Annotated in this window: 104 protein-coding genes and 1 other annotated feature (2 of these 105 only partly in view); of the genes, 30 read left to right on the top strand and 74 right to left on the bottom strand. The window is 48.3% G+C overall.

Annotated elements, in window-relative coordinates; all coding sequences use genetic code 11:
* Together csaB and C7R92_RS01905 are read left to right on the top strand one after the other, a co-directional pair.
* A protein-coding gene (gene csaB / locus C7R92_RS01910; RefSeq protein ID WP_017251076.1) for a polysaccharide pyruvyl transferase CsaB crosses the window boundary here: on the top strand, positions 1–613 show its 3' portion. The gene continues 485 nt to the left of window position 1, outside the view; 613 of the gene's 1,098 nt are visible here — the last part of the coding sequence; its start codon lies off the left edge, out of view; its stop codon occupies positions 611–613.
* A 24-nt stretch (positions 614–637) separates the two neighbouring features.
* Positions 638–1,489, top strand: coding sequence for a class I SAM-dependent methyltransferase (locus tag C7R92_RS01905; protein WP_069845548.1), 852 nt, complete (start codon positions 638–640; stop codon positions 1,487–1,489).
* A gap of 57 nt (positions 1,490–1,546) precedes the next feature.
* On the opposite strand, the gene C7R92_RS01900 is transcribed toward C7R92_RS01905, so the two are convergent.
* The gene (locus C7R92_RS01900; protein WP_106833030.1) at positions 1,547–3,199 is read right to left on the bottom strand and encodes a putative polysaccharide biosynthesis protein; all 1,653 of its coding nucleotides are present in this window, start codon (positions 3,197–3,199) and stop codon (positions 1,547–1,549) included.
* A gap of 246 nt (positions 3,200–3,445) precedes the next feature.
* On the opposite strand from C7R92_RS01900, the gene C7R92_RS01895 reads away from it, so the two are divergent.
* Positions 3,446–4,822: a phenylacetate--CoA ligase family protein gene (locus C7R92_RS01895; protein ID WP_106833029.1), complete on the top strand. Its 1,377-nt coding sequence runs from the start codon at positions 3,446–3,448 to the stop codon at positions 4,820–4,822.
* On the opposite strand, the gene murJ is transcribed toward C7R92_RS01895, so the two are convergent.
* On the bottom strand, positions 4,797–6,323 hold the full coding sequence (gene murJ, locus C7R92_RS01890; RefSeq protein ID WP_106833028.1) for a murein biosynthesis integral membrane protein MurJ: 1,527 nt from the start codon (positions 6,321–6,323) through the stop codon (positions 4,797–4,799). The genes C7R92_RS01895 and murJ overlap by 26 nt on opposite strands.
* A 188-nt stretch (positions 6,324–6,511) precedes the next feature.
* Between murJ and C7R92_RS01885 the strand changes: the two genes are divergently transcribed.
* The 3 genes from C7R92_RS01885 to C7R92_RS01875 are packed head-to-tail and all read left to right on the top strand — an operon-like array spanning position 6,512 to position 10,218.
* Positions 6,512–7,774: an O-antigen ligase family protein gene (locus C7R92_RS01885; RefSeq protein ID WP_106833027.1), complete on the top strand. Its 1,263-nt coding sequence runs from the start codon at positions 6,512–6,514 to the stop codon at positions 7,772–7,774.
* A 4-nt stretch (positions 7,775–7,778) separates the two neighbouring features.
* Positions 7,779–9,407 (top strand): hypothetical protein, encoded by a 1,629-nt coding sequence (locus C7R92_RS01880; RefSeq protein WP_106833026.1) that lies wholly within the window; start codon positions 7,779–7,781, stop codon positions 9,405–9,407.
* A complete protein-coding gene (locus C7R92_RS01875; protein WP_106833025.1) occupies positions 9,400–10,218 on the top strand; it encodes a hypothetical protein in 819 nt (272 codons plus the stop codon). Before C7R92_RS01880 ends, C7R92_RS01875 begins: the two co-directional genes overlap by 8 nt.
* A gap of 150 nt (positions 10,219–10,368) precedes the next feature.
* Here the strand turns inward: C7R92_RS01875 and C7R92_RS01870 are convergent, their stop codons facing one another.
* Positions 10,369–11,718, bottom strand: a complete 1,350-nt coding sequence (locus C7R92_RS01870; RefSeq protein ID WP_106833024.1) for a glycosyltransferase family 4 protein — start codon at positions 11,716–11,718, stop codon at positions 10,369–10,371.
* A 211-nt stretch (positions 11,719–11,929) separates the two neighbouring features.
* Here C7R92_RS01870 and C7R92_RS01865 point away from each other — a divergent pair, with 211 nt between their 5' ends.
* Together C7R92_RS01865 and C7R92_RS01860 are read left to right on the top strand one after the other, a co-directional pair.
* Positions 11,930–13,063, top strand: coding sequence for a glycosyltransferase (locus tag C7R92_RS01865; protein WP_106833023.1), 1,134 nt, complete (start codon positions 11,930–11,932; stop codon positions 13,061–13,063).
* Positions 13,064–13,226: 163 nt separating this feature from the next.
* The gene (locus C7R92_RS01860) at positions 13,227–14,054 is read left to right on the top strand and encodes a M55 family metallopeptidase (protein WP_069845556.1); all 828 of its coding nucleotides are present in this window, start codon (positions 13,227–13,229) and stop codon (positions 14,052–14,054) included.
* A 187-nt stretch (positions 14,055–14,241) separates the two neighbouring features.
* Here C7R92_RS01860 and C7R92_RS01855 read toward each other — a convergent pair whose 3' ends face one another.
* The 6 genes from C7R92_RS01855 to C7R92_RS01830 all read right to left on the bottom strand — a co-directional run bounded on the left by C7R92_RS01855 (position 14,242) and on the right by C7R92_RS01830 (position 20,395).
* Positions 14,242–14,442, bottom strand: a complete 201-nt coding sequence (locus C7R92_RS01855; RefSeq protein WP_007728493.1) for a cold-shock protein — start codon at positions 14,440–14,442, stop codon at positions 14,242–14,244.
* Between the two features lie 107 nt (positions 14,443–14,549).
* Complete coding sequence (locus C7R92_RS01850) at positions 14,550–15,314, bottom strand: DUF4179 domain-containing protein (RefSeq protein ID WP_106833022.1); 765 nt, start codon at positions 15,312–15,314, stop codon at positions 14,550–14,552.
* Positions 15,293–15,880 (bottom strand): sigma-70 family RNA polymerase sigma factor, encoded by a 588-nt coding sequence (locus tag C7R92_RS01845; RefSeq protein ID WP_069845558.1) that lies wholly within the window; start codon positions 15,878–15,880, stop codon positions 15,293–15,295. The genes C7R92_RS01850 and C7R92_RS01845 overlap by 22 nt, the downstream gene beginning before the upstream one ends.
* Before the next feature lie 146 nt (positions 15,881–16,026).
* Positions 16,027–17,325, bottom strand: coding sequence for a nucleotide sugar dehydrogenase (locus C7R92_RS01840; protein WP_106833021.1), 1,299 nt, complete (start codon positions 17,323–17,325; stop codon positions 16,027–16,029).
* A 284-nt stretch (positions 17,326–17,609) separates the two neighbouring features.
* Entirely contained in the window at positions 17,610–18,020 is a 411-nt protein-coding gene (locus C7R92_RS01835; RefSeq protein WP_017251061.1) for a DUF350 domain-containing protein, read from the bottom strand.
* A gap of 17 nt (positions 18,021–18,037) precedes the next feature.
* On the bottom strand, positions 18,038–20,395 hold the full coding sequence (locus C7R92_RS01830) for an endonuclease MutS2 (protein WP_106833020.1): 2,358 nt from the start codon (positions 20,393–20,395) through the stop codon (positions 18,038–18,040).
* A 244-nt stretch (positions 20,396–20,639) separates the two neighbouring features.
* Here C7R92_RS01830 and C7R92_RS01825 point away from each other — a divergent pair, with 244 nt between their 5' ends.
* Positions 20,640–21,014 (top strand): phage holin family protein, encoded by a 375-nt coding sequence (locus C7R92_RS01825; RefSeq protein ID WP_017251059.1) that lies wholly within the window; start codon positions 20,640–20,642, stop codon positions 21,012–21,014.
* 95 nt (positions 21,015–21,109) lie between these two features.
* Here C7R92_RS01825 and zapA read toward each other — a convergent pair whose 3' ends face one another.
* The 3 genes from zapA to pheS all read right to left on the bottom strand — a co-directional run bounded on the left by zapA (position 21,110) and on the right by pheS (position 24,941).
* Positions 21,110–21,385, bottom strand: a complete 276-nt coding sequence (gene zapA, locus C7R92_RS01820; RefSeq protein WP_007728510.1) for a cell division protein ZapA — start codon at positions 21,383–21,385, stop codon at positions 21,110–21,112.
* A gap of 82 nt (positions 21,386–21,467) precedes the next feature.
* On the bottom strand, positions 21,468–23,891 hold the full coding sequence (gene pheT, locus C7R92_RS01815) for a phenylalanine--tRNA ligase subunit beta (RefSeq protein WP_106833019.1): 2,424 nt from the start codon (positions 23,889–23,891) through the stop codon (positions 21,468–21,470).
* 15 nt (positions 23,892–23,906) lie between these two features.
* Complete coding sequence (gene pheS / locus C7R92_RS01810; RefSeq protein ID WP_106833018.1) at positions 23,907–24,941, bottom strand: phenylalanine--tRNA ligase subunit alpha; 1,035 nt, start codon at positions 24,939–24,941, stop codon at positions 23,907–23,909.
* 484 nt (positions 24,942–25,425) lie between these two features.
* Between pheS and C7R92_RS01805 the strand changes: the two genes are divergently transcribed.
* The gene (locus C7R92_RS01805; RefSeq protein WP_106833017.1) at positions 25,426–26,145 is read left to right on the top strand and encodes a DUF2225 domain-containing protein; all 720 of its coding nucleotides are present in this window, start codon (positions 25,426–25,428) and stop codon (positions 26,143–26,145) included.
* On the opposite strand, the gene C7R92_RS01800 is transcribed toward C7R92_RS01805, so the two are convergent.
* Positions 26,142–26,969: a TrmH family RNA methyltransferase gene (locus C7R92_RS01800; protein ID WP_069845562.1), complete on the bottom strand. Its 828-nt coding sequence runs from the start codon at positions 26,967–26,969 to the stop codon at positions 26,142–26,144. The two genes, C7R92_RS01805 and C7R92_RS01800, sit on opposite strands and share 4 nt — an antisense overlap.
* A gap of 4 nt (positions 26,970–26,973) precedes the next feature.
* A complete protein-coding gene (locus tag C7R92_RS01795; RefSeq protein WP_007728524.1) occupies positions 26,974–27,627 on the bottom strand; it encodes a potassium channel family protein in 654 nt (217 codons plus the stop codon).
* Between the two features lie 171 nt (positions 27,628–27,798).
* Between C7R92_RS01795 and sspI the strand changes: the two genes are divergently transcribed.
* A complete protein-coding gene (gene sspI, locus C7R92_RS01790; protein WP_069845563.1) occupies positions 27,799–28,035 on the top strand; it encodes a small acid-soluble spore protein SspI in 237 nt (78 codons plus the stop codon).
* A 43-nt stretch (positions 28,036–28,078) separates the two neighbouring features.
* Here the strand turns inward: sspI and C7R92_RS01785 are convergent, their stop codons facing one another.
* The 10 genes from C7R92_RS01785 to C7R92_RS01740 all read right to left on the bottom strand — a co-directional run bounded on the left by C7R92_RS01785 (position 28,079) and on the right by C7R92_RS01740 (position 38,869).
* Positions 28,079–29,209 (bottom strand): GerAB/ArcD/ProY family transporter, encoded by a 1,131-nt coding sequence (locus tag C7R92_RS01785; protein ID WP_106833016.1) that lies wholly within the window; start codon positions 29,207–29,209, stop codon positions 28,079–28,081.
* 13 nt (positions 29,210–29,222) lie between these two features.
* The gene (locus C7R92_RS01780) at positions 29,223–30,353 is read right to left on the bottom strand and encodes a Ger(x)C family spore germination protein (RefSeq protein WP_106833015.1); all 1,131 of its coding nucleotides are present in this window, start codon (positions 30,351–30,353) and stop codon (positions 29,223–29,225) included.
* Positions 30,346–31,506, bottom strand: coding sequence for a GerAB/ArcD/ProY family transporter (locus tag C7R92_RS01775; RefSeq protein ID WP_106833014.1), 1,161 nt, complete (start codon positions 31,504–31,506; stop codon positions 30,346–30,348). Before C7R92_RS01775 ends, C7R92_RS01780 begins: the two co-directional genes overlap by 8 nt.
* Positions 31,503–33,041: a spore germination protein gene (locus C7R92_RS01770; protein WP_069845567.1), complete on the bottom strand. Its 1,539-nt coding sequence runs from the start codon at positions 33,039–33,041 to the stop codon at positions 31,503–31,505. The genes C7R92_RS01775 and C7R92_RS01770 overlap by 4 nt, the downstream gene beginning before the upstream one ends.
* Positions 33,042–33,167: 126 nt before the next feature.
* Entirely contained in the window at positions 33,168–34,448 is a 1,281-nt protein-coding gene (gene kynU / locus C7R92_RS01765) for a kynureninase (RefSeq protein WP_106833013.1), read from the bottom strand.
* 95 nt (positions 34,449–34,543) lie between these two features.
* Entirely contained in the window at positions 34,544–34,927 is a 384-nt protein-coding gene (locus C7R92_RS01760) for a DUF1294 domain-containing protein (protein ID WP_069845569.1), read from the bottom strand.
* A gap of 3 nt (positions 34,928–34,930) precedes the next feature.
* Complete coding sequence (locus tag C7R92_RS01755; protein ID WP_069845570.1) at positions 34,931–35,548, bottom strand: DedA family protein; 618 nt, start codon at positions 35,546–35,548, stop codon at positions 34,931–34,933.
* Between the two features lie 173 nt (positions 35,549–35,721).
* Positions 35,722–36,390: a DNA alkylation repair protein gene (locus C7R92_RS01750; RefSeq protein WP_106833012.1), complete on the bottom strand. Its 669-nt coding sequence runs from the start codon at positions 36,388–36,390 to the stop codon at positions 35,722–35,724.
* 40 nt (positions 36,391–36,430) lie between these two features.
* Positions 36,431–38,209 carry a B12-binding domain-containing radical SAM protein gene (locus tag C7R92_RS01745; protein WP_017251046.1) on the bottom strand — a complete coding sequence of 593 codons (1,779 nt, stop codon included), beginning with the start codon at positions 38,207–38,209 and terminating at the stop codon, positions 36,431–36,433.
* 153 nt (positions 38,210–38,362) lie between these two features.
* Positions 38,363–38,869, bottom strand: coding sequence for a MogA/MoaB family molybdenum cofactor biosynthesis protein (locus C7R92_RS01740; protein WP_069845572.1), 507 nt, complete (start codon positions 38,867–38,869; stop codon positions 38,363–38,365).
* Positions 38,870–39,044: 175 nt separating this feature from the next.
* Here C7R92_RS01740 and C7R92_RS01735 point away from each other — a divergent pair, with 175 nt between their 5' ends.
* Both C7R92_RS01735 and C7R92_RS01730 read left to right on the top strand, forming a co-directional pair.
* Complete coding sequence (locus C7R92_RS01735; protein WP_106833011.1) at positions 39,045–40,487, top strand: aminotransferase-like domain-containing protein; 1,443 nt, start codon at positions 39,045–39,047, stop codon at positions 40,485–40,487.
* 86 nt (positions 40,488–40,573) lie between these two features.
* On the top strand, positions 40,574–41,920 hold the full coding sequence (locus C7R92_RS01730; protein WP_106833010.1) for a TrkH family potassium uptake protein: 1,347 nt from the start codon (positions 40,574–40,576) through the stop codon (positions 41,918–41,920).
* 73 nt (positions 41,921–41,993) lie between these two features.
* Here C7R92_RS01730 and leuB read toward each other — a convergent pair whose 3' ends face one another.
* From leuB to C7R92_RS01680, 10 genes are all read right to left on the bottom strand, one after another.
* Positions 41,994–43,088: a 3-isopropylmalate dehydrogenase gene (leuB, locus tag C7R92_RS01725; protein ID WP_069845575.1), complete on the bottom strand. Its 1,095-nt coding sequence runs from the start codon at positions 43,086–43,088 to the stop codon at positions 41,994–41,996.
* 76 nt (positions 43,089–43,164) lie between these two features.
* A complete protein-coding gene (locus tag C7R92_RS01720; RefSeq protein ID WP_017251041.1) occupies positions 43,165–44,703 on the bottom strand; it encodes a 2-isopropylmalate synthase in 1,539 nt (512 codons plus the stop codon).
* A 56-nt stretch (positions 44,704–44,759) separates the two neighbouring features.
* Positions 44,760–45,782 (bottom strand): ketol-acid reductoisomerase, encoded by a 1,023-nt coding sequence (gene ilvC / locus C7R92_RS01715; RefSeq protein WP_007728552.1) that lies wholly within the window; start codon positions 45,780–45,782, stop codon positions 44,760–44,762.
* 56 nt (positions 45,783–45,838) lie between these two features.
* On the bottom strand, positions 45,839–46,345 hold the full coding sequence (ilvN, locus tag C7R92_RS01710) for an acetolactate synthase small subunit (protein WP_017251040.1): 507 nt from the start codon (positions 46,343–46,345) through the stop codon (positions 45,839–45,841).
* Position 46,346: 1 nt separating this feature from the next.
* Positions 46,347–48,083 carry a biosynthetic-type acetolactate synthase large subunit gene (gene ilvB / locus C7R92_RS01705; protein WP_106833009.1) on the bottom strand — a complete coding sequence of 579 codons (1,737 nt, stop codon included), beginning with the start codon at positions 48,081–48,083 and terminating at the stop codon, positions 46,347–46,349.
* A 597-nt stretch (positions 48,084–48,680) separates the two neighbouring features.
* Entirely contained in the window at positions 48,681–49,820 is a 1,140-nt protein-coding gene (gene sat / locus C7R92_RS01700) for a sulfate adenylyltransferase (RefSeq protein WP_106833008.1), read from the bottom strand.
* Complete coding sequence (locus C7R92_RS01695) at positions 49,802–50,503, bottom strand: phosphoadenylyl-sulfate reductase (RefSeq protein ID WP_106833007.1); 702 nt, start codon at positions 50,501–50,503, stop codon at positions 49,802–49,804. The genes sat and C7R92_RS01695 overlap by 19 nt, the downstream gene beginning before the upstream one ends.
* 183 nt (positions 50,504–50,686) lie before the next feature.
* Positions 50,687–50,929 carry a hypothetical protein gene (locus tag C7R92_RS01690; RefSeq protein ID WP_106833006.1) on the bottom strand — a complete coding sequence of 81 codons (243 nt, stop codon included), beginning with the start codon at positions 50,927–50,929 and terminating at the stop codon, positions 50,687–50,689.
* Positions 50,930–51,090: 161 nt separating this feature from the next.
* A complete protein-coding gene (locus C7R92_RS01685) occupies positions 51,091–51,327 on the bottom strand; it encodes a hypothetical protein (RefSeq protein ID WP_069845580.1) in 237 nt (78 codons plus the stop codon).
* Between the two features lie 338 nt (positions 51,328–51,665).
* Positions 51,666–52,580: a R2-like ligand-binding oxidase gene (locus C7R92_RS01680; protein ID WP_279629807.1), complete on the bottom strand. Its 915-nt coding sequence runs from the start codon at positions 52,578–52,580 to the stop codon at positions 51,666–51,668.
* Positions 52,581–52,772: 192 nt separating this feature from the next.
* Here C7R92_RS01680 and C7R92_RS01675 point away from each other — a divergent pair, with 192 nt between their 5' ends.
* Positions 52,773–53,459 carry a helix-turn-helix transcriptional regulator gene (locus C7R92_RS01675; RefSeq protein WP_069845581.1) on the top strand — a complete coding sequence of 229 codons (687 nt, stop codon included), beginning with the start codon at positions 52,773–52,775 and terminating at the stop codon, positions 53,457–53,459.
* 150 nt (positions 53,460–53,609) lie between these two features.
* Here the strand turns inward: C7R92_RS01675 and rplT are convergent, their stop codons facing one another.
* The 10 genes from rplT to C7R92_RS01625 all read right to left on the bottom strand — a co-directional run bounded on the left by rplT (position 53,610) and on the right by C7R92_RS01625 (position 63,841).
* On the bottom strand, positions 53,610–53,969 hold the full coding sequence (rplT, locus tag C7R92_RS01670; RefSeq protein ID WP_007728568.1) for a 50S ribosomal protein L20: 360 nt from the start codon (positions 53,967–53,969) through the stop codon (positions 53,610–53,612).
* Positions 53,970–54,060: 91 nt separating this feature from the next.
* Positions 54,061–54,258: a 50S ribosomal protein L35 gene (gene rpmI, locus C7R92_RS01665; RefSeq protein ID WP_069845582.1), complete on the bottom strand. Its 198-nt coding sequence runs from the start codon at positions 54,256–54,258 to the stop codon at positions 54,061–54,063.
* A 30-nt stretch (positions 54,259–54,288) separates the two neighbouring features.
* Positions 54,289–54,792, bottom strand: coding sequence for a translation initiation factor IF-3 (gene infC, locus C7R92_RS01660; RefSeq protein WP_035291699.1), 504 nt, complete (start codon positions 54,790–54,792; stop codon positions 54,289–54,291).
* Positions 54,793–55,055: 263 nt separating this feature from the next.
* Positions 55,056–56,075 carry a GTP 3',8-cyclase MoaA gene (gene moaA / locus C7R92_RS01655; RefSeq protein ID WP_106833005.1) on the bottom strand — a complete coding sequence of 340 codons (1,020 nt, stop codon included), beginning with the start codon at positions 56,073–56,075 and terminating at the stop codon, positions 55,056–55,058.
* Between the two features lie 212 nt (positions 56,076–56,287).
* Positions 56,288–58,342, bottom strand: coding sequence for a methyl-accepting chemotaxis protein (locus tag C7R92_RS01650; RefSeq protein WP_106833004.1), 2,055 nt, complete (start codon positions 58,340–58,342; stop codon positions 56,288–56,290).
* A 134-nt stretch (positions 58,343–58,476) separates the two neighbouring features.
* Positions 58,477–60,390, bottom strand: a complete 1,914-nt coding sequence (gene thrS, locus C7R92_RS01645) for a threonine--tRNA ligase (RefSeq protein ID WP_106833003.1) — start codon at positions 60,388–60,390, stop codon at positions 58,477–58,479.
* Positions 60,391–60,449: 59 nt separating this feature from the next.
* Positions 60,450–60,685 (bottom strand) — a binding site (T-box leader).
* 25 nt (positions 60,686–60,710) lie between these two features.
* Positions 60,711–61,631 (bottom strand): putative sporulation protein YtxC, encoded by a 921-nt coding sequence (gene ytxC / locus C7R92_RS01640; protein ID WP_106833002.1) that lies wholly within the window; start codon positions 61,629–61,631, stop codon positions 60,711–60,713.
* A 178-nt stretch (positions 61,632–61,809) separates the two neighbouring features.
* A complete protein-coding gene (gene mqnC, locus C7R92_RS01635) occupies positions 61,810–62,916 on the bottom strand; it encodes a cyclic dehypoxanthinyl futalosine synthase (protein WP_106833001.1) in 1,107 nt (368 codons plus the stop codon).
* A 146-nt stretch (positions 62,917–63,062) separates the two neighbouring features.
* Positions 63,063–63,287 (bottom strand): hypothetical protein, encoded by a 225-nt coding sequence (locus C7R92_RS01630; protein ID WP_106833000.1) that lies wholly within the window; start codon positions 63,285–63,287, stop codon positions 63,063–63,065.
* A 122-nt stretch (positions 63,288–63,409) separates the two neighbouring features.
* A complete protein-coding gene (locus C7R92_RS01625; RefSeq protein ID WP_106832999.1) occupies positions 63,410–63,841 on the bottom strand; it encodes a hypothetical protein in 432 nt (143 codons plus the stop codon).
* A 189-nt stretch (positions 63,842–64,030) separates the two neighbouring features.
* On the opposite strand from C7R92_RS01625, the gene C7R92_RS01620 reads away from it, so the two are divergent.
* The gene (locus C7R92_RS01620; protein ID WP_017251023.1) at positions 64,031–64,597 is read left to right on the top strand and encodes a YqaA family protein; all 567 of its coding nucleotides are present in this window, start codon (positions 64,031–64,033) and stop codon (positions 64,595–64,597) included.
* A gap of 52 nt (positions 64,598–64,649) precedes the next feature.
* Here the strand turns inward: C7R92_RS01620 and C7R92_RS01615 are convergent, their stop codons facing one another.
* From C7R92_RS01615 to C7R92_RS01605, 3 genes are read right to left on the bottom strand one after another with little or no spacing between them, the layout of a single operon-like run.
* Positions 64,650–66,461: an acyl-CoA dehydrogenase family protein gene (locus C7R92_RS01615; RefSeq protein WP_106832998.1), complete on the bottom strand. Its 1,812-nt coding sequence runs from the start codon at positions 66,459–66,461 to the stop codon at positions 64,650–64,652.
* The gene (locus C7R92_RS01610) at positions 66,458–68,029 is read right to left on the bottom strand and encodes a class I adenylate-forming enzyme family protein (RefSeq protein ID WP_106832997.1); all 1,572 of its coding nucleotides are present in this window, start codon (positions 68,027–68,029) and stop codon (positions 66,458–66,460) included. The genes C7R92_RS01615 and C7R92_RS01610 overlap by 4 nt, the downstream gene beginning before the upstream one ends.
* On the bottom strand, positions 68,026–68,442 hold the full coding sequence (locus C7R92_RS01605) for a MerR family transcriptional regulator (protein WP_106832996.1): 417 nt from the start codon (positions 68,440–68,442) through the stop codon (positions 68,026–68,028). Before C7R92_RS01605 ends, C7R92_RS01610 begins: the two co-directional genes overlap by 4 nt.
* 168 nt (positions 68,443–68,610) lie before the next feature.
* On the opposite strand from C7R92_RS01605, the gene C7R92_RS01600 reads away from it, so the two are divergent.
* The 3 genes from C7R92_RS01600 to C7R92_RS01590 all read left to right on the top strand — a co-directional run bounded on the left by C7R92_RS01600 (position 68,611) and on the right by C7R92_RS01590 (position 69,962).
* Positions 68,611–69,033 carry a cell wall hydrolase gene (locus tag C7R92_RS01600; protein WP_106832995.1) on the top strand — a complete coding sequence of 141 codons (423 nt, stop codon included), beginning with the start codon at positions 68,611–68,613 and terminating at the stop codon, positions 69,031–69,033.
* Positions 69,034–69,065: 32 nt separating this feature from the next.
* Positions 69,066–69,518 (top strand): spore coat protein GerQ, encoded by a 453-nt coding sequence (gene gerQ / locus C7R92_RS01595; protein WP_069845602.1) that lies wholly within the window; start codon positions 69,066–69,068, stop codon positions 69,516–69,518.
* Positions 69,519–69,644: 126 nt separating this feature from the next.
* Positions 69,645–69,962: a hypothetical protein gene (locus C7R92_RS01590; RefSeq protein ID WP_106832994.1), complete on the top strand. Its 318-nt coding sequence runs from the start codon at positions 69,645–69,647 to the stop codon at positions 69,960–69,962.
* Here C7R92_RS01590 and C7R92_RS01585 read toward each other — a convergent pair.
* From C7R92_RS01585 to C7R92_RS01510, 15 genes are all read right to left on the bottom strand, one after another.
* Positions 69,959–71,101 (bottom strand): DUF2087 domain-containing protein, encoded by a 1,143-nt coding sequence (locus C7R92_RS01585; protein ID WP_106832993.1) that lies wholly within the window; start codon positions 71,099–71,101, stop codon positions 69,959–69,961. The genes C7R92_RS01590 and C7R92_RS01585 overlap by 4 nt on opposite strands.
* 116 nt (positions 71,102–71,217) lie before the next feature.
* Positions 71,218–71,694 (bottom strand): PilZ domain-containing protein, encoded by a 477-nt coding sequence (locus tag C7R92_RS01580; protein ID WP_106832992.1) that lies wholly within the window; start codon positions 71,692–71,694, stop codon positions 71,218–71,220.
* Positions 71,695–71,771: 77 nt separating this feature from the next.
* Positions 71,772–71,945, bottom strand: a complete 174-nt coding sequence (locus C7R92_RS32195) for a hypothetical protein (protein WP_007728597.1) — start codon at positions 71,943–71,945, stop codon at positions 71,772–71,774.
* Positions 71,946–72,035: 90 nt separating this feature from the next.
* Positions 72,036–73,286, bottom strand: coding sequence for a GNAT family N-acetyltransferase (locus C7R92_RS01575; protein ID WP_106832991.1), 1,251 nt, complete (start codon positions 73,284–73,286; stop codon positions 72,036–72,038).
* Between the two features lie 148 nt (positions 73,287–73,434).
* A complete protein-coding gene (locus tag C7R92_RS01570) occupies positions 73,435–74,871 on the bottom strand; it encodes an MDR family MFS transporter (protein ID WP_106832990.1) in 1,437 nt (478 codons plus the stop codon).
* Positions 74,872–75,022: 151 nt separating this feature from the next.
* Positions 75,023–75,652 (bottom strand): NUDIX hydrolase, encoded by a 630-nt coding sequence (locus C7R92_RS01565; protein WP_106832989.1) that lies wholly within the window; start codon positions 75,650–75,652, stop codon positions 75,023–75,025.
* 127 nt (positions 75,653–75,779) lie between these two features.
* The gene (locus C7R92_RS01560; protein WP_106832988.1) at positions 75,780–77,354 is read right to left on the bottom strand and encodes a glutathione ABC transporter substrate-binding protein; all 1,575 of its coding nucleotides are present in this window, start codon (positions 77,352–77,354) and stop codon (positions 75,780–75,782) included.
* A 131-nt stretch (positions 77,355–77,485) separates the two neighbouring features.
* Positions 77,486–77,680 (bottom strand): hypothetical protein, encoded by a 195-nt coding sequence (locus tag C7R92_RS01555; protein ID WP_106832987.1) that lies wholly within the window; start codon positions 77,678–77,680, stop codon positions 77,486–77,488.
* Positions 77,681–78,139: 459 nt separating this feature from the next.
* Entirely contained in the window at positions 78,140–79,363 is a 1,224-nt protein-coding gene (locus C7R92_RS01545; protein WP_106832986.1) for an amidohydrolase family protein, read from the bottom strand.
* Between the two features lie 36 nt (positions 79,364–79,399).
* Positions 79,400–80,971 (bottom strand): glutathione ABC transporter substrate-binding protein, encoded by a 1,572-nt coding sequence (locus tag C7R92_RS01540; RefSeq protein ID WP_106832985.1) that lies wholly within the window; start codon positions 80,969–80,971, stop codon positions 79,400–79,402.
* Positions 80,972–81,070: 99 nt separating this feature from the next.
* Positions 81,071–82,657, bottom strand: coding sequence for a glutathione ABC transporter substrate-binding protein (locus tag C7R92_RS01535; protein ID WP_106832984.1), 1,587 nt, complete (start codon positions 82,655–82,657; stop codon positions 81,071–81,073).
* Between the two features lie 312 nt (positions 82,658–82,969).
* Positions 82,970–84,574 carry a glutathione ABC transporter substrate-binding protein gene (locus C7R92_RS01525; RefSeq protein ID WP_106832982.1) on the bottom strand — a complete coding sequence of 535 codons (1,605 nt, stop codon included), beginning with the start codon at positions 84,572–84,574 and terminating at the stop codon, positions 82,970–82,972.
* Between the two features lie 269 nt (positions 84,575–84,843).
* Positions 84,844–85,476 (bottom strand): sterol desaturase family protein, encoded by a 633-nt coding sequence (locus C7R92_RS01520; protein ID WP_106832981.1) that lies wholly within the window; start codon positions 85,474–85,476, stop codon positions 84,844–84,846.
* Positions 85,477–85,501: 25 nt separating this feature from the next.
* A complete protein-coding gene (locus C7R92_RS01515) occupies positions 85,502–86,218 on the bottom strand; it encodes a GntR family transcriptional regulator (protein ID WP_106832980.1) in 717 nt (238 codons plus the stop codon).
* Between the two features lie 177 nt (positions 86,219–86,395).
* Positions 86,396–87,469, bottom strand: a complete 1,074-nt coding sequence (locus C7R92_RS01510; protein ID WP_069845630.1) for a branched-chain amino acid aminotransferase — start codon at positions 87,467–87,469, stop codon at positions 86,396–86,398.
* Between the two features lie 231 nt (positions 87,470–87,700).
* Between C7R92_RS01510 and C7R92_RS01505 the strand changes: the two genes are divergently transcribed.
* A complete protein-coding gene (locus tag C7R92_RS01505; protein ID WP_106832979.1) occupies positions 87,701–88,483 on the top strand; it encodes an SDR family oxidoreductase in 783 nt (260 codons plus the stop codon).
* 58 nt (positions 88,484–88,541) lie between these two features.
* Here C7R92_RS01505 and C7R92_RS01500 read toward each other — a convergent pair whose 3' ends face one another.
* Positions 88,542–90,011 carry an amidohydrolase family protein gene (locus C7R92_RS01500; protein WP_106832978.1) on the bottom strand — a complete coding sequence of 490 codons (1,470 nt, stop codon included), beginning with the start codon at positions 90,009–90,011 and terminating at the stop codon, positions 88,542–88,544.
* A 283-nt stretch (positions 90,012–90,294) separates the two neighbouring features.
* Between C7R92_RS01500 and C7R92_RS01495 the strand changes: the two genes are divergently transcribed.
* Positions 90,295–91,536, top strand: a complete 1,242-nt coding sequence (locus tag C7R92_RS01495) for an amidohydrolase family protein (RefSeq protein WP_106832977.1) — start codon at positions 90,295–90,297, stop codon at positions 91,534–91,536.
* 342 nt (positions 91,537–91,878) lie between these two features.
* On the opposite strand, the gene pdxR is transcribed toward C7R92_RS01495, so the two are convergent.
* The gene (gene pdxR, locus C7R92_RS01490; protein WP_106832976.1) at positions 91,879–93,258 is read right to left on the bottom strand and encodes a MocR-like pyridoxine biosynthesis transcription factor PdxR; all 1,380 of its coding nucleotides are present in this window, start codon (positions 93,256–93,258) and stop codon (positions 91,879–91,881) included.
* A 102-nt stretch (positions 93,259–93,360) separates the two neighbouring features.
* Between pdxR and C7R92_RS01485 the strand changes: the two genes are divergently transcribed.
* Genes C7R92_RS01485 through C7R92_RS01475 form a run of 3 tightly spaced genes read left to right on the top strand, consistent with a single transcriptional unit; the run spans position 93,361 to position 95,375 of the window.
* Entirely contained in the window at positions 93,361–93,984 is a 624-nt protein-coding gene (locus tag C7R92_RS01485) for an FMN-binding negative transcriptional regulator (protein WP_106832975.1), read from the top strand.
* Positions 93,985–94,017: 33 nt separating this feature from the next.
* Positions 94,018–94,647, top strand: coding sequence for a LysE family translocator (locus C7R92_RS01480; RefSeq protein ID WP_106832974.1), 630 nt, complete (start codon positions 94,018–94,020; stop codon positions 94,645–94,647).
* Between the two features lie 17 nt (positions 94,648–94,664).
* Positions 94,665–95,375 (top strand): B3/B4 domain-containing protein, encoded by a 711-nt coding sequence (locus tag C7R92_RS01475; protein WP_106832973.1) that lies wholly within the window; start codon positions 94,665–94,667, stop codon positions 95,373–95,375.
* 35 nt (positions 95,376–95,410) lie between these two features.
* Here C7R92_RS01475 and C7R92_RS01470 read toward each other — a convergent pair whose 3' ends face one another.
* Positions 95,411–95,785, bottom strand: coding sequence for a nuclear transport factor 2 family protein (locus C7R92_RS01470; protein WP_017250992.1), 375 nt, complete (start codon positions 95,783–95,785; stop codon positions 95,411–95,413).
* Positions 95,786–95,939: 154 nt separating this feature from the next.
* Between C7R92_RS01470 and C7R92_RS01465 the strand changes: the two genes are divergently transcribed.
* Entirely contained in the window at positions 95,940–96,782 is an 843-nt protein-coding gene (locus tag C7R92_RS01465; RefSeq protein WP_106832972.1) for a DUF92 domain-containing protein, read from the top strand.
* A gap of 52 nt (positions 96,783–96,834) precedes the next feature.
* On the opposite strand, the gene C7R92_RS01460 is transcribed toward C7R92_RS01465, so the two are convergent.
* On the bottom strand, positions 96,835–98,055 hold the full coding sequence (locus C7R92_RS01460; RefSeq protein WP_069845653.1) for an MFS transporter: 1,221 nt from the start codon (positions 98,053–98,055) through the stop codon (positions 96,835–96,837).
* Positions 98,056–98,188: 133 nt separating this feature from the next.
* Here C7R92_RS01460 and C7R92_RS01455 point away from each other — a divergent pair, with 133 nt between their 5' ends.
* A complete protein-coding gene (locus C7R92_RS01455) occupies positions 98,189–99,073 on the top strand; it encodes a LysR family transcriptional regulator (RefSeq protein WP_069845655.1) in 885 nt (294 codons plus the stop codon).
* Positions 99,074–99,085: 12 nt separating this feature from the next.
* On the opposite strand, the gene C7R92_RS01450 is transcribed toward C7R92_RS01455, so the two are convergent.
* Positions 99,086–100,468, bottom strand: a complete 1,383-nt coding sequence (locus C7R92_RS01450; protein WP_106832971.1) for an MFS transporter — start codon at positions 100,466–100,468, stop codon at positions 99,086–99,088.
* 112 nt (positions 100,469–100,580) lie between these two features.
* On the opposite strand from C7R92_RS01450, the gene C7R92_RS01445 reads away from it, so the two are divergent.
* A complete protein-coding gene (locus C7R92_RS01445) occupies positions 100,581–101,468 on the top strand; it encodes a LysR family transcriptional regulator (RefSeq protein WP_106832970.1) in 888 nt (295 codons plus the stop codon).
* A gap of 343 nt (positions 101,469–101,811) precedes the next feature.
* Here the strand turns inward: C7R92_RS01445 and C7R92_RS01440 are convergent, their stop codons facing one another.
* The 7 genes from C7R92_RS01440 to C7R92_RS01410 all read right to left on the bottom strand — a co-directional run bounded on the left by C7R92_RS01440 (position 101,812) and on the right by C7R92_RS01410 (position 111,342).
* Positions 101,812–102,699 carry an ABC transporter ATP-binding protein gene (locus C7R92_RS01440; protein ID WP_069845662.1) on the bottom strand — a complete coding sequence of 296 codons (888 nt, stop codon included), beginning with the start codon at positions 102,697–102,699 and terminating at the stop codon, positions 101,812–101,814.
* 4 nt (positions 102,700–102,703) lie between these two features.
* Entirely contained in the window at positions 102,704–105,586 is a 2,883-nt protein-coding gene (locus tag C7R92_RS01435) for an ABC transporter permease (protein WP_244195619.1), read from the bottom strand.
* A gap of 18 nt (positions 105,587–105,604) precedes the next feature.
* The gene (locus C7R92_RS01430; protein WP_106832968.1) at positions 105,605–106,783 is read right to left on the bottom strand and encodes an efflux RND transporter periplasmic adaptor subunit; all 1,179 of its coding nucleotides are present in this window, start codon (positions 106,781–106,783) and stop codon (positions 105,605–105,607) included.
* Positions 106,746–107,420, bottom strand: coding sequence for an ABC transporter ATP-binding protein (locus C7R92_RS01425; protein WP_106832967.1), 675 nt, complete (start codon positions 107,418–107,420; stop codon positions 106,746–106,748). Before C7R92_RS01425 ends, C7R92_RS01430 begins: the two co-directional genes overlap by 38 nt.
* Before the next feature lie 195 nt (positions 107,421–107,615).
* Positions 107,616–108,833, bottom strand: coding sequence for an amidohydrolase family protein (locus C7R92_RS01420; protein ID WP_106832966.1), 1,218 nt, complete (start codon positions 108,831–108,833; stop codon positions 107,616–107,618).
* Positions 108,834–108,867: 34 nt separating this feature from the next.
* Entirely contained in the window at positions 108,868–110,091 is a 1,224-nt protein-coding gene (locus C7R92_RS01415; protein ID WP_106832965.1) for an amidohydrolase, read from the bottom strand.
* Between the two features lie 15 nt (positions 110,092–110,106).
* Positions 110,107–111,342, bottom strand: coding sequence for an amidohydrolase (locus C7R92_RS01410; protein WP_106832964.1), 1,236 nt, complete (start codon positions 111,340–111,342; stop codon positions 110,107–110,109).
* Between the two features lie 180 nt (positions 111,343–111,522).
* Between C7R92_RS01410 and nikC the strand changes: the two genes are divergently transcribed.
* The 4 genes in view from nikC to C7R92_RS01390 are tightly spaced (at most 13 nt apart) and all read left to right on the top strand, a layout consistent with a single transcriptional unit that may run on beyond the window.
* Positions 111,523–112,422 (top strand): nickel transporter permease, encoded by a 900-nt coding sequence (gene nikC / locus C7R92_RS01405; protein ID WP_017250979.1) that lies wholly within the window; start codon positions 111,523–111,525, stop codon positions 112,420–112,422.
* 13 nt (positions 112,423–112,435) lie between these two features.
* A complete protein-coding gene (gene nikB / locus C7R92_RS01400) occupies positions 112,436–113,356 on the top strand; it encodes a nickel ABC transporter permease (protein WP_017250978.1) in 921 nt (306 codons plus the stop codon).
* Between the two features lie 12 nt (positions 113,357–113,368).
* Positions 113,369–114,391 (top strand): ABC transporter ATP-binding protein, encoded by a 1,023-nt coding sequence (locus C7R92_RS01395; RefSeq protein ID WP_069845678.1) that lies wholly within the window; start codon positions 113,369–113,371, stop codon positions 114,389–114,391.
* Between the two features lie 2 nt (positions 114,392–114,393).
* On the top strand, positions 114,394–115,343 hold the 5' portion of the coding sequence (locus C7R92_RS01390; RefSeq protein WP_106832963.1) for an ABC transporter ATP-binding protein. Its footprint extends 46 nt past the window's final position; only the first 950 of its 996 coding nucleotides appear in the window; the start codon lies at positions 114,394–114,396; its stop codon lies beyond the right edge, outside the window.

Here is a 115,343-nt window from a genome sequence, read left to right as displayed (position 1 = left end):
TGACCCTGCTCTGACGATATCCCCAGACGATATTGCAGATCAACGGGGAAAAGAGCTGCTCCATGGTATGTTTGATGATCCTTCCAAGCCTTTGGTCGCCATCTCTGTACGGGACTGGAAGCAGGAACAACCATTCAAACAGAAGATAGCCCGAGCAGCCGATTGGTTTATCATGCGCGGATGGAATGTTCTCTTCCTGCCGATGCATGTCCCTAGCGATTTGGCACCGTCCCAGGAAATCATGGACCAGATGAGCCAACCAGGAGCACGTCTTCTTGATGCGCCTGTAACTTTTCATGACATTATGTCGGTATTGAAGCAATGCAACTACGTCGTTGGAATGCGGCTTCACTCGCTTATTCTTGCGTGCATGCTGCGAATCCCTTTTATCGGTATCTCCTACGATCCGAAAATCGATCGATTCGTCGAACGCGCTGGAATGCCCAATGCTGGTCACATTACTGAACTCGATGAAACTACACTTTTGACCTTGCTCGCTGAAAAACTGGACAACCTCGATCACGAAATTGATGTGGTAACGAAGCATTCCCATCTGTTAGCAATCGAAGCTTCCAAAAGCAGTGAACTTGTTCTGCAAGCGCTGCGTAAATAAGGCCGACCTGGAAAGGAGGACATCATGTCCTTTTCTTCACAAGTGTTACTAGGTTTAAATCGATTATTTCCTCTCCCCGTTCACCCTTTCAATCTGGCAAACAACGGGGAAATGAGCTATACCGAATGGCAATTTCAAAAAGGGGATCAAACCATTCAGTTTTTCCTCCCCTTCCATTCACAGGAGCAAATGTTCCATGACAAAACCGTTTTGGACATCGGCTGTGGCGGCGGGGGAAAAACCTGCTATTACGCCACGTTTGGCCCGAAAAAAATGATCGGCATCGATATCGTCCCCCACTATGCGGAGGAAGGAAATGAATTCGCGAAGAAAAAAGGGCTGGATCATCTTGTCTCCTTCATGACTGGTGATGCCGCGAGAATGGACTTCCCGGACAACACGTTCGATACGATCATCATGAATGACGCGATGGAGCACGTAGGCGAACCGGAAAAGACGCTGGAGGAATGCTTTCGGGTATTGAAGCCTGGCGGGCATCTCTACATCAATTTTCCGCCGTATTATCATCCATTCGGTGCCCATTTGTCAGATGCGATCGGCATTCCTTGGGTGCATGCTCTCTTCTCGGAGCAAGCCTTGATTGATGCCTATAAAAAGCTAGTCCGTGACTTGCCAGACGGTTCTGACCGGATTGCTTTTCGATTCGACAAGCTTCCTGATGGCAGAGATACGATCTCGTACATTAATCGCATGACGATCAAACGGTTTCGAAAAATTCAACAAGGCGTGGTGCAGCCTGCGGTTTACCAGCGAGAGATTCCGTTGCGCAATCAGTTGCAGTCCTTGGCGAAATTATCTGCTACCCGTGAATTTTTCGTAAAAATGGTTGTATGTGTTTATCAAAAAGCAAAATAAGTAAGATCACATAAAACCCCTTCCTCCGTTTTTGGAGAAAGGGGTTTTTCGATTCTATTAGTCGTTATTTGTATTGGACTTTAACGAGGAAGCCTGCTTCTTCCGAATGAATTGGATAAAGGCGCGCAGCTTGTTTCCTCCGGGCAGCCAGTCCAGCTCCTTATCCTCAATGAGTGGAATGAGGATCAGCAGTCCCAGGTAAACAACGAGTCCTACACCGACTCCAGCGACGGTCTCTATCGCTCCCAAAATGCGCACTGGTTCTCTTCCCCTGAACAGGAAATCAACTGCCTCTGTCGCTCCCCAAGCCAGAATCAGCATGAGGTTAGCCACCAGTAACGGATAAACGGTATCAAAGCGCCAGTTAATCGGAATCGATACATAGCGGTTGATGACGCGCATATTCAGTACGCAGACAAATGCAGTCGCAACCAGCCATGACAGGGACAAGCCGTCCATACCGAACATCGAGGTAAACACGAGTGTCGCCAGTACTTTTACAATGACACCATACAGCAGATGACGCGCAGGGATTTTTTCTTTACCGATTCCTTGCAAAATACCATTTGTAGCAAGCAACAAGGAAAGCGGAATCGCTGTGATTCCTAAAATCGCCATTGCACGCGTGCCTTCCATATCACCATACAACGCCAGATTCGCCCCTTCAGCTACAGCTGTCAGTCCAAGACCGGCAGGTAGACCGATTAGCCAAGCAAAGCGCAGCGAGAGTTTGGTCAAGGTCGTAATCCGTTCCTGATCCTTTTGTCTGATCGCTTCGGCAATGGCAGGCACGATCGAGAGGGCAATCGACGATCCGAACAAGCTCGCCATTTGCAGAAGTGGTCCTCCCCTGCTGTAAATGCCAAACCACGTATCCGCCGTCAATCCATCCACGTTCCAAATGTAGCGGAAGATGTTAATCGCCAGGAAGGAATCCGTCAGGCTGAAAATTGGGATAACCAAGGCGCTGATACAAATCGGCCAGGCAATTCGCCACATCGAGGCGAAGAAGGCACGATCATACCACCAAGTAAGACGCCCCCACTCTGCCCCGCTAAATACGGAATTTTTCCGATTGTGGAGCCACATGAGCAACGCTAGAAACCCGAGACTTAAAAATGTACTGATCATCGTACCGAAGTTGACTCCGGTAATCACGGTGTCCGTATCTTCACCGAGTGACACGAGATACAAGGAAGCTACCAAAATAAATACGACACGCAACGTCTGCTCTACGATTTGTGAGAGCCCGACAAACAACATTTTTTGATGGCCGTAGAAAAAGCCGCGAATAACCGCAATCAAGGGAACGAACAGCAGCGACATGGAAATCGCCCGAATCGGCTCAATCAAATGCGGATTCCCCATGAGCTTTGCGATCAGTGGAGAGCTGGCGTACAGGAGCGCAAACAAGACAAGTCCGATCCCGCCCATCATGACCATGCTACGGGCCAAAATTTGTCCAATAGAGCCTCGTTTCCCTTCAGCCAATGCCTCTGCAATCACCCTCGACAACGCTACTGGCACACCTGCTGTCGCCAATATGAGGAAGGTCAGGTAGAGAGGATATACTTCCTGATAGAGTCCGAGACCTCTGTCGCCCACTATCTCCTGAAGCGGAATCCGATAAAACATCCCGATAACTTTTGACAAAATCCCCGCTATGGCTAAGATCAATGCTCCCGCGAGAAAATGACTTTTTTTCAACATGGGTAACTCCTTTATTCGTCTCTTTGACTGGATACCCGTGGGGCAGTACCAATCGACATGAACCCACTCTCTATCCTACTATCATTTCCCTCTTCCAGCAAACAGGTATATCGATGGAATTTCGCAGCAATACTGGTAAAAAACAGATTCCATTGATTTTTGTGAAAAACGTCTCGACGTTTTTCATTAGACAGAATGTGACCGCTTGCGGTCTGCCTGTGTGATCTGTGAGTAGGAGGGGATATTATGCCCACAACCGGATTTTTGATCCGCCATGTACAGTGGCCGTTAATGGAGGCTTTGAAAGGAAATCGCATCCGTCCTTACATGAAAGAATTGCAAGCAGCCGAGCATCTATCTGCCGAAGCGCTTAACGTGCAGCAGCGTGAAAAGCTGGTGAAGCTACTCGATCATGCGATACAAAACGTACCAGCCTACACTGCCCTCGCCCCAGACTGGAGCAAAATGCGCGAGATGCCTGAACGTTTTTTGCAGCGTATTCCTGTTCTGACCAAAGCACACTTTCGGCAAAACGCTGATCAATATATGAGCCAAGGACTACAAACCAAAAGCCTCATTGCAAATCGTACGGGAGGCTCCACAGGTGAACCTACCCATTTTTATCTCGATCGTCCAACTGTCGAGCGATATGAAGCTGCGCGCTGGTTGGGGTTATCCTGGTACGACATTCGCATAGGTGACCCATGTGTGATGATCTGGGGCTCTCCTCTCGAATTAAACGCCCAGCAAGCTCGCCGCTACCGCTGGAAGGAGCGCTGGTTGAAAAACCGCATGATGATTTCTGCCTATGAACTAGACGAAAGACATTTGGAAGCAAACCTGCGCCTCATCCGGGATTTCCAGCCAGCCTATTTATACGGGTACACTTCCGCACTTCATGCGCTCGCCACGATGATGCTACGACGCGGCATGGCACTCGGAATCCCGCTCAAAGCCGTGGTCTCTACAGCAGAAAGCCTGCACGAACACCAGCGACAAACGATTGCCCAGGCTTTTGATGCGCCTGTTGTGAATGAATACGGCGCCCGTGACGGCGGAATCATCGCCTACCAATGCAAGTCTGGAAGCATGCATGCCTTTTCTGGGAACTGTTATTTGGAGATAGTCGATCCCATTACGCATATTCCCGTCTACAAAGGGCACCCAGGAGCACTGCTTGTCACAGACCTGCACAATACCGTCATGCCTCGCCTGCGCTACCAAATAGGAGATGTCGTCGCGCTTTCTGATTCAGCCTGTTCATGCAATCTCCCTTTTCCACTTCTTGCTTCGATCGACGGCAGAGAAGACGACATGTTCCTAGCGCTAAATGGACGGTACGTGCACGGACATTATTTTAATCACATCGTGCGCAATATGGACAGCTTCCGCACCTTCCAGATCGTCCAGCATGAGCCAGAGCGACTAAGCCTGAGACTGGTGAAGGAGCCCGAACATTTTTTACCTGCCGATGAAGCAAAGCTTTTGGCAGGAATTCGCTCGGCGTTAGGTCAAGTAAGCATCCAAGTTTCTTACGTGGAGACCATTCCCCCCGCAAGCTCGGGTAAGTCTCGTTATGCAATTCGGGAATTCCCGCTTACGAGCGCCCTCCCGCTGGAGTAGACCGCTTGCGTACTTTTTGCAGTAGCTCTGATACGAGTGGCTCGCGAACCAAAATGAGCACCACGAGATATAAAAGCGCTGCACCGATAATTCCTAACGGCAAGTACAGCCAGACAGGCCATGCGGATAACCATGGATCGATGAGTAAAATGGCAGCGGCCATGACTGCGCAGCCCAAAATGGTTTTCCCGGCAGTCATAAGGAAATTCGCCCGTACAGGGCTGCCTACCGCCCTCCATAGCAAAACAAACAGCAGGAGTGCTTGACTGATAGCCGAAACTGCATTAGCTAGGGCAATTCCGCCATGACCAAGCAGTGGAATGAGCAACCAGTTGGCAAGGGCATACACAACGATCCCGATCGCCCCGATCATAACGGGTGTCTTCGTGTTTTCTAGTGCATAAAAGGCCCGAGTCAGCAAATCTCTCGATGCTAAAAAGAAAAGTCCCACGCCGTAAAACGGCAGCGCCCACGCTGTCAAGGCGACAGAACGCTCATCGAACGCACCGCGCTCAAAAGCAAGTCGGATGATAGGCTCTGCGTATAACGCAAGTCCAACCGTCACGGGCAATAGCAAAATAAGGAGATAGGCAAGTCCCTTTTGCAGGATTTGCTTCATCTCCGCCATTTCCCCCCGCTTGACATGACTAGCCAACAGTGGGAATAACGGCAACGTAAACGCCCCGACAAAAATAGCCAGAGGTAATTGCATGATCTGGTTCGCATTGGCGAGAGCAGAGACGACACCCGTTCCGAGTCCTTCTGCGAAGCCTCGTTCCAAAAAGGTAGTGGCCTGGGCTACAACCGCACCAATCAAAATCGGAATGACGCGCTCGCCCATGCCCTTGAGAGAAACGTCCTCACGCCAAGCAAATGAGAAGCGGTGCTGGTAGCCGAACCCGCGCAAAGTCGGGAGAATCGGCAACAGTGCCGCCAAGTAACCGATTGTCGTAGCCATCGCTAATCCAATGGGACCATACATCGGAACGAGCACATACATGCTGACAATCACCAAAGCTCCATTGAATACCGTACCCAGCGTCGGTGTAAAGAAATGCTGGTGAGCATTGCAAATACTCGACCACAGTCCGGTTAACCCGATGAAAATAGCTGATGGCCACATCCATTGCAGCATGGTAGCCGTGAGTTCCAGCTTCTCGCCTGTCAGTCCAAACATCCCAGCAAGCTGGTAGGAAAAGACAATCCCTAAGACAGAGAGAGCAACGAATACGCCCAAAATGATCGTGAGCATCTTCTGATACAAGTCAGTCGTCCGCTCTCCTTTTTCCATCATGCCGCGCATCGTCGGAATCAGTACAGCATTGACCGCTCCCGGTATGACCAAGAACAGCGTCAGCGGGATCGTTGCCGCGATATTAAACGCATCTGCCTCCATCCCAGTACCGTACAAGCTGGATACATACACACTGCGAAATAAACCTAGAAGCCTTCCTACGAGAGTCAGCACGACAATCATGGAAGCGATTTTTAACAAACTCATGTCCACTTTTCTCCTATCCCTATTCGAAACCCTACGTTCCAGGCTTGGTTCTAACGCTCAAACTACCTAGTTATCATATCTTATTTCTACCTTTCCTACCAACCTCTTTCCCCCCGGCTTGCTACTGGGTTGTCAGATTCATTATAATAGGTAAGTTAATCCCTACCTGTAGGAGGACTACAATAAAAATGAGAGAAACCGTGTTGAAGTGGGGAAGCCAATCATCTACGTGGTTGTATTTGCTGTTGGCCTATCCAGTAATCGATTACGTCTTGCGACAGATTCTACCGATTCCAGTCATATCTTCTTTGTGGGATGAAGGACTGCTCATCGTCTTGATGCTGTTTACATTCGTTGCGTTTTTACAGTCAAATCGGACGATGCCTGGAATCAAACATTGGCTTGGAGCCCTTTTCGTCCTCGGAGTTGCCATCATGGTGACAGACATGGCGAACTGGGAAGCGAGCGTAGAAGGATTCCGTTCCGTCTACCAGTACATCCTCGCCTTTTTCATGGGCTTCTATTTATTGAAGTCGATGGAAGACCTAGACAAGTTCATGAAGGGACTTGTGTTGGTTGGTTTCATAGCGGCACTGTATGGTGTCTTGCAAGTCATCGTAGGCGTCAAAACACCTGAGTCATGGGTGCAGGAAGGGGAAGCCGTTACCACGCGCGCATTCTCCTTCGTAACGAGCCCGAACGTATTGGGCAGCTATATGGCGTTGATTACACCGATTGCCGCTGGTCTATTCATGACAGCGAAGGATCGCAAGCAAAAATGGATTTGGGCCATCGTTGCGCTGACGACTTTGCTCGCCATGCTGTTAACAAGTTCCCGCGGTTCTTGGTTTGCCCTTGCCTTTGCTGCATTTGTTTGCTTCTACATATGGAACAAACGAGTCGCAGGATACTTGGTGATCGCAGGGATTATCGGGCTTGTAGCCCTGTTCTTCGTTCCTGATTCTGTTCCGCTCGTCGGAAAAGTTAAAGATCGCATTTTCACGCTGTTTACACCTGAATACTTCGAATCTAGCAGTGAAGGTGGACGCATCGGACGCTGGGGAAAAGCATACGACAATATGCGTATCGAGCCATTGTTCGGTGTCGGACTCGGTCATCACGGTGGAGCAGTTGCCGCTCGCCATTTCGGTACCATTTATTCAGACAGCTACTTCTTTAAAAGTTTGGCGGAATACGGTCTGATCGGGATCATCCTGTTGATCGGAACCGTGATCACGATGTTCAAATACGGAGCTGGGCTCATCCGCAACATCCAGGGTTCGCCACACTTTTTTGCGATTCTCGGACTGCTTGGCGGATTAATCGCGGTAGCTACTCATAACCTCGTGGAAAACATTTTCGAGGTGCCGTTCATGGCCCTCTATTTCTGGCTGTTTGGCGGCTTCCTGTGCGCATTATTCGTCGACCAGACACAAAATAAAAGGTGGTGAGGGCATGCGCCGGAATCCTATTCTCGAAACGATAAGCTGGGCGCTGTACGCCATTGCCCTGTTTCTGATTTACCATTTGCTCGTGAAACCAGCTTTCCTTGATTTAACGTGGATTGCTGTACTCATTTTCCTGCCACTGCTAGCATTTTGCTACTTCGTGGTCCATCCGTCGGAACGTCGTCAAGTGCTTGTGTTTACCATCGGCTTCTTGCTCTTGGATCGGGCACTGACACGTGTCGATGTGAAAACGACCGCTGCTCTGTTGATCGGAGGAGCGATCGCCATCATCGTGATTGCCCTTCTCGTGAAATGGTACGGGCGCCTCAACTGGCGTGCAGTAGGCTCGTTGGTTCTGATCGCCCTTTTGGCGAATGTGACATTCAACAGAGATACATTGACTGCACTCAGTCACTTTACTGTGAAATACGAATCTGACCGTCTGTACAACGGCGATTGGGTGGATTACTTCCCGCTCACTCTGCACGACGTCAATGGCGATGGCAGCATGGAGATCATCACGTACGGCAATGCCGAGGAGCTTCCACTGCCTGAAGAAATTGAAAAGCCAGAGACGGAAGAAGAGAAAAAAGCAATGGCGGAGAAACTGCGCCATTTGCAGGCGGAACCTGTTTCTCTTTACGTCCTGACCTGGAAAGACGGCCAAATGGTGCGGATGCCGAATGATCAAATTCCGGCAGATACCATGGAGATCATCAAGGAAAAATTGCCAACCGATTACCCGGGCTTCCCGTATTACACGATGAAAGACGGTCAATTGGTACCGAATGTACAACGCCAACCATATGCGGAAGGCATGATGCAAATCGGAACGGCACCATATCGTGCGTTTATGCTTGATATGGAAAACATCGCAAATCAACTGGCAGAAAACGAAGGCAGTATGGATGTACGCCAAACGTTGGGCTCCAAGTACTCGGATCTGCACATCAAGGATGGTATGCTGACAGGAAACTACGACGGCAAGCCTTTTGGCGGGATGACCAAATCTACCAAACTGTTGACCACCATGATGCTCCCTGATGGACGAGAAGGACTCGTTGTCATGGGTGAACACCTGAGTGTACTGACCATCGATCCTGATGGCACACTGACAGAATCCTACACGCTAACGCGCAAGCAAGCTGAATTGGCAACTGGCGAGTTCATTCCTGCCGATATCGACAACGACAAGGTGGATGAGCTGCTTGTAGCTGGCAAGCCTTCGTACATCTTGAAGCCAAAACAAGATGGCACGTGGGAAATTTTGTGGGCAAGCGGTGACCGCGACAAGAGCTTCCGCTTCTCCAACTTTGCTACAATTGGTAGCAATGAAAAGCCTGAAATCGTAGCTAAGGCAAAAAGCTGGGTGAGTAACCACGATTTACGCTACTTGTCAGGCTTTGACTACACGCCTGAAGGTTTGAAACAAAACTGGCGTATCTACATGCCGCTGATTAATGTTCAAATCGGCGACATCGACGGCGACAAAGAAAACGAAATCGTAGCCAACATGCACAATACGCATCGTATTCTCGTGTTTAAGCAGCACAACATTCCGGTATTTGGACTCACGATCGCGATATTCGTGGGACTCTTGGGATACGGAGTCGTAAGGAGGTTTCGCCATGCGTAAAGCGACGAAAGCATGGGCATTACTCGCTGCCATCTGCACAGCCTCCCTGCTCGGTGGCTGCACCTATGAATCAGGGACGAAGGCTTTTGCCACCACCAATTTTGACCAAAAGCCGGAGCAGACGACCACGGTCCAAACCGAGTCAGGTGCGGAGTGGCTGAAAACAGCCCTGGAAAAAGGCAAGACGGATAAAGAGGCACAGACCTACTGGTACAGAGGTTATGTTAAAAACACGATTCTCTCTCGTACCACAACAAGTATGTTTGAGGGAGCCGTCATCAACGGCAAAGGCTATAATGTGGATGCCCGTATTGCTGCCCAGCCATATTCGTACTATCGAGTTAACGACAAGCGCTATATCAAAGCCAAGGATCAGTTTGTAACAGCCCCTGATGAGCCGCTTGCTTTCGATGTATTAAAAGGCTTCGAGGACTGGCTGCCTTTCATGGACAAGGCTGTCCAATTGCCTGAGGAAAAAGTAATCGGTGTAGTCAGCGTTCCGTTCCAATTGAAAATGACAGGAGCGGAATGGCTGAAAAATAGCCAAAGCCCACTGTTTGAACCATTGAAAAAGCAATTGGTAGAACGCCCTGATCTGGATTACATCTTGAAGGAATCCACGATCAAAACAACGATTTGGTTCGGCAAGGAAGACCGTCTGATCCACCAGTACGAGACGTGGATCATTCTGCCGCTGCCTGAAGCCGGAACGATGGACCAGCAAGTGATGTTCAACCTGTTTAAATACGACGATACGGGTGGCATTCACATCAAAGAACCGGAAGAAGTAGAAAAATATTTGCTGTACTAAAAAAGCCTGCTACATTTGCGTGGTAGCAGACTAATCGGTACGAATCAGGGCCTGGCGATTATCGTCAGGTCCTTTTATTTTGAAGCAGAAGAAGTATGTCTGTCTTGAAGAAAACCCCGCAGCCTTCATTGGCTCCGGGGCTATGCTGTCCTATTTTTTTACCAGTTCATCCATCACGTTCGCCAGTTGCTTCGCCTGTTCACGACGTTCGTACGGTTTCACACGTTCTGCAAAATCCGCTCCGCGTTTCTCGCTACCCGTTTGTCCTTGCCCTTTCCACTCCTGGTACAGCTTCAGGTACGCTTGCTTGATCTCGTCTTTTTGCTCTGGATCGGCTACTTGTCCGAGACGGAAATCTTCAATAATCTCTGTCGCTTCGCCTCTTTTGTTCAGAGCAAGAATCGGGTTGCCAATCCCCATGTATTCGTAGAGCTTGCCCGGAATATACGCTCCGGCGTCAGCGGACACATCCCCGATCAGCAACAGGGCATTCGCACCTTTCATTAGTCCGAGTGCTTCTTTATGCGGCAGGTTCCCCAACACGCGAACGATGTCCCCCAGCCCCAATGCTTCTACACAGTCGCGATTTTCGGAATAACTTGGATAATCGAACACCCCTGCAAAGCTGAGTAAGAGATCATTTCGGTCTACTGCTTTTTCATCGATGAGTTCCCGGATGGCTTGCAGGAGTAGGCGTGGGTTGCGCTTTTGATACAAAATACCTGCGTACACCGCATGAAATTTGTCCGGAGCAGCATGGCTAGGCGCCAACCCTTGAAAATCAGCCTGATCAAACCCATTGTAGATCAGTTCCATCCGCTTGATACGATCCTGGTGCTTCTCGCGAAAATTATAGGCGAAGGTCGCGGTAACGGTCGTGATCGCATCCGCTTGGGACATCACGGCCTCCTCCATTCGCTCTTCCATACGCTCTCGCCATTCGATGCCAGAGGTGTGCATATTTTGCGTCCACGGATCTCGGAAATCCGCTACCCATTTGCAGCCAAACTCACGGGAAAGCTTTTTCGCAATCAAATGGTTCGTAACCGGTCCCGATGTAGAAAAAATCACGTCGATCTTTTCACGGCGCATAATTTCCCGCCCCAGCTTGAGCGCATTCGGCATCCACAGGATTTGGTCGTCTGGAATCAATAAGTATGGCTTTACTTTTTTCAGCACATGGACGATCTGTTTTTTTACCTTCGCTTTGAACGAAGGCTGTGATGGTGTGGACGTTGTATTGGCACTTGCTGATGCGGCTTGTCCCCCTCGATTCGGCAGCAGCTGCCATTCCTTCGCACGGTGAATGGTGACATCACTCGGTAGCTGTGCCAAAAGGGATGGATCGAGCGTCGCATGATAAGCAGGATCTACTGTCAGCACATGGACATTCCAGCCAAACTCCCCTAAATATTTGGCCATTTTCAACGGTCTTGGCACGCCGCCTCCACCAATTGGAGGAAATATGTAGCATATGATCAACACATTGTGCGTATTCATTTACGTAACCGTCCTTCTCCATTTCAATTTTCCATCATCAACGATACCATAAGTGCTGTCTTATTGCGAATCTAGCAGGCATCTGCTATAGTGAGAATGGCTTTGTTTACAAATTATCCTTCATTTTCGGCACACCACCTGTATTGGGTCGTGCCTCCATGTACATACCTCGGTAGAGGTTGTTTTTTAATTACGATTCGGGTGAATTCAGATGAGCAAATTACGAGTCCTCCACGTGATTGGCGGGGGGGAATTTGGCGGTGCTGAACAACATATTCTCAATTTGGTCACTACTTTTCCAGTCGACGAAGTAGATGTCGCAGTCGTATGCTTCTATGATTCTCTCTTCGCGAGTAAATTGCGGGAATCAGGCATCCAAGTCATTACACTGAATCAATTCGGACGTTTTGACTTACGATTGCTGCAGGCTCTGCGGAATGCCTTTTCCACATTCCAACCAGCGATTATCCATACGCATGGGATTAAAGCCAATTTCTTTTCCCGACTGGCAGCTCGCGGTATGAAGGTGCCTTTACTGACCACTGTTCACAGCTCACTCCGTTATGATTATACAAGCTCCTTGGCCTATGCCATTGTCAGCATGATGGAAATGAGCACGAGACATTGGAACCGTCATTATATCGCGATCAGTGGTGCGATTGCCGATATTTTGCGGGGGCAGGGTGTTCGCTCGTCTGACATTAGCGTGATTTATAACGGAATGGACATGAAGCCTTATCGGCAAAACCATTTACGGGAGAATGACCGCAATCGACTGCGTGCGGAATGGAACATACCAGAGGACGCCTTTTTATTCGGGACAGCAGCTCGCTTTGTTCCCGTAAAAGGTCTCCCGATTCTGCTCGATGCTTTTCATACGCTTGTGGCGGACAAGAATGAGGTCCCTTATCTCGTGTTGATCGGAGACGGCTCTGAACGTGCTGCGCTCGAAGCCAAGGTGAAAGAATTGGGCCTAGAATCGCGTGTTCGCTTTGCAGGATTTCGGCAAGATATTCCTGCGTGCTTGCATGCCTTAGATGGCTTTGTCCACTCTTCTCTGTACGAAGGGCTAGGCTATACGATCATCGAGGCAATGGCTTCGGAGGTTCCTGTCATAGCAAGCAATGTCGGCGGCGTGAAAGAGTTTGTTTTCGATGGCGAGACGGGGCTGATCGTCGAACCGGGAAATCCCGCTTTGTTGGCGCAAGCAATGGAACGGTTATGGACTTCACCACAGTTGCGTGAGACCATGGTGCAACACGCTCTGAATAAAGTAGAATCCACTTTTACCATTCAACTCATGACCGAACAAATTGTTGCTCTTTATCGCACGTTACTGAAATGACGAAAAGCACGGTGAAACGCGAACAGCGGGCATCGTGCTTTTTTCATATGATTTGTTTGAAGAATCTGTTTTTGTGGTTGCCTACTCATGATCAATCTGGTTACATATGAATTGGAACTATTTTGTATAGCAAGCTGTACCAGACAGAAAGGGTGAAAATGAGATGAAACTATTTCTTTCGGTAGACATGGAAGGTATTTCAGGCATTGTGGATACGAGCTATATTAACCCGGATTCGGGGGTTAACTATCAGCGTGGCCGCCAGTTTATGACGGACGATGCCAATGCGGTTATTGAAGCTGCACTTGAGTCTGGCGTAACAGAAATTGTTGTAGCAGACAGTCACAACACGATGAACAACATTCTCTGGGAAAAGCTCCATCCTAAAGCGAGACTGTTGGCAGGTTCTCCACGCGATTCATCCATGATGCAGGGACTCGATGAGAGCTTTGATGCAGCGATGTTTATCGGCTATCATACCCGCCAAGGGATTCCTGGCGTGCTCAGCCATACGATGTCCGGTGTGGTTCACAATATGTATATCAACGGACAAGTCGTGGGTGAGTTCGGCTTTAACGCCGCGATTGCAGGCATGCACAACGTTCCTGTTGTCATGGTGTCTGGTGATAATCTCATCGCCGTCGAAGCCCAGGAACTGATTCCAGGTATTCAGACAGCGATCGTGAAGGAAGCTGTATCCCGCACAGCTGCTATCTGTCTCTCGCGTGAAGAAGCGACCGCTGAACTGAAGCGCAAGACGGCCAATGCCTTGCGCAATCGGAACAACATCCAGCCATTCCGTACAGCTGTACCTGTAGAGCTGGCGATGGAATTCTCCCATGCAGGACAAGCCGAGATGGCCGCAATTGTCCCGGGCACGCGCTATGAAACAGCTACAAACATGGTTTATTACAATGCAGCCAATCCGCAGGATATGTACAAAACGATGCGGGCTATGCTGAACCTGGCGTCAGGTGCAGAGTTTTTCTAAACAGGTGAGGAGAGAACGGAAGACTAAAAAACAGTTCTTCCGTTCTCTCTTTCTGTTTTTTCGCATCTTTTTTCATTTTTTATTTGTTTTTACAAAGCCAAAGCCACTGAGAAAGAAGTACATTTCCTACTCCTAATCCAAATAAAAAAGCAGACCCATCACCTGAGTCTGCTTGTCGTTTCAGCTTTTATAGTCTCCGAACGTTCGTCGCTTGAGGACCGCGTTGACCGTTTTCTACGTCAAACTCAACCTCTTGCCCTTCGTCCAAGGATTTGTACCCTTCGCCCTGAATAGCAGAGAAATGAACGAATACGTCATCTCCACCATCACGCTCGATAAAACCGAAACCTTTTTCACTGTTAAACCACTTTACTCTTCCACGTTCCATTTTTTGCCTCCTAGCATGTAACCCTTACATGACATTTGAAATATTGTCTTACCTCGGTTACTATTGCCATTTACAAGGCTTATTATACGTGATCGAGCTTTTTTCTCCTATTTCGCAGCCTTTGTGGCTTCTTTTGCTTTGCTCTGGTCAACAACAATTTGTCCCTTCCAATTGCCTTTTGTTTTGCCGATCCGGTTCACATCGACATTCAAGGTGAGTGGCTGTGGTAGCTCGAACCCACTCGCGAGGAAGGCCAGAACGCCCTCTGGCTTATCGTGATCCGCTATTCCCACCTCTACTTCCTTACCGGACTCGTCCGTTAAGTAGAAAGGCAAATGATCCTCTTTGCTGGTCCCGATAAAGTTTAGGACACTCGTACCTTCCACGCCTTTATCCTGGTACACGGGATTGCCATTTTGTTCGCCTACCACATCTAATTCTGTCGTATCGAACTCGAAAGGCACCAATTCTCCGTTTTGTTGTTCGATTCGATAGTGCAGCAGAACTTTGGATTCTTCCGCATACACTTCCGTAAAATGAATGGTAATTCCTTGATCGGTTATTTTTTGATCGATCGGAATAGACAGCCCTTCTGCCGCTGCTCGCTTAACCCCTTCATCCACCAAACTGTTCAAGTTTTTTGGTTTGTCTGCAAAATATGAAGTTCCATTTAAAGCCGCATATACGCCAGTCGGCAGTACAATAGCAGCAACCAATCCCATCATAACTAATCTTTTCTTCATCGTTATAGTCTCCTTTTTTTCGTGATAGCGTTGAAAGGACTGCCTGACTCGATGGTCTACTTCACCAGGAATCATGGTCTCGTCAATTTGTTTGGTGAGTGACTGTTTTATGATTTTCTCGATAGACATGTTTGGAGCTCCTCCTCATTCCACTCGACGTCAAACGACTCTCGGATTCGCTTTAATGCCAGATGATTTCTCGATTTTGCTGTCCCCACTGGTATTTGCAGCAGTTCGGCAATCTGATCGTATGTGTAATCGTAGTAATACCGATAAATAACCACGATCCGCAGCTTGAAAGGCAGCTTTTGGATTGCTTGCTGCATCTCTGTGGCAGACTCCATCGCAAGCATTGGCTCATCTGGCGTTTCGACATGTTGCTTTTCTTCCAAGTTCTGTTTTCGTTCTAACAGACGGAATCTTCTCCAAATCTGTCTACGCCAGTTCTTCACCTGTCTAACGACAATCCCATTCACCCAGAAAAGAAACGGACGCTTGCGATCATAGCCAGGCAGTGATCTCCATAGCTGATAGTAAACTTCGCTCACAATATCGTGAACATCTTCTTTATTCGTGACCATGGCTGATACGGTCCCGTAAACTTTTGTCCGTGTCATGCTGTAGACCACCTCAAAAGCTTCTTGATCTCCATCAAGCAAACGGTCCAGCCACAGTTCTAACATTTGATCATTCATCGGAGGGCCCCCTGAAATTGTATACACCTTGTATTGGCTCTCTCGTTCAATATGGTTCACTACTTTATGAAAAAAAACCTCTCCAAACGCTTCTACGTGCGTTTAGAGAGGTTTTCTCATATGAATCAATGGTACTTGTTCAAGAATTAAATGCGCACCACAGTCGCCTTGCTGACAAGGTCACGCGGGATGCGGTTCTTCGTATCGAAGAGGATCGGCGCGTCAGCCATCTTTTCAGCCACATTGGCCCAATCCGCCTCAGCAAATTCCTTTTGCACAGCAGTCAGGAACAACGCATCTGCTCCATTCACTGCTTTCTCAAAACTGTCAACCTTGTGATCATACACAGTAGGAACAGCTGGATCGTAGGAACGAACGTCTACTCCTTTTACTATGAGCTGCTTGATCAGGTCGTGGACAGGACTTACGCGGTCGTCATTGGAAAAGTCTTTCATCGCCATCCCCAATACAGCTACGCGGCTTCCTGCCAATGTCTTGCCGTTATTCTTCAGGGCTTGCTCAAGCATGCTGATCAACACTTCAGGTACTGCATCATTCGTGTTGCGGGCCAGTTGCAGAATCGGGAGGTTTACTTCCAATTCACGTGCCTTAGGCTGCAAGTAGTACAGCGCATTCGGCAAGCAGAAGCCACCTACACCCGGTCCTGGCGATAACATGTTTACACGCGTGTGTGTATTGGCAACCTTGATCAGCTCGAACGTATCGATGCCGAATGCCTCAGAGAAACGAGCAAATTCCTGTACCATCGCAATGTTCACATCACGCTGGATGTTCTCGATGACTTTTGCTGTCTCGACTACGCGGATATCCGAGATCGTGATGTCCGTCTCGCTGATGAAGGACAGCAACTCTTTTCCTTTTTCAGCGCTTTGTTCATTGATGCCACCCAGAACGAGCGGCATATGGATGAACTCTTCAAAAGCACGACCCTCTGCAATTCGCTCCGAGCAGTATGTCAGGAAGAAATCAACACCAGCAACAAGACCACTTGTTTCCTCCAAAATCGGCAGAATCACGTCTTCTGTCGTTCCTGGTACGACGGTGCTGCGGATCATGATGGTATCGCCTTTTTTCAGTACGCGACCGAGCGATTGTGCACAGCTTTTCAGCGGTCCGAGATCAGGATCACCGTTATGAACAGGCAATCCGACTGTTACAATATAGTTATGGACTTCCGCAGCAGCTTCCTCGTAGGAGGTCGTTGCACGGAAACGTTTTGCTTCAATCTGCTCTTTAAGGATCTCTGGCAACGTTTTTCCCTGATAGGACTCCAGGTGATGGGAATGTGCCGCATTGATCTCATCGACGACATGCGGTAAGGCGTCAATACCGATGACGTTTGCTCCTTTCATGGCATAGGTAAGCGCCAACGGCAAGCCTACAAACCCCAATCCCACAACAGCTACGCGTACAGGTTGAGTCATTGCGTATCTCCTCTTTCACATTCTCCAAGTAAGGTCCGTATGACTGTAGAAGAAGTCAGGCGGCCAACTTGCGCATATTTTTAGGACAGGTAGTAAACACCTGCAGCGATAAAAAGCACACACAATCCGATGAGGACCTTGTACAACGTTTCCAAGGCTGTTCCTCCCCCATACAATCTTGGCTTGTCCTCTTTTTCGTAAAAAGGACTTTGATTGGGCTGAATAGTTTGGTACTCTTTCGCCAAATCAAATTATACTCTCGTTTGAAATATCGTTCAACCCGTCTAACGAGGCAAGGATGCCCCTATGATATACGAAAATCCGATGGACAGGACCATCGCAATAAAACCAATAGCCCTGTTATCTTTTGCAATTTCCTGATCGACATTAAAGGTAGGGGTCATGAATTCAAAAATGAAGTACGCAGACAACAACAGGAAAAATCCGAATGTCGCCCAAATCAACGCTTCTCCCAAAGAAAAATGCGCCTGAATGGAATAACGGAAAATGTTCGCGATCCCAAAAATTTTCCCGCCTGTTGCCATTGCTACTGCCATGTTCCCGCGCTTCAATTCTTCCCAAACACGATATCGCGTTACCAGTTCAAAAATGGCTAAGAATAACACCATCGCCAGTCCAGACACAGTAAAATAAGCTGCAGTTGCAAAATATGGATTGTGTAGAAGGCTTTCCATATGTCCCTCCCGACCTCTTATTTCAATTCGGCAATGGTAGCACCTACGCCGCCTTCTCCTTGACCACCTAAGCGGAAGGATTTTACATTACGATGACTTCTCAAATACTCGTGCACGCCTTTGCGCAGTACCCCTGTCCCGTGTCCGTGAATAATGGAGACCGAGTGCAAGCCTGCCAACAGCGCATCATCTAAGAACTGATCGATTTCCCGAATGCTGTCCTCAACGTTGTAGCCGCGCAGGTCAAGATCCATCTTGATATTGTCACTGCGACGCTTCACAGAGGTGTACGGAGCCGCTTGCGGTTTTTGCTGGATGGAGTTTTGTACATGCATATCATCGCGCTTCACCTTCATTTTCATGATCCCGATCTGCACGAGGAATTCTTCATTGTTTACTTTTTCCAGCACGGTTCCTTTTTGTCCGAAGCTCGTCACCATTACCTCGTCGCCCACCTTGATCTGTGTGGCACGAACGGCTTTCGCAGGCTTCTTCACCTTTTCCTTCTCCAACTCAAGGACGGCATTGCCCAAGCGCTTCTTCGCATTGATGAGACGATGCTCCTTGATTTCCATGCCTTCTGCCATCATCTCGCGCAGCTCGCGAATGATTGTTTCCGCTTCTTCTTTTGCGAGTTGGACCGCAATTCGCGCTTCGTCTTCTGCTCGCTCCATTCGCTTGTTTTTCTCTTCAGCAAATTGGGCGCGCTCTTCTTCCAGCTGTCTACGCAGCTCTTCCGATTCCTCGCGTGCCGCTTTTGCCGCCAACCTGTCTGCTTCCGCCGACTTGCGATTACGCTCCAACGAAGCGATCATGCTCTCGACCTGATTGTCTTCCTCACTGATCGAGCCGCGCGCTACATCAATGATGTGTTCCGGCAATCCCAGACGTCTTGCGATGGCAAACGCGTTAGATCGACCAGGCACCCCGATGAGCAAGCGATAAGTAGGACGTAGCGTCTGTACGTCAAATTCTACGCTGGCGTTGATGACCTCGGGTCTATCGTAGGCATACGCCTTCAATTCACTGTAGTGTGTCGTTGCGACCAATCTCGCACCGGAATCAATCACATGGTCGATAATGGACATGGCCAGAGCAGCACCCTCTGTCGGGTCTGTTCCTGCCCCTAGTTCGTCAAACAGTACCAAGCTCTTGTCATCCATTTTCGCCAAGATTTGAATAATATTGGTCATATGGCTTGAGAATGTAGACAGGCTCTGCTCGATGGATTGCTCATCCCCGATATCGGCAAAAACGGAGGAGAATACGGTCATCTCGCTCTCTTCCTCTGCCGGAATATGCAAGCCTGCCATGGTCATCAAGGACAGCAGTCCGATTGTTTTGAGGGAAACGGTTTTTCCGCCTGTATTCGGGCCTGTCACAACAATCGCCTGATACTCTCCACCTAGCTCCACATCTACAGGAACGACAACTTCTCGTGGAATGAGTGGATGACGCGCTTTTCGCATGTTTACGTATCCGCGATCATTGATGCGTGGACAGATCGCCTTCATGCTCCAGGCAAGCTGAGCCTTGGCAAACATGAAATCGAGCTCTGTCAGCGCTTCTGTGTTCTCGATCAAAGCTTCTACCGCAAAGGACACCTGCTCCGTCAACACATACAGAATGCGCTCCACTTCACGTTCCTCGCGCAGGCGAAGCTCGCGAAGCTTGTTGTTCATCTCGACGATCACTTCCGGCTCGATAAAGAGCGTCGCCCCAGATGCCGACTGATCGTGAACAATTCCGCCAAATACAGAACGATACTCCTGCTTCACCGGAATGACGAAACGATCGCCACGAATCGTAACGATGTTTTCCATCAGCATTTTTTGGTAAGTAGACGAGCGTGTCATTTGATCGAGCTTTTCGCGAATGCGCGACTCGAGTTGTCTGATCTCTTGACGTACCTGACGCAATTCAAGACTCGCGCTATCCAAAATATCGCCATTTTCATCAACACAGCGGCGAATTTCGGTTTCCAACTCGCGCAGGCCCTCAATCCGCTCTGCCTGCTGTTGCAATAATGGCAGCTCGTGATCCTCACACATATCGAGTAAAAACGTTTTGAGCCTGCGTCCGGCCATAACGGTGCTGGCGATATCCAGCAATTCCATCGGGGCGAGCATGGCGTTCAATCTGGCGCGCTGTACGGGACCGCGGATATCGCGAATGCCACCGAGAGGCACGCTGCCTTTTAGGCGTAACACGGTTGCTGCTTGTTCTGTCCCTTGCTGAGCGGTTATGACTTCATCCAAGCGTAAAAAAGGAATCAGCTCTGATGCTTTTTCTTTTCCATATGTGCAAGATGCCTTGTCAATCAACAGGGCGACTATTTTATCGTATTCTAACGTCCTTAAAACCCGTTGTTCCACTGTGCTCCTCCTTCTTTATCCAGCGGCGACCGTTGTACCGTGCGGGCGGGAGCGACGGTCTATACCGGCAATCATTACGATCTCCCCATTATAACATGGCAGCGGAGCTTAGAAAACTTGGGCTACGGATAGCAGCGGACAAAGCACCACCGGCGAAGGATAATTTTACACGTTTTCGTTTGGCATAGTTCTACTCTTTGCGTGAGAGAATGAAAGGTGAAACAACCCTAAAGGAGGAGTACACTTGACGATCATGCGCCATATCGTCCGCTTTATCGTCGCTGCCGTAGTCCTGATGTTTGTCGGCTTTCTGGTCCCCGGCTTTTCGGTTAGCAGTTTTTGGACAGCTCTGTTCGCGGCCGTTGTCATCGCACTGATTGGCTGGGCCGTAGAAGCCATTTTCGGAGATCGAATTTCGCCGTACAATCGTGGTATTATCGGCTTCTTGGTCAGTGCCGTCGTGATTTATCTCACTCAGTTCATCGTCTCTGGCTTCCGCGTCACGATTCTTGGGGCGCTTCTCGCTTCCTTGGTGATCGGGATCATCGACTTGTTTATCCCGATCAAAACCCATATGGATATGCGCAATGGAGATGCCGGGAACAAGCAGGAGACATAGGAAAAATGCGACAAAGAGCCATCCCATCAAAGACGGGGTGGCTCTTCTCCTTTTACCCACAACGTGAAAAGAGAGGCATTCCGCCCCTCTTTTCCTTAATCTATCGGTTTAGCCTTTGCCTCTTCCTGAATGATTTTCAGCAGTTCTTCGTACTCCTGACGCAAGCGGAAGTATTCATCCGCAATATTGACTGCAGAAAGTACGGCAATTTTGGCAGTATCCAGTCGATGGTTGCCGTTTGCGATTTCGTTCATCTTGTCATCAACGAAACCGGCCACCATGCGTATGTGATTGACACTTGCCTTGCCACTGAGCCGGTATTGTTGGCCAAAGATGTCCACCGTCAAACGATTTTTCCCATCACCTTGCACGAGAGGTACCTCCCTACTGCGACCTTTGCTCTACTTTATCCTTTTTTAGGTTACTGAAAATGTCAGATTTCGTCAAGCAATCTTACATGCGCAGTTCAGCGCCTGTGTTGTTTTTCAAGGCTTCGACGACAGCAGTGGTCACTTGTTGAATCTCTTCGTCCTGCAAGGTACGTTCTGCGTGACGGAATACAAGGGCAAATGCCATGCTCTTCTTATCTTGGGCAATACGCTCACCCATGTATACATCGAACAGGGTTACGGACTCGAGCAGCTCGCCTGCCGCTTTACGAATCGTTGCTTCCAATGCACCAGCAGCTACACTGCGATCCACAACGAGAGCCAAGTCACGCGTTACCGCTGGGGACTTCGGCAACTGATTGTAATGTCCTACCTCTGCAGCTACATCAATCAAAGTAGCTACATTTAACTGGAATACGTACGTTTCGGACAGATCATACGCTTTTTCTGTACCCGGATGAACTTGCCCCAAATAGCCCAGTCGTTTTTCTCCTACCCATACTTCAGCAGTACGTCCTGGGTGCATACCCGCGATCTCCTGTACAGCTTTGTATTCAGCAGCTTGGATACCCAAACGAGCGAAGAGTGATTCCACAATCCCTTTGGTTTGGAAGAAATCAACAGGCTGCTTAGCGCCCATCCAGTTTTGTGTGAGCAGTTGTCCAGTCAATGCACCCGCTACATACAGACGCTCTTCTGGAAGCTGCGTGAGTGTTTCTTCTTTCGTCAAGAACACACGGCCCAATTCAAAAATCGCGACATCGTGGTTTTGGCGGTTTTTATTGTAAGCGACTGTTTCCAAGAGGCTAGGAATCAAGCTCGTGCGCAGAACGCTATGGTCTTCACTCATTGGCATCATGAGCGCAACAGGGTTTACCTTCTCCTGATGCAGACCCGCTACTGCCTCGACACGATCTGGATGAACCAATGCATAGGAAATCGCTTCATTCATGCCAGTACCGATCAGGTGATGACGGATGATACGGCGCAATTGCTGTTCTTTTGTCAATTGTCCCTGTGTGGTCGAACCGGAAGGCAAGCTGGTCGGAATGTTGTCGTAGCCGTACAGACGTGCAACCTCTTCCACCAAATCCTCTGGCAGCGTAATGTCGCCACGTCTTGTTGGAACCGTGACTGTCCATTTTTCGCCGGCTACTTCATATGGGAATTGCAGACGCTCGAAAATCGGCGATACCTCAGAAGCCGCCATGTCGGTTCCGAGATGCTGATTGATTTTTGCAAGCGTAACAGAAACAACAGCAGGCGTAGCTTCGCTTACAACAGCAGAGCTGATTCCTTTGGATACCGTTGCCCCTGACAATTGCTGAATCAGAGCAGCAGCGCGCTCTCCCGCTTCCTGCACACGTGCTTGGTCAACGCCTTTTTCCCAACGTACGCAGCCTTCTGTACGCATGCCGAGCATTCGAGCTGTACGGCGTACTGTTTTTGGCGTGAACCAAGCTGCTTCGAGAATGATTTCGCTCGTCTCGCCTGTGATTTCTGAGTTAGCTCCGCCCATTACACCTGCGATCGCCAAGCCTTTGGTCTGGTCGGCAATCAGCAAGGTTTGCTCATCCAGCGTGCGCTCTTGATCGTCCAATGTCACGAGCTTTTCGCCTTCGTTTGCCAGTCGAACGACAATAGAGCGATCAACTACCTGTGTCGCATCAAAAGCATGTAGCGGCTGACCGTACTCGAGCAGGACGTAGTTGGTCACGTCTACCACGTTGTTGATCGGACGAATTCCCGCTGCCATCAGGCGATTTTTCATCCATTGCGGAGATGTCGCGATTTTGGCGTTGGTGAAGTGACGACCGTGGTATTGATAACTTTCATTCGTCGCTTCGATCTTGACTTGGATCGGGTTGTCGCCACCGTTTTCGATCAGCTCGATTTGTGGGAATACCACTTCTTTGCCCAAAATAGCGGCTACCTCGTAAGCAACCCCCAGCATGCTCAAGCAATCCGAACGGTTCGGCGTCAGTCCCAATTCCAGCACATAGTCATCCAAGCCGAGGTACGAAATAGCATCCATTCCGATTTCCGCATCCGCTGGCAAGACCATAATGCCTTCTTGCTGATCTTTTGCCAGAAGCTTGTCGTTTAAGCCCAATTCTTTTGCCGAGCAAATCATCCCTTGGGATTCTACACCGCGCAGCTTGGAACGTTTGATATTCAAACCATCTGGGAGCTTCGCACCGATCAGGGCAACGAGAACTTTTTGTCCCTTGTCTACGTTCGCTGCTCCACAAACGATTTGCAGGTCTTCCCCTTGTCCTGCATCAACGACGCATACGTTGAGACGGTCTGCATCCGGGTGCTTGCTGCGTTCTTTTACATAACCGATCACAACACCGGATACACCTGCGTTGCGCGATTCAACTGCGTCTACTTCAATTCCGCTGCGAGTCAGCTTTTCAGCCAGCTCCTGGGGCGTCGTTCCACTCAGATCGACATATTCAGATAACCATTGGTACGATACCTTCATCTTTGCCTCTCCTCTCTAACCTCGATTGAATTGACGCAGGAAACGAACGTCGTTGGTATAAAAATGGCGGATGTCCTCCACCGCGTATTTGAGCATCGCAATTCGTTCTACACCCATACCGAATGCAAAGCCGCTGACTTCCTCAGGGTTGTAGCCGGCCATTTCCAGTACACGCGGGTGAACCATACCAGCACCCAAAATCTCGATCCAACCTGTTTGCTTACATACACGGCAGCCATGACCGCCGCAGTTGAAGCATTGCAGGTCTACTTCTACGGAAGGCTCCGTGAACGGGAAGAAGCTCGGGCGCAGACGAATTTGTTGGTTTTCCCCGAACATTTGACGGGCAAACGTCAAGAGGGTACCTTTCAAATCACTCATCCCGATTTTTTTATCAATCACGAGACCCTCGATCTGCGTGAATTGGTGGGAGTGTGTCGCATCGTCATCATCGCGGCGGTACACTTTACCCGGGCAGATCATTTTGAGTGGGGTCTTGCCTTCTTTTTTCAGCATCGTACGTGCTTGCACAGGAGATGTCTGCGTACGGAGCAACAGCTCTTCTGTGACGTAGAACGTATCTTGCATATCGCGTGCCGGGTGATCTTTCGGCAGGTTCAGCATCTCAAAGTTGAAGTGGTCCATTTCAACCTCAGGACCTTCTGCCACCTCAAAGCCCAGGCCGATGAAAATGTCTTCGATCTCTTCAATAATCCGAGAGAGCGGGTGCATGGTGCCTGCTGGTACTGGACGTCCCGGCAGTGTCACATCGATCGTTTGAGAAGAAAGCTTGGCAAAGAGAGCCGCTTCTTCAAAAGCTTTTTGTTTACCGGAGAACGCCGCTTCCAGCGCTTCCCTTACCTCATTCACCAGCTGACCGACAACTGGACGCTCTTCTGGGGACAGGCCACCCATTCCGCGCAGCAGTTCTGTCAACTCGCCCTTTTTCCCCAGGTATTTGACGCGCAAATCCTGAAGTTGTGCGGCTTCTGTCACTTGGCTGATTTGGCCCAGTGCGGACTCTTTCATTTCTTGCAACCGAGTTTGCACTTCGAATCGCTCCTTTTTCGTTTGATAAAATAACCTCTATCGAGGCTAACGTAAAAAAAAAAGAAAAACCCGCCCCAGAAAAGGGACGAGTTACTTTTTTCTCGCGGTACCACCCTTGTTAGACAATTCACTTCCACCCTGTGACAAATCCATGACAATATCACTAGTAGAAAGAGACATTTGTCTCACTTCAGATCATTGGTAACGGGTATGACCCGGCTGCTCCTACTGCGCGAAAAGCGGTTCAGAGTGCGGCTTTGGAGTGAATTCGGCAGCTATCATGTTAAAGATGCTCGCAGTCTGTGACATCTTCTCCCTGAAAAAACAGATAGGTCCTGCGTACTAGTCTCCGTCATCGCTTTACGTTATAATTGTGATGTAAGGAAAATTATAGCGCAACAAGAGAGAACTTTCAATTCTACAAATGTTACATATCAAGAGAGTGTTTTCATGTGTATGTTACCATTCGAAAGGGGATTTTGACATGATTGATAATGTTTCCGCCCTTTACGATAAGACAATCAACTGCCGCCATTGCCAAGCGACCTTTTCGACCAAAAGGATCAGAAGCGGTACGTTGACGATGGTCAATCGCGACAGCGATTTTTATACCACTTTTAAAGAGCAATCTTTAAATCCCATTATATATACCGTCAATGTCTGCCCTGAATGCGGCTTCGCCTTTACGGATCAATTCCGGGACAAGCTCGCCCCCTGGCAAAAGCAGATTGTGGATGAACAAATCTCCTCGAAATGGAAGCCAAAAGATTTTGGCAAGGTTCGTCATATACCAGAATCCATTGTCTGCTACAAGCTGGCCATTTACGCAGCTGAACTAACGGATCAGCCCCATTCCGTAAAAGCGGGTCTGTATTTGCGTCTCGCATGGCTTTATCGATTCCAGAAAAATGTCGCGGAAGAAATGCGCTTTATCGATATGGCCGTGGAAGAATATGAGCAATCGTATATTCATTCCGACTATACACGTGGCGACAAAGAAATGACCGAAGTTCGCTTGCTGTACTTGATTGGTGAGCTCTACCGCAGACTCGAAAAGTTTGACTTAGCCATCAAGTATTTCGGCAAGGCACTGGCTTTTCGCAACCACACCATTGAGAGCGGCATTATCCGGATGGCGCAAGATCAATGGCAACTCGCGCGCGAAGAGTATAAAGAGAAAAAAAGTGAGCAAAAGATCGGCTAAGCATGCCGATCTTTTCTTTTGCGTTGTGCCTCGTATACAAAAATTCCTGCTGCGACAGCTGCATTCAATGACTCTGCGCCGCCATAAAGCGGGATGTGAACGAATTGGTCTGCCCTGGCAAACATCTCTTTAGAGACGCCTCTTCCTTCATTTCCGATGACCATTGCCGTCAAACCAGCATAATCAGCCTCGTCATAGGAAACACTGTTTTGCTCCAAGGAAGAGATCAGAACTCGCCCTCCCTTTGCCTTCCATTCATCTGCTGTCTCGACTAACGACTGTGTAAAGACTGGGATGCGGAACAGTGCCCCCATTGTGGCACGTACCACTTTTCCATTGTAAATATCGACACTGCCACTCCCAAGTACGACACCATCGACTGCTGCCGCCTCTGCTGTACGTAAAATCGTGCCGAGGTTGCCCGGGTCTTGTATTTCGTCCAAAAAGAGGAGTAGCAAGCTGTCTTGTTCCTCTCTCTTCTGATCTACCCATTTTGCCCAATCTGCTGCTGTTTTTTTCACTTCGGCCACAATTCCTTGTGGTGACTTGGTTTCGGACAGCTTCGCCAGCACTGTCTCTGATGCCGCAATGACCTGAACAGCTTCCGGATGATTAGCCAGAGCACGTTGGCAGGCAGGGTCCATGTCACGCTGCTGATCATAAATAACCGTGACTACCTCCGCCCCGCTTTTTAACGCCTCCTCTACCAGATGCGCCCCTTCCACGAGAAAACGCTGCTGCTCTTCCCGTCCTTTCCGTGACAGCAACTGGTGCAATCGCTTTACCAGAGGGTTTTGTACCGAAGTAATGATTTCATTTGTCATAAACCTATGCCCGCTCCTCAAATTCGCGTAAGTCTTTGTTGTTCCCGATCACCACAAGCACGTCGCCGTATTGAATGACTTCATCCGGGCTAGGAGCGATGTTGAATTTATCTCCGCTTTTGATGGCAATAACGTTGACCTCGTATTTTTTCCGAATATCCAGTTGCCGCAAGTTTTGACCGACCAGCTTGGACGACACGACTACCTCCGCCACGCTGTAGTCCTCTGCCAGCTCAATAAAGTCAAGAACGTTAGAGGAGATCAGATTGTGGGCAACCCGCACCCCCATGTCGCGCTCAGGGAATACGACACGGTCAGCTCCTACCTTGTACAATACTTGTCCATGACGCTCATTCTGTGCTTTTGCCACGATCTTTTTGACACCCAAGTCTTTCAGTGTTAATACTGTCAGGATGCTCGCCTGAATATCGACCCCAATGGCCACGACGACTACGTCAAAATTGCGGATGCCGATTTCCTTCAAGGCCCGTTCATCCGTAGAATCAGCCGCTACCGCGTGCGTTACGTACTGAATATTTTCGTTAATACGCTCCTCGTTCTCATCTATTCCCATAACTTCATAATCCATCTCGTACAGCGTTCTCGCCACGCTAGAACCAAAACGTCCCATCCCGATAATGGCAAATTGCTTGGACATGTTAATCTTCTCCTTTACGGAACTTACCAATATCAAGCATTATAGCACATCCAAAACATCCGCCACAAAACGGTCATGAACGTTTTGTTCGAAAAGCATGGTATGCACAAATCAGCGTTTACAAATACTATTTCTTGAATTCATTCTCACAAGAGAGGTGTAAGCACGGTCATGAATATTGCCTCACTCAACTTACGTCAAGCGATCATGTACAAAATGCAGGGCTCAGATCCAAGCGCAGTCGAAGAAACCATCAGTGATGCCATCTCGAGCGGTCAGGAGAAGACGCTCCCCGGTTTAGGCGTTTTGTTTGAAGTGCTGTGGCAAAACAGCGATGCTTCCTCACGTCAATCCATGATTACGACGATCGCGGAACACTTGCCTGAGCAAGCCGAAAAACCGATCTAGCCACATCTTCTTCGAAAAAAGCATGCTACAAAGGGAGGGGCTCTTATGTCCCTCCCTTTTCATTGTTCACTTCCCGACCTTTGTTGAACTGATTGCGCATGAATTGGGTGATTGCCAGCAAAATGGGAATGATGATGGTGATCAAAAATCCCACGGCAGTCAAATGCTGTGTATAGGAAAACAACTCCACTATATTTTGCGGTACTAATGTGAGGAAAAAAAGTGGCACCATAATTACAATCGCAGTGATTCGCTGAAAACGAATGCCTTTGCGAAACCAGCGCCGCAATGAAAAAATCGTCGCGTAAAGCATATTCCCGATCGTTGTAAATACAGATGCAACCCAAATGGCAAGAAAGGCGGACTCAAAACGCTCCAAAAACCAACCGGTTCTCTGCGTTACCTTGACCAGTTCAAGCGTAGGCCAAACCAGCCTCTGCAATTCTTCATAGCCAAATACAGTAATGCCTGCGACAACCGTGATCAAATAAACGACAAGAGCAAAGCTCATTCCTGTTACGCTGGCCATCCCTAGTCTTGCCCCGGGAATAGCGAAGGCAAAGTAAACCATTAACAGCTCATACCCGGTATAGAGCGTATACGTATTCAGACCTGTTTTCATGACCTGTTTCCATGACTCTACTTGGAATGGCAATAAATTGTACCAATCTGCGTTCATGAAGGAGACGAGCGGAATCAAGAGAGACGGAAACAGGAGGAAAGGAATCAACAGCTCATTTATCCTTGCCACAACTTCAATCTCATGACAACACAGAAACATGACCAACAATAGCAACGTGATGATAATTACTTCCAGTGGCGTTTGCGGCAATACAGAGGTCACGACGACTTCCCCGAACAATCTGGCTGTGATTCCCGCATTGAGGAACTGATAGAGAATGAAAAGAAATACACACAGGGTTCCGATAGCACCACCAAATATCCTCGGCATAAATTCGACAAAGGTACTGCCAGGAAACTGGTTGCCTAAATAAACGATTGCCGCCACAGCCACGGATGCTATCAAAACACCTGCTATTGGTCCCAACCATCCCATTTGATGAAGGAGTTTGGTTGCCGTTCGCGGGATGATGAGAATACCTACCCCGATCATCGAACTGATCATAATGCTTGTCAGTTGCCAGGTACCAAAATTACGTTGCTGATTCTCCACAGTGATCGCTCTCCTATTGCATTTCCATACCGAGACGGCGCAGCTTGATTGTGTATGTAACACGAACCGGAAAATCCCTGAAATCTTCCTTCCAGTTGTGGGTTTTCCAGTAGTCTTGGTAATGCTTCGCACGCAGTGTAAGGCCCAGCTTCAAAATGTCGCTATTATACTGCTTTTGTACTTGCTGCAATAGTTTCTTGGCGCGATTTTCCATTTCTTTTTTTATAAGCGCTTGCATTTGTAGGACGAATTGCTCTGCTGGAATTTTCAGGTCTTCTGTGAGTTCGACAATATCTCCTTGGAGCTCGCAATGAAAGGTAGCAGAAGAGGAATTGTGAATGATCACCTTTTTTTTTGCAAAATGCGGACGAAAGCTCACATATCCATTCTTGGTTTTCGGCAACGTAATCACAATGTCTCCACCCGGTTTTTCATTACGCAGTTGGAGCAATATCCATGTTTGCATGTCATCCAATTTCCCCACCATCTTGTGTCCGCGAAAAACAGCAACTCCTTTCCAGCTCACCTCATTCTTACTGGCCTCTACATAATTCAAAAATGGCTCCATAGTTAGATTAGAGGTCTGATTGAAATAGTCGCCCAACGTTTGGTCCGGAATTCTTCCTAATTTCATGCCATTTTCGATCAGCCCCATCAAAAAGACGACTGGAATCGGCTCGATCCTCGGCTTGATTTCCAGCAAGGTTGACGCTTTGCCCCTCACGACGATCGGCCACAGGAGTCGCCGTATTTGCGGTTCGCGACGAAAGCTGTCCATGATGTCTTGGATCCCCTTTCTAGCGACCTCCTCACTTACAGCAAGAATTCGCGTATGTCCCAGAAACAATCGCTGGTTCAGCCGCATTTGCAGGTTGTTGGAAGCATCTGTCACCGTTCTTCCTGTCACGCTCATGATTTTCACGGCATCCGCATTATTTCCTCCACCTTTCCCACTGCTCCCCGCAATTTTGATGGGAATCGGGATTTGGACGGTCATTTTGTACAGATTTTCATTCTTTTCATCCTGATCAATCGCAATGGCCAATACCGATGCACGTTCCTCCAATTCACGTCTATCCCAGCACCCCGTCAGCAAGATTGTACAGATGATCAACAAAGCGAAGTATCTAAATGACTTACCCATCGATATTCCGCCCCTCTCGTCGCGTTACCATGTCACGGATGAGGATTGCTACCCAGTAAACGACGGGGAACAGCAAATTAATAACCAGGCTAGACAACCCTAGCAACGATGCCCACTTAAATACTTCTGTAATGTTTTGTGGAATAAGGGCAAAAAAGAATAATGGGACGAGAAGGGCAGCAGCCACGATTCTTTGAAACCTGATTCCCTTGCGAAACAACTGTCTCAGTGAATAAACAACAACGTAATACGCATTGGCTACCGTAGTAAAAACAGCCGAAACCCACACGGCCAAAAAAGCGGACTCCAGTCGTTCCAAGATCAATCCAGGCACCTGCGTCGTCTTGACCAATTCAAGTGTCGGCCACGTCACCCTTTGCAGCTCTTCGTAACCAAACACCGAAATGCCAGCCACCACAATTAACATGTAGAGCAATGCTGCAATTAACAGACTGTAAAACCCTGCCAATTCCCTGTTTGTGTTTTGTTGCGCATAGGCGAAAAAGACAAACATAATTTCAAAACCGGAATAGGAATAAATTCCTTCGTATACCCCCTCTAGCATTGAATGGAATGACACATGATTAATTGGCAAGAGATTCCCAAATTCCGCTTTTTGGAACGACGCAATCGCGATAAAAAGAAGTGGCAAGATAATAAAAGGAAACAGCAGCTCGTTCACTCGCGCTACTACTTCCACCTCATGCATGCACAAAAATAGTACCAGCAAAAACATCGTGATAAGCACAACTTCCAACGGAGTCTGCAAAAGAACGGAAGTCACAACCACTTCACCAAATACACGCGATACGACTGCCGTGGAAAAATATAGGTATACCAAGTAGATACAAATCCAAGGGAGGCTGAATACTTTGCCCACCCAAGGCCTTCTGACAGATCCCCATACCTTGTGACTGTATTCAATAAAGGTTTCCCCCGGGTAACGCCTGCTCAATTTGACAATTAACCATAAGGAGACATACGCACCTGCTGAGCCAATCAGAGGAGCGATCCAACCTGCCTCAAATAATTTCGAACTGGTGGTGCGAGGAAGGGTCAAAACACCGACACCAATTAAGGTACTTGTTATGAGACAAATTTGCTGCCACATCGATAGAGTCTGGTGCCAGCCGTGCCCCTCCCTCCTGCTCATTTCGGGTTATCCTCCTCTCTGATCCGGATTTTATCTTGAACATGAAACATCATCGGTCTTCTTTTCATCAGATGATGGGGAGCCCGTAAGAACAAGTCCTTCATTCCATTCAGGTTGAGCGGACTAAGCGGGCTCATATAGGGTACTCCAAACGATTTCAGTGAAGACAAGTGAATGAGGATAACGATCAAAAACAGCATAATACCGTAAAGACCAAACATCCCTGCCAAGATCATAACTGGGAAACGGAGCATGCGAATGGCAATCGCTGCACTGTAACTCGGGGATGCGAACGAGCCGATTGTCGTCACAGCTACAATGATCACCATGACAGGACTGACAAGCCCTGCCGTTACCGCCGCTTCTCCGACCACGAGTGCTCCAACAATCCCAATCGTAGGACCTATTGGCCCCGGCAGCCTCACGCTCGCTTCCCTCAATATCTCAATGGCCAACTCCATAAACAGGGCTTCGATTAAAGAAGGAAATGGAACGGTAGATCGTCCTGCCGCCATCGCAATGACCAGTCGTGAAGGGATCATCTCTGGATGGAACGAGCTAAAAGCGATATAGAGAGATGGGAGCAACAGGGCGATGCTGATACTGATAATCCGAATAAAACGGATCAAGGTCGCGATGTAAAATCGCTCGTAATAATCCTCGGGACTCTGATAAAACTGCGAAAATACAGCCGGGGCAATCAAACCGAATGGCGTCCCGTCCACCAGAATGCCTATCTTCCCTTCTAATAGATTGGCCACTACTTTATCGGGGCGCTCCGTATTTTGAATCTGCGGGAATGGGGACCATCTCCGATCCTGAATCATTTGTTCGATGTAACCACTCTCCAGCACAGAATCCAGATGAACGCTCTCTATTCGCGCAATCACTTCCTCCACCATCGGAGGATACGCAATCCCATCGATGTACATCACGTAAATGTCAGTCTGTGTTCGTTCCCCGACAACCATATGACGTACTCTGAGATTGGGGTCCTTCAAGCGGAAGCGAATCAGCGCTGCATTCACGCACAACGTCTCACAAAAACCATCGCGTGGCCCTCGTACGACTGACTCCGTCTGGGGCTCTTCCACTGAACGCCTATCCCAACCTCTTGTGTTATTCAAGTAAGCATTTTGACACCCATCAATGATCAGCACCGCACATCCAGACAAAATATTTCGGACGATCTGCCTCAGTTTGTCTGTCAAATCCAGCTCATTTGTCGCTGGATCTTGATAGGTGATATCGGGAGTCGTCATATAGCGAATAATAAAATCACTAATGACATTGCGATCCACCATACCATCTATAAAAACGATAGCGGCTTGAGCCTTCGACTTTGTTTGAAAACGACGAACAACGAGATCGTCACACTTTCCAAACTGCGCTTGAATCAATTGGATGTTTTCTTCCACATTTGTCGTGAGCGTAACATCCGATACGCTTTCCATGCTCTTGTTGGAGTGCTGATCCAACCCTTTTGACTGGAGGGCTTCTTTTCTTTTTTGCCATGCTTGAAAAAACTGGTTCAAGCTGCTCACCCTTATCCATGGAATATATCCTGCCTACAGGTAAGGATAGTGTGCCCAATACTGGAAAGGAAATCCCGTAAAAGACGTATATCAAAAAGAAAAACAGGTCCAACTAAGTCGGACCTGTTAAGCAACTACCTCGCGCTTGTTCTCAAATTTCTCGTAGCTCTTCTCTTGCATAATCGTCTTTAAGATCTGGACACTTTCCCAAACCTCTGTATAAGTCGTATAGAAAGCAACAGGGGCCAATCGAATGATGTTCGGTGCACGGAAATCAGGAATAATGCCCGCTTCCTTCAAAGCCTTGCATATACGTATGGCCTCATCGTGTTCAAGGCTGACATGCCCACCTCGGCGATCATCCTGCTGTGGGTTCGCAATCGTAAAACCCATGTCTGCCAGCTCCACCTCGATCAAATCCATCATGAACCGCGTTAAGCCGAGCGACTTGGTACGAAGCTTTTCCACGGACGCCTCCTGGAACATTTCCAAGGAACCAAACAGTGGGGCGAGGCTCAGCATATGGGGGGTACCAATCTGGTAAGCACCCGCATTTTCGCTTGCATCCAGCGTATGTTCCATGTCAAATTGCTTATCCTTTTTCGAACTGAACCACCCGGCCAATCCCGGAGCCCTACCAAAATGCTTGCGGTTGACATATAGGCTGCCCACGCTTCCGGGCCCTGCATTTACGTATTTGTAGTTGCACCAATATGCAAAGTCCACTCCCCATTTGCTGAAGGAATGCGGGATCGCGCCTACAGAATGACATCCGTCAAAACCAATCAGAATACCTCTCTCATGTGCAGCTGCTGTCAACCGTTCGATATCGAGCAGCTGGCCGCTGCGATACAGGACCGTCGGAAGGACTACCAGTGCTACTTCATCAGTCATCGCATCGATAATGTCCTCTTCCTCGATCAGGCGGCCATCTCTTGACGCTACCCGAACCAAATGCTCTTCCGGGTCCAGCCCATGAAGCTTCATTTGACTCTGGAGTGCGTATATATCGGTAGGGAAATCCAGCTCGGTGGCAACGACCTTCGTCCTTTTCCCAACCGGATGATAGAAGGTAGCTGCCAGCTGATGGAGGTTAATCGTCGTAGAACCCGTTACGATCACTTCCTCGGGGCTTGCCCCTACAAGTGCTGCGCTCATCTCTCCCAATTTCTCCGAGAAGAAAAACCACGGATGGTTACCCGTTGTCCAGCCTTCCACACCCAGCTCCTTCCAAGACTGCATCATATCCATGACACTCTTTTCCGCTCTTTTTGACATGAGGCCAAGCGAGTTGCCATCCAAATACAGGCTCGGAAGCAGATAAAACTCTTCGCGATAGCTCGCGAGTTCGTCCTGTGCATCCAATTGCTGTGCGTCCGCTTTCGTTAGGGGGCTTGATTGAGACATAGCTACCTCCTCAGCTTGTTCTATCGTTCCCCTCTATTATAGGCTGAATTTTCAAACAGTGGAATCCCGTTCGTAAAAAGAAAATCCCGTGCCACCTACGACACGAGACTTTTATCCAAGTATAGCTGCGTCAACCAAATGACTAGCAAGATTTGCGCGATGCAAAAGAGCGGGAGCAGGATGAGAAAAGACATATGCTTGGTCTTATGCCGTTGAATAAGCATGCCCTCAAGCGCACCGATCCCTCCTCCTAAAAATGCGACTAACAAAAGGCTCAGTTCTGGAACCCGAAAACCTTTTTCTTTCGCCAGACGCTTGTCTGTCTGCATCAGGTAATAAGCATAACCATTTAGCAGTAAAGCTCCCGCAGCCAGCACCCAGACATTCGAATTGAAGTATCCTGCCAACAGGAGGACCCAGCTTATGACGAGCATCAGCACGAAATTGCGGCGATGGGCAGCTAATTGTTGATGGTACATTTCTTATTCTCCTTTTGCCCGATATGCCCGATTTCCCATAAACTGCTTGCGTACGAAGAATACCACACCCAAAACAACCACGATCACCAGCAAAGCATAAAAACCGTATTTACGGATGACTTCGATAATCGCTTCTACATTATTACCAAATACATGGCCGAGAAAGTAGAAAGCAACGGTCCAAACCAACCCAATCGGATAAGACAGCATCGCATAACGCCGGAACGTCATACCGCCCAGTCCGACCAAATAAGGGACAACATGACGGACAACCGGAAATAAGTAGCTGATGCAAAGAGCAGTAGTACCATACTTCTCCAGCAAGCCCGTTGATCGATTCACGGCGTTCCTCATTTTCTCGGTTTTGCATAGCCATTGCAATATCGGTTTCCCAAAATACTTTCCAAGTAAAAAGCCAATCGTCAATCCGGAGGCAACCCCTAAATATCCCGCCAAAAAAGAATACCATGGGTTTAGCACGCCGATGGAGGCAAGAAATCCTCCTGTAGCGACAACCAGCTCATCGGGAATCGGCAAACCGACAATCCCCAGCCAGAGCAGGAAAAAAATCGCTACGTAACCGTATTGCTCTATGATTGACATCAGCAGGTCGACTTCCATGAGGCAAAATCCCCTATCCTTGCCACAGTGCGGTCATTTCTTGACATACTAGCAGCTATGGCATCGCACGATATCTGACTCTATGTATTACGTATGAACCCCAAAAAAGGTACTTGTTTATTTTGCAATAGATTTACGTATTTTATCAAGCACAGATACGCCAGACGACTCTATCATGACAGATGTTTGAGCGCTTCACGTCTCGACAAACTCGCGAGTGGCGTCGCTTCTACAAATTCACGTACGGCGTCGGGATTTGTTTTCGCATACTCTCTCAACGCCCAGCCGATTGCCTTCTGAATAAAAAACTCTTTGGAATCCGCGCATCTCTCCACCAAGGAAAAGAGCAGCCGCTGATCTGTCTTGTCTTTGTATGACAACTGAAATAAAATCGCCGTTCGTTGCAGCCACATGTTGGTTCCATTCATCCAGGCTGTCGTATTCGGTTCGATCAGTTCGGGATGCAAGGCAAACAATCTGCCGGTTGTATGGGAAGCCAAATAATCCACGGTATCCCACCACGATTTTGTTGTGATCAGTTCGACTACGAACGGGAGATGGTCAGGGGTGAGACGCTTTTTGGACTTCTCGAGTACGTCAAGCGCTACATACTGGTACTCTCGCGCTGACAAAGCCCACAAGGAACTAACGACCTGCTCCCAATTTTCGGGTACGCCATAATCTCGAAAGATTTGTTTAGTCAGTTCTTTGCGCTGTGGTGATTTTATCCCCAGAAAAGGAAAATGATTTTTCATGTACTGCTCCATTGGGCCAGCCACAATCGAATCACCATGTGCACGCAACAGTTCCTCGACAGCCTCCGTATACTCGCTTGCGTTCATCTGCGTCTCCCCCCTTCCACTCATCTAATCATCCGGTGGTTTAGCCTGCTGCTTGGACGTCCTGCTTGACGACAGCAAAAGCATTTTGCTCTTCATCTTTGTACGGATAATACACGACGAGTGTAAAATCTCCCTCGACAAACTCACCGGTCTCCATCCATCTTTCAATATCAAAGGTCACTTTGGCAGTCAGCGTGTGCTTGAAGTAATCTTTTTCCAACGCAGCATGTGCCGCAAAATCATCGCGGAGTCGCTCACGCTGCTCGGTTAGGACAGCGAACGTCTGTTGCATCTCTTCCTTGTCCATGACATCCTCCCACCACAGCTTGCGCGGGCGATGCTTCTGATTTCGCAGGAAATCGAATTTCATCATGCTGAGCACATGCCCCATACCGTCCACTTGCTGGATTTGCAAAAACTTCTGCAAACGCACGAACAAATCCTCTAATTGATGACCGATACGGCTCCAGCCTTGATTTTCCCAATAGTCGCCAAATGTCTGGAAGAAGTCAAAAGCTGTTTCAAATTGATTCGCCAACAGCCACTCCACTGTATAGTCCATCCGGTGCGCATTCCAGTACTTTTCTAGAATGTCTTCTACACGCTTGATTTTTTGCATGTCATCAAAGGAAAGGACATTGTTCCCCAAAATTTCGTAAGGAGCCTCATCCATAAAAACATAGCCGTGATTAGCCGCACGCGCACGAACACCTGTCCCGCGCAGCATTTTCAAAAAGCCGAGCTGAAGCTCTTCCGGGCGTAAACCAAACACGTCATTAAAGGTTTTGCGGAAGGATGCATAATCTTCCTCAGGCAAACCAGCGATCAAGTCCAGATGCTGATCGATTTTTTTCGAATCCTTGATCTGTGTCACTGTCCGCGCAAGACGATCGAAACGCTGAATCCGCTGAACAAGGCGGTTCGTTTCATCATTTGTGGACTGAACCCCAATCTCGAAGCGGAAAATGCCTGGAGGTGCATTCTCGGTCAAGAAGTCGAGTACGTCCGCGCGCAAAATGTCTGCCGTGATCTCGAATTGAAAGACCGTGCCATTGTGGTTGTCGATCAAAAACTGAAAGATTTCCAACGCATATTTTTTATTGATGTTAAACGTGCGATCCACAAACTTGATCGTTTTGACCCCGTGATTGATCAAACGCATGAGATCTTCTTTCACTCGTTCCAGACTGAAATAGCGTACGCCGTCTTCAATCGAAGACAGACAGTATTGGCATTTGAACGGACACCCACGGGACGCCTCAAAATAGACGACGCGGTTGTTCAGCTCGTCCAGATGGTCCGCGTATGGGGAAGGAATGCTGTCCATCTCTTCCACTTGCGCACGCGGCATGGAAAAACGCACGTACTCCTCTTCGCGATAAGCGATTCCGGCTACATCACGCAGGCGTGGAGGCTGCTTGGTTTGCAAGGATTCCTGATACACCTGCAAAAGCTCCAAGAAGGTCTGCTCCCCTTCACCAATGCAGATGACATCGATTTCAGGATGCTTCTTCATCCATTCATCCGCATCGTAGGTCACTTCTGGTCCCCCGAGGATAATCGGAACATCCGGGCAAATCTTTTTCAGCGTGCGCATGACACTGAGGGTCTCGCGAATGTTCCAGATATAACAGGAAAATGCAACGACATCCGGCTTGCGCTTGTGTATATCTGCTACTATATTTAACGTTACATCGTTGATGGTATACTCCACCACCTCAATCGAAGGAAATGCTTCTTGGGCATAGCTTCGCAAATAGCGCAAAGCAAGTGAGGAGTGAATAAACTTGGCGTTTAAGGTCGATAGTAAAATCTTCATGGATGGGCCTACTCTCCTTGCAAAATTCGGCACCAAAAAACCATCTGCAATCGATGGTTCATGGTCTGACCGATCTTTATCCTTTCGTAACAGTACCATACGAGACTACTAACGGCAAATCCATCCGGTTACAAGGTTGCTGAACCCGAATGGTTACCGATTTAATTCACGCACCACATGCCCCAGCTCTGGCACGATCAACCGATTCATCGCCAGTCGCACCGCACCTGTCGAGCCTGGTGTGGAAAAAATCATCTTCCCTTTCCGTGTCCCTGCAATCGCACGACTGAGCATCGCTGCGGAACCGATGTCTTCTGTAAAGCTCAACATCCGAAACAGCTCGCCAAATCCCGGCATTTCCTTATCAAGCAAGCCAGAAACAGCCTCAAAGGTATTGTCTCTTGGCGAAATGCCAGTACCGCCATTGAGAAGAATGACTTGAACGTCGCCATGTGCGATTCCCGCTTCAATCGCCGCAATGACCTGTTCAGGCTCGTCCTTTACAATTTGATAAAGAGCAACGCTGTGACCGGCTTCAGTCAGAAGCTGCTTCATTAACTGGCCGCTTTTATCTGTATCCTCTGTCCGAGTATCGGAAACGGTAATGACCATGCATGTGACTTGCTTGGGCGCTAGCGCCTTGTGTTCCTGCGTACTCATCCGTCATTTCCTCATTTCTTCAATATATATCTTTTTCTCATGATACCATGTTCGGGTTTCCAATACCCTCGTCGTTGGGGCAACAATTTCTTCACTCCCTATACCCGAGATGCTTCGCTTTCCTATATAATGCTGATGACTGCTATTTTTTCGACAGACAAGGAGGCGTGCGCGAATGCCAGAGCGACCTTATTTTTCTTTTCATTTCCACAAACAATCGCACACACCAATCTATGTACAACTCGCTGAACAATTAAAAACAGCAATTCTGCGTGGTGCCTTTCTTGTAGATGGACAACAATTGATATCGCTGCGAGATATGAAGACAATTAGCGGCTGCTCGTTGGAGACGGTCAAAAAAGCGTACGATCATCTTGCGCTGGAAGGCTGGCTGGAAGCTGTGCACGGTAAAGGCTATTACTTGACGCAGCTTGCCAAAGAAGCTCGTTTGGAAAATCGCCTCCCGCTCACAGATATTCCGATTGCTTCCCTGGCTGATTCCTCTCCTCGTCCAAGCGAAGAGCTGGTGAAGCGTTTGCGTGGTGCTTTTTATGAGAGCCTGACCGTATTGGATGAACCGTCCGCGAAGAAGAAAATCATGCGAACGCAGGCTGCCAAAGTTTTCGCTGATCATCTCAGCCGCAGAGGACTGCCACCCTCACCTGAACGACTTCTGCTTTTTAACAGAAGCACGAGCGGCTTCGCCTTTTTAGCACAGCGCATCATGAATGCGCGCGATGTCGTCTATGTGGAGGAGTATAGCTATCCCGTATTCCTGCGCTTACTGAGCCAGTGTGGTATTACGGTTCGCCCGATTCGCATGGATGAAGAAGGCGTCTGTATTCAAGCCCTCAATGAAGAGCAGGAGCATTACCCCGCCAATTGGCTGTTGATTAACCCGCATTACCAATTCCCAACGGGCATCAGCTATTCATTGAAACGAAAGGAAGAGCTGCTCGAATGGGCACAGAATCATAACGTACGTCTGATTGAAAACGACCATTATGGCGACCTCTGGTTTGAAGAGCCGAGCGTTCCACTGTACCACATGGCTGCGCAGGCAAAAAACTCTATTGAGGTCTACTATTTGCATTCTTTGTCCAAAACACTGGCTCGCGACCTGCAATTGGGCGTGTTGATGCTTCCTTCTGATTTATCGGATGATGAATTGGAGCGCTACAGTCAGCTTGTTTCCATGACCGGAGCAGAACCTTCTCTGCTCGTCGTAGAGGCAGCTGTTCAACTTCTCGATGATCCTTGGTTTTACGAAGAGTTTCTGGCAGATCGACGTGCCCTATTTCAGGCCCGCTTCCTGCGACTCTGGCAGGAAAAACGGCAAGCACTCCCCGATCACGCGCGGATGTTCCCCATCACAGGCGGCTTAAATACATGGATCAAATGGGGCACGCCAACCGCAAAAGCAACCGAACAGGAAGAGAGAGTCGTCGCTATTCTTCGGGAGGAAGGCCTCGAGCTGACAGGCGGCCATGCCTTTCGCGTAGCGGATGAGCCTACCGATATTCTGCGCTGCCCGGCAGTCCGTTTCCCGCTTGCTCCATTGGAAGAACGAGAGTTAAAACATTGGCTCCACCGATTGGGTGCTGCTCTTCTTCGGTAAGTTTTCCAAGGGAAATGCCATACTAAGAGATGGATTTCCCTCCTTCCCATAAACTAGACTCGAAAAAAGCCGAGGTATAACCTGCTATGATTAAAAAAATCGTAGAAAAGCTTCACCTTGATCCACCAAAAACGCTTGTACTTGGGTTTGCCTTGATTATCTTCCTGGGAGCGCTGCTTTTGACACTCCCGATCGCTACAGTTGATGGACTTGGTCTGAATTGGCTGGATGCTCTGTTTACCGCTACCTCTGCTACATGTGTGACAGGCCTGGTAGTCGTCGATACTGGGACGACCTTTACTGTTTTTGGGCAAATGGTCATTTTGTCCCTGATTCAGATTGGCGGACTCGGCTTTATGACCTTTGCTACCTTTTTTGCTCTGATTATGCGCAAAAAGATTTCCTTGCGTGAGCGCCTTATTCTGCAAGAGTCTTTGAATCAGATATCAATGGAAGGCGTTGTACGTTTAGCCAAAATGATTTTGATTTTTACTGCTCTAGCTGAGTTTATCGGTGGTACACTTCTTTCCATTCGATTTGCCTTTGATTTTCCGCTGTCAACAGCAATCTACTTTGGCTTTTTTCATGCGATTTCAAACTTCAATAACGCTGGGTTTGATCTGATGGGTGAATTTTCTAGTCTGACAGCCTATGTGGAAGACCCCCTCGTTAATCTGGTGGTTTGTCTATTGATCATTACCGGCGGGATTGGATTCATTGTGGTGAGCGAGCTGTACGATTATCGTAACACCCGTCGACTCTCCCTACATACGAAGGTTGTCTTGTCTACTACCGGGATATTAATTGTGGCAGGGACTGCTCTGATCTTCATTTTGGAGTATACGAATCCGAAGACCTTGCAGCCTCTGTCGACGATGGGCAAAGTGCTCAGCTCATTTTTTCAGTCAGTCACTGCACGTACCGCAGGTTCAAACACCTTAAATATTGGTGATATGTATCAATCATCCCTTTTCCTGATTATCATCCTGATGTTCATCGGTGCTTCTCCCGGCTCAACGGGAGGCGGGCTCAAGACGACAACATTTGCTACGCTGGTTGGTGCTGTTCTTGCACAAATTAAAGGAAAAGAAGATGTGATCTTTTTCCGTCAACGCATTATGCCACACATGGTCTACAAATCGCTGACGCTGATCATGATCGCCCAGTTCATTGTGCTTGTCATGACCATGATTCTCTCGGTTACAGAAACAGGAGCCCGATTTGAGATGATCCTGTTCGAAGTCACTTCTGCTTTTGCTACAACCGGACTATCCATGGGGCTGACCCCTAGTCTTACTCCAATCGGTAAAATTCTGATCGTCATCACGATGTTTACAGGGCGGGTAGGACCTCTCACAATTGCCTTTGCCCTTGCACAACGCAAGCAAAAGGAATACTTCCGCTATCCAAAAGGGAAGATCACGATCGGATAAACCATATGAAAATGGAAAAAACCCTGCCAAAGCACCCGAGGGACTTTGGCAGGGTTTCGTTTTTGTGTATGATTTATTGTTTTTGCCACTGTTTGGACAGCTCGTCGCGAACCAGTTGGCCCATCTCGATTGTACCAATCGCTTTGCTTCTATCTGCCGCGATATCGCCAGTGCGATGTCCTGCTTCCAGTACGGACCAAACTGCGTTTTCCACTGCTGCTGCCGCTTCATCCATACCGAGCGAGAGACGAAGCATCATCGCTACGGACAAAATGGTTGCCAGCGGATTGGCAATGCCTTTTCCAGCAATGTCAGGGGCAGAGCCATGAACCGGTTCATACAGGCCAAAACTGCCTGCTGCCAAACTCGCCGAGGAGAGCATCCCAATCGAACCCGTCAGCATCGCTGCCTGATCGCTCAAGATGTCGCCGAACATGTTTTCCGTCACGATGACGTCAAACTGCTTTGGTTCACGTACGAGTTGCATCGCGCAGGAGTCCACCAACTGGTGAGACAGCTCTACATCTGGATAGTCCGCCGCTACTCGCTCGGCTACCTTGCGCCAGAGGCGGGAGCTTTCGAGGACGTTCGCCTTATCTACAGATACGAGACGCTTTTGGCGTTTGCGCGCAATGTCGAAACCGACTCGAATGATTCGCTCGACTTCTGCTTCATGATAGATGCACTGATCTTCTGCGACTTCACCGTTTGGACCGTCATAGCGTTTTTTCTCACCGAAATAGATCCCCCCGGTCAGTTCACGTACAACGATCAAGTCAACGCCAGAAACGACTTCTGGCTTGAGGGAGGAAGCATCGACCAGGGAGCTGTGCATGGTAGCTGGGCGAATGTTCGCAAACAACCCGAGTGCTTTGCGAATGCCGAGCAGCCCTGTTTCTGGGCGAAGATTCCCAGGATTCTGGTCCCACTTCGGTCCGCCAACAGCTCCTAAGAGCACAGCATCCGCTTGCTTTGCCAGCGTTACCGTTTCTTCTGGCAACGGTGTTCCATCCGTATCGATTGCGATACCACCGATCCGGCCTTCTTCACATGTAAAAGTGACTCCTTCAAGTTCCCCTACGAGTGTAAGGACTTTGACCGCTTCCTGCATGATTTCTGGTCCAATACCGTCTCCAGGAAGAACGGCGATGCGATAGTTTTTCTTCATCGTTTATCCCTTTTCTATACGTAATGGTTTCCGAACGCTGCTGGTTCCTATGATCCTATCCACATTTGACCTATCTTTATATCGTTGCACTGACGGGCGTAGGTTCGCCACGACGCTCCATGATCTTGTTCACTGCCCGTACGTAGGCGATCGCGCTCGCTTCTAGCACATCTGTGCTCACGCCGCGGCCGGTAACGATCAGATCGCCTTGTTGTAGACGAACGAACACTTCACCCAGCGCATCTTGTCCGTGAGTAACGGAAAGGATTTTGTAATCGACGAGGGAGACTTCTTCTCCAGTAGCGCGGTCAATCGCTTTGTAGATGGAATCAACCGATCCATTTCCACATGCGGCTTCTTCGCATACTGATCCGTCGGCACGAACCAGTCGCACACTCGCTGTCGGAACGGAAATGTTGCCGTAAGCGAGCTGTACGGATTCTAGCTGGAATGCTTCTGGTCCGCGAACCATCTTGGAGTCTACCAGCGCGAGAATGTCGTCATCCGTGATTTCTTTCTTCTTGTCGCACAATACTTTGAACGCTGCAAACGCTACATTTACCTCTTCTTGCTCCAAGTGATAGCCCAGATCAACCAGCTTTTCCTTGAAAGCATGGCGCCCAGAGTGCTTGCCAAGAACCAGTTTGTTTGACTTGAAGCCGACCGATTCCGGACGGATAATTTCGTACGTGGTGACTTCTTTTAACACACCATCCTGGTGAATACCGGACTCGTGCGCAAAAGCATTTGCCCCCACGACTGCTTTATTCCCTGGCACGATCATCCCTGTCAAACGGCTCACTAGCTGGCTGGTCCGTGCGATTTCTTTCAAATTCAGCTTGGTCGTCGCCTGGTAGTAATCCTTGCGCGTCTCCAATGCAAGCGCTACTTCTTCCAGAGCAGCATTTCCAGCGCGCTCTCCGATTCCATTGATGGTGCCCTCAACTTGGGTAGCTCCACCCTCGACTGCAGCGAGACTGTTGGCGACTGCCATCCCGAGGTCATCGTGACAATGGCAGCTCAGACGAATCAGATCGGTAGAAGGCACGCGTTTTTTCAGCTCACGGAAAATGTTTCCGTACTGATACGGCGTCATGTAGCCAACCGTATCTGGAATATTTACCGTAGTAGCCCCTGCCTTGATGACCGCCTCTACAACCTCTGCCAAAAAGTCGATCTCGGTACGCGCCGCATCCTCTGCGGAAAACTGAACTTCCGTAAAGTACTTTTTCGCATAAGTAACTGCTTCCACCGCCCGAGCAAGGACTTCTTCCTTGCTCATGTTCAGCTTGAACTGACGGTGAATCGGAGATGTTGCGAGAAAGACGTGGAGGGAAGCGTTTTGTGCGTTGCGAAGCGCTTCGTATGCCTTATCCATGTCGTCTTTTACGGCGCGAGCCAGACTGACGACGGTTGCATTCTTCACCCGTTTTGCAACTTCGGCCACAGACTTTTGGTCACCAGGGGAGGCAGCAGCGAAGCCCGCCTCAATTCTGTTTACGCCCAGCTTCTCGAGTTGAAGGGCGATCTCCACCTTTTCGTTCGTGCTAATATTGACGCCCGGAGACTGCTCCCCATCACGCAGTGTCGTATCAAAAATCTCAATGGTCCGCATGAACTTTTCACCTCCACATTTTCCCCTACATTATATATAGATTTTGTATACGGCAATTATTGGCCGATTTTCGCTTCTTCTTTTTTCGTGTCTTTGTTGATCCAAGACATCATGCCACGCAGCTGCTCTCCTACTACCTCGATGCCATGCTCGGATTCCAGACGACGACGGGAAGTGAAGCCAGGACGGTTTGCTTGGTTTTCCAAGATCCAATTGCGAGCGAATGTACCGTCTTGGATTTCAGCCAGTACTTTTTTCATTTCTTTGCGAGTTTCATCTGTGATGATGCGACGACCTGTGCTGTAGTCACCGTACTCAGCAGTGTCACTGATGGAGTAGCGCATACGAGCCAAACCACCCTCGTACATCAGGTCAACGATCAGCTTCAGCTCATGCAAGCACTCGAAGTAGGCGATCTCAGGAGCATAACCTGCTTCCACCAATGTATCGAAGCCTGCTTTTACCAGCTCACTTGCTCCACCGCACAATACTGCTTGCTCACCGAACAGGTCTGTTTCTGTCTCTTCACGGAAAGATGTTTCGATTACGCCTGCTTTTGTGCAACCGATACCGCTGGAATAGGCGAGTGCAAGGTCTTTCGCATTGCCAGTCGCATCTTGGTAGATCGCGATCAGACCAGGTACACCAAAGCCTTCTTGGTATACGCGGCGAACGAGGTGACCCGGGCTTTTTGGAGCAGCCATGATTACGTCTACATCAGCTGGTGGCACGATTTGCGCGTAGTGGATGTTGAATCCGTGAGAGAAGCACAGGGCAGCGCCGGATTTCAGGTTTGGCGCGATCTCGTCGCGGTATACTTGTGCTTGACGCTCATCTGGCATCAGGATTTGAACCACGTCAGCGCGTTTGGTTGCTTCTGCTACAGTCAAAACTTCAAAACCGTCTTTTGCTGCTACATCCCAAGATTTACCTGGACGAAGACCAACAACTACTTTATAACCGCTGTCGCGCAGGTTTTGTGCTTGTGCATGACCTTGGCTACCGTAGCCGATGATTGCAATTGTTTTTCCACGCAGTACCTCTTGTTTTACGTCTGCTTCATAATACATTTTTACCATTTGTATAGCCTCCCTAAAAATGTTTAGTTTGAATTTTTATTCTGAAATTTGGCAATTTAAACCGTTGCTGCGGCTGTTGCTGGAACAATACTGCGCGCCATCGCTACTGAACCCGTTCTTGTCAGTTCAATAACGCCGTAGCTTTGTAATAGTACGAGTAGCGCATCAATCTTTTCGGTGTCACCCGTTACTTGCACGATCAGTGAGCTAGGACCCACATCAACGATCGCGGCACGGAACGGCTCGACAATTCCGTTTAACTCTGCCAGCTGGCTAGGCGATGCCGTCACTTTAATCAGCGCCAGTTCCCGTGATACAAAAGGGTTCTCACTGAGATTCGTGACGGAGATGACATCGATCAGCTTGTGCAATTGCTTCATGAGCTGATTGATTTGGCGGTCATCTCCCCCGGTTGTAATGATCATCCGGGACAGCCCCTGTTCTTCCGTGCCTCCCACCGTAATGCTGTCGATGTTGAAGCCACGCTGGCCGAACAGTGTCGCCACTCTGGTCAAAACGCCTGGTTGGTCGTTGACGAGTACGGAAATGGTATGTCGCTGCATCCTAATCGTCCCCCAATTCCATCTGATCTAGTGTGTTGCCTGATGCAACCATCGGATATACGTTTTCTTCCTGTGCAACGCGGAAGTCCACCACGACTGGTCCATCATGCGCAAGCGCTTCTGCCCAAACTGCTTCGGCTTCTTCCGGCGTGCTTGCTCGCAAGCCTTTTACGCCATATGCTTCCGCCAGCTTGACAAAATCTGGGCTGCAGGTCAGATCGATTTGGCTGTAGCGATTATCGTAGAAGAGCTCCTGCCATTGACGAACCATTCCCAAGCACTGGTTGTTTACAATCGCTACTTTGACCGGAATGTTGTATTGGGAGACGATTGCCAGCTCCTGGTTGGTCATCTGGAATCCGCCATCCCCAACGACGGAGATTACCGTGCGATCCGGGTGAGCGATCTGTGCGCCAATTGCTGCCGGAAAGCCAAAGCCCATCGTGCCGAGACCACCGGAAGAAATAAAGGAGCGCGGGTGCTTGAACTTATAGTATTGAGCTGTCCACATCTGGTGTTGTCCAACGTCTGTTGTGACGATCGCTTCCCCATCTGTGGAGTTGTACAAGAGTTCAATGACTGCTTGTGGCTTCAATACGTCGCCATCTTTTTTGTACTTGTACGGATATTGTTCTCGCCACTCTTTCAACTGGCTGATCCACGCTTCCGAATCACAAGCTTTTGCGAGCGGAATTGCTTTTGCCAGCGTGCTCTTCACGTCGCCCGCTACTGTGACGGCTGTCTCAACGTTTTTCCCCAGCTCTGCTGGATCGATGTCGACATGTACGATGCGTGCTTTTGGTGCGAACTCCTTCGTGCGTCCCATCGTGATCCGATCATCAAAGCGTGCTCCCAGACCAATCACACAATCCGCATTCAAGAGCGCTTGGTTCGCTGTGTAATTTCCGTGCATCCCTGGCATTGCCAGCGACAACTCGTGTGTTCCAGGGAAACCGCCCAATCCCATGAAGGTGTTGATCACCGGGATGCGTGTTTTTTCTGCAAAGTCGCGCAATTCTTTCTCTGCTTGAGCTGCAATGATTCCCCCGCCCGCCAAAATGACTGGACGCTTCGCTTCGCTAACGGCTTCGACAAACTCTTGTACTTCTTCGTCGCTTGGTACGAGTGAAGCGCGGTAGCCGCGAATCTCCACTTGATCCGGGTAGGTAAATGGTGCCTTCGCATTGGCGACGTCTTTGGGAATGTCGATCAATACTGGGCCCGGACGACCGGTTGTCGCGATGTGGAAAGCTTCCTTCACCATCCGTGGAAGATCGCGAATGTCGCGGACAAAGTAGCTGTGCTTCGTAATCGGGATGGTAATTCCCGTAATGTTCGCTTCTTGGAACGCGTCGGTACCAATCAGCGACTGTGCCACGTTACCTGTGATGCAGACCAGCGGAACCGAGTCCATCTGAGCGGTTGCAATCCCCGTTACGAGGTTCGTTGCTCCCGGACCGGACGTAGCGATACATACACCCGGTTTGCCTGTCGCTCGGGCATATCCATCAGCAGCGTGGATAGCACCTTGCTCGTGGCGAGTCAAAATGTGCTTGAAGTAGCTCCCGTACAAGGAGTCATAAATGGGGAGAACCGCCCCGCCTGGATAGCCGAAAATGTATTCGACCTGCTCCAGGATCAAACAGCGCAGCAGCGTTTCTGCTCCTGTCACTTCTTCCCCGAACTGAATCGGTGGAATGCCGTTCTTTTTCTGCAATTCGGCCATTTCAACACTCATTGACCTCTCCTCCTCCCAATTCTCAACAGGTATTGAAAATAACTATAGACACATAGAAAAACCCTTTCGCCCCGACACGGTTTTATTTCCATGTCTTTTGGGGCGAAAGGGTTCGCGGTACCACCCAACTTTATCGGCGCCTCACGGTCAGCCGATCTCAGCCAGTCACAGCAAATGTGGACTGTAACACGTTAACGGGTGTTAAGCGGTTTGGCCTACTACCTGCAAGGCAAGTTTCAGCAAAACGGCTCAGAGGTGAGCAATGCGACATACCCTATACCCGTTTCTCAGCATCAGGGCTCTCTGTAAAAGGGGTAACGCGCACCATCCTCGTCATGGCCTACTATTAAAACAATATTTTCAATATTGTTGTTGTCAGAATAAAGTGTTACGTCTGATTATAGCTAGGCACCTAGGGGGTGTCAACGAAAACAAAAAGATTTTACTGGACTTTCGTCCGAACGAATGCTCAGTTGGAAATGGCTTTACAGCGCGGTTTTTGCGTGAAAGCGGATACAAGAAAAGGAAAACTCGTCCCGTTTTTGCATCGGAAAAAGAACGGCTTCGCCGTCCCTCTCCTGCTTTTTCAGTTCCGTTTTATTGCGGGGATTTCAATCCCTCTATCAAAATCGTTGCGACTTCCGGACGTGTAAATTCCAGAGGTGGCGTGATCCCGTTTCTCAACATTTCCCTCACTTTTGTTCCCGATAAGGTCATATGAGATTCTTTGTCATGCGGGCACGTTTTGGTCGTTGCCATCCCTTGGCATGCCTTGCAGTAAAAGCTGTGCTCAAAAAAGAGCAGCTGGATACCGAGCTCACCTGGGACAAACTCGGAAAAGATGTGTTGCGCATCATACGTGCCGTAGTAATCACCTACCCCTGCGTGATCGCGGCCGACGATAAAGTGTGTACAACCGTAATTTTTTCGTACCAATGCATGGAAAACCGCCTCACGTGGACCCGCATATCGCATAGCAGCCGGAAAAGCGCCGAGCAGTACACGGTTGTGCGGATAGTAATTTTCGAGAAGGGCGAGATAGCTTTTCATTCGTACTTGTGCAGGAACATCGTCTGATTTCGTTTCCCCCATCAATGGGTTGAGAAAAAGACCATCGACAATCTCTAATGCCGCCTTTTGAATATATTCATGCGCCCGGTGAACGGGATTGCGCGTTTGGAAACCAACCACCGTTTGCCAGCCATTTTCTCGAAATCTTTCTCTCGTTTCTGCCGGCGTCAAATACAAATCAGAGAAGCGCTCAGGCTTAGGCTTTTGCAGTATTTCTACAGGCCCACCCACGTATAGGTTTGGCTTTTCAAACAGCTTTTTCACACCAGGGTGAGCGAGATCGACCGTGCGAAAAACGAGCTCTGCCTCACGCATTTTATCTGGCACAAAACAGCTTTTCACCTGCAAAATCGCATAGTCCACTCCATCTTCCCCACGTAACAGAATCCTGTCGCCGGGTACAAGATCGTCGTGCTCATCTACATCGACAGCCAATGTCACTGGCAACGGCCAAACCGTTCCATTGGCTAGACGCATCGTTTCCACGACCGTGTGGTAATCCGCCTCTTCCATGAATCCAGCCAGCGGCGAAAATGCTCCGATAGCAAGACATTCGATGTCCGACAGGGTCCATTTGTCCACGATAATGGCCTTTTTGATCCCGTGCGGCAAGATGGTTTGCTTCACATCTTTCCCTCCTGCACTGTTCATTTGTGCAGACCGCATTCGGTCTTTTCGAAGCCAGCCCAACGTCCCGACCGAGAGTCTTGGCCAGGCATGACAGCGCGCGTGCATACTCGGCAGCCGATGCTTGGATAGTTCCGGTCGTGCAATGGATTGTAAGGGACATCATGCGCATGGATATATTCCCACACCTGGGCCTCCGTCCAATCTGCTAGCGGATTGAATTTAACCAGGTTGAATTTTTCGTCCCACTCCACTTTTTTGGTATTTGCTCGGGTAGGTGATTGCTCGCGGCGAATGCCCGTAATCCACGCCTGATAGTTGGACAGGACGCGCTTTAACGGCTCTACCTTCCGAATCTCGCAGCAAAGATTCGGTTCCCTCTCCCACAGTTTGTCTCCGTGTTTTTCTGCCTGCTCGGCTAACGTCAACTGTGGCTGCACTTGAATGAATGTCGTGCTGTATCTGGCTTGCAGCTTGTCACGCGTATCATACGTTTCAGCAAAATGAATGTTGGTATCGAGGTAAAATACAGGAATAGTGGGAGCCAATTTGTGCAGCATGTCGATTAAAATGACATCTTCAGCGCCAAAGCTAGCAGCTAGGATCAGACTGGCTGCATAGTTTTCCACGGCGTTCACAAGCACGTCCTGCGGCGCTTGACCTTCCAGTCGGCTTGCCCATTCCTGTATTTCCTCATCCACCATTTTCTGGCGATTGCTCATCAGCGAAGCTCCTCTCTTGCTAGGATTCACCCACCATCATATGCCTAGTGACTGGAAGTGGCGCATCGTCCACCTATATCCAACTCGCCCAAACCAAACGGTCACATCCACTTTTATGAAAAACGTCGAGGCGTTTTTCACAGAAAAAAGCCGCCAGACAGGGTCTGACAGCTTTCTGCTGCTTTATTTTTCATCTTTTTCGTTTACAGCCGGGGCGAAAATAAACGAAGGGCCGATTTGTTGCGTCTTTTTGGCATCGGTTACTTGAACCGTTTGAACGGTTGGTATCGCATATGAACCTGGGCTTACGAAGGAAGGCTGCACCGAGTAAGAATCATCCTTGTCTTTCGCAAACGCTCCTGGCACGAACATCGCTGAACAGACTATCGCTGTTACACCCATCATCATCCATTTTTGTTTTCTCATCTATGTCTCTCTCCCTATCCAATGTTTTCCTGTAACGCTTTTTATTGTATGGCATTGGGGAGTCTGCTCGACACGGACGAAAGATTGTTTTTTTCTCAGACTTGAGGATTACATTCACTTTTTCCAAATAAAAAGCATCCTGTACGGATGCTTGAAGCCCATTAGTTTTCTTCTTTTTCGTTTACAATTGGAGCGAAAGTAAACGCACTTCCTGCTGTTTGCGTGCCTGTCACCGCATCTGTTTTCTGAACTACTGGAGCCGAGTACGGACCAGGCGCGAAGATAGAAGACGTCACGGAATATGAGTCATCTTTGTCTTTGGCAAACGCCCCTGGCACGAACATCGCTGAACAAACAACTGCTGTAATTCCCATCATCATCCACTTTTGTTTTCTCATTTTGATCTCTCTCCCTATCCAATGTTTTCCTCTTATGGCCTTATTTTAAGGGATCAGCCAAGCTGTATAACACGGACGGGAGGTTGTTTTTTGCTCAGACCTCGGGCGGATTCTGCTTTAGGACCAGGGCCCAGTTCTGTAAGCAACGACTCGCCTCAAAACGAATAAGCCGAGTCCGAGCAGCCCCAGAACCAGCCGTCAATACAGACAACCACTTTCGAAGTTGTTGGTCAACCATTTATCGATGCCCCAATCCAAGTCAAAGTGGATCTATAGGCATGAAAAAAAGCACCCGTTGTGGATGCTTTCACGGTCGAATACTTTCGATCGCTTTTTTCTTACACATCGATCATTGTTCTTGTATGCTTATACAGTTCTTCCATCGTCTGCCCTTTTGCTCGGGCAAGTACCTCCATGCGCACACTCAATTGCTTTTTCGCAAACTGCTGCAAATCAGCGACCTTCACTCCGAATGCACTCACCCCTTGTGAGTTATCCATCCAGTCGTACAGATGACTTGCCATTGGAGCCAGCTCATCCATCTTTTTGGCAATGACATCGTAAATATGGGGATGCTCACAGATCAATCGCTGCAGCAGAAATGTTCCGTAGCTAATGTGCCGCGATTCGTCTGTCTTCAAATACCCAATTCCTTGCATTAAACCCGGCATGAGCCCCGTTTTGCTGAGTGCTTCGTAAAACGCATAGTAGCCTGTCTCTGCGAGCACGCCTTCCACAAACATGTTGTAGACAGTAGAAGCCTCTGCGATGGCTTCCGGGGATTTATCTGTCAGCAGACGATTGAGGGCATTTGGCAAGATCCCATGGAAAATTCGCTTGTACACATCATCGTGAAAATGATGCAAGTCTCCTGACTCGCCGATGTTGTCGAGAACCAACCTGAAAAACTCTGTGTGCTTGGCCTCTTCAAAGAGGAAGGTCGTCAAATACATTTCTTCCTCCAATCGCCCTTCCTCGGCAATAACCATGATCAAAGGCAAAAGGTCAAGGGTGACTGCCTCTTCCCCACCCAGAAAACCAGCAATCCGTCCCAAAGTTTCTTCCTTCTGCTCCAGATTCATATTCGCGTAATCTTCGCGGTCTTGCGTAAAATCAATGTCCTGCGGGTTCCAAATGCCGTATCTCTTCGCTTTTTGATACAATTGGTACGGTAGCAGCTCCTGATTCAATCCTTTTTGGCTGGTCGAAACAAAACCATTCCTCATCCCCATCCAACCTTTCTTTTTTCTCATACGCCTTCTATTTCGAATGAATAAAAGAAGTCATGAAATTGTTAATTTATACCAACTCCATTCTTTACGCTCAGATCAGCCGTTTGATAAAATGAAGGCGCTATAGGTTGATTATAGGTCAGGCTGAACGGTCGTTCATATCCCCAAAAATCAGGGGGTGTTCATCACTCAAATGGAGGTGGCAATCACTCCATGGTCAGTCCAGAGCTGAACATGTACATCGATCGAATCGAAGAAACGGCATATTACGAGGAGAAACTGGTGCTTGCTGTACGTGGCTTCGTGGATCTCTTTCCTTTCATGGGAGCCATTCTGTGCAATTACTCGACGCTCAGTCAAATGGGTGAGGGACTATGGTCGATTCTTGACCAAGAGTTATGCTCCATCCGCGATATACGGGTGGACATGCGCAACATGCCTCTTATCCAGCATGCGATCCGTGAACAGAGAGCCGTACTGCTTGATTCTGAGGCGATCCGTCAATTCCCGCCCAATTTAGTGTACGGCGCCCCTTATGCGCTCATTCTCCCCATCAGCTACGGGCCTAACGTACTCGGCTACGCCGGTATTTCCTGGCATCAGGATGGCTGTTCTGGCATCAACCAACAATTGGTACAATCTTTGAGCGCATACTGCCTGATGCTGGGCAAAGTATTGGCAACCGACTCCCTTCGCCCTAAAACCGTCAAGCTCTCACGCCGAGAAGTCGAAGTCATGCAGCGGATTTCATGGGGCGAAAGCGTTAAGGAGATGGCGGACTGGATGGGAATTAGTGAGTTTACCGTACAGGATTACATCAAGTCCGCCTTAAAAAAGCTCGGTGTGCAAAATCGCGCACAAGGTGTGGCGGACGCCATTCGACAGCGAATCATTTGTTGAATAAAAGTAGAAAAAAACAACCGAATGTGTTTTCGGTTGTTTTTTCTTTGACTCAAATTTCCCTATCTACGTTCTGATTTCTACCATCTAGACCACAACAAAAAAGCCGCCCTTCCCTCAATCGGAAAGATCGGCTCTTCTATTCAAAAATTAAGCGTTCAGTTTGCTTTTTGCAACTGTTGCCAGTTCGTTGAACGCAGCTTTGTCGTTAACAGCCAAGTCAGCCAGCATTTTGCGGTTAACTTCGATGCCAGCAACTTTCAGGCCGTGCATCAAACGGCTGTAGGACAGACCGTTCATGCGAGCTTGCGCGTTGATACGAGTGATCCACAGTTTGCGGAAATCACGTTTCTTTTGACGACGGTCACGGTATGCATACAGCAGGGATTTCATTACCTGCGCATTAGCGGATTTAAACAGGCGATGTTTGGAACCGAAGTATCCTTTCGCCAGCTTCAGGATTTTCTTATGACGACGGCGTGTAACAATGCCACCTTTTACTCTTGGCATACTAAACTCCTCCTGGTCTTTCCAGCATGGCGGCCTACTGCTAGGCGCTTAGGGAGCTCATGCTGCGTAATGGTGTGAAATAAAAAATAACTTACATGTAAGTGAGCATTTGCTCAATGCGTTTTTGATCGCCTTTGGAAACGAGTGCAGCTTTACGCAGGTGGCGTTTTGCTTTTGTCGTTTTGTTAGCGAACAAGTGGCTACCAAATGCGCGGTCGCGCTTCAATTGGCCGCTTCCAGTCTTTTTGAAACGTTTCGCAGCAGCCTTGTTGGTTTTCATTTTAGGCATCTGAAAAATCCTCCTGTCTAAACTACTATCTTACTTTTCCGCTTTCGGAGCCAGAATCATGATCATGCTGCGGCCCTCGATCTTCGGCTTGCGCTCAGGCGTAGCGAGATCTTCACACTGTGCAGCAACACGTTCCATAACGCCTAGTCCAATTTCGGAGTGGGTGATTTCACGTCCACGGAAACGGATCGTACACTTCACCTTGTGTTGATCCTCCAAGAACTTGCGGACGTTGCGAAGCTTTGTTTGAAAATCGTGTTCCTCGATGTTAGAAGAAAAACGCACTTCTTTCAGCTCGATGATCTTCTGGTTTTTACGCGCTTCTTTTTCCTTTTTCGCCTGCTCGTATTTGAACTTTCCATAGTCCATGATACGGCATACAGGCGGCTTGGCTGTAGGAGCAACGTTTACCAGATCCAATTCAGCTTCCTGGGCAATGCGCAATGCTTCCCTAAAGGGTACGACTCCCAATTGGCTCCCGTCAGCACCGATTAAACGGACTTCACGGGCACGGATCGCTTCGTTAATTAACATTTGATCCTTGCTAATACTTGCCACCCCCGTCAATTTCGAGAAGGAACAAAAATGTGCGAACGCAATCTGCGCCCGCACATATCTCACCTAAGCAATTTCATCAGATCCGAGGATCTTTGCGTAAGAGTTACCTGTCAACAGTCGTATACGACGTCGACCCAGGTGAGAAGCTGTGCGCCTCTGCTTGTTCTCGAAGTATGAAGTGTTTATACACGCAATTTATATTACAAGGTAGCTTGGGTTTTGTCAAGGCTCATACCTAATTATCCACCGATATGGGACATTTCGACCTTTTCACGCTGGGCGAGACCAGGCGTTTCACTTAGTCGTTCCTCCGAGTAGCGCACGTCACGCCGCTCCCAGATTGCACGTATCAGCTCGCGAATCTCTTCATCCGTGCGTCCATCGCGGACTGGTTCGCGCAAATCATCTCCAGATGAAGCAAAGAGACAGTTGTACAATTTCCCTTCTGCCGACAAGCGAGCTCGCGTACAAGTGGAGCAAAAAGCTTGGGTCACCGATGAGATCAACCCGATCTCCTGGTCCGATCCCTCATAGCGATAGCGAGAAGCCACCTCTCCATAGTAGTTCGCTTCAGTCGCTACCAACGGCATCTCTGTATGGATCATGCGCACAATTTCACGGGAAGGAACGACTTGATCCAGCCGCCAGCCATTACTGTTTCCCACATCCATGAATTCAATAAATCGAAGGGTGTGCCCTTGCTCACGGAAGTATCGTGCCATCGGCAAAATATCTTGATCATTGACTCCGCGTTGTACCACCATGTTGATCTTAATCGAAAGCCCGGCATCTGCCGCTACGCGAATCCCTTCCAGCACGGCATCTACCTGATAGCCTCTTCCGTTCAACACCCCAAAGCGCTCATTATCCAAGCTGTCCAGGCTGACCGTGACCCGATCCAGACCTGCTTCTTTTAGTGCTTGCGCATGGCGGGACAAGAGAGAACCGTTTGTCGTCATCGCAATATCTTGAACGCCTTCTACTTCACGTATCATTCGAATCAACTCAGGCAGATTTCTGCGCATTAATGGCTCTCCGCCGGTAATGCGGATTTTCCCAACCCCAAGTGAAGTAAAGATCTGGGTCAAACGGGTAATTTCCTCAAAGGTCAGCAACTTGCTTTGCGGCAAAAACTCAAAATCCGGTCCAAAAATTTCGGCAGGCATGCAATAACGACAACGAAAATTACATTTATCGGTGACAGATATTCGTAAATCTCGGAGAGGACGGTTCCGTAAATCAAGCACTTTTTCTGGCATAGATGTTCACTCTCCTTTTATCTATATAGGACGACTTTTCCCCTTCATCATTACTATCATATCGCATTTCGACTTAGTACCAGTCTATTATCATAAATCGAAATAGCCAAATTTTCAAACGCAAACAGCACATTGTGCCATAAATGGGGCTACTTTTGCAAAAAAAGAGTACGAATACCTCCCGACATTCGTACTCTTTCCGTTATGCATTCTTATATTTTAAACTTACTGATCATTCTTTCCAGTTCACGAGCCATCTGATTCAAGGATTCAAATGAAACGGAAAACTCTTCCATAGTGGCCAATTGACCATTGGAGGAAGCAGCCAGATTTTCAGCATTGTGGGCTGAAATCCTTGCAATTTGGGCAGTTTCGTCCACAGATGCTGCTACTTGTTCCGATCCGGCAGACATTTGCTCAGAGACAGCAGATACCTCCTGAATTTGATCCGTTATCTGTCGAATTTCTTGTAAGATGCGTTGGAAGGCTTCCCCTGACTCCAGTACAGTAGACAATCCATCCTGAACATCTTGATTGACAGAATCCATCGAGTTGACCGCCATGGTCGTATCTGTTTGGATCTCCTGAATGAGGTTGGCGATTTGCCGAGCAGACTCATCAGATTGTTCAGCGAGTTTTCTCACTTCATCTGCTACGACAGCAAAACCTCGTCCATGCTCTCCCGCACGGGCAGCTTCGATGGCTGCATTGAGAGCAAGCAGATTCGTTTGGGAAGCAATTCCTGTAATCACGTCAATGATTTGCACAATTTCTTTGGATCGCTCACCCAATTGCTTGACGACGGATACGGAATGTTCCACAGAGCCACGGATGGAGTCCATTTGCTGGATAGCTTTTTGGATGGACTGGTTTCCTAGCTGCGCTTCATCCGCCGTACATGTAGATGATTCTGAGATGATGGAGGTTGTTTCCGCCACGCGTTGGATGCCGATCGACATTTCTTCCATCGCTCTTGCGGATTCTTCCGCACCTCTGAGCTGATTTTGCGCCCCGCTCGCTACTTCCTGTATCGTGGTAGAAATCTTGTTCGTAGTGTCTACATTGTCTTCCAAGCGAACCGATATGTTGTCTGACGAAGTAGAGAGGGTGTTAACCGCTTTTTGGACTTCCCGAATGAGTCCTTGGATGGATACTTGCATCACCTGAATGCTCTGACCAAGCATGCCGATTTCGTCTTTTCTTTCCAAAAGGTTTTTGGGCAATTCACCGGTAAAGTCACCACGTCCGATCTGCGCAATCTGGTCAACGATAGCAAGCAATGGCTTGGTGAATTTGTGCGAGAAAAGAACGGAAGCGATAACCGCTAATAAGGCAAACAGAAGGCTCAATGCCCCGATGATGAAACCGATTTGATTGGCTTCAGCAGAGAGCTCAGCTTTTTCAATAAACGAAATATATTTCCAGCCAGTTTTGTCTGAAGTAAAGACGTTAGCCAAATACTCGGTATCGTTCATCGTGACCGCAAAGCTGCTTGCGGTATTCTCTGCGATAGCAGCCAATTCAGGAATTTGCGTATCTTTCAGGTTCTTCGAATTGAGCTCGGGGTTCTTGGGATTAGCCAAAATCGTTCCGTCTTTGCCAACCAGCATGAGATAACCCGTTTTGCCGATCTTAATGTCTTTCAAAATGTCGGTTAGCCCTTTTAAATTCACATCCAGTCCAACAACGCCCAGTGGTTCACCCTTGTCATCCACAAGCATCGTCACGTTACTGATCACGATACTGTTATCGCCCAAATAGAGATACGGATCTGTCGTGATCACTTTTCCGGGATTCCCCATTGGGTTTTTGTACCAATCCCTTGTACGCGGATCGTAATTCGGAATGACATCATCTGTCGGCCACTGTATGTATCCTCCGTATTTAGTCGCTAAATAAATAAATGCAGTATTCGGATGAGAATCGACAAATCGCAGGAAATCTTGAAAAATGGCCGCCTCTACTCCGCCATTTTGCAGTGGCGTATGCTTGGTTTTGGTTGGTTTGTCCATATACGTCGTAATAGTGTTATCTGCACTTTTTAATAAGGGACTGCCTGCTATCAGGTTTACGTTTTCACGAATCGAGTCGAAATGCAAGTTAATCGCATTGTCTACTTGAGCCACTTCTTTTGTCGTGGATTCAATAAAATAAGTCTGGATTCGCTCCTCCATTTTGACATAGACAAATGAGCTAATCACTCCAATCGGGATTAAAATAATGGCAAGAAATGCTGCTATCAGTCTTTGCTTGATGCTTATCCGCATACGTATCCCCCGCAGTTCTTCTTGATGTCCATATCTATAATTACCCTACATCCTTTTCCCGTTCTTTTTTCCAAGTAAACGTATAATGAAAAAAGCCGCCCGAAACTTCTGGGCGGCTCTACTTCTATACGCTTTTACTTCATTTCATTGATTTCAGCGCGGATTTTCTCTACAAACGCATCCACTGTCATCGCGCCTTCATCGCCCACTCCGCGTTTGCGGACGGACAATGTACCGTCAGCCACCTCTTTTTCACCGATGACCAGCATGTACGGGATTTTTTCAACTTGTGCTTCACGGATTTTGTAGCCGATTTTCTCATTGCGGCCATCCAGCTCTACGCGAATGCCAGCTTGTTGCAGCTTTTCTCTTACTTGTTCCGCGTATGGCATGTGCACTTCGCTGATGTTCATGATGCGTGCTTGAATGGGAGTCAGCCAAATCGGGAATGCGCCTGCGTAGTGCTCGATCAGGATACCAATGAAGCGCTCCATGGAGCCGTACATCGCACGGTGCAAGACAACTGGACGATGCTTCTCGTTGTCTTGACCAACATAAGTCAGGTCGAATTTCTCAGGCATTTGGAAGTCCAACTGGATCGTTCCGCATTGGTGACGACGTTTCAGCGCGTCGGTAATTTGGAAATCGATCTTCGGTCCGTAGAACGCACCGTCTCCGTCTTTGATTTCATATGCCATACCGAGCTCATCCAACACTGTTTTCAGAGAGCTTTCTGCTGCTTCCCACAGCTCATCAGAGCCCATGGAATCTTCCGGACGAGTGGACAGAGCCACACTGTATTCGAAGCCAAATACCTTGTAGATGCTGTCAATCAAAGTGATCATGCCTTTGATTTCGCTCGCGATCTGATCAGGACGGACAAATACGTGCGCGTCATCCTGGCAGAAGGTGCGTACCCGCAGCATTCCGTTCAATGCACCGGAGTACTCATGGCGGTGAACTTGCCCGAACTCGGAGTAACGGATCGGCAGGTCGCGGTAGGAATGCATCTCGTTTTTATAGATCAGCATGTGACCTGGGCAGTTCATTGGCTTCAAGGCGTAAGTCGCGTTGTCTACTTCAGAGAAGTACATGTTCTCTTTGTAGTGATCCCAGTGACCAGATTCTTTCCAGAGACGCTCGTTCATGAGGAACGGAGAGCGAACTTCTGTGTATTGTGCCAATTGTTGCAGACGGCGGGAGAATTGCTCCAGCTCGTTGCGAACAGTGAAGCCTTTTGGCAGGTAGAACGGCATGCCTGGTGCTTCCTCGGAGAACATGAACAGTCCCAGTTCTTTACCCAATTTGCGGTGATCGCGCTTTTTCGCTTCTTCGATGAAGTGCAGATATTCATCCATGTCTGCTTTTTTCGGCCAAGCTGTACCGTATACGCGTTGCAGAACTTGGTTTTCTGCTTTACCGCGCCAGTATGCACCTGCTACGCTCATCAGCTTGAATGCTTTGATGAAGCCAGTGGACGGCAAGTGCGGACCACGACAGAGGTCGAAAAATTCGCCTTGCTCATACAGCGTGATAATCGCATCCTCTGGCAGGTCGCGAATCAGCTCCAGCTTCAGGTGATCGTTCAGTTCTTGGAAAATCGTAGTTGCTTCTTCGCGGCTTACGACTTTGCGGCGAATCGGCAGGTCTTCCTTCACGATTTTTTCCATTTCCGCTTCGATTTTGCCCAAATCCTCTGGGGAAAGGGAAACCGGAATATCCATGTCGTAGTAAAAGCCATCTTCGATTACAGGACCGATTCCGAATTTCACTTCAGCGCCGTAAATGCGTTTTACCGCTTGAGCGAGCAAGTGAGCTGTACTGTGGCGGTATACTTCCAACCCGTCAGCAGAATCGAGGGTAACGATTTCAATCGCTGCGTCATCTGTGAGTTCTGTGTACAAATCGACAACCTTGCCGTCTTTTTTACCAGCTACTGCCTTTTTCTTCAGACTAGAGCTAATGGAGCCTGCGATGTCTTCGATAGTAATCCCAGCGTCGTATTGACGAACGGCTCCATCTGGGAAAGTAACATGAATTTGTGCCACTGCGGATTCTTCCTTCCTGTATCTTGTTTGGTTGAGAAAATAAAAAAACACTCATCCCAAAAAGGGACGAGTGTGTTCTCGCGGTACCACCCTACTTCAAGTCTGTTCACAAAAACAGACTCCTCATTCCATGTAACGGTATTTAACCGGCATACCGATAGTAAAAGCCTACGCTTCGTTCCCGGCAGCTACTCGAAGGTGGTAGATCAATAACAGTTCGCAGCGAGCTTCCAGCCTGTGGCCCGCCTCTCTAGAGCGTCCTTACTATTGTCCGTGTCCTTCTCATCGTATTTATAAGCGATGTAAAGTTGTTGTTGCTATTATAGTTTAGAGGGATTATTCCCGTCAAGTACACGTCGCTCGGATAGGCAAAGCGAACAAGAGTGGCAAGTAACGAGCCGACTGTCAAAAATACTGCGGATCGTCTGTGCAAGCCCAGGCTTTTCCGAAGCCATATGAAGCACGATACTCTCAGGAGCCAGTGTAACCAAAGCACTGACCAAATAATCCTCGTCCCTGCATTTTTGTTCATCCATGTTCAGAACGGTATCCAACTGTTCAAGCCAAAGACGATCCCCTTTTTTGTCATAAAGATGGAAAGGTTTGTCCACACTAGGAACGACATGAACGATTTCCTGCTTCGTTTCCTGTACTGCGATGAAATAGCGCAACAACTCGACAAACTCTTGGTATTGCTTGTCTTCCAGATATTCATCAATGCCAGTTTCCACGAGCTCGAATAGCTCATTCCAATGCTCCTGCAGTCGAAATCGGACGAAGCCCAAGACGTTGATCGTTCTCTCCCACTCCAGATAGGTGAAAACTTTGCGATAGACGTTTGCCTTGCGTGTCGTAGCTGTTAACAGTTCCCTTCCATCAAGCTCGACTTCTTGGCACATGCGTTGAATATAAGGAAAAATCTCTGCCCACTCGGTCTCCATCTGTTCGGCAGCGAGTAAGTCAGCGGCCATTTCTTCCATAATTTTCGGTTCCTTCACCTGAATGACCCATTCGGCTAATGTAAGAGCAACGAAGGCTCTCGCCCACTCGATGGTCTGCGCGTCATACTCAGTCTCACACCAGCTTTGAAAGTAGAACAAGAGGTATCCATTCTCTTCTTGCTCCCTGTATGTAATGCGCACCGGTGCAGTGTTGACCCGCTCCTTCATCTCATTTACGATAGCCCGATACGTGTCACAATGCTCAGGGACATTCTCCAGCAATACGCGAAACGTCTGCATAACCATCCCCCCAACCGCCATTGTAGTTACAGTATATGTCCCGTCAGGAGCGATATACTTTTAAACGATTGGAAACTCAGGGAAGGTTGCAGGTAAAAAATTCCTGAATAAAAAACCAAAAAACGCTCCCCTGCCGGTTTCCCTTTGTTGGGAGGGGCAGAGAAGCGTTTGGAGGTTATTAGTTTTGCATGACAAAATCACGTTCTGACATCTCGCCGTCTTTGAAAACGCGCAGAATGTCATACTGTGTGTTGCGCTGTGCAGGGATTTTGCCTGCTCCGCGAATGAGCTCCAAAATTTGGTTCGTGTTGACCTTGTACGTACATGCCGCTGCGGAAACAACGTTTTCTTCCATCATTGTTTGGCCGAAATCGTTCGCTCCGTAAGAGAGAGAAAGCTGGCCGTAATGCGGGCCCATCGTCACCCAGGAAGATTGGAAGTTTTCGATATTATCCAGCATGAGGCGGCTAATTGCCAGTGTTTTCAAGTATTCCTCTGGCGTGTTGTTGACTGCCTTCATATTGGTGTTGTCCGGTTGGAATGTCCAGACGATGAACGCTTTGAATCCGCCTGTCTCATCTTGGGCATCACGAATGCGCAAAAGGGACAGTACGCGCTCCTCCATCTCTTCCCCAAAACCGATTACCATGGTAGCAGTACCAGGCAACCCTGCACGGTGTGCGGCTTTTTGGGTGTCAATCCATTCAGTCCAAGAGCCTTTCAATCGGGAAATCTTTCGACGTGTACGATCGTCGAGGATTTCGCCACCCGCTCCCGGCAAGGAATCGAGACCCGCTGCCTTCAGCTCTTTCAGCACTTCCTCGACAGACATGTTGGAAACTTCCGCGATTTTCATCACTTCCGCTACAGACAGAGAGTGCATCGTAATCTGCGGGAAGCGCTGCTTGATCGCGCGCAACAGGTCGGTGTAATAATCCAGCTTCAGATCCGGATTAGTACCGCCTTGCATCAAGATTTCCGTACCGCCTACGTCTACGGTCTCTTGAATTTTTTGGAAAATAGTCTCTCTGGGTAGAACGTATCCTTCCGAAGAGCCTGGCGCTCGATAAAAAGCACAAAAACGGCAATAGGTGTCACATACGTTCGTGTAATTGACGTTGCGGCTAATAACAAAAGTCGCAATCGGTTCTGGATGATGCTTTTGCATGACCAGATTGGCGTAATGTCCGATCTTTTCGATTTCATTGCTCGCAAACAAAGCCAGACCATCTTCAAGACCCAGTCGTTCACCTGCGAGAGCACGTTCCAATATAGAATCGATCATAAGGATCACTCCTTGTACCATACGTAAATTCCATCCCACATCATATCACAATACCGGGACATCGGCTATAGCCTGAGGTGCTGGCAGATTCGCTGCCATACGCGAAAAAACCCTGCTAGAGACAGGGCTTGGAATCGCCATTATTCTTATTGTTCTTCATATCCGATCTGTTCGTATACTTCTGGCTCCCAGTAAATCACCGTTTGCGCGAGTGGCAAATTCGTTTCGCGCGCTCCGTTTGGTTGGCCATTAAAATAAATGATTTCTGTTATGGATACCCGATCACCACGTACGTCAATTTCCCCTGACAATTGCAAGTTAGTCCCGTTTGGCGCATAGAAAACGGCTTTTCCCGAACCCAATGTTTTCATTGGTTCCTCCCATGATGTTTGTCCTGTTTCCCTACATTTTAGTGGATAATCTTTCCTAGCGTCAATGAAAAAACAAGGACTTCAATATCAATATTCGACCTAGGATAAGCTCATTGGACCACTCATTTTGAAACCGCCTGGGTAACTTGATGATGATTCCGATTAAAATATGCCTTCGATTGTTTGTTGTGGGTCACAACCAAAAGAAGAGTTACATACACGATTGCAATCAAGAAAGCTCCGTTGCTTATATCCAGTAAAATCGCCAGACTTATGCAGACAATCGCCGACTTGAAAAACCTCATCTGTATGAAGATGAACAATAAAGTCGTGATGATTAGCGGAAGCATTAATCTTCCTTGCATTCTTCCTAACACATAGCTTTGATCTAACATATCTTCTGGCATAGTCACAACGCTGAAAACCATTTTACTGGCCCAGTGATTCAAGTTCATCGGATCTACCTGTGAAACCACAAAATAAAGTCCCCCCAATACGATGACTTGCAACAGCATAAACCCTTGAATAACTTTGATTGATAATGGCATTTTCATGTAAAAGATATCCCTTTCGTAATGACATTCCATACCAACTTATCTTCGGGATATTTTGGAAACCCATTGATGGGCCAATTGTCCCATTTCCTTAATTTCCCTCTCGACATCTACCTTCAGTTGTGGTCTTTCTTTGGACAAACTGGCATAGGATAGCTACAATAGAAAAAACCTTCTAAGGAGATGCTCATGCTCGAACATATCACACAGCTATTCATGCAATATGGGATGTGGGGACTTGTTGCCATGGCATTTTTGGACTCATTTATTAGTCCGATTCCTCCGTTTTTTATGCAAATTGCGATGAGTCTGCTCGATCCAGGCTCAGCGATTCAGTTTGCAACAGTAGCCTTTACTGCTTCCGTCCTCGGCGCTCCCATCGGATTTTTGTTGGGGAGATGGCTAGGAAAACCACTTTTGCACAAGCTTCTCCCTGAAAAATGGGTGATCGTAGCGACGGAAAAATTCGCAAAAAACGGGGATGCTGCTGTACTGATCGGAGCTTTTACCCCCATTCCTTTCAAGGTTTTCACTGTGCTCTCCGGTGTATTCAATTACTCGCTGACCAAGCTCATGTTTTATGCGATCATCGGGCGGGGATTGAAGTTTTATTTGATTGGCACCTTGTTTTATTTATATGGAAAACACGCCAAGGTTCTGATCGATGAATACTTTGAGATCACTCTGCTGGCGGTCGCAACAGGGGTTGCTGCGATCTGGTTCATTTGGAGTATGCGCCGCAAGCGGTATGCGTAAAAATCAAAAGCGCCTTCGCCACCTCAACAAGTGGTCTAAAGGCGCTTTTTGATTATCGGGTCGGAACAATGGCGGACTGTTGGGTCCACTCTTCTACGCTGACAGACTGATACTCCATCAGTTGGGTAAAGAACTGTACATCCAGCAAAGAATCGGCTTGAATCCCCCGTTTTTCTTGTGATTGGAAATACTTTTCGGCATACAGCTTTGCCAAAATGTATTTTCGTGCATTTCCCTCCCCTGTCACCTGATCCTCTGCTTCACTGACGATGCATGATAAGGTGTACAAATCTACCATATGGTCCGCGAGCGTTTTTAATTTGTACGTCAAATAATCGTGGGTCTGTTGCATGAGATAGGCGATATTGTCCTCCAGGATGGCCAGTTCTGTCCGAATCAACTCGGCGTACGGCTGCGAAAAGACATGCTTCCAGCCAGCTATGCGCTCCCGAAGCAATCTGCAAAACACTTCGTGGCTGTTTTCTTTTTGCATCACACGCAAAATATCGAGTGCGAGTATATTCGAGGTGCCTTCCCATACGGTCAAAACTTGCGCATCACGCAATAGACGCGGCGTCACGTACTCCTCGATATAACCGTTACCGCCATGAATTTCAATTGCGGTATGGGTCGATTCGACAGCCTCTTCCCCTGTGCGGTATTTCAGCAAAGGAATCAGCAGGCGAGCAAGCGCGTTATCCTCTTTGTTAGCGGAATTAGACTGCAAGCGATCATAAACAGCAATCATATCAAACACCGCACCCGTGCTCACCTCCGTATCCAATAAGAGGCTCACCAGCATTTCTTTTACCATCGGGTACTGATCGATTGGCTTCCCGAATGCACGACGTTGCTCGGCATAATACCTCGCTTCATAAAAAGCTCGACGCATGATCCCAATCGAAGCAATCGCGTTGCAAATGCGAGAGAGGTTCAGGGCTTCTGCCATGTACTTGAAGCCGTTCTCCGGCTCCCCGATCAAATAGCCCTCTGCCCCGTTCAACAGTATCTCCGCAGATGGTACGGCGTTAACACCCAGCTTATCTTTTAGGCGGCGGACCTGAATGTGATTGCGTTCGTTGTCAGGCTTTATCCAAGGCACCAAAAACAGTCCGAGCCCTTTTGTCCCCGGCTTCTCCTCATCGATTCTCGCCAAAACAGTGGCAACAAATGCGCCAGCATTGCTCGCAAAAAACTTTTCTCCTGTCAATCGGTACACACCCGGTCGATCTGCTACTGGCTCTGCTACAGTCAAATTCGCACCGACATCCGAACCGCCCTGTCTCTCTGTGAGCCAAGTAGCTCCTTCATACAAGCGAGTACGATCGCGAGAGGTCAGTCCTGTCAGGTACTGCTCCTTCTGTTCTTCGCTGCCGTAACGATCAATCAAATAAGCGGCTGACATCGACAAGGTGACAGGGCAATAGAAACCCGGCTCAGACTGACTCACGAGATAGCCCATGAAAAAGGAATAGCTGTACGGCGCTTTTCTCCCCAACTCAGGAATGTCTTGATACAAGTAGCTGACGATGCCTGCTCCGTAAACTTCTGCTACTGTTTCCTTGTAGCCTTCATTGGTAATGATCTCAGAAATATCCTCACCCAGCCGATTGTACTTGCGCAATCTCGGCTTGCCTTCTCTGTCTGTATAGGCGGCACGCTCATCGATGGGGCCTCCCACTTGCGCCCCTAGCCAGCTCAACTGCTGTCTGGCCCATTCATGCATGGAAGCAGGGAGATAGCGTTGCAGCAAGTAATCGAGGTTGGGATCTTCTTTGAAAAAGTTTTGTGCCTGTGGCGTACGCGGGTGCGGGATGTTATCGCTGTATGTTCGCTGATCAATGCTCGTTTGCAAATCACTCATCGCAGTTCCACTTCCTTTTGGGAACTAACATCACGTAGTACATGCTTCAGGACTTTTCCGCTCGTGTTCCGCGGCAATGAAGGAACGATATTCACCTGTCGCGGGAGCTTGTAATCGGCTAGATGACCACGCAAAGAGCCTTGGATTTCTTTTAGCCACTCTCGATTGGTATCGACTCCTGGTTTCAGTACCACATAGGCCGTAACCGTCTCACCCCACTCAGGATGCGGCAAACCTACAACAGCTACCTCACCAATCGACGGATGACGCTCTAACAATTGCTCGATTTCCTTGGGGTAGACGTTTACCCCGCCCGTAATCATCACGTCTTTTTTGCGATCAATCATCCACAGAAATCCATCCTCATCTACGCGTGCAATATCGCCTGTGTACACCCAACCATCCCTTATGGTTTCTGCTGTAGCCTCTGGATTGTTGTAGTATCCTTTCATTGTCCCTTCTCCGCGCAAGCGAATTTCGCCCGCTTCGCCACTGGCGCATTGCTCTCCCCGCTCGTCAACAACCTCCATTTCGACGAACAATACACCACGATTGCCTAAACTGCCGATTTTGTCCGGATGCTCTCTGTGTAAGAGGCACATTCCGGTCGGCCCTGCCTCCGTCAAGCCGTAGACGCACGCCAGTTTATCGCGTCCATATGCTTCTTCCATAAGCGAAGCCATCTCTTTGGACAGCGGAGCCCCGCCATACATCCAATATTCGATGGAAGACAAATCGTACGCCGTAAACTCTGGGTGCTTCATCGTCAGCAAATACGCCACTGGCGCTCCGAAGAAATGCGTAATTCGATGCTGCTGCACCAAATCCAAGAGAAGCTGCGGCGAGAAGGTCAGGGCCATTACCTGGGTGGCGCCAAGCATGAGCCCTGCAATGAAAAAGAGATGGAGGGGAGCCGAATGACTCAGCGGCATCAAATGCAAAATTCGCGAACGATGTGTCATCGTCAGCTCAATCGACATCATTTTCGCGACAGTCATCAAGCTTCTATGTGTATAGAGCACCCCTTTAGGGCGTCCAGTCGTGCCAGATGTATACAGGATGCTAACCTCGCTATCTTCGTTCATGTTCGCCAAATACGACTGTGAAGAAAGCGTATTCATTTTTTCGAAAGACACGTCACTGGCATCCCAGTCAGCGATTCCATGCCAATTCCCTTGGCTCGCACCTGTTTTGATTGCCACAAGCTGTGACGTTTGCAGGACCCACTCATTCACGATAGGCACGAGGGCATCGTGAACAAGAAGTGCCTTTGCTCCGGCATGTTCACATATATGTCGTACTTCTTCTTGGGTTGAGCGCGCATTGATCGGTACGACGAGGGCACCACTGCGAATGACGGCGACGTAAAAAATGGCAAACTCCGGGCAATTGGGCATCAACATGACAACCCGATCCCCTTGCTCGATGCCAAGCTCTTGCAAATGGCAAGCCCACTGAGTAGAACGTGTGTCCCACTGGGAAAAGCTGACCTCTACATCTCCTGCAATCAGCGCGGACTTGTCAGGGTATTTCCTTCCGTTTTCTGCGAGCAGAGCTGATACATTCATCGTTTCTCCTCCTCGTTTTCTTCAAGCAATTTTTGTTCAAAGTTTTGCTTGTAGACGAGAATGTCTTCTCTCAGTTGTCGGAGTTCCATGATTTTCTCGTCGATCTCAGCCAGCTTTTGGTTGCCGTACTCAATCGTTCGCAAAAGCTGCGCACGACCTGTACGGTCCTCGTCGAACAGCTCAATCATCTCGCGAATCTGATCTAACGAAAATCCGAATCGCTTTCCTCGCAGAATGAGTCGCAGCCTGGCACGATCCTTTCGGTTGTAGTACCTGCTTCCCTTCTCTGTCCGACTGGGGAAAATCAAGCCGAGCTCTTCGTAGTACCGAATCGTTCGGGTGCTTACGTCTACTTGTTGAGCGAGATCAGAGATGGTCCACGATTCATCCTTCTGTATTCCTTCTCTGCTCATGTCCAGCGCCCCTCACTTGCATTTATAAAATTCTAAATTTACCGAACAAAATGATTGTAACTGCCGTTTACGTAAACGTCAACTTGATGAAAAATTTATTGGGCCAATCACCAATCTATTATTCGCCCATATATTGTTATTGTGATTTTTGTGGAAGGAGGTGAAGCAATGGCCGTCATTAAAGCGAACTCCAGCGATGTCGATATGCTTGCCAGACTGATTCGGGCTGAGGCTGAGGGTGAAGGTGAGTTGGGCATGTTGATGGTTGGCAACGTTGGGGTAAATCGGATTTTAGGTAACTGCCTTGACTTCAAAAACATTCGCAGCATGCGTGACATGGTCTATCAATCTCCGGGAGGATTCGAAGCGATCCAGAAGCCGTATTTCTATCAACGTGCCAGGGAAAGAGACAAACGACTGGCACAGCGCGCAGTCAATGGAGAGAAAACCCGCCCCGCGAGCAACGCATTGTGGTTCTACCGTCCTGCCGGAAACTGTCCTCCTACCTGGTGGGATCAACAAAACTCCGGTCGCTATAAGGCACACTGCTTCTTCGTTCCAACACCAGCAGATTGTCCACGCGTCTATTAAAAGGATTAGATAGATAAAGGAGCGAGTTCATCATGAGTCAACAAATGCCTTACACTGGTTTCCCTCAACAACAATACGGCTACGACATGTACCCATCCGCCCAGTATCCATACGGTATGCCTCAGCAACAGCAGCAGATGATTCAGCAGCAGCAACCTCAACTGGTTCCGATGCAGCCAAGCGGAGCCTTGATTCCTGGAATGCCCATTACTCCTGGGCAAGTGATGGAAGAATCGTACATCGAAAACATCCTTCGCCTGAATCGAGGCAAAGTCATTACGGTGTACCAAACGTTTGAAAACAACAGCCAATGGAACGCCAAAATTTTCCGTGGTGTCCTCGAAACAGCTGGCCGCGACCACATCATTATCAGCGATCCGCAAACCGGCAAACGCTATTTGCTCCTCATGGTCAACACCGATTACATCACTGCGGATGAAGAGTTGAATTACATCCCACCTCAGCTTCCTACTGGAGTTCGGTAAGCAACCAAGCACAAAAAGACAGTTTCCGTCGGCTATCCCCGGGGGAGACCTGTCTTTTTGACGTTTACACCATTCCATGCTATTAATGAGTGAGAAACACGACCGCTTTGCAAAGGATGAGGAAGAGTGGCATTTGGGATTACACGAGACGAACTGAACCGTTGGAAGCAAGCCGTTAGTCGAGGCGAATTGGCATTTCTCACCCACTATTGGCTGGACCCACGGTTTCCTGGAATCAAAACCGTTACAAAAGTAGGCTGTGCCAATTATTCGTTACTGACAGACTGGTGCCTTGCCAACGGACTCGATCCTGTCTACATTCATAACCGAGCACCCTTCCCACATTTTGATTTACTTGGTGAAAAACAAATTCAGATTTTGCATAAGGAAGGTTTGTGGGATCACTTGGAGCGCTTCCATATGCTGGATGATGGACGAGACTAGGACGGATCTTTTTGCACGTGATAGCCTCGATCACCATATGGCGCCAGCTTTTTCATCCATTTATCTTCGAGTTTTTCCAGTGCATCCTTCCCATCAAAATACGGATGGTCTTTCTTCTCAACCTTCTCTAATACTTCGATTTCAAAAGCGTCCGAACCGTATTTATCCCAGTCTTTTTGCAGCTCACGATTAGGATGCGAACCATGCTGAAGCATGAACTTTCTACCGTTGATCGTTTTTAAGTTATTCGTGCTGGCGATGAACACTTTGTCATTTTGCTTGTTCTTAATTTGATAAACGCCTGCATCGGTTTCTACTTCCTTGTACATCTGCTTGAGCTCTTGCTTGCGATTCATCTGTTGCGCCCCTCGCTCCTCTCCTTCATTTTCCACTGCGATCCGCCAATATTGACTGCCGTCAGCCTGTCTATCCATCAAACCAACATCGACTAAATATCTCCGCAAGGTCACATAATCGTCGTAGAGACCTTCCAAAATCTCATTCACTTCCCGCTCCGTGTAGAAACGATCGAGCTCAAATTTTTTGGAAATCTCTTCGAGTAAGATGAGTTTATGCTTTTGCTTGCGCGGGAATCGTTCTAATCGACCTGATAGTCCATTCGGCAAGAGTTTCTTTACGATCGCGGCATACTCTGCGGCATCGCCATCTTTCGAGGTATTCTTTTGCTTGCTTGATCTGGCATCGTTGGTCGTTTGATGTTTATCCGCTTCATGCAATAACTCCATCATGACCAGAAATACCTTGGCCTGACGTTCTTTTTCCTTGAGTGCAAAGCGGTGATTACGGATCGTTGATGCACTGCCGATCCCCATTTCATTTTGAACCTCGGCGTCTGTCTTGCCCTGGTAAAAGAGGCGAAGCAAATTAACCTGATGATCAGACAAGCCCGTCAATCGTTTATCCAACTGGCTCAAGTGAGTAAAGACAGAACCGTGCACAGCCTCGATGTGATGGCGCATAAAGCGGGACGCTTCGTACAGGGCACCCTCCACTGGATAAATAATTCCTTTCTCCACCTGTTCCCCACAGAGCAAACACATATAATGTTCGTCTTGTTCGATGTAACCTTGCTTCCATTCTTGAAGGGAAGCGCTCCAAAATGCTTCATGAAGACTCATATATAAACACAACCTTTAATCGTTTGATTTATTATAGATAACTTATCACTGCGTTTGTTTTGTGTCAAACAAAAAAGCTCCCTGTTGTGTATTTGCACAACAGAAAGCCTTTTTGTCTATGCTTCACTTGCTCGCATCGCAAGACTTGCTTGGGCTAGCTCTTTTAAAAATGCCAGGCGATCGCCTTTATAGAAACGCCCCTCTGTTGATGTCCGGTTTTGCCGATAGCGGATCGCCAAGCGGTTTATCATACGATTGATCTCCAGATGCTGTTCCTCTTCCATTGTAAAACGTACGGCGTATTCGTAATAGTCCGTTTCCCACGGAATCGTGCGAACGACGTGGCCGTACATTTTCAGAGCCTGTCCGCACAATTCCGTCGCAAACTGCAGAACGAGCTGGTCATTGGCTGGCATTTTGAGATGAGAGAGAAATCGAAGTCCACCTGCTCCGATATCCTCGATCAATACCTGTGTGCTCCCAATCTCCATGGTTTTCCCTTTGATCAGCACAATAGTCATGTCTGCACAGAGGGCGTATTCTAGACGTAAGCGAAAAAATTCACGTTGATGCCCCTCTGATCTACCTGGCATTGTCTTCTCCTTCTTTCTCTTCTCATAGTGGGTAATACGCAAAAGAAAGAGCGCCTGTCACCTTGGCGCCTTTCTTTTTATTTTTTGGGCTTTCGGTATTTGATCTCCTGCTCTTTCACCTGAAAGCGATTCCATAATTCTCTCTCATCATGTGTGATGGAATCATGCTTTTCCAGCCGGAAGAGGAGTCTAACGACCACCCAAACAATCAAAAGAAACGCAAAAAAGATAACCAGTGTAAGAAAGATCATATAACCTGCCTCCTCCCATTTACTAACAACATATGGGAGGAAGCAAAATAAGATAACCAAATGTGTCAAAAACGTGACAAACCTTCTTGTTTAGAAGGTAGTCACACATCGCGGCTTCTCGGGAACAGCAAACAGCCTATCCAAAATGGGAAGCTTTTCTGGAGCATCCAGCTCCAATTGGCCGTATTGATACAGCTTGTGGGCAGTTACTACCCCCATCACGAGTGAAGAAAAATCCGAAATATCTAGCTGCACCGCAACGTCAGGCTCCACTGCCTCCCCTAGTTCCGGACGACCATCGATAAACTTGATGAGCCATGTTCCTTCATTCTCAGGCAGAAACGAATCGCGGATCGTCAGCTTCACATTTACCGTTTCCGAACCAAAATGGTGGTGGGACAGCTGACGGAAAAATCCCGGCACATCAATGATCCGATACATCAGACCGACTCCAGATGCATGACTCTCATGATATATGCTCCACAACATTGTATCCGTTCCATTACCCGGATCAGATAACAACATGTGAAAGTCTTCATCCGGCGTCGTGAACTCAATCCGTTGAATCTGATCGGCTTGACTACGAAGGAAAGAGAGCAATTGCGCGAGTGCTTCGCGGTTCTCATACTGAAGCTCTCTTACTTCTATGTTGTTGAAGAGTTTGTTTTTTTCATGGGCGCCCTGGAACTGGAAAGCAAGATAGCCTTCTAACCTTCCGTCCTTTTTGTAGCCGACGACAATCATTTCTGGAACATCGAGGAGTCTGTCCCAGTCCCGCTCTGTTCGCTTAATCATGCCATGTGTTTGACGGGCGATTCGATGATAACAAGCAGACAGTTCTTCTATGTCCTCTTTTCCTATATAGACGATTTTGTCCTTGCCTACAAACGGCAGGCTGGACGGCTTGAACTTGTATTGGTGAACCTTGGTCCCTACTCCAAAACCCATTTGCTTGTAAAAATCAACACGAAACGGATAGAGAGAGACCAGCGAGATTCCCCGCTCCCGATAGCTGGAAAGAAAACCTCGCAGCATCGACATGGCCACTTTTTCCTTTTTATGCAAAAGGTCTACGGCGACCAGCCCAATCCCGCCAGTCAAAAGCGGTGTGCCGTGAACATTCATAGGAAAATCGTACCATTTCATAATCCCCACTATTCGTCCATCACGGTAGCATCCGTGGTAGCTGACATGTGGGTCGTTTTCGATCGTCTCCCTTACGCGTTCGGCAAATCGCTGTCTGCTCTCTGCACCCAGTAGATTGCTTCCAGGGTAGCTCATCGCTGCAATCCTAACGACCTCATCGATATCGTCAATGGAAACTGGTCGAATCTCCTCCATCGTCCCATGCACTCCTGTCCGCAAGAATTTGGGCATCTAGGAAAATAGTATCGATGAATGTACCAACTGGCAATATGTAGTTTGTATTTTTTGGAAAACTGTAACCAATTATTTGAAAAACGCCCGCACTCGGCGGACGTCTTTGAATTTAGTGTGTCTGTTTGACTCGGTTTCCTTTTGCGATCACAAGCGTCAGAACAAAGCTGGCTATCGCAAGCACTAAGGTGCCTGTGAAGACTACATGAACACCACTAGCCAACAAGTCTCGGATCTGTGCCAGCTGTGCCACTGGAATCGATCCCTGTTCAAACGAGGCCCCTAAATTCGCATGACCACTTGCTACAGTCACCATGTTGAACAACATTCCGAATACAGCTGCCCCGAAGGTTTGGCTAAATGTACCCGTGAACGTATTGAGGGCAACCGCTGTGCCCCTCTTGTCGACTGCAACGGACGATTGAATTTTTACCATGATGATCGGAGAAATGAGTCCCATTCCCAAACCAATTAAGCCTACAGCCACATAAATGAGGTATCCCGCTGACTGAGCGGACAGGAAGCTCAACAATGTTGTCGCTACCGTCAGAACGGCAGTTCCTGCGACAAACAACTGTTCAGCTCGCAGCTTGCCTAACAAGTTCCCTGCAAGGATAGAGCCGATCGTCCAGCAAACCGGCATCGGTGTCAGGACAAAGCCAGCCATTGTCGCACTTTCTCCCAAGACTCCCTGGCTCCAGATCGGCAAGTAAACCACCATGCTGATGACAATTCCATTGGTCAAGAGTGTCAGCAAATTGATCATGGTCACGTTTCGATTGGTAAAAAGCGAAAGCGGAATCAGCGGCTCAGGCGATTTCTTTTCCACTGATACAAAGATTAGATAGCTCACCAATGCAAATACGATCAAGGAAATCGTCACCGGACTGGTCCATGATTGATTTTGGCTACCTGTTAACAAGGCATACAACAAAGCGATGGTCCCGACCGAAAAAATAAGCGCGCCCGGATAATCGATATGACGCTTTTCTTTGACGGCAAGCTTTTCCTTATACATGAAGACGAGCATGAAAAACGATACGAGGCCAAAAGGCAAGTTAAGAAAAAAGATATAACGCCACGTCAGAGTATCGACCAAAAATCCTCCGACCAACGGACCTGCCACACCGGAAAGTCCCCATACAGCACTAATCCAGCCCTGCGCTTTTGCTCTGGCAGTCTGCTCGGTGTACAAATCTCCGATGATAGTCATCGTAATCGGCATGACTGAACCTGCACCCAAGCCTTGAATGGCACGGAAAACAATGAGCTGCCACATCGACGTCGCCACTCCACAGAGCGTGGAACCTAACAAAAAGATACCGATACCGATTAACAATACGTTTTTTCGGCCAAATAAATCAGCCAGCTTGCCGTAAATGGGAGCAGATACGGCAGTGGCAAGCATGTAGATGGCGTATACCCAGCTCACCTGTTCAAAGCCTGCCAAATCACTCGTAATGCGTGGTACGGCTGTACTCACAATCGTTCCTTCCATCGCAGCAAGGAATGTCGAGAGCATTAGGGCAATCATAATCTGTAGTCTCATCTCGATCTCCTCTCTCTACGCATGATTGCGAGCAGTGAAAAAGCATTGTCTAGTATATCACATTAGAGAACGTGTCTTCGCCAATCTTTCTCGCCCAACGAAAAACCTCGTCTTGTCGATGACAAGCGAGGCATTGTTTTTCCGATCAGGGTTATCGATTGGCTGCGCGTAGTTTCACTGCTGCAAACACCTGCTGGTAATAATGCACTTCATGTGGAACAAAGTCAGGTTTTGACGCGATCATCGCTGTATCTTTTTGCTCACCATTTTCCAATAGCAAAAATCCAATCACCGATATCTGCCCGATTTCGTCCGCAAACAACCGCTCGAGCTCTTGCAGATTGACCCAAAACAGCCCCGTGACTTCTTCTTCCTGTACACGGTACGCACGTAAGGGTTGATCGCATTCATACAAAAAGGTATGGCACATTTCCTTATCAATGATGGAGGGTGCAACCGTTACATCACGAATCACGCCTAGCTTGTCCAATTCCTCAAAGCCCACGGACAAGCCCAGCTCCTCCTCCAATTCCCGCACGCCGTCACATGGCTGTTCCGAAGCGAGAAGATGACCGGCAGAGGTAATGTCGAGCAAGTTCGGACAAGTATCCTTTTGTGGATGTCTTTTTTGGAACAACAATTCGATCTGCTCATCTACTACACGGTAAATCCAGCAGTGAAAGGTTTGGTGCCACAGCCCCAAGCGGTGTACTTCGCTACGCGCTTCTACCCCGATGTGCTGTCCTGCTTCGTCAAATATGTCTAGCTGCTCTTCCTGCATGTTTTCCACCCCATGACTTGTCTCTTGCGCTTTTCTTTTCCCCAAGTTACATTCCCGGTCCAGATCGTGAATTCCTCTCTATGGACGAAAGAAGGGACAGCGACAAACGCCATCCCTTCTATCACCATTAGTTGATCGATACTTCATCCAGCATCAAGTAGCCAACAGGGCTCAGCCAGAAGCCATTTACATTCTTGGATGTAACCGCCACATGGTCAATCGTGCGGATGGGAAGGATCGGTACTTCCTTCAGCTCGATTTCTTGCAGCTTTGCGTAAATTTCATTACGTTTTTGCGCATCTTTTTCGCGACGTCCTTCTTCAATCAGCTTGTCTACCTCTGGGTTGTTGTAGAACGCCATGTTACCTGCGCTGCCTTTCGAAGTGCTGTGGAAGACGTTGTACTGGTTGTAGTCGCCATCCCCTGTTGCATTGCCCCAGCCCCCGATGAACATCGCATGCTCACCATTGTCTGTGTGCTCCAGATACGCACCGTATTCCATGACTTTGATCTCCAAATCAATGCCAATACCTTTCAACTGTGACTGGATGACTTCTGCTACGTTCATGCGCTCTTTACGGTCATCTGTCACGATGGACGTTTTGAAGCCATTCGGGTAACCTGCTTCTGCGAGCAGTGCTTTTGCTGCATTGACGTCATACGAGTAATCCTGGAGATTCGGGTTATAGCCAATTACTTTTGGCGACATCGAGGAAACCGCTTGTGTCCCTACATTGTTGTATACCCCTTGTACAATGGCTTGCTTTTCGATAGCATGCGCGACAGCTTGACGTACGCGTACATCATCAAATGGCTTCTTCTGCACGTTAAAGCCGATATAATCCACACCCAAGCCTTCTGCACGTACCATGTTCATGCCAGGAGATGCCTGTGCGCGCTCTACTTCTGTCACAGGAAGCTGGTCGCCGATGTGCGCTTCGCCTGCTTCGATCATCGCTACACGGGTCGTATCTTCTGGAACGACCTTGTACAATACTTCATCTACCTTTGGCTTTTCACCCCAGTAGGTATCATTTTTTGCAAGTTTCATATCTTGGCCCGGTGCCCACGATGCGAATTTGAAAGGCCCGGTTCCCACTGGCTGCTTCGCCAATGTATCGGAATGCTCTGCGATTGCTTTCGGGCTGATGATACTTCCTTCTGAGCTAGCCAAGATGGAGAGCAGCGGTGCAAAAGGATACTCCAGCACGAAATGTACAGTCTTGTCATCCACAATCTTGATTTCTTTGATCATGGAGAAGTTGGATGCACGCGGTGATGCAACCTTTGGATCGAGTACACGTTCGAACGTCTTTTTCACAGCGTCTGCTGTAAACGGTGTACCATCGTGGAACGTAACGCCCTCACGAAGCTTAAACTCCCATGTCAGGTCGTCGAGCTGTTTCCATTCAGTAGCGAGTGTAGGCTTGTACTCGCCGTTTTTATCGCGAGAAACCAAGCTCTCATATACTTTTCCATACACATAGTTTGCCGAAGGAATATTGGAGATGAAATGCGGGTCCAGATTGTTGGCGTCTGCTTTGCGGGCTACAATCAGGGTTCCCCCTTCTTTCGGAGCTTCTGCAGCAGTTGTATTTGTCGAACTGGATTGCTCCGAGCTTGCACCACCACATCCAGTCAGCGCAACACTAACCGTCAATGTCAGAGCCAACAAGGAACCGACCATGCGCGTTTTCTTCATTTGTGTCTACCCCCTGTAGAATACTGTCGAAAATTCTGAATGTATTTCTTATTTGCATTATACGGTAGAGTTTCAATCGAACCTTTCAGCATCTTTACATCAATTTATAATATTTTTACTTTTATTTAATTTCACGCAGATGGAAAAATATGAAAAGATACTCTATTTCGTTGCTTCGGTGTAGAAGCGTATTTCCAGTCTTCGCTTCGGCCTACGCCCCACAAGTGGTAATGACTGTCCGCTCCGGCATGAATGACGGGAGCCGCTTCAAAAGTGGTAGCCTCAATGATGTATTCGCACGTTGAAGCTAAAATCGCTCCCTTCATTCATCCCTCCGCTCGGTCGGGCTCCAGAGGCGCTGTGACTGGAAACACGCTTCTTTGGCGTTGCTTTTACTGATTTTCCGATCTGTATATGAAGGGCAACAAGAAAATGATTGAAGGTTATTCATGATTGTCCTTTTTTAGCATTCTAATGAATGGATTTAATATTAAAATTATTTATGGTTAGTTAAGCAATCTTTTATCATCTTGTATTGCCTTTCAAGATGTTAAAAAGCTACGCCGGAAGAAGTGTATTTCCAGTCCAAGCGCCTCTGGAGCCCGTCCCAGCGCAGGAATGAATGGTGGGGGTTTTCAGCTTTTATTCCGAAGCGAGCAGTCAATCCCCCTTGCGAGGCGGACGCCGAAGCGTAGACTGGAAATGCGCTTCTTCCTTCACTACAGCCACTTTTATAACATGAAAAATCCGACCTTCTGGAGAAGATCGGATTGCGCTTACTATTCTTATGAATCTTTCTGCCAAACCATCTTGCCCGAGAAAACCACCGCTTCCTTCGGAGATAGTCTAGCCACAGCCTCGGCGGAGCATTTGGCACGGACGAAAACCGCATTTGCCTCATCTCCGACTTTCGGCCAAACCTGATTCCCAACTTGGTCCAGTGGAGTCACGCCACCTGTAACGAATCCCAGTGCTCGCGATAGAGATCGCTCATCAATCCAACGGAACCGTTCAGCCAAACGGTTTGCTTTTTGCAGCATATCTCCGGTTCCAAATGGGTCCCAGTGATCGGTGATGTTGTCATTGCCCAATCCAACATGGACGCCTTTGGCATGAAGCAATGGAATCGGGATAGTCGGCATATCAATGGGCACAGCTGACATGACAGCGATTTGCTGCTCGGCAAAAAGCTCCGCAACCTCTTCTCCCACAGCAGTCGGAACCTCTCCTAGCCCGTAAGCATGACTGACAGTGACTCGACCTTGCCATCCCGCATCCTTCGTCATAGCAGCCAGTTTTTTCATAATATAAACACCCAAATGTCCAGGCTCGTGCAAGTGCAAGTCAACATCCGCATTCGCTTCTACCGCTATGTCCATCATCGTATCAAGAGATTTCTCGATATCATCGTCAAACGTGGCAGGATCGACACCACCGAGGAGACCAGCTCCATGCTTCATCGCCTCGCGAACGAGGGAAACAGAATCACTGCGCAGCAAACCATGTTGGGGAAACGCGACAATTTCCCAGGAAAGTTTTTCACGATAAGTTGCCAATGCATCCAATGTGGCTTCCAGGTTTTTCAGCCCAATGACCGGGTCAATGTTGCAATGGGTTCGCACGTGAGTAGCACCGTGCGATTGCACTAACTCCAGCAGCTTTTCTGCACGCTCACGGGCGACGGGAAGCTGCCGAGGCAACAGTTCCTGCTCTTGTTCGATTCGAAAAAAACGATTAGGAGCAGGAAGAACAGCTTGCCACGGACCTCCATAAAATGTTTTGTCCAAATGAATGTGCATTTCCCGGAAAGAAGGAAGCATCAGTAGACCTTGTGCATCCCATACAGATACCCCACCAGGTATATCCAACGAAGCAGGTACGATTTTCTCCACGCGACCGTCTGTGAGCAAGACATGAAAACGCCCCGTCTTTGTTCCCGTGACAATGCCATTCGCCTCTGTATAACCACATTCCAGACTCGCATTTTTGATCCACAAGCTTTCGTTCATGCTCCGTCTCCATCCTTTTCTATCTAAATGTTTGCGTTATTCAATCGTAATGCCGTTTATCATCATGTACCCAGAAGGGCTGATCCAGAAGCCTTTGATGGTTTTGCTGATTGCAGCGACATGCTCAAGATTGCGGATTGGGACGATTGGTGCTTCTTGCTTTTCAATCTCCAACGCCTTTGCATAGATTTGCTTGCGCTTTTCCGTCTCCTGCTGGCGGCGCCCCTCTTCGATCAGCTTGTCCACTTCTTTATTCACGTAAAATGTTGTGTTTCCGCCTTTGCCCAAAGAGCTAGAGTGGAACAGATTGTACTGGTTGTAGTCAGCGTCGCCAGTGGCATTGCCCCAGCCACTGATGAACAGCTCTGTTTCACCGTTGTCTTCTGCATCTAAATAAGCTCCGTACTCAAGCACTTTTACCTCTACTTCGATGCCGATCCCCTTTAACTGGGACTGGATCACTTCCGCGGCATTAATTCGTTCCTTGCGATCGCCTGTCCACAAGGTTGTCTTGAAGCCGTCCGGATAACCTGCTTCTTTCAACAGGGCCTTCGCCTTGTTCGGATCAAACTCGTATCCCTTTAACCCCTCATCGTATCCCAGAACCTTCGGACTCATTGCAGAATTCGCTTTCGTTCCGACATCGTTGTACACACCTTTGATGATCGCATCGGTCTCAATCGCATAGTTGATCGCCTGGCGAACACGGACGTCGTCAAACGGTTTTTTCTTGGTATTGAACCCGATGAAGTCTGTCCCCAAGCCCTCTGTCCGGTACAAGCTCATATGAGGGGAATTACTGACACGGTCAATCTCTGTCACCGGCAATGGTTCAGCGATATGCGCCTCTCCCGTCTCGACCATGGCTACGCGTGTCGTGTCCTCTGGTACGACTTTGAAGACGGCCTTCTTGAATTTTACCTTTTCTCCCCAGTAGTTGTCATTTTTCACGAGTACGATCTCTTGGCCAGGTGTCCACGATTCGAATACGAACGGCCCTGTACCGATGGGATGTTTGCTCAGGTCCTTGCCGTATTTCTCAATTGCTTTTGGACTAATGATACTGCCTTCGTGGTTGGCGAGGATCGACAGTAATGGGGAATACGGGTAGGCTAGCTTGAAATGTACGGTGTAATCATCCACTACCTTGACTTCCGATACCATCTTGAACTGAGACGCGCGTGGAGAGGCGACCTTTTCATCGAGGACCCGTGCGAATGTTTCTTTCACCGCCTCGGCGTTAAACGGCGTACCATCGTGGAAATGAACTCCCTGACGCAGCTTGAACTCCCAGGTGACATCGTCCAACTGCTTCCATTCCGTGGCTAGCATCGGTTTGAATGCCATGTTATCATCTCGCTGGACGAGGCCTTCGTACACTTTATGATGGACCACACTCGCTGCATTGATCGCTGAAATAAAGTGCGGGTCTAGATTGTTTGCGTCTGACTGGTGTGCAATCACCAGCGTCTGATCTGTTGCCGGAGCTTCCTTCGCAGTCGGAGTTCCTGCCGCACCTTGCTCTGTACCCGATGAACAGCCTGTAAGCATGAGGCCAACGCTCAGGATACTTGCCAGCATTGAACCTAGCATCTTCTGTTTTTTCATAGACTCGCCCCCATTTACTTCTTCTTTGTATAATCAATCAGCATAGCTCGTTCCCAGTGGGCGAAGCTATGCTGATCATAAAGAATTTTTTGCTGAAAATTATGGCAATGATATATTGTCGATCTCAATGTGTCCTGCTGGACTGATCCAAACTCCTTCTACACCTTTTTGAATCGCTGCGAGGTTTTCTGAGAAGCGGTACGGTACCATTGCCACTTCGTCCATTTCGATTTGCTGTGCTTTTTCGTAGATTTGCTTCCGTTTTTCTTCGTCTTTCTCTTTGCGGCCCTCATCGATCAGCTTGTCCACTTCCGGATTGCTGTAGAAAGCGTGGTTACCGGCTGCCCCTTGCGACTTCGTGTGGAACAGATTGTATTGGTTGTAGTCTGCATCTCCTGTGGCATTGCCCCAACCACTGAGGAACAATTCTGTTTCGCCTTTGTTAGCTGCTTCAATATAAGCACCGAACTCTAGCACTTTCACTTCCAAATCGATATTGATTTGTTTCAGCTGTTGCTGCAGCACTTCTGCCAAGCTAATCCGTGCCTTGTTATCATTTAAGTAAATGGTTGCTTTGAAACCGTTCGCGTATCCAGCTTCCGCCAACAGCTTTTTGGATTTTTCCAGATCGTAAGGCAAGTCTTTTACATTCGGGCTGTAACCAACCATGGACGGGGTAATGGAAGAATGAGCAACCGTCCCGACATCGTTGTAGACCCCTTGAATGATGGTTTTCTTATCGACCGCATGTGCAATCGCTTGACGAACGCGTACATCATCGAATGGCTTCTTCGAGTTGTTAATCCCGATATGATCGCTAGCGAATGCAGGGTAGCGACCAAGTGCCATACTTGGAGAATTTTTCACCCGATCGACTTCTGTCACTGGCAATTGCTCAGCTATATGCGCTTCTCCTGTCTCGACCATCGCGAGTCTGGTCGTATCCTCTGGAACAGTCTTGAAGACGACTTTGTCCAGATTCGGTTTATCGCCCCAATAGCTATCATTTTTCACCAGGACGACTTCTTGACCAGGTGTCCATGATTCGAATTTGTAAGGCCCTGTTCCCGTTGGATGCTTGGTCAACTCTTTCCCATACTGTTCGATCGCTTTTGGTGACAAAATGCCACCCTCTGCACTGGCGAGCACGGACAGGAGTGGTGCGTATGGATAGTGCAGGATGAATTGAACCGTTGTATCATCCACGACCTTTACTTCTTTGATGGCTTCAAACAAATTGGCGCGGTTAGAGCCTACGGCCGGGTCTTGGACACGAGCAATCGTCTTTTTCACAGCTTCCGCATTGAATGGCGTGCCATCGTGGAACGTCACACCAGAGCGAAGCTTGAATTCCCATGTCACATCATCGAGCTGCTTCCATTCGGAAGCGAGTGAACCTACATATTTGCTTTCTTTGTCCATCCGAACAAGACCCTCGTATACCTTGTGATGAATGATGGCAGCAGAGTTGATTTGCGTTAGAAAATGCGGGTCAAGGTTGTTCGCATCAGACAAACGGGCGATGACGAGTGTCCCGCCTTCTTTGCCAACTGGTGCAGAAGCATTGGTTTGCCCTGAAGAATTGGTACTCCCTCCTGCTTCAGGTGCTTGTGAGCAGCCTGCCAACGCTGTAGAAACCGCAACGGTCATGGCAAGCAGCGTCTGGAAAAAGCGCGTCTTTTTCATGTAGTGATCCCCCTCTTTTGTGAAAAACGTCTCGACGTTTTTCATAAATGTTGATGTGACCGCTTGCGGTCAAAAAAACGGTCGTGACCGTTTTTTGCGCCAGATGCACTTGAATATTTTGACCATTCGCGCATATTTCATTTTACCCACTATTCTGTCATTGTATTTTCACTCTCTTTACTTGTATTTTCACTTTCTTTACTCTTTTTTTCACTTTTTCTACTTTTATGCGAACAGTGCGTATTCAAAAAGTCGACCTTTTGAACAACCACTAAAAAAGACCCACTCTTTTGAGAAGGTCTCAAGCTCCTGCTATTGAATCGTCACTTGGCTCACGTCAATGTACCCGGACGGACTGATATACACTCCCTGTACATTTTTCGCAATGGCCGCGAGGTTTTCACTGCTGCGGAATGGCAGCAATGGCACCTCCTCCATCTCGATTCGCTGTGCTTCTGCGTAGATTTCCTTGCGCTTCTCTGGATCTTTCTCCTTACGACCCGCTTCAATCAACGCATCGACTTTCGGATTATTATAGAAGGAATGGTTGCCTGGCACACCTGCTGACGTGCTGTGGAAGAGGTTGTACTGGTTGTAATCTGCATCCCCGGTCGCATTGCCCCAGCCACTAATGAACATTTGCGCTTCACCTTTTGCCGCCAATTCCAGGTACGCACCGAACTCCATCACTTGAATCTGCAAGTCGATGCCGATTCCCTTCAGCTGGGATTGCAGCACTTCTGCCACATTAATCCGTGCCTTGTTGTCATTGAGATAGATAGTTGCCTTGAATCCGTTGGCGTAGCCTGCTTCGGTGAGCAATTGCTTCGCTTTGTTCAAATCGTATTCCGGCGTTTTAATATTTGGGCTGTAGCCGATGACTTTTGGCCCTAATGACGAGATGGCTACTTTTCCGACATTGTTATAAACCCCTTTAATAATCGCTTCCTTATCGATCGCATGGGCGATGGCCTGACGGACGCGAACATCGTCAAAAGGCTTCTGCTTGACGTTCATCCCGATGTGGTCAACTGCGAATGATTCGAACCGGCCTAAAGACATGCTCTGCGAGTTCTGTACCCTTTCCAGTTCAGTGACCGGTAGTTGTTCTGCGACATGAGCTTCACCTGTCTCCACCATGGCTACACGTGTCGCATCCTCAGGAATGGTCTTGAAAACGACTTTTTCTAGCTTCGGTTGGTTGCCCCAATACTTCTCGTTTTTCACCATGACGATTTCTTGTCCAGGCGTCCATGATTCAAAGATGAACGGCCCCGTTCCTACTGGTTTCTTGGACAACTCTTTGCCAAATTCCTTCATCGGCTTCGGACTGATGATGCCACCCTCGGCACTCGCCAGTACGGACAAGAGCCCTGCGAACGGATAATGTAAAATAATATCTACCTTCAATGGATCGATGACCTTCACTTCTTTAATCATGCCAAACATGTTTGCTTTCGGAGTCGGATTGTCTTTGTCCAAAATACGGTCGATTGTCTTTTTCACAGCTTCCGCATTGAAGGGTTCCCCGTCATGGAAGGTAACACCGTCACGCAGTGTAAATTCCCAGGTAAAATCGTCTTTTTGCTTCCATTCCTTTGCCAAAAGAGGTTTGTACTCACTATTCCGATCCATCATGACCAGACCTTCATAGAGCTTGTGCTGCGTCACTGCCATGGAATTAATCTGGGTACTGAAATGCGGGTCCAGATTATTCGCATCGGACAAGCGCGCAATAATCAAAGTACCGCCTCCACCCGCTGCGGCCGATGAAGACGCGGGGCTAGTCGAAGCTTGATTGGAGTTGGACGCGGAATTCGTCCCACTGGATGTCTGACTGCCACCACAGCCTGCCAAAACTGTGGAAAGCAAGACAGACAGGGCAAGAATAGATCCTAGCATGTACTTCTTCTTCACTGTGAATGCCCCCTTATTCTGGATGATAGAATGAAAAGAATATGGCATGACTAAATATTACTAATTTTCTCACTATTAATCTTTTCATTATCTTTACCTTTCTTTTCACTTTCTTTACCATGTCGTTTTTGAATGTTCAAAATAACTCTATTGAAGCTAGCTACATATCATAGTGCTTTGGCGGTTTATCGATACCTTCTAAAACTTAGAAAGAAAAAAACATCCCTCAAAAAAGGGATGGTCGTGCAAAAGAGGTAGAAATATGCCATTTACAGATCAACATCTTTGTCCCACTGTCTTTCCAGATCCCTCACCGTCGAGCTTTTCTCGACATCCTGTTCTTTCTTGTAAGTTCCCAGCATGACGTCAAAAACAGGGCTGGTAACACCGTACCAATAATGTTCATTTTTGAAGTGATGCCATAGATGGAGCTTTTTCATCCAGCGCCCCCATGGAGATATGGGTTGAACCGGGCGATGGGCGATATAGTGCTTCCATTCATAAAATAGCAGAAATCCTATCACGCCTGTAACAAAGGTATTGGTCACAATCAAGTCGGAAGTAAGCAGAAAACAAATGGCTCCGGTTCCTGCAATGAGCGGCAAGCTATACCACACGGGCAAGAACAACAGGTGCAAGTTGTTCGGATCGGCATGATGATCATAATGTAAGCGCTTTAACATTTGGAGAAAAAATGGATTTCGAGGCGGTTTGAGGTGAAAGAGAAATCGATGAATCAAGTATTCGCTTGCCGCATATCCAATCATCCCCGCCACAAGTGCCACCCATGTTTTCAACACGTACCATTCAGAAATAGTGAAAGACAAGCTAATCAGGAATAGGATGCTCATGATGAGGATATCTGGAAACGTAAAGAATTCTTTCAGAAACTTTGCCTTCAACAGAACGCCCTCCTCTTGTGTTCCTTCACTTACCTTGTTCCATCACGGTTGGGTTTCTCCACAGCTCCAAACTTTTTTCCATTGCCTTTCTGGCTACACGCTCTGCTTCGATGAAATCCCCCTGTAAAGTGACGTTCAACAGTTCATGGTAATAGTGCCAAGATGCCTCGCGGTGTTCCCGGATAGAAAAATACTTTCGTGCCATATTTAGGTAAAAGGAATCAAAACTGTTTACAATCAGTAAATAGATAGGATTTGGGGAAAGTCTCGTCAGATTTTTCTGCAGCTCCCAGTCAAACGCTGCATAAGAATCAGCATCAGGTTTCAGTTGATCGAGATTAGCAAGCAATGCGACTACCTTCGGCTGATGAGCAGCAACTGCGTTACGAATGTAAACAGGCGCCAACGATATCCGCAGTTCCAGCAAGTGCGAAATAAACTCATCCGTAACATCGTCTTGGTTTTGAATGATATGGACAAGGGTCATTATATTGCCTTGATGCCAATAATCGTTGACAATTGCCGGATGTCCTTTCCTCACAGTGATCCAGCCATCTCTTTCCAAGCGTTGCAGTGCTTCTCTAACGGTTGGCCGACCTACCCCGTAGTATTCTGCCAACTCCCGTTCCGGCCGTAGCGTACCTCCTGTAGAATACTCTCGGGTCAAAATTGCCTTGATTAATTTCATCTCAATTTGATCCGACGAGCGTTCTTTCTTTCCCCCTTTTTTCTCCGCTGTCATTGTCGCCTCCCCGCAATAATGGTCCTACAACCATTTTTTGTGGTATTACCACAAATGGTAGTATTTTACACAACCCCCTGTCAAGAGATGAAGTGATTGAACTTTCCTACACGATCAAAAAAAGCATAGCCCTCTTCCGATAAAGAGAAGGCTATGCCTCTTGTGTTACTGGCGTGATTATTCTGTCACTTCTACAGACCAGCCAAACTTGTCTTCACGCTCACCGTACTGGATTCCTGTCATCTCATCGTACAGTCTCGTTGTCAATTCCCCGGTTTTTTCACCGTTAATGATCATCTGATGTCCATTCCAGTTCAGATCACCGACTGGGGAAATAACAGCCGCTGTTCCGGTACCGAATGCTTCTTCCAACTCACCGTTGACGTAAGCGGTATGCAGGTCTTCCATGGAAATCCGCTTCTCTACGACTGGAATTCCCCAGTCCTTGAGCAATTGGATGGTCGAATCTCTCGTGATACCCTCGAGAATGCTGCCGTTCAATGCTGGGGTCCACACTTCCCCTTTTACCTTGAAGAACACGTTCATGCTGCCTACTTCTTCAATATATTTATTCTCTACACCATCGAGCCACAGCACTTGCTCATAGCCTTTTTCTTTTGCTTCTACTTGTGCTTTCAGACCGCCTGCGTAGTTACCTGCCACTTTTGCGTTTCCTGTTCCGCCTCTTACCGCACGAACGTAGTTGTTTTCTACGTAAATTTTCACAGGCTTCATGCCACCCGCGTAGTACGCTCCAACTGGCGACAACACGATCACCAATTTGTACGTATGCGAAGCGCGCACACCAAAGCATGGCTCTGTCGCAATTACGAAGGGACGAATGTAGAGAGACTGTCCGCTTTCTGTTGGAATCCATTCTTTATCTACCGCTACCAGCTGTTTCAATGCCTCGACCATGAAATCCTCGTCGATCAACGGCATGCTCATACGCTCCAGTGAACGGTTCATACGCTTGAAATTTTGATCAGGTCGGAACAAGCTAACCTTGCCCTCTTCATTGCGATAAGCTTTCAAGCCCTCAAATACAGCTTGCCCGTAATGGAAAACCATTGCTGCCGGGTCCAATGTCAGCGGAGAGTATGGGACGATTTGTGGATCATGCCATCCTTTACCTTCTGTATAATCCATGGTGAACATATGATCGGTAAAATGAACACCGAACCCCAGCTTGTCAGAAGCTGGTTTCTCTTTTTTCTGTTCTGTCCGGGTAATTGTTAACTGACACTCCATCTTCTACATCTCCCTTAGTATTAAATCCACTATTTGAACAACTTCCTATATATACAAAATAGCAACAATTTTGCATGATTTCCAGCGTAAGTTTCTGCTACCCCTACAATTTATGGTTATTTAGCGAAAACTTCGCAAAATTTTCGTGATCGATTTTTTTCTTCGTAGGCAGGATAAAAGGAATAGGTACCCCGAAAAGAATGTATAGGGACAGAATGAGGAGGGATATGTATGAGCACACACCTTCGCTTGCACGGAAAAATTGCCATCGTAACAGGAGCCAGCCGCCTCCAAGGGATTGGGGCTGCTATCTGTAAAATGCTGGCCTCACACGGCGCCGATATTTTCCATACGTATTGGACCGCCTATGACCAATCCATGGCGCATGGGATTCAAAAGGATGAACCCGCCATCTTGCAGGAAGAGATCAGACGCTACGGAGTCAGATGTGCGGGAATCGAGATCGACCTGTCACTGCCTGATGCCCACAAGAAGGTGCTCGACGCAGCTACAGCACAACTGGGCGAACCAAGCATCCTCATCAACAACGCTTGCTACTCCACAAATGACGGCTACGAGGCACTGGATATCGCCAGTTTGGACGCACATTATGCCATCAATGTGCGGGCAACCACAATGCTCAGTGTGGAATTTGCACGTCGCTTCTCTCAACAACGCGGAGGCCGAATCATCAACATGACATCTGGTCAGTCCAAAGGCGCGATGGTCGGTGAGATCGCGTATGCCGCAACAAAAGGAGCCGTGGATGCCCTGACGACGACACTTGCTGCCGAAGTAGCTACGCGAGGGATTACGGTCAACGCTGTAAATCCCGGGCCTACCGACTCAGGCTGGATGAACGACGAAATCAAGCAAAACATTTTGCAACGATTTCCTTTGGGACGGATTGGACAGCCCGAGGATGCAGCGCGTCTTGTCGCTTTTCTGGCAAGTGACGAAGCGGAGTGGATTACCGGACAGATTATGCATTCCGAAGGCGGGTTCATCCGGTAAGTGAAAAAAGCACAATCCGCCGTTTCTAGCAGATTGTGCTTCTTCTTATTTGTTCAGGCTATCGTTTGCTCACGATTGGGAAAGAAGGCTTGAACAGCTCTTTTTCGCCCAGCTGTTGATAGTCGCGCTCGACGTAGCCCAGACGCATTTTGTCAAAGTAGCGCTGTCCCTTTTCTTTGATCTCTTCCAGATCAACTCCTGGCAAGAGGCGGTCTTTCATTACGGTGCGTCCAGCGATGATGGAGAGCTTCACATCACGACCTGAGCCACACGTGATAATCGTACGGATTGGATCATCAACCGCACCCATGTGGAAACCGTCCAGATCAATGGCAATGATATCTGCTTTTGCCCCCGGCGCTAATCGGCCCAGATCATCTCTGCCAAGGAAACGTGCTCCGCCCAATGTCGCTGCACGGTAAATATCCGCGTAGCTGGAATCTGCGACATCGCCTTCCACCAAGCGGGAAAGCATGCTGGCTGTGCGAATGTTTTGGATGAAGTCAGGCGGGAACGTATCGGTTCCAATCGCGATGTTGACGCCACGACGCTTGTAACGGGCAAACGATTCGAGTGCCTCGCCATGACGACCAACTACAAGCGGGCAGTGAATCACGGTCGTACCTGTCTCTTGCAGGATCGCCAAATCGTCTCCCTCTCCGAATTTCGCTTTACTAAAGTCTGGAATGAAATGTGCGTGCGGAATTGCCGTTTTCTTTCCAAGGAAGCCGATCTCATTCAGGAACTGAATCGGTGATTGGTTGTGACGACGATGGATTTCCGTATATTCATAGAGACCTTGTGCAGCATGCAGACGGATAGGACATCCGAGCTCCTCGCTGTAGCGCTTTGTGTTGATCAAGTTCTCTACAGACTGTGACTCGATTCGCTCTGGCGCCAGCATTCCACGGATGAGTCCGTTGTGAGCCCCATCGAAATCTTTGACAAATTGTACAGCTCGCTCCAGACCTGCTTGTCCTTCTGCTTCGTTCCACAGTACTTCGATCTCTCCATTTGCCTTCACGACACGCATGCCGGATTGATAGCTCGGCCCCATGTACATACGCAATCCCAAGCGTCCTGCATGATCGGCTGCGGCTGCCAGCTCCTCATACGTTTCCGCCCAGCGCTTGTAGAAGACCGATGTAATCGGCATCGCTGTCGTTACCCCGTTTAGAATCAATTGGCTGTAAGCGTAAAGGGATTTGAACGCCTCTTCCTCAGGGGTCATTACCTCATGGTAGCCTTTGCGGTAGTAGTCTTCCGACCAAAGCATGTTTTTGTTTCTAGCAGAAGCTTGCTCCAGATGTACGATGTCGTGATCAATGTCCCCCAACGCATTCAGGTCAATGAAGCCCGGACTGACTACTGCATTGCCAGCATCGATCACTTCATCTACCTCGCCATCAAAATGGTGCCCCACATACACAATGGTGTCATTCTCGTAAACGACTTCCCCATCTGTGATAATCACATGATCTTCGCCGTCAAAACCGATGGCATATTTTGCGGTTATTTTCTTTTTCATGATGATCCTCCCTACTCTTTCTCGTTCCGGCCTCTTCACTCCATTGTATCCTTCGTTATTATAGGAAATATTCTGTAAAGTTTGTTTCAAAACTTTTACGTGTATTTGCACAATCTTTACTCCTTTTCGAAAACAGGCAAGATTCCTAGCAATACGTAAAAATCATGCAAAAACTAGTAAAAAAGATGAACATCCTTGTTCGAAATATTCACTACAATTAACGTAGATAGCTAGACTGGACTCTCATCCACTAAATGCAATATAGAGAAAGGGCTGATTTCTAGTGATGCAAGCTTTTTGGTTAACCAACGTTCGTCTCGATAAAGGATTTGAAACAGGAGACGACGGCGTCTTTCACACAATCTCAGAAATCTGTCATTTGAAGATCGAAGACGGCAAAATCGCAGAGATCGTATCGGCGAGCGAACCACTCGACACCACTTTACCGCAAGAAGATGCAAAAGGTTTATTAGCCCTCCCCTCTTTTGTCGAGAAGCATAACCATCTGGATAAAACGTATGCGGGCGCAACCTGGAAATCTTGCCTCCCTCCGAAAAAATTGATCGATCGCTTGGAGTTCGAAGCAAAAGAAATGCCGCTGATGATTGGGACGACCAAAGAACGCGCACAAGCAATGCTCCAGTGGCATATCAAAGGCGGTGCCACACATGTGCGCACACACGTCAACATCGATCCATACATCGGGCTGAAAAACCTGGAGGGTGTGCGTGCAGCCCTGGAAGAATACAGCGATCGCCTGACATATGAAATCGTCGCTTTCCCACAGCAGGGGCTCCTGCGCACACAAGCAAGCTCCTTGATGAGACAAGCGATGAAGGAAGGCGCTACACTGGTTGGGGGCTTAGACCCGGCTGGGATTGACAATGAATTGGAAGGCTCCTTGCGTGAAATGATGGACATTGCGGTGGAAGCAGATGCGGATGTCGATATTCACCTGCATGATCCGGGGACACTCGGCTTTTATACGATCAAAAGACTTCTCGATCTGACCGAGGAAGCTGGCTGGCAGAACCGTATGGCGATCAGTCATGCCTTTGCACTCGGAGACGTGTCGATGGAGGAAAGCTCGGACATGGCAGACCGATTGTCCCAGCTGGGAACGATGATTATGACAACAGTTCCGATTAATCGTGCCATGCCACCTGTTCCGATGCTTCATGCCAAAGGCGTACATGTCGCACTTGGTTACGATGGATTCTACGATTCGTGGTCGCCATATGGAACAGGCGATATGCTGGATAAGCTAAACCGTCTGGTCGAGCGCTACCGTTGGGTCGATGAGAAATCATTGGTGCAATCGTTGTACTTCATCACCGGAGGAAAAACAACGCTCGATAAAGATGGCAACCCTGCATGGCCAATGGTTGGCGACGAGGCAAGCATCGTGTTTGCAGAAAGCTCCTGCTCTGCGGAAGCGATTGCGAGAAAATCTCGTCGGGCTGCTGTTATGTTTAAAGGGAACATTGTGCATGGTGCTTTGGAGAGAATGGAAGAAACAAAGTAGTCATGTGGACATGTAGGCTTCGCTGATTTTTCAGTGAAGCCTTTTTTTTGGTCTAAATCGAGCCTTTGGTGGTGGAGAGAAAAAAGAAGAAAACGCTCAAGTTCTTGGGCTACCTGCTAAGGGGGCATCCCTGCCCAGCTCCATGAAAAAAAAGAAACCCGCGTCCAAAGTCGCGCCTCTGCGATGTATCTCAGAGGTGGACGCTAAAGGCAGGTTTCTTTTTTTCCATTGCGCTTCGGTTGGTATCCCAAAGACTTTCGCTTATTCCTTCTTTTTTCTCTTACCAGTTTGGGTGGTTTTCCGTGCTTAAAAGATGAGGGCCTTCTGAAAAAGGGAAATATTTTATAACCAAGCCTTTTTTAAGAGCTTCACGCCACGTTGGATTTCATCACTTGATAAATTACTGAAACCAAGCTTAATCATTGGATGATCGGTTTTGTTTTTAATGAAGAAAAGTGAAGTAGGATAGACTTTCACTCCCTGAAGGGAAGCTTGCTGAATGAGCCATTCTTCTGAACGCTCCACGTGTACTTTGACTAATAAGTACAATCCAGACTGCTCGCCAATGATAGAAATATGTTGTTTGAAATGCTTCCTTAATTCACAAACGAAGTGCTGCATTTTTCGTTTATAAACAAGGCGCATGCGTTTAATATGGCGATTCCATTCCCCTTCTTCCATAAATTTCGCCATTGCGAATTGGCTAAGTAGTGAAGTGGTGCTCTCGAAATGTGCGAATTGATTTTTATAAAGGTTGATAAGCGGCTGTGGCAACACCATATAACTTAAACGAATTCCTGGCAGAAAGCACTTCGAGAAATTCCCGAGATAAATAACCCTTGTTGAATCGATGGAAGCGAGAGCCGGAAATGGTTGTTGAGTATAGCGATATTCACTATCATAATCGTCTTCGATAATATATCCTTGCCTATTTTTTGCCCAATGAATAAGGGTATGCCTTTGTTGAATGGACATGCTTACCCCATATGGACTGTGATGGGACGGCGCCACATAAATCAATCGTGATTTCATTTGTTCCAAGTGTGAGAAATCAGCACCTGTCTCATAAACGGGTACTGTTTCCAGTGCAAAACTATTTAATTGAAAAGCTTCCCTAGCGCCATCATAACCAGGATCCTCCACAATCACGCTAGAAAAATCATGTTTCAGGACAAGACCGAGATACACAAGCATTTGTTGGGTACTACTTCCGATAATGATTGCATCTGGTTCTGTTTTCACTCCACGAGACTGGAGTAAATATGCTGCGATTTGCTCACGTAAGCTCCATTCACCAAAAGGTTCCCCGTACCGAAAGCTGTCCTTTGCCGTTAATACTTGATTCGAAATCCTCCGCCACGTTTTTAAAGGGAAATGCGATTGATCGACGACGTCTGCTCGAAAATCTATACGAACAGGTGATACCTGCTCTGTTTGTTTGTGAGTAAAAGAACTGCGAGCCTCTTGAAATAAAACAGGCTCTAACTCATTTACAAAATAACCTTTTCGGCCCTCTCCACGAATATATCCTTCAGCAACAAGTTGTTCATACGCCATTAATGTTGTATTACGGCTTACATGTAAGGAATCTGCAAGTTGACGAATGGAGGGCAATAGCTCATCCGCCTTTATATCGCCTTGTTCAATAAATGATTTAAATTTCTCATAGATTTGTTTGTATTTAGGAGAATGATCTTTGAATGTAAAAATGGTATTTTTCATTACCACCCCTCCTGACATGTATATTTGTTTGTTATTGTATCTTTTTTTATGTCAGTTTGTATCATACGCTTGGTTCAAATACACGTTGAAAGGGTGGTTACTGTGTACATTCCTAAGCAATATCAGATGAAACATGATGAGGCAGTTCAAATGATGAAGTCTAACCCGTTTGCTTTATTGATTACGGTTGATCAACACCGCCCGTTGGCTACGCACATTCCGTTGGAAATTCGTGAAGAGGAAGGGAAAATCTATGCGACTGGGCACATCGCATACGGAAACATGCAGAAGAAAACCTTGGATAACAATAGGGATGTTTTGCTTATTTTTCAAGGACCGCACGCTTATATTTCGTCAAGCTGGTATGAGAGTGAACAGGTTCCCACATGGGACTATCTCGCTGTACATGCGTATGGGACAGCGCGTATCCCTACGAAGGATGAACTGAAATCTGCTTTGGATTCGATGCTTACCCACTATGAATCTCACAGGGAAAATGGTCGGCTCTGGGAGACGTTTGATCCTGAGCTGCTTGAGAGAGAAATGAAAGGAATCGTTGGTTTTGAGATTGAAATCACCTCTATTCAAGGGGCAGCCAAAATGAGCCAAAATCGCAACAACACCGATTATCAATCGATTGTGGCAGAGCTTGAAAAATCAAATGAACAAGGGGAAATTCAGGTTGCTCAGTGGATGCGTGAGCAACGGAAAGAGTTATTTAAATGATCAGCCTATAGATACAACAAGGAGTTGCTTCTTATGGAGTTTTCAACTATTTGGCTATTTGTCATTGCCGCTTCTACATTGTTAATCATACCTGGACCAGCCGTGTTCTATATTATGGCTAGAAGTATCGATCAAGGGAAGAAAGCGGGTCTGGTATCAGTTCTAGGAGTGTCTCTTGGTGGTTCTGTTCACGTTTTAGCTGGAGCAATTGGAGTTTCTGCGATCCTTATGACATCAGCAACAGCCTTTCATATCGTGAAATACTTGGGTGCTGCTTATCTTATCTATCTGGGGTGTAAGACTTTATTTTCTAAAGCTGATAGAACAGATTCCGAAATTCCAAAAGCCCCTCGCAAAAAATTACGAAAGATTTTTTACGAATCAGCGCTTGTAGAGGTAATGACAGCCCTCTTCTTTTTAGCCTTCTTTCCGCAATTCATATCACCTACTGCTGGGTCAGTCACCGTTCAATTTTTGCTTTTAGGAACGATATTTATTATCCTAGCTTTTGTTAGCGATGGTCTGTATGCCGTTCTCGCAGCAAGTATGAGAAAGCGGATTGTGGGTAGTACGGCGACTTCAAAGGTAGTGAATCGGATAACTGGTTATTTTTATATTGCGCTAGGGATTTTCTCCGCCTTTGCGAGCCCCTCCAAAACATAAGAATGGAGAGATAGGATATGCCTAGATTTATCATTGAAGATGATTTTTGGTCGTTATTTCCGCATGCGAAAATAGGTATCGTGATTTGCCAGGGAATTGATAATTCAATAAGGGACGTTGAAATCTACGAGAAGCTGCTAAAGGAAGCCGAGAAAGACGCGCATAAATTCTTAAGTCTAGAGGAATTCAGTAGTAATCCTGTCATTTCCGTTTGGCGAGAAGCTTTTCAGAAATTCAAGACAAAGAAAGGCGCAAGGTGTTCGATTGAAGCTTTATTAAAAAGAGTCAAAAATGGCAACCCCATCGGAACAATAAACCCGCTTGTTGACATGTATAATTCCATTTCATTGCGTTATGGACTTCCGTGTGGTGGAGAAGATATCGACACTTTTGTAGGCGATATTCGCCTGACGCAGGCAAATGGCAACGAACCGTTTCTCCCATTGGGACAGGATGAAAATGCTCCGCCCTATGAAGGGGAAATTGTTTATAAAGATGATGACGGTGCCATATGCAGATGCTGGAATTGGCGTGAAGCTCAGAGGACAATGCTAACAGAAAACACGAAAAATGCATTCCTCTGTATGGAATTAATAGATGAATCAAGAAGTGATGAATTCCATATGGCGCTAAAAGAATTGTCTGATTTAGTGCCACATCATCTTGGTGGTATGGTGAAGAGGGAAGTGTTAGATATCAGTCAGAAGGAAATGACCATCTTTGAGTAAGGTCAAACGGTAGCCAAATGCATTGGCTGCCGTTCTTAAAACATTCCATTCTCATTGGGGGAATCATCCGGTATGGCCTGGCCTACATCCCAGAATTCGACGATCTGGTCGTTATGAAAACGGAAGATATGGACCACAGCTCCCCCAAGATCCTCTTGGTTTTGCTTCACATGGGAATGGACCGCAACGATATCCCCCTCTTCGATGGATCGTTTCACTTCGAGAATCTTATGAGGATTCTTTGCGGCGTTCTCTTCCATTGCGAGCATAAGAGAATGAGCATCGCCACGGAAAAAGGGATTATGGTGGTGGAAATTCGGACCTGTGTATCTTTGGTATGCTTCTCGCACATTCCCCGACGCTACCAGTTGCAAAAACGACACCGCATTCTCTTTGAGAGAAGTCTTCATAACAAATCATCCTTTCTCTAAATAAGATACCCGATCGTACCACACGTCTATCTATGCCCAACTTTTTGCATGTTGTAACGTTCTAGCAATAAACTCCCTCATCTTGCCTGCTGCGTTGAGGTATAATAGTTCAAAGCAAAGGGGGCGGGAACCTGTGGAGTGGTTAATCGGTCTGGCCTGTAGCGCTGGGATTGCGGGGGCGGCTTATGTAAAAAGGTCGCTGTCCGGCTCCGGCTTTTTGGCGGCAGTGATACTGGGCACCGTGATGTACGCACTCGGTAGCCCTATCTGGTTCGGCTCCCTCATCGCTTTTTTTATCTCGTCCACCTTATTGTCCAAGTGGAAAAAGCATAAAAAGCAAGAGGCCGAGAGCGGTTATGAGAAAACAGGGAGACGCGATGCCGGCCAGGTGCTAGCAAACGGCGGGCTCGGGCTCCTGATATGTGTAGCAAATTGGGCGTGGCCGCATCCGCTTTGGTGGTACGCGTTCCTCGGCGTGATGGCGGCGGTCACAGCCGATACATGGGCAACAGAAATCGGCGGTTTAAGCCGCAAGCCTCCGCGATCGATCAAAACGGGTCAGCGTGTTCCGCCCGGCACTTCTGGCGGTATTTCTGGCCTGGGCATGGGTGCTTCGCTGGCTGGTGGCCTATTTATCGGCGGTGCAGCGTGGTTGCTGCTTACGCTACCCAGCCAAACCGCGCCGGATGTGATCACCCCTCCCCTTAGACTGGTAGCTTGGATCGGCATAGCAGGACTGGCGGGCATGATAGGGTCACTGGTTGATTCATGGATCGGTGCGACTTGGCAGCAAATGTACCGTTGCGGCGCTTGCGGTCGTGAAATCGAGCAGGCTCTTCACTGCGGCAAACCAGCCGTGCGAATCCGCGGTCGCGCTGGTTGGAACAACGATGCCGTCAATGTCGCTGGATCGCTTGCAGGTGGTGCTTTCGCCGTCTTATTGGCGCTGGCAATCGGCTTATCTTTTGACCTATAAAGAAACGGAAAGACTTCGTATCACAAAAACGATACTGAGTTTTTCCGTTTCTTTATTTTGGGGCACAAGTGTTGGCTATTTTCGTCACTTTCTTCGCATTCTGTACCATTTTTGAGACGCACGCCCAAAGTATGAAGCCAACTAGGAGAAAGCCGACATTCATGCTGATGACGCCTCCCCATCCGTATGCGGACCAAAACAATCCTCCGAGTGTTCCTCCTACACTTGAACCCGTATAGTAGAAAAACAAGTACAAGGAAGAGGCCTGTGCTTTGTTCTGTAAAGCAAGCTGTCCCACCCAGCTGCTTGCAACGGCATGAGCTCCAAAAAATCCAAAAGTAAAAAATCCAAGCCCTACTATCTTCATAAGGAGATTCGCTTCCCAGGTCAAACAGACGCCGATTAATGCAAGGAATAAGCTAATGAATAACAGCCTTTGCTTACCGTGACGATCGATTAATTTTCCTGTCCAGACAGAGCTGAACATTCCGATGATCATAATTAAAAACGTCCAGCTTATAAAGGTTTGGCTGAGTGAATAGGGTTTTTCGAGCAATACATAACCGATGTAATTGAACAACGCTACATTACTACCTAAAAGTAAAAAGCCGATGACAAATAAACAAATGAGACGTGGAGCCTTTAGATGGTCTATTAAAGACAGACCTAACTTTCTAATGACGAATGGGCGCGCCTTGAAATGTTGGGAAGGTGGTAAGGTGTTCCAAAAAATCAGTGTGGCAGCTAAACTTATGAGACCAATTCCCCCTATTGCGATCTGCCAGCCGAAGTAGTCACTCATCATTCCTGAGAAAACCCTGCCAAACACAGCCCCAATTGAATTGCCGCATATATAGAGACCCATAGCCGCTCCCAGACTTTTGGATTCGATTTCTTCTCCAAGATACGCCATCGCTATGGAGGGTAAACCGGCCAATGAAATTCCTTCAATCGTTCGAAATACTAGGAGAACATGGAAATTCGAACTGAATGCTGTGAGAATACAAAACACAGATGAAGCGAGCATGGAAACGATCATGATTGGCTTGCGTCCCCATACTTCAGACAACGAACCAAAAATGAGCATACTGACGGCAAGAACCATTGTTGTAATGGAGAGGGAAAGGCTTGCTGTCGTTGGACTAATCGCAAATTCTTTTGAAAATTCCGGTAATAAAGGCTGTACGCAGTAAAGAATGGCAAACGTATTGAAACCAGCGGCAAAGAAAGCAAAGCTGGTTTTGCGGAAGAGTGGCGTGCCTTGTTGTATCATGTGATCACCATATCATTTCAGGATGATTATGGTTTCATGGTATCACCATTTATCTATGATGTATAATTCATTATAATCATGTTTTTCATGCATTTATGTAATGAAAAATCCGAACGGAAAGTGGTGCTTTCGAATGGAATGGCAACAGTTTGAATATTTTCAGACACTGGCAAAAATCCAACACGTGACACATGCTGCCGAAGCTCTCTCGATTTCCCAGTCTGCCCTTAGTCGTTCGATTGCCCGATTTGAGGATGAAGTAGGCGTGCCCTTATTTGACCGTCAGGGACGTTCGATTCGGCTCAATAAATATGGTCATCTCTTTTTAAAGCGAGTCGAAAATATGATGAAGGAATTCCATGAAGGAAAACAAGAAATCATGGATTTACTTGATCCGGATAAGGGTGAAGTGTCTCTTGGATTTCTGCACACGCTAAGTACCAGTCGTATCCCTGATTTACTGGCTTCTTTTCGCTCCCACTACCCAAACATTCATTTTCGACTCGGACAAGGTCCCTCCCATACGCTTATGAATCAGTTGCAAGGAGGAGAATTTGATCTTTGTCTACTAGCTCCTATGGATATGAAATCTCCCTTTGTATGGAAGCCGCTTTGGAATGAAGAACTTTTTGTGATTGTCCCGAAAGACCACAAATATGCAAATCGTACCTCGATTACGTTGGAAGAGATTGCAGATGAATCATTTATCCATTTAAAAGCAGGGTACTCCCTTCGTATTACCGTCGAGCAATTGTTTCAAGAGGCGGGCATTACACCTCCGATTACATTTGAAGGAGAGGAAGCAGATACCGTTGCAGGACTAGTCGCTGCTGGACTGGGAATCTCCCTTTTGCCCAATTTAAAGGGAACGGACCAGAGTAAGATCACACAAATCCCTGTCAAAAGCCCGAAGTGTCAACGTACCATTGGCATTGCTTGGGTAGAAGGGCGATATTTATCACCTGCCACTGAAAAATTTAAACAATTTGTGATGAATCATGCCTGCGATTTTGAATAGGGATGGGTGAACCTACGACTCCCCCCTTTGCCTTGATTCCCGTCGCCAACTCATCAGTACCAAAGACAATGCGATTGTCGTGAGGATAATGCCAAGCACTTGCAACCCCTCGGCGCTAAACTTATCTCCCATTACAATGCCGATCAACAACGAGGAGAGTATGGTTCCCAAGTATCTGGATGTTTGAAATAATCCGGATGCTACTCCGATGATTTCTTTTGGAGAACTTTTGAACAAGGCTGCTTGCATTCCTACATTGTTTAACCCGTTGCTAATACCGAATGCTGCTAACGCCACACATACACGAATCACATGTGAATCTTGATTTAACGTCACGAGCCACAATGACCCAAATGTCATAAGAATGGCGGATGCGAGCAATGCAGGCCGAGGTCCTGATTGATCAATCCATCTTCCTGCTAGTGGAGACACCACAAGTGAGCATAAACCTAAGCTGAGCATGAGAATTCCTGTATGAAACTCGCTGACATGACGAACCATTTGCAAGTAGGACGGAAGCCCGAAAAAAAGCGAATAAAAAAGGACGTTCACGAGCATGAATTCGATATTGACCCACGTCATTGCAGGATACTTGGCGAATGTCCGTAGAGGAATAAACGGAGAAGTCGTTTTTAACTCATGTCGTACGAAAGCCCCCAGTGTAACGAGGCCGCTCCCTCCAACCATGATATGCCACCATGAGACATGCCCCGATGATTTTGCTGACAGTAATCCAACGAGCGATGCAACCAGACCCACTGCGAAGAGCACGATCCCTGTTGCATCTATCAAATCCAACCATTTTCGAAAGGACATGTTATGTGCAGCAGATGCTGCCGATTCATCCTTTGGAATCATCCTCCAGGCTACTAGCAAGCTCGCCACCACGAACGGAATATTAATGAGAAAGATCGCAGACCAGTCCCAATAATGAAGCAAGACCCCGCCAACAAAAGGTCCAATCGCTGCTGCTCCGGATAGGAATATGGACAGTACGGAAAGCGCAGTCGCTTGTTTCTCCGTAATATGAATTCGTACGATAGCCATTCCAACCGCAACCATCATGCTGGTTCCGATCGATTGCACAATTCGGAACACAATGAGCCATCCAAAGTTTGGTGATAATGGAGCCAATATTGAGGCTACGAAGGATACGACAAGCCCGGTAAGAAATATCTTCTTGCGGCCGAACAAATCGCTTGCTTTTCCCATAACAGGTTGAGCGATCGCACTCGCAATGTAGAAAGAGAAAATGATCCACGAGACAACCGTGAAGTCAAGACGATACACATCTTGCAGCCTTGGAATCGCAACCGAAATCATCGAAGAATTTAATGGGTTCAATAATATCCCCAGTCCAACGGAAATCATCAACCACCTGCTGTGAGCCCCCATTTTTTAGCCCCCTTAAGCGTTTTGATGATATCGTACTGGAAATCAAACATTTACTCCAACGCATTTCACGTTATAATTTCATTGATTGGAAGGAATGAACGGAGGGTGCTGAATGGAGCTTCTTCAACTGCAATACTTTCTCACGGTAGCTCGGATGGAACACGTGACCGAAGCTGCACGAAGTCTGCATGTGACCCAATCGTCCCTAAGCAAAACGATTCAACGATTGGAGGAGGATCTGGGAATCCCGCTATTTGATCGAAAAGGGAGAAAGCTGCGTCTGAATGAGTTCGGAAGCAAATTCCTCTGCCGGGTGGAAAGAGCTTTGTTTGAATTGGAACAGGGGGAGCTGGAGCTTCACGATTTGTCCAACCCGGAACATGGCACGCTTGAATTGGCGGTGACTACGGCAAGCACGCTGCCCAATATCCTTCGAAAGTTTCGGAAAAAGCGACCCGATATCCAGTTTCATGTACAAATGCTCACCACGCAGGAAATGGTTACGCTTCTTCATAGAGGAGAGATCGATTTTTGCTTGTCCTCTCCTCCTATCCAAGTGGATGGCATTGAATGTCAAATCGTCTTCATTGACCCTATTCTCGTAGCTGTTCCAAGAGGACATCGACTAGCAGACCGAAGCATCGTATCTTTGACAGATCTAAAAGATGAATGGTTCGTCGGTGTAAAGAAAGGGTACGGGACACGCGATTTCGTAGACTCTATATGCAAGTCGGTTGGATTCACACCTAAATATGTATATGAGGGAGATGAACCTGCAAGGCTAATCCAGCTAGTGGAAGCAGAAATTGGCATAGCCTTCATACCAAGCACGGCAAGAGATTCTCGTGAACAAATCAAGTATCTTCGAGTAGAGAATCACGAATTGGTACGGGAAATCGCTTTATTATGGCACAAGAGTCGATACATTTCGCGAGCTGCCCAAGACTTCCGTGATGTCGTTGTCGATTATTTTGGGGATGTATGCAAACTTGAGAGGTGATGAATCATGAAGCTTCACGATTGTCCTACTTGTCATACCAACAGTCAAGAATGTATGATCGTCATCGAGAATGCGCTGCACCCTACAGCTGAGAGATTAACGTGCAGGATATGTTCCTGGAGCGGAAAGTGGTCGGACATGAAAGTGCGCGAGATACCAGATGAACCAATCCCGGGCGTAGAACCGATTACCGACTATGGTGTGCTCCATTCAGATCAAATTCGCCTTCGATATACAGGAGGTTGTTGCCCTCATTGTGGGGGAGATGATCCTTTATGCTGGTGCCATGCATTTTAGGTACAGGCATATCCCACTAGCTGAACAAAAAACAGACACGTCACATTCACGTGTCTGTTTTTGTGGAGGCTACAGGCGCCTTTAGGATAATTCGATCTTCTTCCAGCTCAATTCGGAGCTTGCCGTCCGCCTGGATCGCCTGGAGGTACTCCATTGGGATCTGCAGCCTCCCCACCTGATCAAGCACCGCCAATTCCTCATGAGTGTCCGCGTTAGCTGACTCATCCGAAGACTCGGAAGTGTTTTCTTCTGTTCCTTTTCGCCGCAACAACTCGCTGGACGTTTTCCCATCCCTAATGGCTACGACACGATCGACTTTGCGCGCCAGCTCCAAATCATGAGTCACGATGACGACGGTTAGCCCAAACGAACGGTTCAGTTCTTGAAACAAATCGAGAATGATAGCTGCCGTTCGAGTATCTACACTGCCAGTCGGCTCATCTGCCAAAAGCAGCTTGGGCTCGTTCGCCAACGCGATCGCGATGGCTACCCGTTGTTGCTCCCCGCCGGAAAGTTCGCTCAGCTTGTTCTTTTTTCGGTGGCCCAGCCCCACCAGTTCCAACAACTCGTGGGCGCGCTCCCTTTTTCGCTTGCCCCGCAAAAGCATTGGCATCTCCACATTTTGCAGTGCGGATAGATACGGGATCAGATTGCGGGCGTTGTTCTGCCAGACAAAGCCTACGGTCTGCAAGCGATACTGAACCAGCTCGGAAGTCGTCAATCGAAATAAATCAGCTCCCGCGACGGAAAGTTTTCCTGCCGAGGGACGGTCCAGCCCTCCCAGCATGTTCAAAAGCGTTGATTTGCCGCTGCCGCTATTCCCAATGATCCCCATCAGCTCTCCGGTCTCTACACGCAAATCCAACCCTTGCAGCGCGACCACTTCCAGGTCATTTGCCTTGTAGATTTTCACCAAATTTTCGCATACGATCATCTGATTAGTCCTCCCCCAGCTTTACGGCTTGATGGATCTGCATCCGTGACAGCAGAATACCAACGATCCCGATTCCGATAACCAGTGTCACGGCAATGAACGTATAAATGATTTGTTCATCTTGCAGCATCGAAATGGCAGTAAAGGGAGGAACTTGCTTATCGGCATGTAAATAGAGACTAAGTGCAGGCAAAAACAGGCTATTTGCCAGCTTGCCCGCTATCATTCCCATCGCAAAAGCGACGCCAAACGTCAAGAGCTGCTCCCACGCAAGAATGGCAAGAAGCTGTCTGAATGGCATTCCCATCGCCCGGAACACGCCGTATTGCAATTTTCTGGCTCCAAGAGTAAGCACCCAGTACATCACGTAGCCGATAAAGGTGACTAGCATGGAAAGCAGGAACCCAAGCGTCAGCGATCCGTTCAGCCCCAAATAAAATGCGCTGTTTTTCATCTGGATCACTTGCTGTTTGGCATTATTCAGCATGGCGAGCTTGACTCCCTCTTGTGACAGACCTTTGTACAGCGATTCAGAAGAGGATCCCTCTTTCATTTTAATCCAAACCTCATAAGGCTCCATGCGCATCTTGTCTTGCACAAACGGGAGATTGGCGACTGCCAAATACTGTTCTTCCATACTGCTTCCATATGTACTTTTTACAGGCGCAGGATTCCATCCCGGCCAGTAATCCACGATAGCATACACAATCATTTCAACCCTGCGAGAATCCCCCCAACCGAGCAGGATGGTTTGTCCCTCCACCACGTGCAGCTTGTCAGCGAGGCTGCGAGACAGCAATAGGGCACGCGGTTCTTTTGCTATCAAATTCAAATACTCGTGGAAGTGATGCGGCAGCAAGTCAGACTTCATCCAAGCGGTCTTAGCAAACTCTTTGGGCTCGATCCCCATCAAGGTGACGTCCTTCACAGGATCGCCCCGAAAAGAAGCCTCCGCCAGGCCGTTCACAAAGACTTTTGTTGCATGCTCAACCTCAGGTAATCGACTGTACACTTCGAAGTCCGGCTCTACATACTGAACGGGAGGAGCTGCAGGCGCTTGTTCCACTTCTGCTTCCTCGCCTTCTTCCGCATTTCTTCCTCCCCGATAGACCGTTACTTCCGGTTTGTCGCTCTGCCACTCTGCCTTCAAACGAATATCCGCGCCGATTTGGTAACGGATTCTCTCTTCTGCATTTTGATTGATCGTCCGTGCCATGCTTGCACTGAACATTCCTACTGCGACCGTAATCGTCACAAACAGCATGAGAAAATGATACTGACGTGGAGCTCTCCCTACCTGAACCAGCGTCGTATGCAGAGAAAGCGGGAAGAAGGAGCGTCCTGCCCAAGACATCAGACGCAGGAGCCACGGGTACAACCGGAGAAGCAGCAGGCCAAAACCGAGCGAAAACAGAACGGGCACAAAAAAGAGAAGGAAATCGATCGAGATCGCCGTAGCCCCTTCGCTCGTTTTTGCTGCGGTTTCAGCGGCGTTTTGATAGGAATACCATCCATACCACGATATCGCAAGCAGCAATACGTCGAAAAACAGCCGGTGCCAAATGGCGGATCCACTCATTCTCGCCATGTTTTGCTTGTGCGTGACGATATTTTGCCTGGTTGCCAGAAACACAGAAATCAAAACAAGTGTGATACAGGCAAGCACCATCCACGCAGCATACACGAATACTTCCGGAGTGATCGTGACATCCAAACCTTTGCGATCGACAAATTCGAGAAATCCATTCGAGACGCCAAGGATCTTACTGAGCTGAATCCCCACTAAGGGACCGATCAGAAAAGCACATACCCCAAGAATGGCGATCTCCATGAAATAAATAGAAAAAATCTGCATTCTGCTGGCCCCCCTGCTGCCCAGCACTGCGATTTCCGTTCGTTGCCTTTCCACAATTAATCCCGAAACCATCACGAGATAAAGGCCCAGCATAATGAAAATGGGGATGTAGAGTGACCAGAGAATGGTTTTGAATTGCTTCTCTTGCTCATTGTACTTGCCCACGAGACTAGCCGCCGGAAACTGAACGTTGATCTCCGCTTTTTTCAATCCATGCTGTTGCAGCTTCCCTTCGATTCCGGCCACCAATGAATTCAGCTTCTCTGTATCGCTGATCCGAAAAGATTGGTAGTGAAAGGCCGTATACATCTCGGTTGAAATGACCAGATTTTTCTCTTCCAAAAACACACTCCGAAAAAGCCGTTCATCCAATACGAAGCCACCGGAGTATTCACTGGTCGAAGCAAACCAATACGGATCGTTCCCCTCTTTTTCCTTGAAAACACCGACCGGCTTGATTCGCACCTTGAGTCCTTCTACCTGGTTCGTGGTCAGCTCATACAAACTGCCTAGCACCATCCGGCGGTCCTTTAACGCTTTTTCCGTTACCAGTGCTTCGTACACGCCATCAACGGGTGTTGCAGCAGGCAGGCGACCGTCGACAAGCGTCATATGCTGCGCAAGTCCGCTCAGCGAATAGATCCGCGAACTGTCGGAACTGAGCAAGCTCTTCGGCTGTATGTTTTCCTGAATGGCTTGAAACGGAATGGTCCGCAAAACTGTCACTCCTGCATACACCGGAACATCCAGTTCAGCGATTACTTCGTTTTGCAGATGAGCGGTCATTTCTTCTACAAGTACCGCCCCATTCTTTCCCAGTTTGTTTTGATTGACCGCGATCAGCAAGCCACCGGGGAAGCGGTTCACATTCTTCTGGTATTCCTCCATATCCTTGGTCAACATGCGTTGGAGTACCCCTGACGTGAATGCGGGTATACTCGATACCAATCCGACAGCGACGATCAGACCAATCAACAGACTGCCGACCAGCCAGCGGTTATTCATCATTTTCCGCAAGATCATTTGCAGCATCGCCACGACATTGTCCCCCTATTCCAAAATAACCAGTTGGCCTGCCGAAAGACCTTTGCGAATCTCAACCTCCGTCTGGGTCATGATACCGGTCTCCACGTCCACTTCCTTCTTGCTATTTCCGTCGAGCACCCGAACGTACTTCCTGCCTGATAATTCATGAAGTGCTTTTCTCGGTATAAAAAGCGTCTGATCCTCCTTGTCCACAATCACTTCAATACTGACTCCTGTCCCGATCTCCAAGCCCTTTGGAGGGATTTTCGGTGTAATGAGTAGACTTCTCTGATACAGCTTCGTCAAATCCTCTGGTAAATTGGAAGGGACATGCAGGGGCGTCTGAACAACTGTCCCCTCGCCTTTTTCGCCGTCTTTGCCCGAGAGAATCACTTTCATCCCTTCCCTAACATCTTGCAGCGCCTCTTTCTCGGGAGCGGTATACACCACGAACAGCTTGTTCGGATCGCCTATCGTTACCAACTTTTGATGCGCCTCCACCTCATCCCCTACCTGTTGATTGCTTACGAAAAGCACGATTCCGTCAAAAGGCGAGATCAGCTTGGTCTCAGCCCAACGCTGTTGCAGATTCTTCAAGTCCATCTCTTTTTGCTTCACGTTCAGCCTGGCACGCTCCACCACGTACTGCTGCTTCTTGGGATCCTGCAATTTCGCCAAGTCTAGCTTAACCTTTTTCAATTCGATCTTGGCTAGCTTGGTCTCGTCTACCTTGGCGTTCATCTCTGCCTTCAAAACGTCCAGCTTGGCGGATTCGACTTCGTAGTGATTATCCTGCTGGGCTTCAAGCAGCTCCAGCTTTGCCTTCTCCAGTTCATACCGGGCCGACTCGATCGACCTCTCCATTTCAGCCGCATCCAATTCAGCAAGTACCTGTCCTTTTTTCACCTGATCGCCGCCTTGGACAGAGAACGACTTCAGCCGCAGTCCCTTCGTCTCTGGGAAAGAGAGCTCCGCCGTTTTCACGGTCGTGAAGGAGGCGTTTCCTTTCACACTTTTTACGATCGGCCCTTGTAAAACTTCTGCCACCTCGTATTTGATAGGCGACGGCTCCACTAATGGCGGAGCCAGAACCTCCTCTTCCTTAGGGAATAGGGAACAGCCCGTCAATAAAAGGAAAACGCTCAAGTACGCCCATTTTATTTTGCTATTCCTTGATACGACCGTCCTCCAATTCATAGACATCGTCCGCCACCTCCATTACACCAGGATCATGTGTCGTCATGACAATGCTCATAGCACCTTCATCGACCAGTTGGCGAAACAAACGGCTAATTTGCAGACCCGTTTTACTATCCAGCTCAGCTGTTGGCTCATCCGCCAATAGTAGTGTCGGCCTGTTCGCAACAGCTCTGGCAATCGCACAGCGTTGCTGTTCGCCACCGGACATCTCAAACGGCCGATGATGCGCCCGTTTGGACAACCCAACGATATCCAGCGATTCGCGAACACGCTCCCTCCATTCGGCAGCAGGCACCCCTGACAGGCGGAGTCCAAACTCGACGTTTTCAGCGGCTGACATCAGCGGAAGCAAACCAAACGACTGGAAGATAAATGCCATGTTCTTTTGCCTGATCTTCGTTCGCTCATGATCCGATAGCTGGCCGATTTCTCTTCCCTGAAAGTACACGCTTCCTGCCGTCGGACGATCGAGACCACCCAAAAGGTTTAATAGAGTCGTTTTTCCTGATCCTGATCTGCCTTTTAGTACGAGCAATCGTCCTGATTCTACACGCATTTTTACCCCCGCAAGCGCTCTGACGGCAGTTGCCCCTCTACCAAACGTACGTTCTACGTTTTTTGTCTCTGCAATGAACGACAAAATGACACCCCCAAAAACATGTCTGAAAAATATGAGTTTTACTAATAGTAACTCAAATAAAATCCATTGTTTAATAAAATTGGAATAAACCAATATAAACGAAAATAAATTCCACATTATGGCCACTATAGACACTTACCAAAAAAAAAAGGCAAAACCCTGTGGTTCTGCCTTTTTATTCTTTCCTTTTCGATTTTACAAAACCCCGGAAACAACATTACCACGGTACATGACCGCTTGACGCTTCGCACGGCGTGCAACTGCTTCTGCTGCCGAGGATGCGTGAACGAATACGATATCCGCCTCGTCGCCAACATTCGGCCACATGCGGTTGCCCTCTTTATCCAGCGGCGTCTTCCCGCCTGTAATAAAGCCCAGTGCTTGGGACAGTGAACGCTCATCCTGCATGCGGAAGCGCTCTGCCAAGCGACCTGCTTTTTCCAAGCTATCGCCTTGTCCAAATGGCGACCAGTGATCGGTAATACTGTCGTCTCCGAGAGAGACGGAGACACCTTTTTCATGCAGCAATGGAATGGGAATCGTCCCTCTGTTCACCGGTACGGTGGAAGTGATCGAAATGCCCAATCCAGCGAGCATTTCAGCTACGTCGCCTGCTTCTTCCAGACTGATGTCAGCAAGGGAGTTGGCATGGCTGATCGTAACGCGACCTTGCCATCCTGCTTCTTCGGTCATTTTAGCCAGACGCTTGAATGTAAACACCCCGAGATGATCCGGGTCATGCAAGTGAACGTCGATTGGAGCATTCGCTTCGACTGCCAGCTCAAAAATGGTAGCGAGCGATTTCTCGATGTTTTGATCCACTGTCGCCGGGTCTACACCCCCAACGTAGGTCGCGCCCATTTTCAAGGCTTGGCGGATGTTCTCCACTTGATTGCTTCGCAGAAGACCTTGCTGCGGGAAGGCAACGACCTCGCACTGCAATCTGCCGCTGAAGGTCTCCAGGGCTGCCATAGTCGCTTCCAGGTTTTTAAGTCCGATGTACGGATCAATATTACAATGGGAACGAATATGGGTGGAGCCTGCGGACAGCAGCAATTCCAGCATTTTTTCTGCGCGCTCTTGTGCTGTTGGCAACAGCTTCGGCATGAGCTGGCTCTCTTCTTCTAGTCGACCCAAGATGTTTTTCACTGGTGTCACGGCTTTCCAAGGACCGCCATAGTACGTTTTATCGATGTGGATGTGCATATCCCTAAATGACGGCAGTGCCAACAGACCGCTGGCATCCTTCGTTGGCAGCTCCGTTTGTGGAGCAGCTCCACTCACGATCTGTGCAATTCGTCCGTCTTCGATTAATAGATGCGCCACTTCAGTATCTGTAGCAACCACCTTGTCGTTTTCTTTGCGGTATCCGCTCTCCAAGCGGAGGTTGGTAATCCAATAGGCTGTAGACATCTATCCATGACATCCTTTCTATTTAAAAGTAGTACTACCACTCACCCGCTACCCGGTTGCCTTGGAAAAGAACGACCTTGCGCTTGGCACGTCTCGCAACAGCTTCTGCTGAACATGTCGCTTCGACCGCCATCAGGCTCGCCTCATCTCCAACCAATGGCCACACGCAATTCCCGGTTTCATCGAGAGTGATCCGCCCTTCTGTCACGAAGCCGAGTGCTACGCCTAACGATCTTTCATCCGTCAAGCGAAAGCGTTCAGCCAGTCGTCCTGCTTTTTCTAACAAGTCTCCACTGCCAAAGGGTGTCCAGTTGTCGGTCAAGCTGTCGTTTCCAAGCATGACGGCAACCCCTTCTTGATGCAGCAACGGAATCGGAATGGTCGGGCGATTGATGGGCACGGTCGATGCAATGGAGATACCAAGGGAGGCGAGTCGTTGTGCCATCTCTCTGGCTTCTTCCTGCGAAACATCGCCTAATCCCATCGCGTGACTAATCGTGACACGTCCTTGCCAGCCTGCCTCTTCCGTCAGAACAGCGAGGCGCTTCATCGTAAATACGCCAAGATGCCCCGGATCATGCAAATGCATGTCAATGTCGGCATCCGCTTCGACTGCCAGCTCTAGCATCGTTTGCAGAGAACGCTCAATGTCGCCGTCTACTCCACCCGGATCGACGCCGCCTACATGAGTGGCGCCCTGACGCAGTGCCTCACGTACCATGTCTCGCGCTTGTGTACGCAGCATGCCATAATGCGGGAAAGCAACGATTTCGTGGGAGACACGGTCTGCATACGTCTCGAACGCCTTCTTCATTCCTTTCAAAAAGCCAAGACCAACCTGTGGGTCTACATGACAATGTGTTCTTACATGTGTAACTCCTGTTTCCACCAGCAGCGAGAGAATATTTTCTGCTCCTGTCTGAGCCTGTTTGAGGTACATTGGCAACAGCCCTCTGTCCTCAGCGTGGCGTTCGAACAAGTTTTTTACGGGAGTTGTTGCCTTCCACGGGCCGCCGTAATACGTTTTTTCCAGATGAATGTGTTTCTCGGCCATAGACGGCAAAATCAGTAAGCCTTTCGCGTCCTTTTTAGGTAGCCCATCCTCCAAAATCTCACTGGAAGGGACAATCCGCGTAATTTTCCCATGCTCAATGAGCAAATCGCACAGCTCTGTCCGCGTTCCACTGATCACGCCTTCTTCCCACTCATACCCGTTTTCCAATCGAGCGTTGACGATCCAATAAGGAGAAGATTTCACCGGCTTTTCCCCCTCTTAAACGTTCACTTCTTCCACTTGACCAGAAGCGAGAGTGCCTTTGAAGAATACAGCGTGTCGATCTGCACGGCGCGCGATCGCTTCTGCCGAGCAGGTCGCGTCCACGAGGATCAGGCTAGCGTCTTCACCTTGTGCAGGCCACAGCTGTGTTCCGTTGGCATCCAGCGTCGTTTTGCCACCTGTGATAAAACGCAGCGATTGTGACAGAGACAACTCGTCCAGCCAACGATTGCGTTCAGCAAGTCGCCAGAGGCGCTCCAGCACATCGCCATTTCCGTATGGCTGCCACGTGTCAAAAATGTTGTCGCAGCCGACCGCAACGTCGACGCCATTTTGGTGCAACAGCTGCACAGGTGGAATAACGCGGCTAAATGGCACACTGGTGATGATCGTAATGCCCGCTTCCCGTAGGATCGTCGCCATCTCTTCTGCTTCCTGCACAGGGATGTCTCCGAGCGCAAACGCATGGCTAATTGCTACCCGGCCTTGCCAGCCAGCGTCTACGGTCATTGCTGCTAGTCGCTTCATTGTGTAGGTTCCCAAATGTCCCGGGTCATGCAAATGCAAGTCCACACCTGCGTTTGCTTCTACCGCCAGCTCCATCATCTGGTGCAAAGATTCTTCTATATCGCCATCCACATTAGCTGGGTCTACGCCCCCGACATGAGTCGCACCTTGGCGCAATGCCTCATGCAAGAGTGCTTTTGCATCTGTACGCAACAAGCCATGCTGCGGGAATGCCACGATCTCGTGGGTGACTCGATCCGCGTAGGTTGCTAATGCTGCTTTTACTGATTCCAAATTGGAAATTCCCACTTCTGGGTAAATGTCCACATGTGTACGTACGTGTGTCGAGCCATAAGACGAGAGGATCTCCAACAGATTCTCCGCACGCTCTTGTGTAGTTGTCGGCAGTCCTGGCAGTGTGCGCTTCTCAATCTCGCAACGCTCAATAATATTGGACACAGGAATGACGGCCCGCCATGGTTCTCCCAGAAGCGTTTTGTCCAAATGAACATGCTTCTCTACGAAAGATGGGAGTGCCAATAAGCCTTTTGCATCCTTTTGCAAAATACCGTCTGTAAGCTTCTCTGTCGCTGGTACAATACGCGCGAATTTTCCGTCTTTTACCAAAATGTGAAACAAGGATGCCTCTGTCCCCGTGACGACACCGTTTTCCCGACGGTAGCCCGTCTCCAAACGAACATTGGTCAACCAATAGGTAACGCCCATCCATTATCCACCCTCTCTTTGTCTCTCTCCATTCCTTTCTCCCCCATTATCTAGGAAGCCGGAAGACTTGATTTGCACAATCTTTACGTCTATTTTCACTATTTTTACGACTTGTTCAAATTGCCTTTACTTCGTACATTTTTCTGATAACTTTGACGTAAGCAAAGGAGGGGTTACACCATGAAGGTTGAGATTGCACCAACTAATCAAGCTCTTCCGCCGAAAGCAGCGGCTGCACGCCCTAGCAGATGGCGGACTTTTTACAGGAAACTACGAAAAAACAAACTCGCCATGGTAGGCGGCTGTATCGTGATTTTTTACATCGCGATTGCCCTGTTGGCACCATTCATCGCTCCTTACGATCCCTATGAGATTGATTTGGTTAACAAATTGAAGCCACCATCTGCTGAGCACTGGATGGGTACCGATGACAAAGGTCGGGATGTAATGAGCCGTCTTTTATACGGAACGCAGCTCTCGATGTCCGTCGGATTCGTCGCCGTCTTTATTGGTGCATTTTTCGGAATTATTCTTGGCTTATTATCCGGTTACTACGGAGGCTGGGTAGATACGGTCATCTCCCGTATCATCGATGTTTTGCTCGCCTTCCCGGGAATCCTGCTATCTCTGGCCATTGTCAGTGCCTTAGGGCCAAGTCTCTTTAACGTTATGATCGCCGTTGGTATCTTCTCGATTCCTGTATTTGCACGGATCGTCCGCGGCTCTACTTTGACCGTAAAAAAACTGGAGTACATCGATGCGATCCGCTCACTCGGTGCCAATGACTTCACGATTATCTTTAGACACATTTTTCCAAACATTTTGTCTCCTATTATCGTACAGGCAACGATGCGCCTTGCTACCGCGATTCTATCCGCCGCTGGCCTGTCGTTCCTCGGACTGGGAGCACAGCCTCCTCTGCCGGAGTGGGGCGCCATGCTTAGTAACGGACGCGACTTCTTGTTTACCGCTCCGCATCTGGCCATGTTCCCAGGTTTCGCTATTGCAACTCTTGTTCTCGGCTTCAACATCTTTGGGGACGGCCTCAGGGACGCTCTCGATCCACGAATGAAACAATAGGAGGGAAATCTTCATGTTTGTTTACATTATCCGTCGCCTGCTGCAGATGATTCCCGTCCTGCTCGGTGTCATTCTGGTCGTGTTTTTGATCATGCAAATGGTTCCTGGCGACCCGGCTGTATTGCTCGCCGGTGAAGGCGCTTCTGCAGAAACGATTGCAAAAATGCGTACACAACTCGGCTTGGATCAACCCATCATGGTTCAGTACGCGCAATATGTCTTTAACGTGTTCCAAGGTGATCTAGGTACGTCACTTCGCTCTAATCTTCCCGTGTGGGATGAGATTATGGCGCGATTGCCTGCTACCATCGAACTCGCACTCGCCAGTATTTTTGTAACCGTTGTACTCGGTATGATCGCAGGTATCGTCTCTGCTACCAAGCAATACTCTGCTGCTGATATTACGATCATGGTTATTGCCTTGCTCGGTGTATCCTTGCCAAGCTTTTGGCTCGGCTTGAGCTTGATCTACACGTTCTCCGTCAAGCTGCAGCTCTTCCCTGTTGCAGGCTGGGGCACCTGGAAGCACATGATTTTGCCAGCGATCACACTCGGTACCGCTGGGGCTGCCATCGTTGCTCGTATGACTCGCTCCAGTATGCTCGACGTCGTGCGTCAAGACTACATCCGCACAGCGAAAGCAAAAGGCCTGCGTGAAACAGTCATCATTTACAAGCATGCTTTGAAAAACGCGTTGATCCCGATTATTACGGTCGTTGGCTTGCAGTTCGGATTTCTTTTGGGTGGTACGGTTCTCGTAGAATCTGTATTTGCCATCAACGGCTTGGGTCGTCTGATTGTCGATGCGATCCGCATGCGTGATTTGCCTGTCGTACAAGGCGGCGTACTGATCGCTTCCATTATCTTCGTATTCGTGAACCTACTCGTCGATGTATTGTATCGCTACTTTAATAAACGAATTGATCTGAACTAAGGAGGGATCACCATGCCGGAACAACAAGATATCATCCTGGACGTTCGCAATCTGCAAACGCATTTTTTCACAGACGATGGCGTCAGTAAAGCAGTGGACGGCGTTGATTTCTCTCTAAATAGAGGAGAGACACTAGGTCTGGTAGGAGAATCGGGCTGTGGAAAAAGTATCACTTCCCTCTCGATCCTGCGTTTGATTGCCAGTCCTCCGGGAAAAATTGTAGGAGGAGAAATCCTTTTCAAAGGGCAAGACCTGACGAAAAAATCAGAAGCAGACATGCGCACGATCCGCGGCAACGAGATTTCGATGATTTTCCAAGAGCCAATGACCTCGCTTAATCCGGTTTATTCGGTTGGGGAACAAATCGCAGAGGTATTGCGCCTGCACCAAAACATGGGACGGAAGGAAGCATGGGACAAAGCAGTAGACATGCTGCGTCTGGTCGGTATTCCTTCCCCGGAAAAACGCGCGACTCAAGAGCCGCATGAATTGTCTGGGGGTATGCGCCAACGCGTCATGATTGCGATGGCTCTCGCCTGCCGCCCGGAAATTTTGATCGCGGATGAACCGACAACCGCTTTGGACGTTACGATTCAGGCCCAGATTCTCGAGCTGATGAAAAAGCTGCAAGTCGAAATGGGCATGAGCATTATCATGATTACCCACGATCTGGGCGTTGTTGCCGAAACATGCGATCGCGTTGCGGTCATGTACGCAGGAAAAGTCGTGGAGTACACGACTGCACAAAACTTGTTTGCGAATCCACGCCATCCCTATACAGTGGGGCTGATGAACTCCCTCCCCCGTCTGGATGAGGACGTGGAAGAGTTGCAAGCGATTAAAGGGAATGTACCAAGTCCGTTCAACATGCCAGTTGGATGCCGATTCGCTCCACGTTGCCCGCATGCAACAGAGCTGTGCAATACGAAGCTTCCTGAGCTCTTGGCGTATGCAGACGGAAGCAAAGTACGGTGCTGGATGTATACGTCTGAGTGGGACGGCGACACCAAGACTGCTACGGAAGTGGGGGTATGACCATGATGACGACACAAGCGAATCCAACGAAAAAACCACTGCTGGAAGTAAAAAATCTCAAGCAGCACTTCCCGATCAAAGGCGGCATTTTAGGCCGTACCGTCAACCACGTAAAAGCCGTGGATGACATTAGCTTCACGATCCATGAAGGTGAAACACTGAGTATTGTAGGCGAATCCGGTTGTGGAAAATCCACTACCGGTCGTGCCATCCTCCGTCTGGATGAACCGACGAGCGGAACGGTACTATTCGAAGGACAAGATCTGCTGGCGATGTCCAAGAAGCAAATGCGCGACATGCGCAAGCATTTGCAGGTCATTTTCCAGGACCCATTTGCTTCACTCAACCCGCGCCAATCGGTATCCGCTATTCTCGGGGAAGCGTTGGCGATCCAAAATATCGTACCTGCGCATCAACGCCGCGAGCGTATTATCGAGCTGCTCGGCTATGTAGGTTTGCGTCCGGATCAAATTGACCGCTTCCCGCATGAATTCAGCGGCGGACAACGCCAACGGATCGGGATTGCCCGTGCACTCGCGATGCAACCGAAGCTGATCATTTGTGACGAAGCCGTATCGGCACTCGACGTATCCATTCAGGCTCAAGTGCTGAATCTCCTGAAATCATTGCAAAGGCAGTTCAAGTTGACGTATTTGTTTATCTCTCATGACCTCGGCGTCGTTCGTCACATCTCGGATCGCGTCATGGTGATGTACCTCGGTAAAGTGGTAGAGATCGCGGATAAAAAGTCGCTGTTCGACAACCCGCAGCATCCTTACACGCAGGCACTCCTGTCTGCGATCCCGGTACCGGACGTAAGCAAAAAGCAAGAGCGGATCATTCTGCGCGGCGATGTACCTTCTCCGATCAATCCTCCGCAGGGCTGCCGCTTCCATACGCGTTGCCCGTATGCGATTGATCGCTGCAAAACAGAAGTGCCTGGCTTGACCAG

The sequence above is a fragment of the Brevibacillus porteri genome (assembly GCF_003013475.1).
GTDB classification, from domain to species: domain Bacteria; phylum Bacillota; class Bacilli; order Brevibacillales; family Brevibacillaceae; genus Brevibacillus; species Brevibacillus porteri.
The sequence above is the reverse complement of the archived record's forward strand: the minus strand, read 5'-3'. Positions and strand labels throughout refer to the sequence as shown.

Excerpts from the sequence above, each read along its gene's own strand:
- C7R92_RS01800 (WP_069845562.1), bottom strand. The coding sequence starts at position 26,969 with ATGACAAATGAAATCATTACTTCGGTACAAAACCCTCTGGTAAAGCGA.
- C7R92_RS01895 (WP_106833029.1), top strand. The coding sequence starts at position 3,446 with ATGCCCACAACCGGATTTTTGATCCGCCATGTACAGTGGCCGTTAATG.
- ilvB (WP_106833009.1), bottom strand. The coding sequence starts at position 48,083 with ATGAGTGTTGAAATGGCCGAATTGCAGAAAAAGAACGGCATTCCACCG.
- C7R92_RS01500 (WP_106832978.1), bottom strand. The coding sequence starts at position 90,011 with ATGAAAAAGAAAATAACCGCAAAATATGCCATCGGTTTTGACGGCGAA.
- sspI (WP_069845563.1), top strand. The coding sequence starts at position 27,799 with ATGAATATTGCCTCACTCAACTTACGTCAAGCGATCATGTACAAAATG.
- C7R92_RS01780 (WP_106833015.1), bottom strand. The coding sequence starts at position 30,353 with ATGGGTAAGTCATTTAGATACTTCGCTTTGTTGATCATCTGTACAATC.
- gerQ (WP_069845602.1), top strand. The coding sequence starts at position 69,066 with ATGAGTCAACAAATGCCTTACACTGGTTTCCCTCAACAACAATACGGC.
- C7R92_RS01905 (WP_069845548.1), top strand. The coding sequence starts at position 638 with ATGTCCTTTTCTTCACAAGTGTTACTAGGTTTAAATCGATTATTTCCT.
- C7R92_RS01470 (WP_017250992.1), bottom strand. The coding sequence starts at position 95,785 with ATGAAGACTTCTCTCAAAGAGAATGCGGTGTCGTTTTTGCAACTGGTA.
- rplT (WP_007728568.1), bottom strand. The coding sequence starts at position 53,969 with ATGCCAAGAGTAAAAGGTGGCATTGTTACACGCCGTCGTCATAAGAAA.
- C7R92_RS01650 (WP_106833004.1), bottom strand. The coding sequence starts at position 58,342 with ATGCGGATAAGCATCAAGCAAAGACTGATAGCAGCATTTCTTGCCATT.
- C7R92_RS01690 (WP_106833006.1), bottom strand. The coding sequence starts at position 50,929 with ATGAGAAAACAAAAATGGATGATGATGGGTGTAACAGCGATAGTCTGT.
- C7R92_RS01730 (WP_106833010.1), top strand. The coding sequence starts at position 40,574 with ATGATTAAAAAAATCGTAGAAAAGCTTCACCTTGATCCACCAAAAACG.
- C7R92_RS01600 (WP_106832995.1), top strand. The coding sequence starts at position 68,611 with ATGGCCGTCATTAAAGCGAACTCCAGCGATGTCGATATGCTTGCCAGA.
- kynU (WP_106833013.1), bottom strand. The coding sequence starts at position 34,448 with ATGTCTCAATCAAGCCCCCTAACGAAAGCGGACGCACAGCAATTGGAT.
- mqnC (WP_106833001.1), bottom strand. The coding sequence starts at position 62,916 with ATGATCGATTCTATATTGGAACGTGCTCTCGCAGGTGAACGACTGGGT.
- C7R92_RS01480 (WP_106832974.1), top strand. The coding sequence starts at position 94,018 with ATGGAGTTTTCAACTATTTGGCTATTTGTCATTGCCGCTTCTACATTG.
- C7R92_RS01885 (WP_106833027.1), top strand. The coding sequence starts at position 6,512 with ATGAGAGAAACCGTGTTGAAGTGGGGAAGCCAATCATCTACGTGGTTG.
- C7R92_RS01515 (WP_106832980.1), bottom strand. The coding sequence starts at position 86,218 with ATGACAGCGGAGAAAAAAGGGGGAAAGAAAGAACGCTCGTCGGATCAA.
- C7R92_RS01395 (WP_069845678.1), top strand. The coding sequence starts at position 113,369 with ATGCCGGAACAACAAGATATCATCCTGGACGTTCGCAATCTGCAAACG.
- C7R92_RS01775 (WP_106833014.1), bottom strand. The coding sequence starts at position 31,506 with ATGAGCAGGAGGGAGGGGCACGGCTGGCACCAGACTCTATCGATGTGG.
- C7R92_RS01870 (WP_106833024.1), bottom strand. The coding sequence starts at position 11,718 with ATGAATACGCACAATGTGTTGATCATATGCTACATATTTCCTCCAATT.
- C7R92_RS01410 (WP_106832964.1), bottom strand. The coding sequence starts at position 111,342 with ATGGGCGTTACCTATTGGTTGACCAATGTTCGTTTGGAGACGGGCTAC.
- C7R92_RS01605 (WP_106832996.1), bottom strand. The coding sequence starts at position 68,442 with ATGAGCAGAGAAGGAATACAGAAGGATGAATCGTGGACCATCTCTGAT.
- nikC (WP_017250979.1), top strand. The coding sequence starts at position 111,523 with ATGAAGGTTGAGATTGCACCAACTAATCAAGCTCTTCCGCCGAAAGCA.
- pdxR (WP_106832976.1), bottom strand. The coding sequence starts at position 93,258 with ATGAAAAATACCATTTTTACATTCAAAGATCATTCTCCTAAATACAAA.
- C7R92_RS01585 (WP_106832993.1), bottom strand. The coding sequence starts at position 71,101 with ATGAGTCTTCATGAAGCATTTTGGAGCGCTTCCCTTCAAGAATGGAAG.
- moaA (WP_106833005.1), bottom strand. The coding sequence starts at position 56,075 with ATGCCAGAAAAAGTGCTTGATTTACGGAACCGTCCTCTCCGAGATTTA.
- C7R92_RS01695 (WP_106833007.1), bottom strand. The coding sequence starts at position 50,503 with ATGAGCAATCGCCAGAAAATGGTGGATGAGGAAATACAGGAATGGGCA.
- C7R92_RS01435 (WP_244195619.1), bottom strand. The coding sequence starts at position 105,586 with ATGCTGCAAATGATCTTGCGGAAAATGATGAATAACCGCTGGCTGGTC.
- C7R92_RS01420 (WP_106832966.1), bottom strand. The coding sequence starts at position 108,833 with ATGTCTACAGCCTATTGGATTACCAACCTCCGCTTGGAGAGCGGATAC.
- C7R92_RS01430 (WP_106832968.1), bottom strand. The coding sequence starts at position 106,783 with ATGTCTATGAATTGGAGGACGGTCGTATCAAGGAATAGCAAAATAAAA.
- murJ (WP_106833028.1), bottom strand. The coding sequence starts at position 6,323 with ATGAGTTTGTTAAAAATCGCTTCCATGATTGTCGTGCTGACTCTCGTA.
- C7R92_RS01750 (WP_106833012.1), bottom strand. The coding sequence starts at position 36,390 with ATGAACGCAAGCGAGTATACGGAGGCTGTCGAGGAACTGTTGCGTGCA.
- C7R92_RS01545 (WP_106832986.1), bottom strand. The coding sequence starts at position 79,363 with ATGAACGAAAGCTTGTGGATCAAAAATGCGAGTCTGGAATGTGGTTAT.
- C7R92_RS01615 (WP_106832998.1), bottom strand. The coding sequence starts at position 66,461 with ATGAGTGATTTGCAAACGAGCATTGATCAGCGAACATACAGCGATAAC.
- C7R92_RS01835 (WP_017251061.1), bottom strand. The coding sequence starts at position 18,020 with ATGGAAAGCCTTCTACACAATCCATATTTTGCAACTGCAGCTTATTTT.
- C7R92_RS01685 (WP_069845580.1), bottom strand. The coding sequence starts at position 51,327 with ATGAGAAAACAAAAGTGGATGATGATGGGAATTACAGCAGTTGTTTGT.
- C7R92_RS01720 (WP_017251041.1), bottom strand. The coding sequence starts at position 44,703 with ATGCGGACCATTGAGATTTTTGATACGACACTGCGTGATGGGGAGCAG.
- infC (WP_035291699.1), bottom strand. The coding sequence starts at position 54,792 with ATGTTAATTAACGAAGCGATCCGTGCCCGTGAAGTCCGTTTAATCGGT.
- C7R92_RS32195 (WP_007728597.1), bottom strand. The coding sequence starts at position 71,945 with ATGATCTTTCTTACACTGGTTATCTTTTTTGCGTTTCTTTTGATTGTT.
- pheT (WP_106833019.1), bottom strand. The coding sequence starts at position 23,891 with ATGAAGGTATCGTACCAATGGTTATCTGAATATGTCGATCTGAGTGGA.
- C7R92_RS01680 (WP_279629807.1), bottom strand. The coding sequence starts at position 52,580 with ATGAGAAAAAAGAAAGGTTGGATGGGGATGAGGAATGGTTTTGTTTCG.
- C7R92_RS01460 (WP_069845653.1), bottom strand. The coding sequence starts at position 98,055 with ATGATACAACAAGGCACGCCACTCTTCCGCAAAACCAGCTTTGCTTTC.
- C7R92_RS01445 (WP_106832970.1), top strand. The coding sequence starts at position 100,581 with ATGGAGCTTCTTCAACTGCAATACTTTCTCACGGTAGCTCGGATGGAA.
- ilvC (WP_007728552.1), bottom strand. The coding sequence starts at position 45,782 with ATGGTAAAAATGTATTATGAAGCAGACGTAAAACAAGAGGTACTGCGT.
- C7R92_RS01795 (WP_007728524.1), bottom strand. The coding sequence starts at position 27,627 with ATGTCCAAGCAATTTGCCATTATCGGGATGGGACGTTTTGGTTCTAGC.
- C7R92_RS01455 (WP_069845655.1), top strand. The coding sequence starts at position 98,189 with ATGGAATGGCAACAGTTTGAATATTTTCAGACACTGGCAAAAATCCAA.
- C7R92_RS01440 (WP_069845662.1), bottom strand. The coding sequence starts at position 102,699 with ATGATCGTATGCGAAAATTTGGTGAAAATCTACAAGGCAAATGACCTG.
- C7R92_RS01880 (WP_106833026.1), top strand. The coding sequence starts at position 7,779 with ATGCGCCGGAATCCTATTCTCGAAACGATAAGCTGGGCGCTGTACGCC.
- C7R92_RS01860 (WP_069845556.1), top strand. The coding sequence starts at position 13,227 with ATGAAACTATTTCTTTCGGTAGACATGGAAGGTATTTCAGGCATTGTG.
- C7R92_RS01580 (WP_106832992.1), bottom strand. The coding sequence starts at position 71,694 with ATGCCAGGTAGATCAGAGGGGCATCAACGTGAATTTTTTCGCTTACGT.
- C7R92_RS01845 (WP_069845558.1), bottom strand. The coding sequence starts at position 15,880 with ATGAATGATCAAATGTTAGAACTGTGGCTGGACCGTTTGCTTGATGGA.
- C7R92_RS01570 (WP_106832990.1), bottom strand. The coding sequence starts at position 74,871 with ATGAGACTACAGATTATGATTGCCCTAATGCTCTCGACATTCCTTGCT.
- rpmI (WP_069845582.1), bottom strand. The coding sequence starts at position 54,258 with ATGCCTAAAATGAAAACCAACAAGGCTGCTGCGAAACGTTTCAAAAAG.
- C7R92_RS01630 (WP_106833000.1), bottom strand. The coding sequence starts at position 63,287 with ATGAAAACATTGGGTTCGGGAAAAGCCGTTTTCTATGCGCCAAACGGG.
- C7R92_RS01755 (WP_069845570.1), bottom strand. The coding sequence starts at position 35,548 with ATGGAAGTCGACCTGCTGATGTCAATCATAGAGCAATACGGTTACGTA.
- C7R92_RS01620 (WP_017251023.1), top strand. The coding sequence starts at position 64,031 with ATGCTCGAACATATCACACAGCTATTCATGCAATATGGGATGTGGGGA.
- C7R92_RS01560 (WP_106832988.1), bottom strand. The coding sequence starts at position 77,354 with ATGAAGAAAACGCGCATGGTCGGTTCCTTGTTGGCTCTGACATTGACG.
- C7R92_RS01475 (WP_106832973.1), top strand. The coding sequence starts at position 94,665 with ATGCCTAGATTTATCATTGAAGATGATTTTTGGTCGTTATTTCCGCAT.
- C7R92_RS01675 (WP_069845581.1), top strand. The coding sequence starts at position 52,773 with ATGGTCAGTCCAGAGCTGAACATGTACATCGATCGAATCGAAGAAACG.
- C7R92_RS01610 (WP_106832997.1), bottom strand. The coding sequence starts at position 68,029 with ATGAATGTATCAGCTCTGCTCGCAGAAAACGGAAGGAAATACCCTGAC.
- leuB (WP_069845575.1), bottom strand. The coding sequence starts at position 43,088 with ATGAAGAAAAACTATCGCATCGCCGTTCTTCCTGGAGACGGTATTGGA.
- C7R92_RS01745 (WP_017251046.1), bottom strand. The coding sequence starts at position 38,209 with ATGAAGATTTTACTATCGACCTTAAACGCCAAGTTTATTCACTCCTCA.
- C7R92_RS01900 (WP_106833030.1), bottom strand. The coding sequence starts at position 3,199 with ATGTTGAAAAAAAGTCATTTTCTCGCGGGAGCATTGATCTTAGCCATA.
- C7R92_RS01760 (WP_069845569.1), bottom strand. The coding sequence starts at position 34,927 with ATGTACCATCAACAATTAGCTGCCCATCGCCGCAATTTCGTGCTGATG.
- C7R92_RS01565 (WP_106832989.1), bottom strand. The coding sequence starts at position 75,652 with ATGCAGGAAGAGCAGCTAGACATATTTGACGAAGCAGGACAGCACATC.
- C7R92_RS01535 (WP_106832984.1), bottom strand. The coding sequence starts at position 82,657 with ATGAAAAAGACGCGCTTTTTCCAGACGCTGCTTGCCATGACCGTTGCG.
- C7R92_RS01735 (WP_106833011.1), top strand. The coding sequence starts at position 39,045 with ATGCCAGAGCGACCTTATTTTTCTTTTCATTTCCACAAACAATCGCAC.
- C7R92_RS01805 (WP_106833017.1), top strand. The coding sequence starts at position 25,426 with ATGATTGATAATGTTTCCGCCCTTTACGATAAGACAATCAACTGCCGC.
- C7R92_RS01840 (WP_106833021.1), bottom strand. The coding sequence starts at position 17,325 with ATGACTCAACCTGTACGCGTAGCTGTTGTGGGATTGGGGTTTGTAGGC.
- ytxC (WP_106833002.1), bottom strand. The coding sequence starts at position 61,631 with ATGCAGACGTTTCGCGTATTGCTGGAGAATGTCCCTGAGCATTGTGAC.
- C7R92_RS01540 (WP_106832985.1), bottom strand. The coding sequence starts at position 80,971 with ATGAAAAAACAGAAGATGCTAGGTTCAATGCTGGCAAGTATCCTGAGC.
- C7R92_RS01625 (WP_106832999.1), bottom strand. The coding sequence starts at position 63,841 with ATGAAAATGCCATTATCAATCAAAGTTATTCAAGGGTTTATGCTGTTG.
- C7R92_RS01740 (WP_069845572.1), bottom strand. The coding sequence starts at position 38,869 with ATGAGTACGCAGGAACACAAGGCGCTAGCGCCCAAGCAAGTCACATGC.
- C7R92_RS01505 (WP_106832979.1), top strand. The coding sequence starts at position 87,701 with ATGAGCACACACCTTCGCTTGCACGGAAAAATTGCCATCGTAACAGGA.
- C7R92_RS01865 (WP_106833023.1), top strand. The coding sequence starts at position 11,930 with ATGAGCAAATTACGAGTCCTCCACGTGATTGGCGGGGGGGAATTTGGC.
- C7R92_RS01875 (WP_106833025.1), top strand. The coding sequence starts at position 9,400 with ATGCGTAAAGCGACGAAAGCATGGGCATTACTCGCTGCCATCTGCACA.
- ilvN (WP_017251040.1), bottom strand. The coding sequence starts at position 46,345 with ATGCAGCGACATACCATTTCCGTACTCGTCAACGACCAACCAGGCGTT.
- C7R92_RS01510 (WP_069845630.1), bottom strand. The coding sequence starts at position 87,469 with ATGGAGTGTCAGTTAACAATTACCCGGACAGAACAGAAAAAAGAGAAA.
- nikB (WP_017250978.1), top strand. The coding sequence starts at position 112,436 with ATGTTTGTTTACATTATCCGTCGCCTGCTGCAGATGATTCCCGTCCTG.
- C7R92_RS01850 (WP_106833022.1), bottom strand. The coding sequence starts at position 15,314 with ATGTCTATCGAGAAAATCATAAAACAGTCACTCACCAAACAAATTGAC.
- C7R92_RS01855 (WP_007728493.1), bottom strand. The coding sequence starts at position 14,442 with ATGGAACGTGGAAGAGTAAAGTGGTTTAACAGTGAAAAAGGTTTCGGT.
- C7R92_RS01555 (WP_106832987.1), bottom strand. The coding sequence starts at position 77,680 with ATGAAGGGAGCGATTTTAGCTTCAACGTGCGAATACATCATTGAGGCT.
- C7R92_RS01575 (WP_106832991.1), bottom strand. The coding sequence starts at position 73,286 with ATGGAGGAGATTCGACCAGTTTCCATTGACGATATCGATGAGGTCGTT.
- C7R92_RS01450 (WP_106832971.1), bottom strand. The coding sequence starts at position 100,468 with ATGGGGGCTCACAGCAGGTGGTTGATGATTTCCGTTGGACTGGGGATA.
- sat (WP_106833008.1), bottom strand. The coding sequence starts at position 49,820 with ATGCGGTCTGCACAAATGAACAGTGCAGGAGGGAAAGATGTGAAGCAA.